The 115,343-nt window shown below is 43.5% G+C and carries 88 protein-coding genes and 1 pseudogene (1 of these 89 running past the window's edge); 46 read left to right on the forward strand and 43 right to left on the reverse strand.

From position 1 onward, the window contains the following. Positions 1 to 300: 300 nt before the first annotated feature. The 4 genes from G337_RS0106875 to G337_RS0106890 all read right to left on the reverse strand — a co-directional run bounded on the left by G337_RS0106875 (position 301) and on the right by G337_RS0106890 (position 2,692). On the reverse strand, positions 301 to 714 hold the full coding sequence (locus tag G337_RS0106875) for a hypothetical protein (protein ID WP_028863234.1): 414 nt from the start codon (positions 712 to 714) through the stop codon (positions 301 to 303). Between the two features lie 14 nt (positions 715 to 728). Further along, the gene (locus G337_RS0106880) at positions 729 to 1,517 is read right to left on the reverse strand and encodes a CPBP family intramembrane glutamic endopeptidase (protein ID WP_028863235.1); all 789 of its coding nucleotides are present in this window, start codon (positions 1,515 to 1,517) and stop codon (positions 729 to 731) included. Positions 1,518 to 1,562: 45 nt separating this feature from the next. Then, positions 1,563 to 1,898, reverse strand: coding sequence for a hypothetical protein (locus G337_RS0106885; protein ID WP_028863236.1), 336 nt, complete (start codon positions 1,896 to 1,898; stop codon positions 1,563 to 1,565). Positions 1,899 to 2,173: 275 nt separating this feature from the next. Beyond that, the gene (locus G337_RS0106890; protein ID WP_028863237.1) at positions 2,174 to 2,692 is read right to left on the reverse strand and encodes a DUF2059 domain-containing protein; all 519 of its coding nucleotides are present in this window, start codon (positions 2,690 to 2,692) and stop codon (positions 2,174 to 2,176) included. Positions 2,693 to 3,566: 874 nt separating this feature from the next. Here G337_RS0106890 and G337_RS0106900 point away from each other — a divergent pair. Next, positions 3,567 to 4,271: a phosphoglycolate phosphatase gene (locus G337_RS0106900; RefSeq protein ID WP_028863239.1), complete on the forward strand. Its 705-nt coding sequence runs from the start codon at positions 3,567 to 3,569 to the stop codon at positions 4,269 to 4,271. 42 nt (positions 4,272 to 4,313) lie between these two features. After that, on the forward strand, positions 4,314 to 5,771 hold the full coding sequence (locus tag G337_RS0106905) for an FAD-dependent oxidoreductase (protein WP_028863240.1): 1,458 nt from the start codon (positions 4,314 to 4,316) through the stop codon (positions 5,769 to 5,771). Between the two features lie 71 nt (positions 5,772 to 5,842). Here G337_RS0106905 and ptsP read toward each other — a convergent pair whose 3' ends face one another. The 4 genes from ptsP to G337_RS0106925 all read right to left on the reverse strand — a co-directional run bounded on the left by ptsP (position 5,843) and on the right by G337_RS0106925 (position 12,213). After that, a complete protein-coding gene (ptsP, locus tag G337_RS0106910) occupies positions 5,843 to 8,332 on the reverse strand; it encodes a phosphoenolpyruvate--protein phosphotransferase (protein WP_028863241.1) in 2,490 nt (829 codons plus the stop codon). Positions 8,333 to 8,346: 14 nt separating this feature from the next. Beyond that, positions 8,347 to 8,655, reverse strand: coding sequence for a fructose PTS transporter subunit IIB (locus tag G337_RS0106915; RefSeq protein WP_028863242.1), 309 nt, complete (start codon positions 8,653 to 8,655; stop codon positions 8,347 to 8,349). Between the two features lie 192 nt (positions 8,656 to 8,847). After that, positions 8,848 to 9,813 carry a glycosyl hydrolase family 18 protein gene (locus G337_RS0106920; protein ID WP_028863243.1) on the reverse strand — a complete coding sequence of 322 codons (966 nt, stop codon included), beginning with the start codon at positions 9,811 to 9,813 and terminating at the stop codon, positions 8,848 to 8,850. Between the two features lie 105 nt (positions 9,814 to 9,918). Further along, entirely contained in the window at positions 9,919 to 12,213 is a 2,295-nt protein-coding gene (locus tag G337_RS0106925) for a GH92 family glycosyl hydrolase (RefSeq protein WP_028863244.1), read from the reverse strand. 655 nt (positions 12,214 to 12,868) lie between these two features. On the opposite strand from G337_RS0106925, the gene G337_RS0106930 reads away from it, so the two are divergent. The 4 genes from G337_RS0106930 to G337_RS0106945 all read left to right on the forward strand — a co-directional run bounded on the left by G337_RS0106930 (position 12,869) and on the right by G337_RS0106945 (position 22,616). Continuing rightward, positions 12,869 to 15,178, forward strand: coding sequence for a GH92 family glycosyl hydrolase (locus G337_RS0106930; RefSeq protein WP_028863245.1), 2,310 nt, complete (start codon positions 12,869 to 12,871; stop codon positions 15,176 to 15,178). A gap of 239 nt (positions 15,179 to 15,417) precedes the next feature. Beyond that, positions 15,418 to 17,721 carry a GH92 family glycosyl hydrolase gene (locus tag G337_RS0106935; RefSeq protein ID WP_028863246.1) on the forward strand — a complete coding sequence of 768 codons (2,304 nt, stop codon included), beginning with the start codon at positions 15,418 to 15,420 and terminating at the stop codon, positions 17,719 to 17,721. Between the two features lie 135 nt (positions 17,722 to 17,856). After that, positions 17,857 to 20,253: a GH92 family glycosyl hydrolase gene (locus tag G337_RS0106940; RefSeq protein ID WP_028863247.1), complete on the forward strand. Its 2,397-nt coding sequence runs from the start codon at positions 17,857 to 17,859 to the stop codon at positions 20,251 to 20,253. A 68-nt stretch (positions 20,254 to 20,321) separates the two neighbouring features. Beyond that, complete coding sequence (locus tag G337_RS0106945) at positions 20,322 to 22,616, forward strand: GH92 family glycosyl hydrolase (protein WP_028863248.1); 2,295 nt, start codon at positions 20,322 to 20,324, stop codon at positions 22,614 to 22,616. 542 nt (positions 22,617 to 23,158) lie between these two features. Here G337_RS0106945 and G337_RS0106950 read toward each other — a convergent pair. The 4 genes and pseudogenes from G337_RS0106950 to G337_RS0106965 form a co-directional block, all read right to left on the reverse strand. Continuing rightward, a pseudogene (locus G337_RS0106950) lies at positions 23,159 to 23,419 on the reverse strand (IS1182-like element ISLpn13 family transposase); the annotation flags it as partial. A 229-nt stretch (positions 23,420 to 23,648) separates the two neighbouring features. Beyond that, positions 23,649 to 24,365, reverse strand: coding sequence for an oligogalacturonate-specific porin KdgM family protein (locus tag G337_RS0106955; protein WP_037027179.1), 717 nt, complete (start codon positions 24,363 to 24,365; stop codon positions 23,649 to 23,651). Between the two features lie 116 nt (positions 24,366 to 24,481). Next, entirely contained in the window at positions 24,482 to 26,905 is a 2,424-nt protein-coding gene (locus tag G337_RS0106960) for a beta-N-acetylhexosaminidase (protein ID WP_051303036.1), read from the reverse strand. A 105-nt stretch (positions 26,906 to 27,010) separates the two neighbouring features. Next, positions 27,011 to 28,219, reverse strand: a complete 1,209-nt coding sequence (locus G337_RS0106965) for an amino acid deaminase (protein ID WP_245597638.1) — start codon at positions 28,217 to 28,219, stop codon at positions 27,011 to 27,013. Between the two features lie 247 nt (positions 28,220 to 28,466). Here G337_RS0106965 and G337_RS0106970 point away from each other — a divergent pair, with 247 nt between their 5' ends. The 5 genes from G337_RS0106970 (at position 28,467) to G337_RS0106990 (ending at position 33,680) form a co-directional block, all read left to right on the forward strand. Beyond that, positions 28,467 to 29,333 carry a MurR/RpiR family transcriptional regulator gene (locus G337_RS0106970; protein ID WP_028863253.1) on the forward strand — a complete coding sequence of 289 codons (867 nt, stop codon included), beginning with the start codon at positions 28,467 to 28,469 and terminating at the stop codon, positions 29,331 to 29,333. 43 nt (positions 29,334 to 29,376) lie between these two features. Further along, positions 29,377 to 30,822 carry an N-acyl-D-amino-acid deacylase family protein gene (locus tag G337_RS0106975; protein ID WP_028863254.1) on the forward strand — a complete coding sequence of 482 codons (1,446 nt, stop codon included), beginning with the start codon at positions 29,377 to 29,379 and terminating at the stop codon, positions 30,820 to 30,822. 44 nt (positions 30,823 to 30,866) lie between these two features. After that, entirely contained in the window at positions 30,867 to 31,253 is a 387-nt protein-coding gene (locus G337_RS0106980; protein ID WP_028863255.1) for a RidA family protein, read from the forward strand. Positions 31,254 to 31,573: 320 nt separating this feature from the next. After that, positions 31,574 to 33,082: a sodium:solute symporter family protein gene (locus G337_RS25750; RefSeq protein ID WP_051303038.1), complete on the forward strand. Its 1,509-nt coding sequence runs from the start codon at positions 31,574 to 31,576 to the stop codon at positions 33,080 to 33,082. Between the two features lie 334 nt (positions 33,083 to 33,416). Beyond that, the gene (locus G337_RS0106990; RefSeq protein ID WP_037027180.1) at positions 33,417 to 33,680 is read left to right on the forward strand and encodes a LexA family protein; all 264 of its coding nucleotides are present in this window, start codon (positions 33,417 to 33,419) and stop codon (positions 33,678 to 33,680) included. A 146-nt stretch (positions 33,681 to 33,826) separates the two neighbouring features. Here G337_RS0106990 and G337_RS28175 read toward each other — a convergent pair whose 3' ends face one another. Next, positions 33,827 to 33,988 carry a LexA family transcriptional regulator gene (locus G337_RS28175; RefSeq protein ID WP_425414427.1) on the reverse strand — a complete coding sequence of 54 codons (162 nt, stop codon included), beginning with the start codon at positions 33,986 to 33,988 and terminating at the stop codon, positions 33,827 to 33,829. Positions 33,989 to 34,069: 81 nt separating this feature from the next. After that, entirely contained in the window at positions 34,070 to 34,789 is a 720-nt protein-coding gene (locus G337_RS0106995) for a hypothetical protein (RefSeq protein ID WP_051303040.1), read from the reverse strand. Between the two features lie 107 nt (positions 34,790 to 34,896). Here G337_RS0106995 and G337_RS0107000 point away from each other — a divergent pair, with 107 nt between their 5' ends. Both G337_RS0107000 and G337_RS0107005 read left to right on the forward strand, forming a co-directional pair. After that, positions 34,897 to 35,835: a LysR family transcriptional regulator gene (locus G337_RS0107000; RefSeq protein WP_028863258.1), complete on the forward strand. Its 939-nt coding sequence runs from the start codon at positions 34,897 to 34,899 to the stop codon at positions 35,833 to 35,835. An 11-nt stretch (positions 35,836 to 35,846) separates the two neighbouring features. Continuing rightward, entirely contained in the window at positions 35,847 to 36,746 is a 900-nt protein-coding gene (locus G337_RS0107005; RefSeq protein ID WP_028863259.1) for a LysR family transcriptional regulator, read from the forward strand. 128 nt (positions 36,747 to 36,874) lie between these two features. On the opposite strand, the gene G337_RS0107010 is transcribed toward G337_RS0107005, so the two are convergent. From G337_RS0107010 to G337_RS0107065, 12 genes are all read right to left on the reverse strand, one after another. Next, positions 36,875 to 37,906: an HlyD family secretion protein gene (locus G337_RS0107010; RefSeq protein WP_028863260.1), complete on the reverse strand. Its 1,032-nt coding sequence runs from the start codon at positions 37,904 to 37,906 to the stop codon at positions 36,875 to 36,877. Next, a complete protein-coding gene (locus G337_RS0107015; RefSeq protein ID WP_028863261.1) occupies positions 37,903 to 38,214 on the reverse strand; it encodes a hypothetical protein in 312 nt (103 codons plus the stop codon). The genes G337_RS0107010 and G337_RS0107015 overlap by 4 nt, the downstream gene beginning before the upstream one ends. A 33-nt stretch (positions 38,215 to 38,247) precedes the next feature. Further along, positions 38,248 to 39,417 carry an OmpP1/FadL family transporter gene (locus tag G337_RS0107020; protein ID WP_028863262.1) on the reverse strand — a complete coding sequence of 390 codons (1,170 nt, stop codon included), beginning with the start codon at positions 39,415 to 39,417 and terminating at the stop codon, positions 38,248 to 38,250. Positions 39,418 to 39,787: 370 nt separating this feature from the next. Beyond that, complete coding sequence (locus tag G337_RS0107025; protein WP_028863263.1) at positions 39,788 to 40,630, reverse strand: helix-turn-helix transcriptional regulator; 843 nt, start codon at positions 40,628 to 40,630, stop codon at positions 39,788 to 39,790. A 418-nt stretch (positions 40,631 to 41,048) separates the two neighbouring features. After that, a complete protein-coding gene (locus G337_RS0107030; protein WP_028863264.1) occupies positions 41,049 to 41,363 on the reverse strand; it encodes a PTS fructose-like transporter subunit IIB in 315 nt (104 codons plus the stop codon). 22 nt (positions 41,364 to 41,385) lie between these two features. After that, positions 41,386 to 42,441, reverse strand: a complete 1,056-nt coding sequence (locus G337_RS0107035; RefSeq protein ID WP_028863265.1) for a PTS fructose transporter subunit EIIC — start codon at positions 42,439 to 42,441, stop codon at positions 41,386 to 41,388. Between the two features lie 219 nt (positions 42,442 to 42,660). Further along, on the reverse strand, positions 42,661 to 44,019 hold the full coding sequence (gene uhpC / locus G337_RS0107040; protein WP_028863266.1) for an MFS transporter: 1,359 nt from the start codon (positions 44,017 to 44,019) through the stop codon (positions 42,661 to 42,663). Positions 44,020 to 44,062: 43 nt separating this feature from the next. Beyond that, complete coding sequence (gene uhpB / locus G337_RS0107045) at positions 44,063 to 45,574, reverse strand: signal transduction histidine-protein kinase/phosphatase UhpB (protein WP_028863267.1); 1,512 nt, start codon at positions 45,572 to 45,574, stop codon at positions 44,063 to 44,065. After that, entirely contained in the window at positions 45,574 to 46,182 is a 609-nt protein-coding gene (gene uhpA / locus G337_RS0107050) for a response regulator transcription factor UhpA (protein WP_028863268.1), read from the reverse strand. The genes uhpB and uhpA overlap by 1 nt, the downstream gene beginning before the upstream one ends. A gap of 341 nt (positions 46,183 to 46,523) precedes the next feature. After that, positions 46,524 to 47,927, reverse strand: a complete 1,404-nt coding sequence (gene uhpT, locus G337_RS0107055) for a hexose-6-phosphate:phosphate antiporter (protein ID WP_028863269.1) — start codon at positions 47,925 to 47,927, stop codon at positions 46,524 to 46,526. 364 nt (positions 47,928 to 48,291) lie between these two features. Beyond that, complete coding sequence (gene manA / locus G337_RS0107060) at positions 48,292 to 49,479, reverse strand: mannose-6-phosphate isomerase, class I (protein ID WP_037027182.1); 1,188 nt, start codon at positions 49,477 to 49,479, stop codon at positions 48,292 to 48,294. 313 nt (positions 49,480 to 49,792) lie between these two features. Further along, positions 49,793 to 51,700 carry a PTS fructose transporter subunit IIABC gene (locus G337_RS0107065; protein WP_028863271.1) on the reverse strand — a complete coding sequence of 636 codons (1,908 nt, stop codon included), beginning with the start codon at positions 51,698 to 51,700 and terminating at the stop codon, positions 49,793 to 49,795. A gap of 364 nt (positions 51,701 to 52,064) precedes the next feature. Between G337_RS0107065 and G337_RS0107070 the strand changes: the two genes are divergently transcribed. The 9 genes from G337_RS0107070 to G337_RS0107110 all read left to right on the forward strand — a co-directional run bounded on the left by G337_RS0107070 (position 52,065) and on the right by G337_RS0107110 (position 60,856). Beyond that, positions 52,065 to 52,949 carry a helix-turn-helix transcriptional regulator gene (locus G337_RS0107070; protein WP_084605305.1) on the forward strand — a complete coding sequence of 295 codons (885 nt, stop codon included), beginning with the start codon at positions 52,065 to 52,067 and terminating at the stop codon, positions 52,947 to 52,949. A 56-nt stretch (positions 52,950 to 53,005) separates the two neighbouring features. After that, the gene (locus G337_RS0107075; RefSeq protein WP_028863273.1) at positions 53,006 to 53,314 is read left to right on the forward strand and encodes a PTS fructose transporter subunit IIB; all 309 of its coding nucleotides are present in this window, start codon (positions 53,006 to 53,008) and stop codon (positions 53,312 to 53,314) included. Beyond that, positions 53,308 to 54,078, forward strand: coding sequence for a PTS sugar transporter subunit IIA (locus G337_RS0107080; RefSeq protein ID WP_028863274.1), 771 nt, complete (start codon positions 53,308 to 53,310; stop codon positions 54,076 to 54,078). The genes G337_RS0107075 and G337_RS0107080 overlap by 7 nt, the downstream gene beginning before the upstream one ends. Before the next feature lie 125 nt (positions 54,079 to 54,203). Continuing rightward, entirely contained in the window at positions 54,204 to 54,752 is a 549-nt protein-coding gene (locus tag G337_RS0107085; RefSeq protein ID WP_028863275.1) for a DUF2975 domain-containing protein, read from the forward strand. Between the two features lie 9 nt (positions 54,753 to 54,761). Continuing rightward, the gene (locus G337_RS0107090; RefSeq protein WP_028863276.1) at positions 54,762 to 54,980 is read left to right on the forward strand and encodes a helix-turn-helix domain-containing protein; all 219 of its coding nucleotides are present in this window, start codon (positions 54,762 to 54,764) and stop codon (positions 54,978 to 54,980) included. Positions 54,981 to 55,056: 76 nt separating this feature from the next. Then, positions 55,057 to 55,581: a DUF2799 domain-containing protein gene (locus tag G337_RS0107095; RefSeq protein WP_037027183.1), complete on the forward strand. Its 525-nt coding sequence runs from the start codon at positions 55,057 to 55,059 to the stop codon at positions 55,579 to 55,581. Between the two features lie 127 nt (positions 55,582 to 55,708). Further along, positions 55,709 to 58,561, forward strand: a complete 2,853-nt coding sequence (locus G337_RS0107100) for a TolB-like translocation protein (protein ID WP_028863278.1) — start codon at positions 55,709 to 55,711, stop codon at positions 58,559 to 58,561. A 65-nt stretch (positions 58,562 to 58,626) separates the two neighbouring features. Beyond that, positions 58,627 to 59,034 (forward strand): hypothetical protein, encoded by a 408-nt coding sequence (locus G337_RS0107105; RefSeq protein ID WP_028863279.1) that lies wholly within the window; start codon positions 58,627 to 58,629, stop codon positions 59,032 to 59,034. Positions 59,035 to 59,578: 544 nt separating this feature from the next. Next, on the forward strand, positions 59,579 to 60,856 hold the full coding sequence (locus tag G337_RS0107110; protein ID WP_028863280.1) for a dicarboxylate/amino acid:cation symporter: 1,278 nt from the start codon (positions 59,579 to 59,581) through the stop codon (positions 60,854 to 60,856). An 85-nt stretch (positions 60,857 to 60,941) separates the two neighbouring features. On the opposite strand, the gene G337_RS25755 is transcribed toward G337_RS0107110, so the two are convergent. The 4 genes from G337_RS25755 to G337_RS0107130 form a co-directional block, all read right to left on the reverse strand. Beyond that, positions 60,942 to 62,309, reverse strand: coding sequence for an anti-phage deoxyguanosine triphosphatase (locus G337_RS25755; protein WP_037027184.1), 1,368 nt, complete (start codon positions 62,307 to 62,309; stop codon positions 60,942 to 60,944). Positions 62,310 to 62,570: 261 nt separating this feature from the next. After that, complete coding sequence (locus G337_RS0107120; RefSeq protein WP_028863281.1) at positions 62,571 to 63,485, reverse strand: LysR family transcriptional regulator; 915 nt, start codon at positions 63,483 to 63,485, stop codon at positions 62,571 to 62,573. A gap of 165 nt (positions 63,486 to 63,650) precedes the next feature. Further along, on the reverse strand, positions 63,651 to 65,006 hold the full coding sequence (locus G337_RS0107125; protein ID WP_028863282.1) for a DUF1214 domain-containing protein: 1,356 nt from the start codon (positions 65,004 to 65,006) through the stop codon (positions 63,651 to 63,653). 552 nt (positions 65,007 to 65,558) lie between these two features. Further along, on the reverse strand, positions 65,559 to 66,434 hold the full coding sequence (locus tag G337_RS0107130; protein WP_028863283.1) for a LysR family transcriptional regulator: 876 nt from the start codon (positions 66,432 to 66,434) through the stop codon (positions 65,559 to 65,561). Positions 66,435 to 66,631: 197 nt separating this feature from the next. Between G337_RS0107130 and G337_RS0107135 the strand changes: the two genes are divergently transcribed. After that, a complete protein-coding gene (locus tag G337_RS0107135; RefSeq protein ID WP_037027185.1) occupies positions 66,632 to 68,116 on the forward strand; it encodes a DUF1254 domain-containing protein in 1,485 nt (494 codons plus the stop codon). Between the two features lie 191 nt (positions 68,117 to 68,307). Beyond that, on the forward strand, positions 68,308 to 70,005 hold the full coding sequence (locus G337_RS0107140) for an alkaline phosphatase family protein (protein WP_037027187.1): 1,698 nt from the start codon (positions 68,308 to 68,310) through the stop codon (positions 70,003 to 70,005). 52 nt (positions 70,006 to 70,057) lie between these two features. On the opposite strand, the gene G337_RS0107145 is transcribed toward G337_RS0107140, so the two are convergent. After that, positions 70,058 to 71,464 (reverse strand): DUF1254 domain-containing protein, encoded by a 1,407-nt coding sequence (locus tag G337_RS0107145; protein WP_028863286.1) that lies wholly within the window; start codon positions 71,462 to 71,464, stop codon positions 70,058 to 70,060. A gap of 537 nt (positions 71,465 to 72,001) precedes the next feature. Here G337_RS0107145 and G337_RS0107150 point away from each other — a divergent pair. Then, positions 72,002 to 72,256 (forward strand): hypothetical protein, encoded by a 255-nt coding sequence (locus G337_RS0107150; protein ID WP_028863287.1) that lies wholly within the window; start codon positions 72,002 to 72,004, stop codon positions 72,254 to 72,256. A 372-nt stretch (positions 72,257 to 72,628) separates the two neighbouring features. Here G337_RS0107150 and G337_RS0107155 read toward each other — a convergent pair whose 3' ends face one another. Beyond that, positions 72,629 to 74,266 (reverse strand): alkyl sulfatase dimerization domain-containing protein, encoded by a 1,638-nt coding sequence (locus G337_RS0107155; protein WP_169719615.1) that lies wholly within the window; start codon positions 74,264 to 74,266, stop codon positions 72,629 to 72,631. Between the two features lie 323 nt (positions 74,267 to 74,589). Between G337_RS0107155 and G337_RS0107160 the strand changes: the two genes are divergently transcribed. From G337_RS0107160 to G337_RS0107180, 3 genes are all read left to right on the forward strand, one after another. Further along, complete coding sequence (locus tag G337_RS0107160) at positions 74,590 to 75,420, forward strand: LysR family transcriptional regulator (protein ID WP_028863289.1); 831 nt, start codon at positions 74,590 to 74,592, stop codon at positions 75,418 to 75,420. Between the two features lie 944 nt (positions 75,421 to 76,364). Then, complete coding sequence (locus G337_RS0107175) at positions 76,365 to 78,377, forward strand: bifunctional metallophosphatase/5'-nucleotidase (RefSeq protein WP_028863290.1); 2,013 nt, start codon at positions 76,365 to 76,367, stop codon at positions 78,375 to 78,377. Positions 78,378 to 78,696: 319 nt separating this feature from the next. After that, on the forward strand, positions 78,697 to 80,304 hold the full coding sequence (locus G337_RS0107180; RefSeq protein ID WP_425414426.1) for an AbgT family transporter: 1,608 nt from the start codon (positions 78,697 to 78,699) through the stop codon (positions 80,302 to 80,304). 50 nt (positions 80,305 to 80,354) lie between these two features. Here G337_RS0107180 and G337_RS0107185 read toward each other — a convergent pair whose 3' ends face one another. Together G337_RS0107185 and G337_RS0107190 are read right to left on the reverse strand one after the other, a co-directional pair. Continuing rightward, on the reverse strand, positions 80,355 to 80,666 hold the full coding sequence (locus G337_RS0107185; protein WP_028863292.1) for a hypothetical protein: 312 nt from the start codon (positions 80,664 to 80,666) through the stop codon (positions 80,355 to 80,357). A 135-nt stretch (positions 80,667 to 80,801) separates the two neighbouring features. Continuing rightward, positions 80,802 to 81,794 carry an ABC transporter substrate-binding protein gene (locus G337_RS0107190; RefSeq protein WP_028863293.1) on the reverse strand — a complete coding sequence of 331 codons (993 nt, stop codon included), beginning with the start codon at positions 81,792 to 81,794 and terminating at the stop codon, positions 80,802 to 80,804. A gap of 299 nt (positions 81,795 to 82,093) precedes the next feature. On the opposite strand from G337_RS0107190, the gene G337_RS0107195 reads away from it, so the two are divergent. Genes G337_RS0107195 through amaB form a run of 3 tightly spaced genes read left to right on the forward strand, consistent with a single transcriptional unit; the run spans position 82,094 to position 85,576 of the window. Then, a complete protein-coding gene (locus G337_RS0107195) occupies positions 82,094 to 82,897 on the forward strand; it encodes a DUF1338 domain-containing protein (protein WP_028863294.1) in 804 nt (267 codons plus the stop codon). Further along, positions 82,890 to 83,984: a saccharopine dehydrogenase family protein gene (locus G337_RS0107200; protein WP_028863295.1), complete on the forward strand. Its 1,095-nt coding sequence runs from the start codon at positions 82,890 to 82,892 to the stop codon at positions 83,982 to 83,984. Before G337_RS0107195 ends, G337_RS0107200 begins: the two co-directional genes overlap by 8 nt. Before the next feature lie 14 nt (positions 83,985 to 83,998). Next, a complete protein-coding gene (amaB, locus tag G337_RS25760; RefSeq protein ID WP_051303042.1) occupies positions 83,999 to 85,576 on the forward strand; it encodes an L-piperidine-6-carboxylate dehydrogenase in 1,578 nt (525 codons plus the stop codon). Positions 85,577 to 85,592: 16 nt separating this feature from the next. Here the strand turns inward: amaB and G337_RS25765 are convergent, their stop codons facing one another. Next, positions 85,593 to 87,245: a methyl-accepting chemotaxis protein gene (locus G337_RS25765; protein ID WP_051303044.1), complete on the reverse strand. Its 1,653-nt coding sequence runs from the start codon at positions 87,243 to 87,245 to the stop codon at positions 85,593 to 85,595. Between the two features lie 201 nt (positions 87,246 to 87,446). Next, positions 87,447 to 88,931, reverse strand: a complete 1,485-nt coding sequence (locus G337_RS0107215) for a carboxypeptidase M32 (RefSeq protein WP_028863296.1) — start codon at positions 88,929 to 88,931, stop codon at positions 87,447 to 87,449. A gap of 259 nt (positions 88,932 to 89,190) precedes the next feature. Here G337_RS0107215 and cdd point away from each other — a divergent pair, with 259 nt between their 5' ends. The 3 genes from cdd (at position 89,191) to G337_RS0107230 (ending at position 93,020) form a co-directional block, all read left to right on the forward strand. Further along, complete coding sequence (cdd, locus tag G337_RS0107220; RefSeq protein WP_028863297.1) at positions 89,191 to 90,084, forward strand: cytidine deaminase; 894 nt, start codon at positions 89,191 to 89,193, stop codon at positions 90,082 to 90,084. Between the two features lie 234 nt (positions 90,085 to 90,318). Continuing rightward, positions 90,319 to 92,586 carry a penicillin-binding protein 1B gene (gene mrcB / locus G337_RS0107225; RefSeq protein ID WP_028863298.1) on the forward strand — a complete coding sequence of 756 codons (2,268 nt, stop codon included), beginning with the start codon at positions 90,319 to 90,321 and terminating at the stop codon, positions 92,584 to 92,586. A 14-nt stretch (positions 92,587 to 92,600) separates the two neighbouring features. After that, positions 92,601 to 93,020 carry a tetratricopeptide repeat protein gene (locus G337_RS0107230; RefSeq protein WP_028863299.1) on the forward strand — a complete coding sequence of 140 codons (420 nt, stop codon included), beginning with the start codon at positions 92,601 to 92,603 and terminating at the stop codon, positions 93,018 to 93,020. 92 nt (positions 93,021 to 93,112) lie between these two features. Here the strand turns inward: G337_RS0107230 and G337_RS0107235 are convergent, their stop codons facing one another. Further along, positions 93,113 to 93,550: a GNAT family N-acetyltransferase gene (locus G337_RS0107235; protein ID WP_084605307.1), complete on the reverse strand. Its 438-nt coding sequence runs from the start codon at positions 93,548 to 93,550 to the stop codon at positions 93,113 to 93,115. Positions 93,551 to 93,883: 333 nt separating this feature from the next. Here G337_RS0107235 and G337_RS25770 point away from each other — a divergent pair, with 333 nt between their 5' ends. Both G337_RS25770 and G337_RS25775 read left to right on the forward strand, forming a co-directional pair. Continuing rightward, positions 93,884 to 94,903, forward strand: a complete 1,020-nt coding sequence (locus G337_RS25770; protein WP_051303046.1) for a YjgN family protein — start codon at positions 93,884 to 93,886, stop codon at positions 94,901 to 94,903. Between the two features lie 18 nt (positions 94,904 to 94,921). Then, positions 94,922 to 95,992: a M48 family metallopeptidase gene (locus G337_RS25775; protein WP_051303048.1), complete on the forward strand. Its 1,071-nt coding sequence runs from the start codon at positions 94,922 to 94,924 to the stop codon at positions 95,990 to 95,992. Positions 95,993 to 96,027: 35 nt separating this feature from the next. Here the strand turns inward: G337_RS25775 and G337_RS0107250 are convergent, their stop codons facing one another. From G337_RS0107250 to metG, 3 genes are all read right to left on the reverse strand, one after another. Next, entirely contained in the window at positions 96,028 to 97,170 is a 1,143-nt protein-coding gene (locus G337_RS0107250) for a hypothetical protein (RefSeq protein ID WP_028863301.1), read from the reverse strand. A 229-nt stretch (positions 97,171 to 97,399) separates the two neighbouring features. Next, positions 97,400 to 97,624 carry a hypothetical protein gene (locus G337_RS0107255; RefSeq protein WP_028863302.1) on the reverse strand — a complete coding sequence of 75 codons (225 nt, stop codon included), beginning with the start codon at positions 97,622 to 97,624 and terminating at the stop codon, positions 97,400 to 97,402. Positions 97,625 to 97,836: 212 nt separating this feature from the next. Next, positions 97,837 to 99,897 (reverse strand): methionine--tRNA ligase, encoded by a 2,061-nt coding sequence (metG, locus tag G337_RS0107260; RefSeq protein WP_028863303.1) that lies wholly within the window; start codon positions 99,895 to 99,897, stop codon positions 97,837 to 97,839. Between the two features lie 260 nt (positions 99,898 to 100,157). Between metG and apbC the strand changes: the two genes are divergently transcribed. From apbC to G337_RS0107310, 10 genes are all read left to right on the forward strand, one after another. Continuing rightward, positions 100,158 to 101,243 (forward strand): iron-sulfur cluster carrier protein ApbC, encoded by a 1,086-nt coding sequence (apbC, locus tag G337_RS0107265; protein ID WP_028863304.1) that lies wholly within the window; start codon positions 100,158 to 100,160, stop codon positions 101,241 to 101,243. Between the two features lie 210 nt (positions 101,244 to 101,453). Beyond that, positions 101,454 to 101,705 (forward strand): DUF2164 domain-containing protein, encoded by a 252-nt coding sequence (locus tag G337_RS0107270; protein WP_028863305.1) that lies wholly within the window; start codon positions 101,454 to 101,456, stop codon positions 101,703 to 101,705. A gap of 73 nt (positions 101,706 to 101,778) precedes the next feature. Then, positions 101,779 to 102,582 (forward strand): DUF2927 domain-containing protein, encoded by an 804-nt coding sequence (locus G337_RS0107275; protein WP_051303050.1) that lies wholly within the window; start codon positions 101,779 to 101,781, stop codon positions 102,580 to 102,582. Between the two features lie 193 nt (positions 102,583 to 102,775). After that, positions 102,776 to 103,366, forward strand: coding sequence for a hypothetical protein (locus G337_RS0107280; RefSeq protein WP_157619238.1), 591 nt, complete (start codon positions 102,776 to 102,778; stop codon positions 103,364 to 103,366). 386 nt (positions 103,367 to 103,752) lie between these two features. Then, positions 103,753 to 105,381: an ABC transporter substrate-binding protein gene (locus G337_RS0107285; protein ID WP_028863308.1), complete on the forward strand. Its 1,629-nt coding sequence runs from the start codon at positions 103,753 to 103,755 to the stop codon at positions 105,379 to 105,381. Between the two features lie 208 nt (positions 105,382 to 105,589). Then, positions 105,590 to 106,510, forward strand: coding sequence for an oligopeptide ABC transporter permease OppB (gene oppB / locus G337_RS0107290; RefSeq protein ID WP_028863309.1), 921 nt, complete (start codon positions 105,590 to 105,592; stop codon positions 106,508 to 106,510). Positions 106,511 to 106,522: 12 nt separating this feature from the next. After that, entirely contained in the window at positions 106,523 to 107,425 is a 903-nt protein-coding gene (gene oppC, locus G337_RS0107295) for an oligopeptide ABC transporter permease OppC (protein ID WP_028863310.1), read from the forward strand. Positions 107,426 to 107,436: 11 nt separating this feature from the next. Beyond that, positions 107,437 to 108,402: an oligopeptide ABC transporter ATP-binding protein OppD gene (gene oppD / locus G337_RS0107300; protein ID WP_028863311.1), complete on the forward strand. Its 966-nt coding sequence runs from the start codon at positions 107,437 to 107,439 to the stop codon at positions 108,400 to 108,402. Then, positions 108,402 to 109,394 carry a murein tripeptide/oligopeptide ABC transporter ATP binding protein OppF gene (gene oppF / locus G337_RS0107305; RefSeq protein ID WP_028863312.1) on the forward strand — a complete coding sequence of 331 codons (993 nt, stop codon included), beginning with the start codon at positions 108,402 to 108,404 and terminating at the stop codon, positions 109,392 to 109,394. Before oppD ends, oppF begins: the two co-directional genes overlap by 1 nt. A 395-nt stretch (positions 109,395 to 109,789) precedes the next feature. After that, positions 109,790 to 111,136, forward strand: a complete 1,347-nt coding sequence (locus G337_RS0107310; RefSeq protein ID WP_028863313.1) for a hypothetical protein — start codon at positions 109,790 to 109,792, stop codon at positions 111,134 to 111,136. Between the two features lie 58 nt (positions 111,137 to 111,194). On the opposite strand, the gene G337_RS25780 is transcribed toward G337_RS0107310, so the two are convergent. The 3 genes in view from G337_RS25780 to G337_RS25785 are tightly spaced (at most 51 nt apart) and all read right to left on the reverse strand, a layout consistent with a single transcriptional unit that may run on beyond the window. After that, complete coding sequence (locus G337_RS25780) at positions 111,195 to 112,103, reverse strand: cation transporter (RefSeq protein ID WP_051303052.1); 909 nt, start codon at positions 112,101 to 112,103, stop codon at positions 111,195 to 111,197. A 51-nt stretch (positions 112,104 to 112,154) separates the two neighbouring features. Next, positions 112,155 to 115,265, reverse strand: a complete 3,111-nt coding sequence (locus tag G337_RS0107320; protein ID WP_028863314.1) for an efflux RND transporter permease subunit — start codon at positions 115,263 to 115,265, stop codon at positions 112,155 to 112,157. Between the two features lie 14 nt (positions 115,266 to 115,279). Next, positions 115,280 to 115,343, reverse strand: partial view of an efflux RND transporter periplasmic adaptor subunit gene (locus G337_RS25785; protein WP_051303054.1) — the final stretch only. The gene runs 1,100 nt beyond the window's last position; the window shows 64 of its 1,164 coding nt (coding positions 1,101-1,164); its start codon lies off the right edge, out of view; its stop codon occupies positions 115,280 to 115,282.

Consider the following 115,343-nt stretch of genomic DNA (forward strand, 5'->3'; position numbering starts at 1 on the left):
TTGCTTAGATCACCTCAGCAGCTCACCCGAGCTAGTCGATGAAATCTTACCGTGGAATTATAAAAAGCGTTCAGTGTAGTTTGCCGGACGCTTACGATGGAAAGTGTTTTGGGGGCCTTATTTTTTCTTATTTTTTCCTATTTTTTCTGAAATGTCATATTTAGAAAGGTTTGCAGTACCTAAGGTAAAAGCGATTATGTCAGAGCAGAGGAATACCATGGGGGTATTTGAAATGTCTGATGTAACTGATTTAATAACCTAGCTTAGTTATTTAATTAGACCAGAATATGTTAATTATTTTTAGTGAGTTCGTACAATGTTGTATTTGTTCATAAATGCTTCAGAGCTAAAAGTACCAGCAAGAGCCCCAAAAGAAATTGTAAATACGATAATAAACGGAACCGGCCTTATATATTCATGCTCTAAATAATTCGAACCAAACCAATGCATCAATGCCGCGATTAAAAAAATAAAAAAAGATGTTTTATTTGCCGTGAAGAATAAAGGAATATCACACCAGTAAAGCTTCTTGCTGGCTTTAAAACGTTCTAATCCTAAATATATGTAAGACAGTAGAGAGAAGACTGCAATAAGAGTAATTAATGCTGCATCCGGAAGCAGGGGTAAACTCGTCAACAATGAATACCCCATTTTTAAAGAATAAATTCCCATCATCAGCCAAAAGATAATTAAAGGCCCTAAAACAAGTCCCACGGTAACTCCATCGTTTAATCTAACTTACGAATATAAAGGTTTAATTTTATATTAAAAATTCGTGCAAGTAGTAAAATGCCGCATAGAGATACAATAAACGTAATAATGTTTGTGATAAAGGAATTAAACTCGTTTGTATTGTTCATTGACAGCATATAAATACCACCATTGTATATGGCGTGTGCAAATATTGAAGGCCAAAGAGAACGACTAAAATAATAGAGTCCCCCAAAAAAACACCCCAAAAAAAACGCTGCTGGTATTTGGTATAAATTTAAATGAAATATTCCAAAAAGTAATGCAGATAAAATAATAGATTTCTTAGGAGAATAATGACTCAAAAAGCCTCTTAAAATAATACCTCTAAATAGCATTTCTTCTAATAAAGGTGCTATAACGCAAATTGCAATTATAGTTATAAAGCCACTACTCATCATTCGATTGAGCATATCTAAACTAGCTTTATCTTCCGGCATGAACAACGCGATGAATGAAATAAAATCAACAAACCACCACATAGCCCCCAAAATAACAATAAAAATGGGAGGGAATAATACGGCTACTGTACTAGAAACAGAGTTTATTGAGGAGTGAAATAACGTTGGATAAGTGAGCCCTGTAAAATGCATTGAAGCTGTAATTATAATGCCTGTAGATAGCACAGAAATAACTGAAGATTGGGGATCTCCATATTTGAAAATAATACCAGCATCGTAAAAGCCTGCGCCTATTAAAATTTGTAGTGCAAATAAGGTAATTACAATGGCGAATGCAATTAATAAATTTGGTTGATTTTTATTCATCCTTGAGCCTATTGTTCATTAGTGGTCTAACTCCTTTGTTAGATGCTATTGCTCCGACCTTCTTGCAAACTTTAGAAATGATATTGCTCCGCTGACAAGTGCATGTAGCACTGAACCAAGAGCCACTAATGCGATAGAGGCAACAAAGTAGACGATCAGCAGCCTACTTGATGGATCCACATCTAGAACATCCCTTTTTTCTCTAATATCTGAAATAAATAGGGGAAACTGAGCTGACAAGAAATCCCCAATAATTTTTACAGCTGCGACAGATTCGGGCTGATATAAAACCTGAAATATAGTGGTAAGCAGTAGAATTGTTACGACAAGAGCTGCAGTCATCATAATTAACCCTGTGAATTTGGCAAAGTTTTCCACCATGATGCAAACATACTCCTTATACTTAGTAGGCATTTAACGTTTTAATAACTGACGAAAAATTGCGGGCTAAAATCGCGTAGTTATAACCCACTGTTTTAGCTTAGTTGATTAACTTCTTAGGTTGTAAAAATTTTCATAACCGACTGAACGAAAACTAGCACTGAATTTTTCATTTGAAAAATAGCTTTCACACAGATCATGGGATCGCGTCTTGCCTTTTGCTTTGAATGGCAAAACGTAATACCTGACCCTAATGGGTTATTTGTTATAGCAAACTATTTCTGACAATTGCACTCTTTAGCAACGATTTTAAGTTCTGTAATATATTCTTGAGTGGCCTTTTGAAAAATAGGTTCACTTAGTTTTTGGAAGTGCATTGAGAATTCGGGTAATGCAGACTTGCTAGCCGCTACTTCTTTTTTACCAATTGGCGACGTATAAAACTCAATTAACTGATCTAATTCGTGGTCACTGAAATTTTTACCATAGTACAGTCCCCAAACTTTAACTATTTCTTCTGCGCCCCAAGGTGCTTGCATCTTACCCATGAAGCTATTAAAAGCATTCTGAAAACGAGACTGGAATTCTTCATTTGGGTTAATTTGAGATAACATTTGAGACATCATTTCTTGCCCCATCTTCTCTCCTTGAATTTTCCCCATTTCCAATTGACTATCAAACATTTCTAAAAGCCCTTGTGCTTCCATCAATGTTTTAATCTTTGCTTCTTTTTCACCCGCACTTACTCCAATAGCAACAAGCGAGAGTAAGACAATACAACACAATTTATTCATTCACATTTTTCCTGTTAATTTAAAACAAAACTATTTTAGGCAAACACTAAGCTGTAACGCCTAAATAAAAGCTAACTGTTTTATGTCTGTTTAAACGACTTATTAGCTGGCAATATCAGTAATTAACGCAGTCGTTTCTTTTTCCGTTTTCTTCTTCGTAAACGTTTTACTTTCATAGCTGGGTTTACAACCCTTACATACTTCAATTGTTTTCGATGCCAGTAATACTCCATTGAAACTAAGCAAAGAAGAATTACGGGCAATGTATACACTTCAATAAAAAACCAAAAGAACCAAAATGGCTCTTCATTAAAGTAAATAACTTCGCCTTCCCATGATATGTAGCCACTAAATATTGCTGTATAAATGTTCCAAATTAAATATAAACTTAGACCTTATTAAGTTGCGGAAATACTCTCTGAGCTTAATCAACATGAAACGAATAAGTCCTATGACAGCTAACAGCTTTACATACATCGCAGTGACGCAATTGTCTTGTTGTGTATGTTCTTTACTTAAAATGTCACAATAACCAAAAAATCAAATCAATTCAATAAATTGCCAATATATATGCTGAATCGTGATTCAACTAATGTGTTACTCGGAAGATATACACATTTTTTAAACACATCTGAGCCTTTTTTTATATAAGGGAACTTGGAAATGCTCCTGATAACCTTTGCTGCAGTTACGGTTTATCCAAAACTGCAAATGTTGAAGAGTTTTACCTTTTCAGCTGTACTATTGAAAGCACTGCTAAATAAAAACGCTTCTCCTGTAGTTCATCCCCCAACCGCGATCAAAAGTTACTTTTTTGAATATTACAGGCATAATGACTGCTTTCTATAATTGATTTATATCAAGGTCAAAAAAATTGAAATTTACCAATAAACAAGTCATTTTGTTCGATTTAGACGGCACGCTGATCGACAGTGCGCCGGATTTAGCATTAGCCGTAAACCATATGTTAACCACGCTGGAGCGTCCGACATTCAGTGAAGATATTATCCGTTCCTGGGTAGGTAATGGTGCGCGTACTTTAGTGCAGCGCGGTTTATCTGGTCAGTCAGAAGTTGCTGAAGATCTTGATCCTGCTTTACTTGAAAAATCCCTGCAGACTTTTTTAGATTTCTACAAAAACAATTTATGCATTAAAACGGCCACTTATCCGCAGGTACGTTCAACCTTAAAAATCTTAAAAGCCCACGGTTACCGTTTAGTGATTGTGACCAATAAACCTTTTGATTTTATTGAACCGATTCTTGAAGGGCTGCAGTTAACCGGATTATTTGAAATATTATTAGGCGGTGACTGTTTAGAAAAACGTAAACCGGATCCGCTGCCGTTACTGCATATCTGTGAAAAACTCAATGTGACCCCGGAGCAGTGTGTGATGGTCGGGGATTCAAAGAATGATATCCTGGCGGCGAATGCTGCTTCTATGCAGAGTGTCGGTTTAACTTACGGGTATAATTACGGCGAAGATATCGGCCTGCATAATCCTGACCTTGTTTTTGACGACTTTGCGGATCTGATTGCTGTATTAGGCAATACTAATGAATATGCGCTGGCAGACTAACTGCCGCGTTTACCTTCTGTCGATTATTACTTTAAGGTCAGCATGTTAGACGTTACACAAGCTAAATTAAAACCTGCAAAAATAGCCATTGTCGGCGGCGGTATTGCCGGCGCTTCCGTAGCGTTATATCTAAGTGAATTAGGCCTGGATATTACCCTTCTTGAAAAAGGGCCGAGTTTAGTTAACGGTCCGCCTATCTGTCATCTGCATGCCGGCGGCAACTTATACCGGGAAATTTCCGAACAGCAGTGTTTAACCCTGCTGGCACAGTCTATTGATCTGCTGCGTTTATATCCCTATGCTGCTGACTATCGACCCACTGTAGTAGCTGTGCCTAAACATGATAAAGGTACGCCGGAGCAGCTGCTGCCGCGTCTTAAGACGTTACAAACTGAATATGAACGTCTGATTAATCTTGATCCTTTAAACAAAGTGCTTGGTGAAAGTCAGGATTATTTTCAGCTGTTTGACCGCACAGAGCTTGAATGTTTAGCCTTGCAGGAGCCGCTTGATAAACCGCAGACTTTAGCGCAGTGGATGATTCCTGTGGCTAAAAATGCGGATCTGGACAAGCTGCAGTTTCCATTGATTATGGTGCATGAATTTGGTTTAAATATGTTTCGTTTAGGGGCTTCGGCTGCACTTTCCCTCGAAGCTAATACCTGCTGTCAGGTGTTGACTAACAGCACGGTGACGAGAATAAGCCCGGCTTTACCCGGCAGTGGCTGGCTGGTTGATTATCAGCAGGCTGGTTTAAACAAGCAGGGGGAATTTGATTATTTAATTAATGCGGCTGGTTTTAGGAGCGGTCTGATTGATGATCTGTTAGGTTTTAAACGGCCGCGTCTGGTTGAGTTTAAGGCCGCCTATGTCAGCAGGTGGACTGAGTGTGACTGTATCTGGCCGGAAGTAGTTTTTCATGGAGAGCGGGGCACGCCGCAGGGCATGGCGCAGTTTACTCCGTATCCGGGCGGTTACTTTCAGCTGCACGGCATGACCGAAGATATTACTCTGTTTAAACAGGGCTTAGCGGCCAGTACAGAGCAGAGTGCGCAGCCTAAACTGGCGGAAGTCTTTTTAAATAAAATAGATCAGAGCTGGACTGAGCCGGAAATCATAAAGCGTACTAATCGTGCCATTGCCCATCTTAGTGCTTATATTCCCAGTTTCAGCAGCGCGCAGATCGGTGCTAAACCGTTATTTGGTGCACAGCAGATACCCGGCGGTGATCCGACACTGCGGGCTGCTGATGTTTCCTTTGTAGGAGATAACTATGCGCGCTGTGAAACGGTTAAAGCATCCTCGGTGTTAACCGCTGCCGATGTTATTCTGCAGAAGCTTATTAGTACCGGGCTGGTGGATAAAAAAACCAAAGCATTACGTTCTTTTCCAGTCAGCGAACGGGTGAGTGAGCAGGTCATAACATTACGCGCCGAAGCTTTAACTAAAGAGCGTGAGTTTCCGCTGTCTTTTGCCCATATCAACAGTACAAAACCTTAAGTTTTTGTACATAAATAAAAAAGCCGCCTGTTTTTAATTCGGCGGCTTTTTAATACCTTCTGATTTAGCGATTAAATTGCCAGCTCTTTTTCCAGCATGCTGATAATGCCTGCTTCATCTTTACTGTCGCGCAGCTGATCGCGGAAACTCTCATGAATCAGTTTACGTGCCAGGCTGGAGAAGATACGCATATGCTGATCGCCTTGTTCTTTATTTAAGGTCAGCATAATAACCACATCCACATCACCGGAATCAGACTGCCAGTCAATGGGTTTATTAAGGTGGGCAATACTGATACTCGAGTCGCGGATATGCTCAGATTTAGTATGCGGAATCGCAAAACCGTGTCCCAGCGCGGTAGAGAATACAGCTTCTCTTGCCCAGATATCTTCCTCCAGTTTATAGGTATTCTCGGTGCGTCCGTGCAGGCCTAAATTACCAACCATTGACTGAATCACTTCCTCTTTACAGGAAAAATCGGCATTCTTTAAGACACACTCTGTAGATAACAGCGGTTTACTTTCCTGAGTGGCAGAAGCCTTATCCAGCAGTGCCTGTACATCGGTTATGGTCGGACACAAGCAGGCTTGTTCAAAAAGCTCTTGGCAGTCGCTGCTGTTAAGTTTGCTGAGGGCTGCTTTAGCCGGGGCTATTTTAGGCGCGCTCATGCTGATTTCATCTAAACCGGCACCGATCAGCAGCGGCAGTACTTTGGCATCTGCGCCGAGCTCGCCGCATAAACCGACCCAGTGGCCGTACTGGTGTGCGGTACTGACTACCTGATCCAGCATACGCAGGAAGGAGGGCGCCAGACTGTTATACAGGTGCGCTACGCTGTCATTATCGCGGTCCACGGCGAGCAGGTACTGGGTCATATCATTTGAGCCGATACTGAAAAACTCAACTTCCTGACAGAACTGATCAATAATAAATGCAACGGCTGGAATCTCTACCATAATGCCCAGCGGCACATCGTTGTCAAATTCCAGCTCCTGTGCTGTCAGTCTGTTTTTTACTATTTCTATCTGCTCTTTAACCCAGCGGATCTCTTCAATGCTCTGGATCATCGGGATCATGATTTTCGCATTACCATGTAAAGAAGCCCGAAGAATGGCACTAAGCTGGTTATGGAAAAGGTCGATAAAGGCCGGATAAATACGCACGGCACGGTAACCTAAGAAGGGGTTAGCTTCCTGCGGCAGATTCAGATAATCAATGGGTTTATCACCGCCGATATCCATGGTGCGGATGATCACCGGTTTATCACCGGCCGCCTGTAAAACCTGACGGTACTGCTGGTACTGCTCCTCTTCCTTAGGCGCTTCACTGCGGTCCATAAACAGCATTTCCGTGCGGAATAAACCAATGCCCTGTGCTCCTTTTTCAAATGCCGGCTGCGCTTCAACGGAGCAGGCAATATTAGCTGCAATTTCAATACCTTTACCGTCACTGGTTTGTGCGGAAAGGGCAGCATAAGCACCTTGTTTGTCGCTTAGCTGCTGGTTCAAAGTGATAGCGCGGTCAAAGTAGCAGCGTACTCCTTCATTGGCCTGCACCGCCAGTACACCGAGGCTGGCATCCAGATACACTTCACTGTTTAGAGCATCTGTACACTGGGCGGCTTCAATGCCCGATAATGTCGGGATATTAAAGGCACGTGCCAGAATAACCGTATGTGAAGTACTGCCTGCATGGGTAAGTATTAACCCCTGCAGCAGCTCTTTATCCAGACCAAGAAACTGGCTTGGCGTCAGGTCATTAGCGATAACAATCGACGGCTCAGTTAAGGTTAGCTTAGCCGTGATTTTAATGTCCGGGTAAGCTGCACAGAGAAGCTGCGTGGCAACATCGCGTATATCCACAACACGCTCACGCAGATAAGCACTGGATGACTGTTCCAGCTGCTGACTGACGGTTTCAAGACTGGCTAATACTGCATTGGCTGTTGACTGGCCGGCCAGATGTTTCTTGATATCATCAACAAAAGTGATGTCGTTAAGAATAGACAGGTGTGCGCTGATAATCTCTTTTTCAGCACCGTCGGCACCTTGTACTGCCAGCTCGAGGTTATTAGTGACCTGCTGGCGGGCATTATCAAAACGGGCGGTTTCATCATACTGGATTTCTGTGCGGAACAGGTTGAGATTGATATCTTCATTGCCGATTAAAAGGCCTTTGCCTATGCCTAATGCCAGGCATTTGCCCTGCAGCAGAGTCGGCTGGTGGCGCAGCAGCGACTGCGGCAGTACGATAGCTTCACTGGCACCGGGTTTATCTAAAGCCTGATCGCAGTGAGCAAATTCATTATTAATATATTGGGTCAGTTTGTGCAGCGCCTGCCGGCTGTCTTGACCGTCAAAAGTAAGAATACAAGCGTCATTAAGCAGGGTGTCGGTGCCGACTAAAGATAATACACTTTTAGCATTACCCGTATTGCCGCTGCGCAGGTTGGTCAATGTGATCTCACAATCAAACTGTTTACACACTTTTTCCAGGTGGCTGGCCGGACGTGCGTGAATACCGTTTACAAGACTACAGTTAAATTTTAATTCATTTTTCATGGAGTTGGCCTTATTCATTTCATCAATTTCTGACACTGGGAAAAAATATTCTGGGGTTTCTTAAGTGCATCCTGAATACTGACGTTGATGCATAACTTGCTTTCAAAGCGTTCGCCGTATTCGACTCTGATATCGGCCGCCATTACCACAATATCTGCCCTGTGAATGTCCTGCTCGGTGAGACGGTTTTCGATACCCATTGCTCCCTGAGTCTCAACCTTAATGGGAATACCGAGTTTTTTAGCGGTATCACTGAGTTTATCAGCGGCCATATAGGTATGTGCGATACCTGTAGGACAGGCGGTAACTGCGACAACTTTCATCATTATCTCCTTAAGAGAGGATTATTTTTGATGATGCTAATATAGAAGTTTGCTGAAATGTTTAGTAGAAGAGAAAGCAACCCTTTGCTGGACATTTGTAACACCTGAAAATAAGCGTGATCGAGGTCTCGTTTACAAGGGCAGGTAAGCGGACAGTTAAACTGTCCGGTGCATGATTTAGTAAGAGCAGGGTTACTGCGCCTTGTCCCGGCCCATCAGCTCCCACATCTGATGGGCGATGCTGTACTGCGGAATGCCCTGTTCATCAAGGCTGTCGGTATCCACCCGCCAGGCGAAGATGCCTCGGGCGCCGTGCTCTCTGGCGATATCAATAAACGGCTGCGGTGAATCAGACGGGCGGTTGTGGATTTCACTGGCTAAACCGATTAGCATTTTTGATACATCCACACCGCTGTCTGCAAACTGGTCGATAAAATGGAAGCGCTCGCCCCAGTAAGTCTGCAGGTTTACATAATCAAAATTATCATTAACCACTTTTCCATCCCATACCGCCAGTGAGGTATGATCCGGTGTAATAGTTAACAGATAGGGATTATCACCGCGCTTATCTTCAATGCTTGCTTTGTCCAGGCGTTCTCTGAGTGCCTTAACCAGCGCTGTAAACTGAGGCAGGGTAATAGGATCTCCTTCAATTTCATAATCCATATCGAAACCGTCAAGCTTATGAGCACGTATCATTGTAACTACGCTTTCGGCAAATACCTGCGGATTCTGTGCGCTTTTCCAGTAATCCTGTATGCTCCAGCCTTCAGAAATAAGCAGTTTAATATCAGGATTTTTTTCACGGGCTAATTCAACTATCTGGTCGATACGCTCCTGATCGCTGAAAGGCGCTTCTTTATGAGCATTTTCATAACCTAACTCGTAGATTCCGTCACCATCTTGATCATAGGGATGAGCAAAAGCGATATACACAAAATCCATCTTTTCAAAGGGGGTATCATCGCGCAGGCGGTTTTCCCAGTCATCACCAAAAATACCAAAAAAGTGACCTATCAGCTGGGTATTTTCTGCTTTATCCCGGCTGCTCTTTCCTTGACTGCTGTCGATACTGCTGCAGCCGCTTAATGCTGTCAGAGCAAGCGCTATGGTCAGCAGTGTGATTGTGAATATATATTTTTTTACTATCTTGAACATGGAGTTTTCCTAAGTTATCTGGCATTTATGAGGGATAGAAAGATGTATGTATTTCTTTATCGGGGCAGTGAAGCCACCGCATATTAATGCGGCGGCGGTTTGGGATTAAGACTGGGGAGGTGTTGCACTCATAACAAAGTGCAGGGTACCGCCGGCTTTAAATTCGCTGTGGTCAAAGAACAGACCTTCGCTCAGCGGCTGACCGTTAATGCTGACCGATTTGACATATAAATTGTCCGGGCCGTTATTTTCTGCAGTAATGGTAAATTCACCGTTTTCTACCGGTATGGTCGCTTTGTCAAACAGCGGGCGTCCTATGGTATAGGTACTGTCTCCCGGCGTTATCTGATAGAAACCTAATGCGCTTAAGACGTACCAGGCGGACATCTGACCGACATCTTCATTACCGACAATGCCTTCGGGAGTTGCCAGATAAAACTCTTCGAGGATCTGGTCAACATACTCCTGGGTTTTCCACGGCGTACTGGTGTAGTTATACAGATAAGGCACATGCTGATCCGGTTCATTACCATGTACATACTGGCCGATTAAACCTGTCATATCTGCTGTGCCTTCCTGCTCTTCAGCATTAAATAATCCGTCCAGATTTTTCCTGAAGTCCTCTTCGCCGCCCATCAGTGTTTTTAAACCGTTGATATCATGCGGAGCAAACCAGGTCCACTGCCAGCTGTTTCCTTCGGTATAATCACCGGTTTCATGCTCGGCATTGTAGGGGTCAAAAGGTGTACGCCAGCTGCTGTCTAATAATACCGGACGCATAAAGCCGCTGACATTATGCTCACTGTATTCAGCCGGGTTATAGTCGAAATAACGCTCAAAACCTTTAGAGCGCTGCATATAAGTATCATATACCTGCTGATTACCGGCGAGCTGCGCAATCTGCGCGATACACCAGTCGTAATAAGCATTCTCTAAGCCGTAGGAGACTGACTCGGCGGTTTCATCTGCCGGTGCAAATCCTTCTTCATCTATATATTTGATATGCAGGGTCATTACTTTACTGAGCAGTTCCTGGTCCCAGTGCTGGAAGTCTTCTGGATGCCAGGTAGAGCTGGCAATACCTGCCAGCATTGCATCTTCAAAGTCCTGTGGGGTGAATTCCTGCGGGTATTTGATCATCGCATCGGCAATCACAGATACCGCCGGGTAACCGACCATAGTGCCGGTGTAGTTACCGTGCAGTTCCCATTTCGGCAGCAGACCGCCTTCTTTTTGTTTTTGGATTAAATTCATGGCGTAATCTACGGCACGCTGCGGTTCGGTGATGGTTTTCAGCGGATGCAGAGCACGGAAGGTATCCCACATGGAGTAAACCGTGTAGTTGGTTTTGCCGTCGAAGTTCTGGTAAATGTTTTTATCCATGCCCGGATACTGACCGTCCACATCCTGATGGATCATCGGCGCCAGTTTAGTGTGATAAAGCGCGCTGTAGAAAATAGTTTTTTCTGTTTCTGTGCCGCCTTCAATCTGGAAGCTCTCTAAGCTGTCTTTCCACTTGTTTTCTGCCTGAGCACGGGCCTGATCAAAGTTTATGGATGCTGCTTCAGCATTAAGATTGTCTTCAGCGCCTTGTGTGCTGACCGGTGACAGGGCGACTTTTATTTCGATCGGACTCTCTGAAGGTTCAAACTCAATAAAGCTGACCACATCTTTACCGTTAGCCGTGCTGCCGTCGACCTGTTCTCCTTCATTAGTGATAGTGTATGACTTGATAGGCGATGAAAATTTGGCGATAAAGAATACCTGTTGACCATCTGCCCAGCCGCCGCTGATACGTTTACCTATAATGGTGTTTTCATCTACAAAGGTGATTTCATTTTCCAGGCTTACTCCGCCCCAGTCTTCATTGAGGGTATGACCGAGATCCACTTTTAGTTTCTGAGACTGCTGATCTGCGTATGTGTAGCGGTGCAGGCCGACACGCTGTGTTGCGGTCAGCTCTGCATTAATACCTGAATCATCCAGCTTAACCTGATAATAACCGGCACCCGCCTGTTCATTACTTTTCTGGAATTTTGAAGACTCACGCTGCTGATCATCACTGTAGGGCATAAACAGAATATCGCCGAGATCCCCGATACCGGTGCCGCTTAAATGGGTATGGCTGAAGCCGTATACCGTGTCGTCATCGTAATGATAGCCGCTGGAAGAGTGCCAGCCGGTTAAATGTGTATCCGGGCTAAGCTGCACAAAACCTTCCGGCACAACTGCACCCGGGAAAGTGTGGCCGTTGAACCCGGTGCCGATAAAGGGATCAACATACTGCAGTACATTGACCGGTTCGGACGGATCCGTCTCCTCAGTTGTTTCTGAGTTGCAGCCTGCTAGTGATGTAATGGCGGCGGTGAGTGCAATGACCAGTGTGCGTTTTTTGAACATAAGAGACCTCTAGTTTAAGTGAATCAAACACGATGTAATTTATTAACAGTGCGTCCCAGCATGCTCTGCTGCGCTCCGGCAGTCTTCATAGAGACGATATTATGCTTTGATACTTACCAAGAGATAGGTGAAAAATGTGCTTTTTATAGGACTTATGTAACCAGGAAAATGTTTTGTGACTGCACTCTCAATAAGGGCCTGTTTATCTTTGCTCTTTGTTCCTGCTGGAGGCTATTTTTGTGCTCAGCAAGGCAGAAGTCATGCAGTGTAGTCACTCTACATTAATGACTGATAACGATGTTGAGTGTAAAAATAGCCCCAGCCCTTCGGGTTGAGGCTGAAAATCCCTCACTCTGCGTTGCTCATCACTCATTTAGAACAACTAAACTTCATTCTTCGCGCCTTGATTGAGAAACTTTCAGTCTCAACAGGGGCAATTTTCAAAGATAAACAGGCCCTAGATAAAAGCGTTGTAAATGAGAGCATTATCTCACTTTTCCGGGGCGGGTAATTTAGTCCAGTAATTGCGTCAATAATCCCATTTAAAGCATTGCGAAGCGCAGGTTAGTATTTCTGCGCAAAAAACAAACAGCAGTGAAATTCCCCGTACAGTCTGGTTATCTGCATGGGGATCTTTATCAGATTAGGAGTGGTTATGTTTAAACGTTCTATTGTAACGCTTGCAGTTGCAGCCGTAGTCGGCCTCAGCGGTTGTAATTCCGAAGACACTAATTCAGGAGAGGGCGGCGATCAGCCTGAATATTATAAAGTGCTTGATTATGTTGATCCGTTTGTCGGTACCGGCCCTGACGGGCATACTTTTCCCGGAGCGGTTTATCCTTCCGGTATGGTGCAGTTAAGCCCGGATATCACTATGGAAGGCTGGGGCTCGGCAGCCGGTTATTTTGATGACGGCACCATCCATGACATTCCGGTTTACGGTTTCAGTCATACTCACTTAAGCGGCACCGGTATTACCGATCTCGGGGATATATTAATACTGCCCTATGCGGATCAGAAAAATGCCGTTTATAACACTTTTGATAAAGACTCTGAAAGCGCGACACCCGGGTATTATTCGATGCTGTTAAAGCGCGATAATATTAAAGCGGAGCTGACCGCCAGCCCGCGTGTGGGTTATCATAAATACAGTTTTGCCGAGGATCAGATTCAGTTTATTAAACTAGATTTAGCGCATACCCTGAATGCCAGCTGGGGTAACGATCCGGATCCGACCTTCAATGAAATTGAAATCATTGATGAGTATACGGTTCGCGGTCATCGTAAGAGTAATTTATGGGCGAAAAATCAAAGCGTCTATTTCTATGCGAAATTCTCTTCTCCGATTATCAGCAGCAGAATCGTTGCCGATGATATTGATATTGATTTGTCAGAGTCCAGCGGCAATATCGAAGCGAACGAAATAGTCTCTTACTTTGAGTTTGCGCCTTCAGATAAACCGCTTGAAGTCCGTCTGGCTATATCACCAACCAGTGTACAGGGCGCGCAGTTAAACCTTGAAGCTGAAGTTCCTGACTGGGGATTTGACAATGTATTGGCGAATGCACAGAAAACCTGGGCGGATGAGCTGAGCAGCGTTGCAGTTGAGGGCGGTACAGCAACCGAGAAGACCAACTTCTATACCGCGCTTTATCATACTCAGATTGCGCCGATGATTTTCCAGGATGTTGACGGCCAGTACCGTGCTATGGATCCGGAGCAGACGATTAAACAGGCAGACGAAACACCGAATTATACGATTTATTCCATGTGGGATACCTTCCGTGCCTTCCATCCGCTGCAGACGGTTATTAATCCAGATAAAGCGCAGGATTATGTGAATGATCTTATTCGTAAACAGCAGGACGGCGGCTTACTGCCGAAATGGGAACTGCACGGTCATTATACCGGTACTATGGTTGGTTATCCGGCGGTATCGATTATAGCCGATGCGGTCACCAAAGGTTTTGAAGTTGATATTAACGATGCGCTGCACGCTCTGAAAGAAACCACTATTTATGATCTGTCGCGTTTTCCTGACTGGGATCAGGGAACGCTCGGCGGGGTGCAGAATATTCAGATGCAGGATCATATCAATCTGGGTATTGTGCCGCACGGCTGGTGGAACTCCGCATCCTACGGTATTGAATACTCCTATTATGACTGGGCCGTTTCTGAAGTTGCCGCGATTGCCGGTGACGAAGTAACTAAACAGGAATATCAGAAACGTTCTCAATATTATCTTAATTACTGGGATCCGCAGGAACGTTACTTCCGTGCAGTTAATGCAGACGGCTCATTTTATCTGCCTGAAGGAGAAACTGAATTTGACCCCTACCTTGTTGATGAGTTTGCCTTTACCGAAGGTAATGCATGGCAGTGGAAATGGCAGATTTTCCATGACTTTGACAATCTAGAAACCTTGATCGGCGGCCCGGATCAGTTTAAGCAGGATCTGCTGGCACTCTTTGAAGCGGATGAGTCAACCAGCGGTGAAGATCTGCCGGATATGACCGGATTTATTGGCCAGTATATGCATGGTAATGAGCCTTCACATCATATTGCTTATTTGTGGAACAGAACCGATGAAGCATGGCGTACCCAGGAGTATCTGGATCGGGTGATGCGTGAGTTCTACACACCGACACCGGACGGGCTGATCGGTAATGAAGATGTCGGACAGATGTCAGCCTGGTATGTGCTGAGTGCCATGGGCTTTTATCAGGTAACACCGGGCATTCCGGAATACACCATAGGTCGTCCGCTGTTCAGCAGGGTAGAAATAAAACTGCCGGACGGGGTGTTTACTATTACTGCGAATAATAACAGTCCGGCTAATAAGTATGTTAAAGAGGTGACTATCAATGGTGTGCCGTTAGGTAAAAACTGGACATTTAAACATAGCGATATTACCGCAGGCGGCGAGCTGCGTTTTGAAATGACAGGTAAAAAGCCTGCTTCATAAACCGCCTCTATAGTAGTATTTTAAGTTGTACGTAAGTGCTTGTTATTAAATGTGATAACAGGCATTTTTTGCTTTCTGTTATTTACCCGGTAGATAACATGAGAGGCAAATCACATCATTTTTCGCTGGTTACAAATGTGCAGCTAATGCGTAATTAATTCTATATCCGTGCCTTTTTATTTTTCACATAATCCCTGCATATTCATTATTTATAAAAAGTAATTATCCAAGGAGATATTATGTTTAAGAAAAGGTTTGTTCCGCTGGCTATAGCAATGGCTCTGGGCATATCAGGATGTAATTCTGATTCAAGCAGCGAAGAAGGCGGCGGCGGTGACGGCGGAGTCGTTGATACAAATGTGCTTGATTATGTGGATCCGTTTATCGGTACCGCGGCTTCCGGTCATACTTTCCCCGGCGCGGTTGTTCCTCAGGGCATGGTGCAGCTGAGCCCGGATACAACCTTAGAGGGCTGGGACTCTGCCAGTGGTTACCATGATGCCAGTGATTATAAGAAAGGCATCATTATCGATAAAGATATTCCCGTTTACGGTTTCAGCCATACCCATCTTAGCGGTACCGGCGTCACCGATTTAGGCGACATATTAGTTCTGCCTTATACAAGTGAAGAAAATGCCGAGCAGAATACCTTTGATAAAGACTCCGAGCAGGCCTCGGCCGGTTATTACAAAGTGGTGTTAAATGATTCGCAGATTGAGGCGCAGTTAACCACATCAACACGTGTTGGTTATCATAAATACAGCTTCCCGGAAGGCAGTGACAGAAAAGTCAAACTGGATATCGGCCATACTTTGAAAGCCAACGGCGGCGAGAGCATTGTTAATGAGATTGAAGTGGTTGATGCTTATACCGTACGCGGTTACAGAAAAAGCGGCTCCTGGGTTAAAAATCATAAGATATATTTCTATGCTAAATTCTCCGCACCGATTGCTGAGGCCTTTACACGTAATCAGGACGACGAACAGCGTCCGCTAGTTTATGGTGAAGTACAGAGTGATATTGATATTGCCGCTTATTTAGATTTCGGATCAGAAAGCAGCGAGGCGGTTGAAATCCGTGTTGGTCTGTCGCCGGTAGACTGGCAGGGAGCAGAGGCTAATCTGGCTGCTGAAGTGCCTGATTTTGGTTTTGACAAGGTGAAGACGGATGCTGAAGCTGCCTGGAGCAAAGAGCTGTCGGTGATTGAAGTAAAAGGCGGCACGGATGTCGAGAAAACCAATTTTTACAGCGGCTTTTATCACAGCCAGATTGCACCGATTGTGTTTGAAGATGTGGACGGCCGCTATCGTGACTTATTAGGCAATATTCGCGAAGGCAGCGGATTAACTAACTACTCAATTTATTCGATGTGGGATACCTTCCGCGCCGTGCATCCGCTGCAGACTATTATCTATCCGCAGCGTGCGCAGGACTTTGCAAATGATCTGATCCGCAAACAGCAGGAAGCCGGTATTCTTCCTAAATGGGAAGCTCATTCAAGCTACACGGGCACCATGATAGGTTACCCGTCGGTGGCGATTATTGCCGATGCTATTGTTAAAGGTATGGATGTGGATCCGAATACAGCACTGCTGGGTGCCGTTGAAAGCTCAACCTATCATCCGGAAGATTTCCCGCAGATCCCTGATGAAACTTTGGCGTCATTGATGCCGGGACAGTACAGCTATTACGAAGCATATAAGTACATCCAGGTACCAAACTGGAACTCGGTTTCCTATGCGCTGGAGATGTCTTATTACGACTGGACTATTGCGCAGATTGCTTTGGCTGCCGGTAATACCGCCGCTTATGATAAATATATGGATCGCAGCACCTGGTCGCAGAATCACTGGGATCCGGAAGAGAAGTACTTTGTTCCCGTTGACGAGAACGGTGACAAGATTGCCGAGTTTGACCCGTACAAGGTGGATCACTACTGGTTTACGGAAGGTAATGCATGGCAGTGGCAGTGGACACTGATGCAGGATCTGGATCGTTTAACCGAATTAATGGGCGGCACAAACGGTTTGAATCAGAAATTAGACGAGTTGTTTACTGCAGAGTCTAATGAAGGTGATCTGCAGGATATGACAGGTTATATCGGTCAGTATGTACATGGCAATGAACCTTCTCACCATGTGATCTATTTATACAACCGTACCAATGAAACCTGGAAAACTCAGGAATATCTAGATCAAGTTTATAAGGACTTTTACCACAATGGCCCCGACGGTCTGATTGGTAACGAGGATGTTGGTCAGATGTCCGCCTGGTACATTATGAGCGCTATGGGTTTCTATCAGATCACGCCTGGAGACCCGACTTACACTATCGGCCGTCCAATATTTGATGAAGTCATTATTAACCTGCCTGACGGTGAGTTTAAAGTGACTGCTGAAAATAATGGTCCGAATAACCTCTATGTGAAGGAAGTGACCATTAACGGTAAACCTCTGGATCAGTTTAATACCTTCAAACACAGTGAAATTTATGCCGGTGGTGAACTGCATTTTGTAATGACCGCCGAGAAACCAGCAATATAAAACCGACAAGGTAAGGGACTGATTATCCCTTACCTTTTTCTACACAGTTCCCTGCCGTTTTTTAATTCTTCTCTAATAGAGAGGCGGCTTAACTGTATCTGAATTTTACGATTATTTAAGATTTATGGAGATAATATGTTTAAACGTTCATTAATCATCAGCTCCGCTGTTTTGTCGATCGGCCTGTTCGGCTGTGATGACCAGGCGCAGGAAAGCCCCTCTGATCAAACATCGCAGTTACTGCAGTATGTTGACCCTTTTATCGGTACTGACGGCCTGGGTAATGTTATTCCCGGGGCCGTTGTGCCGGAAGGAATGATCCAGCCGAGCCCGGATGGTGCCAAAGAGGACGGCACACCGACGGATTACCACTACTCCAATGACCGTATTACAGGTTTCAGTAATACCCATATTTCCGGAGCGGGTAAAGGGGATATGAATGATTTCGCCTTTATGCCCTATAGCGGTTTTAACTCAGGTACGGCAAGCATAGATAAAACCTCCGAAATTTCTGTACCCGGCTATTATTCGGCATTTTTAAAAGAGACCCAGATAACCACTGAACTGACCGCAACAAAACGGGTTGCTTTCCATCGTTATACCTTTCCGGAAAATCAGGAGAAAAAAGTCAAACTGGATGTAGGTCATGAGCTGCTGGGAGAGTGGGGTAACCATACTCGTGAAATCACCTTTAAAATAATCGGTGATAATGCCGTAGCAGGCATGCGGGTAAGTAATGAATGGGCGCAGTACCAGACCGTCTATTTTTATGCTGAATTCTCACAGCCCTTTGATTCCTATCTGATTTTAAATGAAGGAGTACAAACCACTGAGACAGAAATTAACAGCAGCCGCGATGTGATTGCCCATTTTAACTTTGCCGCCGCGGATGATCCGCAGCTGCAGATGAAAATCTCAATTTCACCGCTCAGTATTGAAGGCGCGCAGAACAATATGGCTGCGGAAAGCAGTGCTTTTGAATTTGATCTGGTACGTGAACAGGCGTCTAAAGCCTGGGGCGAGGTACTGGAAAAATTCCAGCTGAAAGGTGGTACTGATGCTGAGAAAACCATGTTTTATACGTCACTTTATCATACTTACTTTGCACCTTTTGTTTATCAGGACAGTGACGGTCAGTATCGCGGCATGGACGGTAAGGCTTATCAGGCGGCTGAAGGTTTCACTAACTACTCGGTTTATTCGATGTGGGATACCTTCCGGGCGGCTCATCCGCTGAAAACAATTCTCGATAAGCAGCGTTCAGTGGAATATGTGCATGACCTGCTTAATAAATATAAAACCGGCGGTGTGCTGCCTAAGTGGGAGCTGCATTCCGATTACACTGGTGAAATGGTGGGTTACCCTGCGGTTTCAGTGATTGCCGATACCATGATTAAATATCCGGATGCTTTTAGCCAGCAGGACTTTGAATTAGCCATGCAGGCCGCTGAGGTAAGCGCCAACTTTGATATGAGCATTACTGATGACTGGATCCCTTACCAGGACTCCTGGAACGGCGATAAACGCTGGATAGTAATGACCCGTCACGGTGAGTACCAGGAAGAGCTCGGTTATGTACCCGCGGATATTAAAGATAACCCGGCAGATGTCTACGATACCATAGTCAATGAGTCGGTTTCTTATGGTTTAGAAAATGCCTACTACGACTGGTGTATTGCGCAGATTGCCCGCCTTGCGGGGGACACAGTGCAGGAAGCCCGTTATCTGGAACGTTCAAAAGCCTTTAAAAACTACTTTGACTACAACCCGGCTGAATACGGCCAGTATAGTTCAACTGGTTTTATGCGCCCGAAAAATCTGGACGGCTCCTGGGTGAATAATATGTCTTCCTGTGAAGGAGATGACTGTGAAGGGGAGCCGAATGACTACTTCTGGCCCTATAAAGCCGAACACCGCGGCGAGAACTTCACCGAAGGTAATACCTGGCAGTGGACCTGGTTTGCACCGCACGATATAAACGGCCTGAAAGAGGTGATGGGTGGTGAACAGAGCTTCCTGGCTAACCTGAATGCGCTGTTTAATGCGGATTCCGATGCCGATACCAGTCAGGGAGATATGACCGGTTATATCGGTCAGTACGTACATGGTAATGAGCCGGATCATCATGTTATCTATCTTTACAACTATACCAGTGAGCCCTGGAAAACCCAGGAATATCTGGATCAGGTCATGGATAACTTCTACCTGCCTACACCAGAGGGATTAATCGGTAATGAAGATGTCGGACAGATGTCAGCCTGGTACATCATGAGCGCCATGGGTTTCTATCAGATATCACCTGCGGAGCCGGTTTATACCATAGGCCGTCCGCTGTTTGATGTGATGGAAGTGACCATTGACGGAGGTACTTTTACCATTACGGCGGAGAATAACAGCCCGGATAATATCTATGTGGAATCGGTAACCATCAATGGTAAAAAACTCGATGCTAATAACACCTTTAATCATAACGAAATTTATCCCGGAGGGCAGCTGCGCTTTGTTATGAGCAGCAGTAAACCGGCACTTTAACAACACTGCTGCACTCTGACGCTGTAGTGCTGTCAGAGTGCCGCCTAACTGAAAAAACTGGAGTTCTTATGTTTAAACGTTCACTGACTGCAACAGCTGTTGCAGTTGCTTTATCTTTTGCGCTGGCCGGCTGCGATGATGAATCGACAGATACTAGCGTGCCTGAGCCGAGCCTGGATCTGGTGCAGTATGTTGATCCGCTGATCGGTACCGGCGGACTGGCGAATACTTACCCGGGAGCGACGGTTCCCCACGGCATGGTGCAGCTGAGTCCGAATAACGGCAGCGGCGGCTGGGATTATATCAGCGGCTACAGTTATCATGACGACCGTCTGGTCGGTTTCAGTCATACTCAGCTTTCCGGTACAGGAGCGGGGGATCTCAATGATATTCTGCTTATGCCCTTTAACAGCCGCTCGGATCAGAAACGTGGTGATCAGGAAGCTTCCTATTTCAGCCATGATAATGAGCAGGCACAAGCTGGTTTCTACAGTGTACTGCTTGATGATTACGGCATTGAAGCCGAGTTGACCACAACCAGCCGCGTTGGTTTTCACCGTTATACCTTCCCTCAGGATACAGACTCTAAAGTGGTGCTTAACCTGGGTTATGCCCTGAATTGGGATTCACCAACGGATACTGTGATCCGGGTGGTGGATGAAACAACAATAGAAGGCTACCGCTATTCCACCGGCTGGGCTGCCGATCAGCGCGAACATTTTGTAATTAAATTTTCCAAGCCGATGACCGGATTTGAATTGAGAGATGATCTTAATGACCAGATAGAGAACGGCTCTGAAGTACAAAGCTCACATACGCGCGGCTATTTCAGTTTCGACAGCAGTGAAGCGGAAACTGAGGTTCTGGTGAAAGTGGCGTTATCGTCGGCGGATATTGAGGGGGCTTATAAAAACCTTGAGCATGAGCTTCCGGGCTGGGATTTTGATCAGACCAGAACAGCCGCCAGTCAGGCATGGCAGGATGAACTGCAGAAAGTGCGTGTCAGCAGTGATGATGAAACAAAAAAACGTATCTTCTATACCGCTGTTTATCACTCCTATTTAGGTCCGACACTGCATTCCGATGTCGACGGACGTTATAAAGGCGCGGATCATCAGGTTCAGCAGGCGCAGGGATTTGACCGTTACGATACCTTCTCATTATGGGACACTTACCGTGCCACTCATCCGCTGCAGACGCTGCTGGAGCCTGAGCGGGTTAGTGATATGGTGAACTCCATGCTGGCACATTATCAGGAAACCGGACTGCTTCCAGTGTGGTCGTTCAAAGGCAATGAAACCAATATGATGCTCGGTTATCATTCAGTACCGGTTATTGTTGATGCCTGGTTAAAAGGAATTGACGGATTTGATCCGCAGCTGGCGCTGCAGGCGATGAAGGATTCTGCTGACTCTCCGCGCGAAGAGATAGTTCTTTATCGAGAAAATGGTTATGTACCTTATTCTGAGGAAGAGGGCGGTGACGGCTGGGCTGCTTCAAGAGCGATGGAATACTCCTATGATGACTGGGGCATTGCGCAGATGGCAAAATCACTGGGTGATCAGGCAGGTTATGAGCACTTCAGCAAACAGGCTAAAAACTGGGAAAACCAGTATGATGACAGCCGCGGCTGGTTTGTACCGAGACTGGAAAACGGTCAGTTTATTGCCGACTTTGATCCGGAACGTTATGAAGCCGGTTTTGCCGAAAGTAACGGCTGGCAGTATTTCTGGCATGTACAGCATGATACGGCCGGGGTGATTGATAAACTGGGGCAGGAAGCTTATATACAGCGTTTAGATGATCTCTTTGAAACTACGCCGGATCCTGAGCAGGAGCTGCCTATCTTCAGCACCGGTATGGTCGGACAGTACGTACAGGGCAATGAGCCGGATCATCATGCGCCTTATCTGTTTAACTACGTCGGTCAGCCCTGGAAAACTCAGAAATGGCTGAAAGAAATTGTCGATGTCTGTTATACGGATCAGCCGGAAGGTATCTGCGGTAATGATGATTACGGGCAGATGTCCAGCTGGTACGTGTTCAGCGCAATGGGTTTCTACCCGGTAAACCCTGCGGATCAGCGATATATTATCGGCAGCCCGATTTTCCCGAAAGTGGAGCTGAATCAGCCGAACGGTAATACCTTTACCATCACAGCAGAAAATATTTCCGAGCAGAATATTTATATTCAGTCAGTTTCTCTCAATGATATCAGCCTGGATCGTTCATGGATCAGCCATGACGAGATAACTCAGGGCGGCACACTGTCATTTGTAATGGGAGATACACCGAACCAAAGCTGGGCATCAACGCCGGAAGCTTTTCCGCCTTCGTGGACAGCAGAGGGGGGAGTTAAGTAACGTTTCTCTTAGTTTATCTCGTTCCCATGCTCTGCGTGGGAACGCATAGCTTTGCTTTCTGGTTGATGCGGCAGTTTATCGTCTTAATCCCACTCAGAGCATTGCACAAACAGGGGCCGTCCGTGGCAAGTGCCGGACTTGTTACAAGGGGAAGCAAGCACGGCAGTCCATGAAGATATTAAAAACGGGTTCGATAGGTTATCCAGGCGTTATTATCACTGTCACCGGTGAATACAATGACGTTGTCTTGATCGACTTTATAGCCAATTTGGAATTCAGCAGAGAAGTCTCTTATCTCTTCACCATCAAGCCCGTAGCTGTATTGGGAGATTCCTACAGAACAGTTACCGAACCTCAAGTAAATTCAAGCGATCATCTTCATTGTGTTTAGGTACTAGAGCACTATAGAGTTTAAAAACTAAGCAGCTAAATTTAATGAAATATGTAAATTAGTGATCATTGCTGTTCGGTTTAAGTCGAATTCATTTAACCTTAACCCAATATACCGGGCTCTTGGGCCTTTCAGCCACCGCGGGGGCGGTCCAAGGTTTGGCAACAACACTTTTTCCCTGCTGGTATAATCCATTGGTCCAGGCTGCGGCTAAATAGCCTCGATCTATGCTGAGTTCATTGACAGAGCCATAGCTTAATACTTTAGGTTTTAGCCGCTGACTGGCTTTATGCTCAGGTTCATTAGCCGGACGAACACAAGGTGCAAGAATTAACCGACTATCTAAATCAACGGCAATATGCTGCTTAAATCCATTTATGGTTCGGGAGCTTGATTTTCGTCCGTGCCGCATTATTAAGCAGAGGCTGCCTGTATTAACGGGCTGCACTCTGTTTTTACTTCATCGGAGGCAGCTGCAGATTGCTGATAGCAGGCTGTAGAGATAACCTGTAATGCTGAAAATACCTATGCTTTACTTGAAGAACTGTGAGCCTGCTTAGATCTGTTTGTAGATCAATTTAAATTATCTCTAATTATTAAAATTGAAAAAGGAGACTAAATAGTCTCCTTTATGTACTTTTTTAAAAAGCGAGATTCAAACCTATCTGATAACGCCACTCTGTTTCGCCTGCATTATCTCCCGGTATATAGATATTTTTATCTGCATCAACCAGCTGCAGATATGGGCGTACATCAGGCTTCCATTTATATACAAGTTTAAATGTATGCTCGCGGCCTGTTAATTCACCATTAGCAAGCTCGCCACTGTGGGCGGTTATTTGATCAAAATAGGTGTAAGCATAAGAAACTTGATAATCGTCTGTATTATAACCAGTCCAGACATCGTAACGATTACGACGGACCGTTTCATCTTCACCAAAGTCATTTTGCATCGGTGCATTTGAAAAGTCATAACGATAACGACCATGCACAAACAAACCATTATCAAAATTATAATTTAACTTCAGATAAGGCATCATAAAGGTATTACTGCTTAGAAAATTCATGGTTAAACCTGGATTTAACGTAAAATTCTTATTAACGGCGTAGGTATAATAGTTAGTAATTTCAGTATTAGATATACGTAAGTTTTCACCAAATGAGTCACCATAACTACCGTGAAAAACATTGGTTAACATTTCAATACCATAACCATTGTCAAAATGGTTACCAAGTATTAAACGAGTACGATGGCGGTCAGAAGGATCACGGTATTCATGACGTAGATCGAGGTATGCGGCTTGTGCTGTAGAGCTGAGTACGGAGAAAACAACACCTGCAATAATTTTATTTTTCATTTTGGTCTCAATTTAAATAAAACACACTTAACCCTATGGTTTTCCTTATGTTAATGAGGTGGGTAATCCAATTACCCACCTGAGATAGATTGTTTAAAACAGACTTGCTATAGCGATTAACGGATATGATTTAATAGCTTTTCAACAGGGTAAGCAGCACGCACCACTAACTCATCTTGGAACTGCTGTGCAGTAAAGATCGTTTTTTGTGCCGCTTTTACTTTCTTGCTTGGGTAGTCTTTACCTGCTTCAATATAATCAATCAGCTCTAAACCAAGTTTTGCTACTTGCTCTGTTGATTTAACTACTGGCGCTGCTTCAGCAAGCAGGTAGTTGTTATTAACCAGTTCAGTGACTGCCGGGGTATTTTCCAGCCATAAAGTAAGCATTTTTTGAATCTGAGCTTTAACCTTATTATTACTACTGTCCTGCAGATAAAGATCCACTAGTTCATTTAGCTTTCTTGCTTCAGTACTTTCAACTGGCAGTGCATCTGCAAAACGGTTTAACGGCTCAAACTTATGATAATTACCTGCTGCTGATTTTTCATGGTGACGGTGGTAATACTGAGCTTGCTCAACCGCTTGTGCTAAAACCTGCAGCGGACGCACGTCTTGACCATTAGACAGTCTTAGCAGACCCTTATACTGCTGTGCTTGATGTTGTAAACCTACAGAAACAGTCGACCAACTATCCATTGCTTGTAATCTTTGGTACATACTGGCTTCATCAGTTAAATTCACATCTGACCATAAACGTTCAGCAATCGCATAAGAGCGCGGCCATAAACGTAAATCTACCAAGTCATCTTTCAGGTTTTCTGCCCACAGGGTGATTTCGCCGCCTAAAATACGATTCGCTTGCTCAGCACCTACGGCATTTGGTTTACGGTTTTCAGGAATGTTTGTACCAGGCATACTTGATGCTGCAATTTTCTCCCCTGTCATTGGATACTGACCATTACCCGTTACTGTATAACCCGTTATTTTGTTACCCTTGATTTCAAAACGAGGGCTGGTATAACCCATCCAAGTATCTAACCAGAAGCTAGTGATCCCTTTTTCAACTTTAATATCCTGTGCACCGCGGCGCGCTTTTCCTTTGAAGTCGATAAAACCACGCTGTTCACCTTTAGCATTAGTGATCAAAGTAAAGCTGCCTTGTACATCGCTGCCTCGTTTTCTTGGCATTTTAAATGACCAGGTTACAAAGGTTTCGCCTGCATGTAATTGATCATCAACCAGTAATGGCTGTGGTAAAATCTCATTGCGGTAATGGAAGCTGGTATCCATGGGCTGGTCAACATAAAAACCCGTTGATAAAATACCGCTAAAACCATCTTTAACTGCATCACCTAAGGCATCTTGCCCTTGCCATGACTGAATCACTATGCTCTTTGGCAGATCCGGATGATAAACCTCATCCCAGCCGATCATTTTACGCTGATGTTTCTCAAGAATTTTTTCCACTTCCTGATTGAAATAGGCATGTAGTACTTTGTCATCTGCAAAACCTTTCTCTTTCATAAAGGCTTTAATATGTTTACTTTCATTCCATTGCGACGGATCAACTTCATCTCCACCGATATGGAAATATTCATCGGGGAACAGGGCAGTCATCTCTGCAACTATGGTATCAACAAATTGATAAACCTCTTTTTTAGTTGGATCTAGCAGTGGTTTATGTACGCCCCACTCAATCTCCTCCTGATAAGGCCCTGGGGCTGCCATCAGCTCAGGGTAGGCAACCGCAATGGCAGAAGCATGACCTGGAACATCAATTTCAGGGATCACACGAATGCCTAAGTTAGTAGCATAAGCAACGACCTCTTTAATCTGCTGCTGAGTATAAAACTGCCCATCTGACGCCACATCTGTTAGTTTTGGATAACCTTTCACCTGTACACGCCAAGCTTGATCATCGGTCAAATGCCAGTGAAATACATTGAGTTTTGCAGAGGCTAAACCATCTAGCTGACGTTTAATGGTATCAACTTCAACCCAATGTCTTGCTGTATCTAATAACACTCCACGCCATTTAAAACGCGGCTGATCATCGATTTTTAATGCTGGGATTTGTGCACCTTGCGGCGTATTCACTAATAACTGTAGTAATGTTTCGATGCCGTGCAGCGCACCATAAGGTGTGTTTGCAGTTAATTTAATCTGCTTATCAGCTGCTACTAATGAATATGATTCATCTTCTACTACCTGTGGATTAGCTGCAGCTGGGCCCTGTTTAACTTCAATTAACACCGTGGCTTGCTGAGTGTTGTTAGTGATTGGTTTTTTTAAAAACAGACCCGTCTGTAATTCAACACGCTGCGCAAGCCTTTGCGCGGCATCTTGTAAACGGTCAGATTGAAAACCTGTTAATGCAATTGAAAAATCTGCATCAATCTTTAGCGTTCCCTGCTTTAATGTCACTTCCTGCGGATAAGGCATTAGATTTAAATCAGTATTTGGCGCCGCTGCAGTTGCAGATAAAGAAGCAAATCCAGAGATACCCAGTGTGAGTAGAGCTAAAGGTTTAATTTTCATTTAGTTACCTATAAGTTAGTTATTCTTATTTTAGAAGAAGAAAGTGCCGTCCCTAGCAAGCCGCTCAAAGAGTGACCATCACGCAAATTGCTCTTAACAAATGACTTAAAAGCAGGTTTTAAAAATATCTGTGACGTTATATTGATCATCAACGACTGCGATATTTTTCCATTTATCAAAGGTTAAGCAGGGATGGGAGGTGGAGAAGGCAATCATATCGCCTACCTTAATATCGTCATCATCGGGGAAAGTGAGAAAGGCATGCTGGTCCATGATTTGTGTTACCAGCCAATCTTCAGATGCCGGCTTTGCAGCTGTTTTCCCCGGTCTGTAATGCAGTTCGGCAGTCGGTAGACCCGCATCAAAAGCGACATCACGTTTACCCATAGCAATCACTGCAAAACCCGGCTCAGGAATAGATTGCACATAGGTCCAAACCTCGAGTGCCGACTGCAAGTCACCACTGAGATCACAAGCGCGTTGATTACGTTGTAAGACGCTTTTTTGTGCATCTTGATAGATACCTGTATCATGGATCAGGTAACAACCTGGACGGATCACTGGAATAATCGCTTTATCTAATTTTGTATTCGCGAAGGTATCAGACACCACATCGTACCAGGCACTGCCGGCACCCGTTAAAATAATCTGTTCGCTGTCAAATGCTTTTCGGGTTAATAAACGATTACAGGCCTGGATAACATCAGCTAAAAATTCACGGATCAGCTGCTCTGCATTCTCACCATGGATAACCCCTTCATAAACTTCAATTCCAGTCAGCTTTAAACAAGGATGCAAAGCAATTTCTGCTGCTAGTTGATCAATTTGTGCTTCATTACGACAACCACAACGGCCGCCAGGTACACTAATCTCAATTAAAAGATTCAGTGTTAACCCTGTTTGAGCAAAAAAGCGTGCTAACTGTTGTACATTTTCAACAGAGTCCACTAAACAATAAAACTCCAAGTCACCTGTTAATATCAGCTCAGAAACTAGACGCATGTTTTGTTTGCCCACTAACTGATTAGCCATAATGATACGTTTTAAACCATGTTGGTAAGCCGCCGCGACCTGCGGCACGGTGGCAAGCGTAACCGCCCATGCACCAGCCTCTTTTTGTTGTAAAAAAAGATCCGGGGCCATGGTAGTTTTACCATGCGGAGCTAATTTAACCTGATATGAGTCAGCAAATGCCTGCATCCATTTGAGGTTGTTTTCAATACGAGAACGATAGATCACAGCTAACGGTAAGCTAAGATCTTCTTGAAGCAAATTCCATTGCTCAGCTGTTTCGCTTGCAATTCCTTTCGTCAAACTACTATCTTGATACTTAGTAACAGACATATTCCACCCGCCATTAATTAAAACAAGTTATCTTGAAATGGATAATGCCCTGCTAGAGGCCTAAGATCTACAGTCCTAAATCATAATGTAGATTTGAATCACATAGCTTTACTGTTGTGTGATAGTTTCAAACACTTTGATTTAAAACGTGCTTTTGCTCACGGTTTTTTTGTTATCATTATATTAATTTAACTTACGAAATTTAGAGGAAGTGATGATGAGCTACGAAATAGATATTGTTGCAGTTATCGGTGAGAGTTTTGGCCAGCTTCGCGATGCAGAGAAAAAAGTTGCCCAGGTTGTGCTTGCAGATTTAAATTTTGCAGCAAATGCAAGCATTAGTGAACTGGCGCAATCAGCGCAGGTAAGTGAAGCAAGTATTACTCGTTTTGCTAAAGCAATCCACTGCAAAAACGTACGCGACTTAAAGTTTCGTATTGCACAGTCAATTGCAGTGGGTGAGCGCTTTATCACCGATGTGAATGTTGAGCCTACGGGGATCTCGGGAATTTATGATTCCATTAAATCGGCTTTAGAGCATAACAGTCAATTGATTACGCAGCAGTTAGTTGACCAGGCAACTGAAAAACTTAGCAATGCCAGGCAGATTTTTATTTTTGGTGTAGGTGGCGGTTCAACGGTATTAGCGCAAGAGATGCAGTATCGGTTATTCCGCTTAGGTTATGCCGCAACAGCGTATAGCGACCCAATGCTGATGCGTATGGCCGCATCAACTATCGACAGTAATGATGCGCTTATTTGTTTATCAATGGGAGGTTATTCCCCCGATGTATTGGAGTCGGCTGAAATTGCCCAGCAGTTTCATTCTAATATTATCGCGATCACAAAAGCTGACACACCTTTAGCAGAAATAGCAGATGTATTACTGCCGATGGAACCTAAAGAGACGGATTATATTTTCAAACCTAGTGCATCGCGTTACGTGATGATGGCTGCAATTGATATATTAGCTACGGAACTGGCAATTAAACATAAACGCAAGTCACGTGAAAAGTTAAGAAGACTAAAACAGAGTCTAGAAAAGCACCGTGGAGGTGTTGATCGCCAACCATTAGGTGATTAACTTTAAATGTGGTTTGTGATTCTATTTAACAAGTGAGAGTGCTATGAGCCTTAAGTACGACCTGATAATAAAAAATGCCGCAGTTATTGACGGTACAGGTGCTAAAACCTATAACGCAGATGTTGCCATTCTTGATGATAAAATCACTGCAATTGGTTCATTAAACGAGTTTGAAAGCCGCCGGCTAATTGATGCTTCTGGTTTTGTTTTAGCCCCTGGATTTATTGATGTGCATACCCACGATGATACTAATGTTATTCGTACTCCTAATATGCTGTCTAAAATCAGCCAGGGGGTAACCAGTGTTATAGTCGGCAATTGCGGTATCAGTGCCAGCCCGGTCACATTAGGCGGCGATCCGCCCGATCCAATGAACCTTTTGGGGGGGCGGCAAGATTTTATCTATCCAACTTTTAAGCATTATGTAGCAGCCGTTGAGCAAGTTCAGCCGCGTGTTAATGTTGCTGCATTAGTGGGTCATACCGCACTGCGCAGCAATCACCTTAAAGATATATTTCAACCTGCTAGCGAATCTGAAATTGCAGTAATGAGCGAGCAGCTTAATCAGGCGATGTCACAGGGAGCATTAGGGTTAAGCTCAGGCCTGGCTTATGCCAGTGCCAAACAGGCTCCCATGGCAGAGGTCAAAGCCTTAGTAAAAGAGCTTGCTAAACATAATGGTATCTATAGCACCCATATGCGCACTGAGTTTGACGCGATTATTGATGCTATGAATGAAGCCTTTGAAACTGCGGAGTATGGCAAGGTCCCACTGATCATCTCCCACCTAAAATGTGCAGGTGCAGGTAACTGGGGGCGTACAACAGAAACACTTACATTATTAGAAGAGAAATCAAAAACACAAAAAGTAGCCTGTGACTGTTACCCCTATAGTGCCAGCTCATCCACGTTAGATCTTAAGCAGGTGACCAGTGATTTTGATATCTATATCACTTGGTCTGACAGCGAACCTGATATGGCCGGTAAGCTGTTAGCTGAAATTGCAGAATTATGGAACCTTTCATTAATCGATGCGGCAAAACGTCTGCAGCCGGCTGGTGCGGTTTATCACGGTTTACATCCAGATGATGTAAAACGAGTTTTAAAATATAAACACACCATGATTGGCTCTGATGGTCTACCAAATGATCCTCATCCACACCCACGTCTTTGGGGAACTTTCCCTCGAGTTCTTGGTTTTTATAGCCGAGAAGAAGCCCTGTTTGAGCTGCCGGAAGCGGTTCATAAAATGACAGGCCTATCAGCCAGTGAATACCACTTAGCTAATAGAGGAGAGATCCAAATAGGAAATTACGCCGACCTGGTGTTATTCAACGCAAAAACTATTCGTGATAAAGCAACCTTTGAAGATCCAATTCAAAAGTCACTTGGCATCGAAAAAGTATGGGTGAATGGCCAGCTTAGCTATCACAAAGGGCAAATCACAGAAACTCGCCACGGGCGATTTTTACGACGTGTTCAGCAATAAAAACAACTGATTTTTAAATATAATAATTATTTTGGAGATAAAAAATGACAATTAAACGTTTTGGCGCAGAAGGCGGTACAGGTACCGGGGGTCAACATCTACCTTTTTCAAGTGCAGTAGAAGCTGGTGGTTTCCTATATGTATCTGGTCAAACGCCAATGACTGACGGTGAAGTTGTTGAGGGCGGAATCATTGAGCAGTCACGCTTAGCGATTCAAAACTGCTTAGATATTATGATCAATGCAGGTTACGAAACAAAAGATGTAATACATGTAAAAGTAGTTTTAACTGATTCTCGTTATTTCCAATCTTTTAACAAAGTATTCAAAGAAGTGTTTGGTGAGCATCCGCCAGCACGTATCTGTATGGTTTGTGACTTAGTTGTTGACGTTAAAGTTGAAGTTGATGTGACTTGTTATAAAGCGCCTTAGCTAGCAATACGGTTTTAATAATAAAGCCGCTTAAACCTTAGTAACTGGCTTGATCACCTAGTTGCTAAGGTAAACAATAAAACTGGCAGCCACCCAGCAATAGGTTATTAAGGTTTAGCAAAAGCGCAAAGACGCTGCTGATAGCTTCTATCTCCCTTTTAACAATCTGTTATGTGGTTATGGAAAACGCAAAGTAGGACAGTAGCTTTTATTAGCTGCATCACGCAAGGATAAAGCAATCAGCTTTAGCGAATATATTAACTAGGTGACTCCTATAACTGACCTAGTAACAACTTTTACTTTGATAAATGGGATCTATTATGAACAGCACACTCTTTTTAGGGGCTTTTTTTGTATATGTAGTTTTTTTAATTTGGCTTGGCTGGCGTGTTTCGCGCAATCAAAAAAGTGGTGAAGATTTTTTATTGGGCGGCCGAGGTTTACCTCTGTTTTTAACATTAGGTACCACTGTTGCAACCATGGTTGGAACCGGCTCTTCAATGGGAGCAGTTGGTTTTGGTTATGAAAACGGCTGGGCTGGCGCGCTATACGGCATTGGTGGTGCAATTGGTATTTTATTAACAGCCTGGTGGTTTGCGCCAGTACGTAAGCTTCGCTTTATGACCATGAGTGAAGAGCTATCATATTATGTAGGAGCTAATAAATACGTTAAAAATTTCGTAGGTGTGCTTATTTTTGTTGCAAGTATCGGCTGGTTAGGTGCACATATTTTAGGTGGCGGCATGTACCTTGCCTGGATTGCCGATCTTGACCAAAATACTGCGAAAGTAATTATTGCCCTGGCTTTTGCTATCTATGTTGTTATCGGGGGGTACACAGCGGTAGTTTGGACCGATACTATTCAAGCAGTCATTTTGTTTGTTGGTTTCATCTTAATGGCATATCTCGCGGTTGATCAAGTCGGTGGTTTAGTTGCTTTATCGGACGCGGTCACAGCAAGTGATGCAGGTTTCTTAGGTGTTAACCATTTAGGTGTTATTCCGGCTATTTCATTAGCTGCAGTGGTTGGCGTGGGGGTATTAGCAACCCCATCATTCCGTCAACGCATTTATTCAGGTAAAGATGTCAGCACAGTACGTAAATCATTTGTTCTATCAGGCGGTTTATACCTTTTCTTCTCATTTGTACCTGCCATTATCGGTATGGCTGCATTTGCCTTAAACCCAGAACTTGATAACCGTAACTTTGCATTCCCATATCTAGCAATTTCTGTATTACCAGCAGCCTTTGGCGTGATTGTCTTAATTGCAGGTTTATCAGCAACCATGTCTAGTGCAAGCTCAGATGCAGTTGCCGGTGTGACTATTTTATTACGTGATGTTTATATTATGGTAATGGGCAGTGTACCGCCAAAAGACCAAATGATTACTTACTCACGAGCTGCCTTAGTAGTTGTTATTGCACTGGCTTTATTATTTGCCTTAACCTCTGACGATGTGATTAGTTACATCACTAAAATGATCAGTACAGTTATGTCAGGTATGTTTGTATGTGGTGTATTAGGCCGCTTCTGGGGGCGTTATAACTGGCAGGGGGCTATTGCAACATTAGTGGGAGCATCATGCGCCTCATTTGCATTAATACTTAACGACAGCTGGATGAGTTATTGGGGGAATCCAGTACTTCCATCAGTGGCAACAGCCTTTGTTGCAGGTATGTTCGTTAGCTTAATGACGCCGAAAAATGCAGTTAGCCATGAACAAGCGTTATTAATTTTAGATGAAGAACGCTCAGTAATGGAAGGTGGTGATAATTCTACTGATGGTAAAAAACCAGCACCAGCAGCTCAAACTGCGCGTGAAGGTTAATCTCAGAAATATAAAAGGGTTAGCATGCTAACCCTTTGCAGCTAATAACAATAAGAGAATTACATTTTTTGGTGAGAGCATGATCGAATTTAGTAGCTCTGCATATTCCGCGAAGGTGAACACTGATTCCCGTTCCGGTTCAACGTGAACAGCTGATCTTTCAATACATTGCCTGTGCTCTTTTTTACCCTAAGTGTTCACCATGGGTCAAGATGTTTAGTTTTTTCCGCATTGATTCTCCTCTCAGTTTTAAGCGGTGTGAGTTGTGCATTATCCGGTCATAAAATGATGAGTTTGCCGTACGCTTTGTTAAGCTTCCCCTGTGTCAGGATAGATGTCGATCCCTGAAAACTACAAATCCAAAAATAAATTCACACAACGGCAGGGGCAGTATCTGGCGTTCATATTTTATTACACCAGAATCAATGGCCGTCCCCCTGCTGAAGTAGATATACAAAATTACTTCGGAGTATCGTCAGCAAGTACGCATCAGATGCTTCGAGGATTAGCTGCAAAACAGCTCATTAAAAAGGAGCCGGGTCAGGCACGCTCTACAGTAGTATTAATACCGCAAGATCAGCTGCCTGCCGATTGGTAGTCAACTGATCATTTCTTTTTAGAAAAGGCACTAGCCCTAGTGCCTAAACACAATGAAGATGATCGATTGAATTTACTTGAAGTCCGGTAACTGTTCTGTAGGAATAAGTAGTTAAAGACTACGTGCAGTTCTCGGCTGTTTTTGGATCAGTCCTTTTTCTCTAACGTGTTTATCATTTGATTTACGCTAGGAGGTGTGACCTTAAAGAACTTATGAAAATCAGTGTGTGCAGGAGGAGTCCCGTTGAGCTTTGTATAGTGATAGATGTAGGCCAAATACTGGCCTTGCTTGTCAGTAAATGAAAATATGTGTTTGGGGAGTTAAGTAACGTTTTTCTGGGTTTACTTTGTTCCCGCGCGCAGAGCGTAGGAACAAGGTAAAGCTTCAGCTTAAAATGCATAGTTAAATTCTAAACGTGTGATTGACTCATAGAGTTCCTCGTTGTAATTACCTACTTTCATATTGTTATTATGAAATAACCTTGCATTAAAACGTGGGGTTATTTGATAACTGACAGCTGTTTCTAAATCAAAAACACCTGTTTCGACGCCGTATAAACTAGTAGTATAGGCGGGGTTAAGGTTTATCCATAGCTTATCGGTAATGTTATATTTTGAATACATTTGAGCGGTTGCTGTCATTGCCGATATAGAGACACCGTTAACTTTACCAAATTCATCAACATCATCACCAATCATCACACCTGCGTATAATCCTGGGTAAATAGTCAGTTTTTCGCTTAAAGGGATAGTCTGCAGTGCACCAAACGAAACATGTGCGGTTTCTGTATTTGTGTCATAATTTGCATCAATGCTGCCGGCAAAGCCCGTTTTTAGATTAACATTAAAATAACGCCCGCGTATTATATCCCCGCCTTCTTTGACATCTACAGTAATCATATGCGCGCTGTTTTCTGCCTTAGAGGGCAGCTGCAGTCCAAACTTTATATTTGCGCCTTTATTGCTGTAACCAATACCTGCTGAAGAATAAACAGCGGTTGGATCGCTCATGTCTGCCACCTCTTCCGGCTGGGCATTATCAGCATAAGCAATAGAGGTAAAAAGTGTACAGCCTGCAACTATCAGTGAGGTGCCGAATTGTTTTTTCATTGTATTCTCCTGTAAATTTTTATAGATAATACAAGCGCTCTGGTTATACCTCCAATAAAGAGTTAGCATATCGTTTATATCAAAATTGATATTGCACAGGAGAGCTAATGAAACAAATAGATTTAAATCAGCTGAAAGTATTACGTGTTTTACTCGAAGTAAAAAATACCAGAGAAGCGGCCAGGAGGTTAAATACCAGCCAGCCAGCAGTCAGTCGAAGTTTGGCTAATTTGAGAGTATTATTAGACGATCCATTGTTTATCCGCTGTCCCAATGGGCTTGAGCCCACCCCGCGCTCATTAGAGCTTGCGCTGTCATTACCACTTGCGTTAGATGGTTTAATGGATACGGTATTTGGTGTAAAGGCATTTGACCCGCAGACTTTTTCAGGCAAAGTGACTATTGCATTAAACGGTTCAATAGCGCAGTGGTTAGGCCCTGTTCTGATTGAGCAGATCACTCAGAAAGCCCCAAAAATTAAAGTGTTATTAGCTAACTGGCAGTACTCTTCTGTACAACAGCTGCTCGATGGAGAGGTGCAGATCGGCGTAAATTATTTTCCGCTTGAATCAAGCAAACAGCTGATACAGCGGAAAATAGGCGAAGACCAGTTTGTGGTGATAACACGAAAAGGTCACCCGCTTAGAAAGCATATAATTGAACCTGTGGATTTTGGCGCCTACCCTATGGCATTTCATTTTATGCAGGATTGGAATGATGATGTGATCCATAGCATCGAGAGTCTTAAAGAGTTTAATGTTGAGCCGTATATTCAGTTACGCAGCAGTCATTTGAGTGTTATATTGCAGGCATTAAAAAGAACCGATATGTTATTACCCTGTTCGTTATATATGGCAAAAGCACTCGGAACGGATTACCGTATCTATGAGATATCAGAAAAGATTACTCAGCCTAATTCAGATTTTGCGATGTTAATTTCAACTAAGATGCAGAAAAGCCCGTTGATTCTCTGGTTACAGAAAGAAATAAGCCAGTGTGTTCAAGATATTCTTTTCGCCCCAGCGGCTGGCGACTGCTCAGTATAGAGAGTGTGATTATGCAGAACGATTTGAACTTATTACGATTATTAACCGTTTTAAATGAAGAGCGGCAGACTACCATGGCGGCAAAACGTTTAAATGTCAGCCAGCCGACTATCAGCGTGATGCTGAGAAAATTACGTGAGCAGTTTAATGATCCTCTATTTATTCGAGATAACAACCAGTTTGAACCAACCGTCAAATGTCAGCAGTTACTGCAGCAGGTGCCGGCTTTACTTGAGCAGATGGATGCCTTGTATATTGATAAAGATAACTGGGATATTAGCCGGATCAGCGGTGAAATCAGCTTATTATTTTCACCGCCTCTGATGAGTGTTATTGCTGCTTCGCTGATTAAAAAACTGACAGAATTAGCGCCGCATGTCACCGTTGAGTGCTACCAATGGGGACAAAATGCCATTCAGGATATTGAAATAAAAAAGATGAGCTGGGGGTTTAGTTATCTGCCTATAGAAACAAATAAAAATATACTGCAGAAGAATATCGGCAGTGATCAGTTTATGATGGTCACGCGTAAAGACCATCCTATGGTTGGTAATAAATTAGATAACATTTTATTTTATCCACTATGCATTAATATTATCCCTGGAGAGGCCGCACCGTCACTGAGTGAAAAGTTGTTTGAGAAATATGCGCTGGATAAGCACGTTAGTGTACGTAGCAGTGATACCAGCATGATGTTAGGTTTAGTAAAAAACAGTGATTATATCGCCATTGTTTCTAAGCATAATAATAAAATACTCCATGACGACTTTCGTGTTGAAGAGCTGCCTGACTTATTACAAGCAGAAGGATTAAAGCGGGAAGTGGCTTTATTCTCACACCAGCGTAACCGTCATGAACCATTAACACAGTGGCTGTTTAATGAAGCGAGAGCTATTATGTCCCGGCAGTAAATTTAGCCTCAGACAGAGTGCTCCGGTTTAATAAAACGGTCTTAAACTCTTGAAGTTATATTGGTGAGCTTTGATAGTATAAAAGCCTGTAGCAGTCGATACAGGCTTAAATGAACTGTTCTGCGCAATCAAATAGCTGTTAGGAAAGATTTAACCGCCGTCAGACGAAGTGTTGCTCCGCCGATGATGTCAATAAACCCTAAAATAGGGAAAGGTTTTTCAGCGCTTATCCACGCTGAACCGGTCGCTCCAATCGGCACCTTCGCCATTGTGTTCGCATCCATTTCTAGAATAACAGTTCTGCCTACCGGGGCGGCACCACGCTGAATATGACTTGATACCGCCTGCTCCTGCGGAAATAAATTTCCCTGCGCTTCACCGGTAGCTTTAACGATACTGTGTACTTTAGCTCTAAATATCTGTCCGGGATAAGCATCAACATAAAATTCGCTAAACTGGCCGGGTTTTATATTTTTGTAGGTTTGATCCGGGACCCGCATTTCAACAAATTTCTTGCTGGTGTCCCACATATGCAGTGCGCCGATACGGGAGCCATCGGCCACGTATACATGAGTTATCATGCCGTCAAACGGTGCTCTAACCGTTAATCTGGAAAGGTCAAACTCTAAACTGTCCAGTTTTGCTAAAAGACCGTCACGTTTGGCCCCAAGCACCTTAAGTTCAGCGTTGATTATTTCAACACTGTCTTCAGACTCTTCCAGCTCACGTATGCTGACATGTTTTTCCATATCCTTATTGCGAACATAATCCCTCTGGGCTTGTGAAAGCTGAACATGTTGAGCATCTATTGTTCGAGCTAGTTCTTTAAGCCCTGACTGTACTTCAGTGATCGCCGCGGTGATTTTATCATCTTTAAGGGTATAGAGAATTTCATTCTTTTTCACGTTCTGGTTATGATCTACATAGATAGTATCGATATGCTGACCAACAGCAGGAGAAAGTACCGCATGAGGTGCTTTTACCGTGGTGGAATTAGTTAAATCGACAGGGGAATAGAATCTATGTCCCATAAACAAAGCAGTTGCAATCAATATACCGATTGTTACAGTAATAAAATAGTTTCTTCCAGTCGGTTTAAGCACTTTAAATTTAAACAGTAACCAGACAATTAAAATATAGGGAAGCATGATTTCTTTCATGATACTGCTCCTTTGATCCACTGTTGAAGCTTATTCCAGTCGGTTACTATGGCCAGCACGGCCAGGATCCAAAGCGGTTTAAAAAACAGTCCAAGAATACACAGCCAGAATACAAGTTTAGCCTGAGCCAGCCCTTTATCTTTGGCAAGGTGCTTGGGAATCGAGTGTACATACCAAAGCTTAGATATCACCCATAATGCAATGCCGACGGTGACAATGACGACAAACCACATAAATGCGGTCGACTCTAACAATCCGTAAACGGAGGGGTAATGTTCGTAGGTTAAATTTGTAGGATGAATTTTCATTTGAATTACCTTTTATGACAATGGGCGCTCAATTTAAAACGCCGCGTTAAACATCATGCCCAGAAATTGATTGCTGTTATCGTAGCTGCCCTGCATATAGGCGCCGTCAATTTCTGGAGAGCCGTAATCGACATAACTGTAATAAGCATTAACTGACATTTTCTTTGAAAAATCATAGGTTACACCTGCGCTATAGCGGATTTGCTGTGCTACAGGCAGATCAGCAGACTGTAAGCCCGGATCATCAAGCGGTGAGCTTGCATAACCGATACCGCCTTCAAGGCGCAATGTATTAGTTAACTGGTAGCGCGCGCCTGCCGCCGCTGTCCATATATCTTCAAACTGGCGTGCTTTTTCTATCACCTGTTCACCATTGACATCAATGTAAGTGGCATTATTCTGTGACCAGTTTTCAAAACCCAGGCTCCATACTAAACTTAACGGTTCACTAACCTGATGTAATCCTGATAATTCAACCTGCCCGGCGTTAAGGACATTCAAACCTACAGAAGCTTGATGTCCTGCTGTGCTGCTTAATTCACCAGATAAGTCATGCTCCATTTTAGAACGGTAAGTTAAGCCTAAGCGATGGTTATTACTGAGCTGGTAGATTACCCCCAGGTTGAAACCTAACGCGGTTGAGTCTGTTGCCAGTTCGACATTATCAAGCAGCATTGACTGCTCAAAGACCGCATAATCTATCTGTACACCCGCACCTAATGATAATTTGTCGCTCACCTGCCAGGATAAACTCGGGTTAAGCTGCATCACACTCAGCTGCAGGCTGTTTAATTCAAGTTTCCCTGCATAGCTGGTGCCGTAATCTAATGAGCTGCCGCCGGTTGCGGCCAGGCTTATACCAAAGCGGGTATTATCTGAAAGGGGCTGCACGTAATAAATAGAACCATAAGGCTGCAGACCGCCGGCATCTCCCTGACTTAAGTCATCGGAACGTGTATCTTGATAATCAATGCTTAAGTTCATAGCCGCTAAATTGACTGACAAAGAACGTTCATTTAAATAGCTCATACCTGCAGGATTGGAATAAGCAACTGATGCATTCTCTGCAACAGCTGCACCGCCTGCACCCGATGTGCTGACATGCATTTTGCTCATTTCTGAGGCGAGTGTCGCGGCGGCCTGAACCTGATAGGTTGTGAGTAAAAGAGAACCTAATAGTGTAATTTTAAATGGAAGTTTCATGCTGATTCCTATGAGTTACTAGACTAAAGGGCGAAAATAATCAGCTGTATCAAGATTTAACACAGTCTAAAAATATTGCGCTATGGGAGTGATTAACTCCAAAGTGATGTCGTAAACGATAAAGGAAATCAGCTTAGCAGAGTGATTTATACAAGCGGTACAGCAGATTGTTAATAGCATCTATTAACATTTTAAATAGCCTGCTGTTTATATGCTTATACTCTTTAAAATCTTTTAAAAACAAGTGCTTATTTGTATTTTTCTTGTTCTTAGCTCTACGTGGTAACACATAGCTTGATGATTGATACGCCAGCTGGCGGTCTGAACTCCCATACAGAGCATGGGAATTCGTTAACCGGTTTCTGGTTAGTTAATAACTGCGGTATTCGGTGGGGGTTTTGCCGGTTTTGCGTTTAAATACGCGGCAGAAATAATTTGAGTCCTGATAACCGCAGCGCTGTGCGACCTCTTCAAGACGGAAGTTATAGCGCTTGAGCATAAATTTTGCCCGTTCCAGACGCACCCAGGAGATATAATCGGCAAAGCGCATATGACCTTCCTGGCGGAACAGACGTGATAAATGATTTGGTGAAATGTTAAAACGCATAGCAACCGTATTACGGTTAATATTACGGTGGAAATTTTCCTGCACATATATGCAGATCCCTTTAAAGATATCTTCACTGCGCCGGCTGCTTTCATCACTGGGGTTTTCAATCATCTCTTTGCAGTAGCTGAGCAGTGCCTGCAGCAGGTAGCGGTCTACCGGCTGTTTCTGCTTTTCATGAGCAAGGGTGGTTAATGCAGAAAGGATATGCTCAATAGCATGCCCGGTACGCTGTGATACGCTGTATTTGATCACATCGTAAAATCCCTCTTCATTTTCATGTTTGCTGACCAGGCTCAGACCAAGCTGATTTTTACCAAACAGCAGGCTGAGTACCGAGCATTCATGATTCCAGCTGGGTTTATTCCAGGCGTTGGCGGGAATAAACAGCGCATTGCCGCTGTGCAGAAAAATATTATCGATATTCTGCTGATGGGTTTCCAGAAGATTTTCGTAGCGTCCTTTAAAGACCAGTTCTAAGCGGGGGAAGTTAACCTGATAACTGGACTCCGGCGGTGGCGTGCTGTCACCGGCAAACCAGATTTTGTTAAAGGCGTCACTATCTGTGATAGCGTTGTCCAGTAGATCAGCAAACGTATTCTTCATAATGGTTTTTCTGCATTGTTGGGAAATTTCTCTCCTGAATCAGGTTCAAGAGCTGCTGGATGCTAATATCCCTTTAGCAAAATACGCTGCGTTTTATTTTAAAATTCTAACGCGGGTCCTTGTTTATATTTAGATTGTATAAAATGGAGCAGATGAAGAAGATTTATAACCTTCATTTATTGTAGAGAGGGGGTAAACGGGATCCGTTTGAATTCTAAAATACATTCTGTAATGTATCTCTGCAGCCTGTTTCCCTCAATATCACTCTATTTTATCCTTCTATTATCGCTGCTTAGCGATTTTTTTCGACATAATTTGTTCAGTAAAGTGATCCGGGTGTAACAGTTTTTAGTCGTGAATGGTAAAACGGGACTGAGAGATTCAGTCCCGCAAGGTTTCGTATTACTGCCGCGCTGATTTAGGCTGAAGCAAGGTGCGCTGCAATTTTATCCATAATCTGCGGTGCTTTTTTCACTGCATCTGAGACACCGATACGTACGATTTTTTTGTCTTTAAAACGATCTTCTTTTTTAATGGCGATATCTTTAGTAAGAATAATGATATCGGCATCCTGCACTTCACCGATACTGATTTCATTCTCAATGCCGATAGCTCCCTGAGTTTCGATTTTTACTGTCCAGCCTTTGTTTTTAGCTGCAGTTTCTAATGCTTCAGCCGCCATGTAAGTATGTGCAACGCCTGACGGGCAAGATGTAACGCCTAATATTTTCATATTTTATAACCTTATGTTTGGATTAATTAAAGTCTAACTCAAGAGAGTCTTGTTTTTCTTCTGTCTCAGTTTCATCGCGCTGGGCAATGGGCTTTTTCAGTATGTTAACGATGATCGCAGTGGTAAGCGCACCGGCTACCGTTGCTATCAGATAATAAATCCGCCCGTCAACTACCGGCAGTACAATCAGTCCGCCCCATGGAGCATGGTTAGCAACATTAAACATAAAGGCGGTAACATTACCGACAATCGCACCGGCGACAATGGATGGAATTACACGCAGCGGATCTTGAGCCGCAAATGGAATCGCGCCTTCAGTAATACCGATACAACCCATGATGCCGGCCGCTTTACCTGCTTCACGCTCTTCAGCGCTGTAACGTTTAGGTGACATTAATGTCGCCAGGAACATACCTAGAGGTGGAACACAGATTGCAACACCTACACCGCCCATCAGCTGCGGGTTTTCAAATACTTGAGTCTGGGCAAACAGTGTTGCAACTTTGTTGATCGGGCCGCCCATATCGAAGGCTGTCATACCGCCTAAAATCACACCTAATACCGCTTTAGAAGCACCGGCCATACCCTGCAGCCATTCGTTCATATTGGCCATGGCATAAGCAATCGGACCGCCGATTACCCAGATAACTAATCCGGATACAATAAAAGTGCCGCCGATAGGCAGGATAAAGTAGGTTGACAGTGCGCGCAGTCTGGTTGACAGTGGAATCTTTTTCAGTGTCAGTACCACGTAACCGGCAATAAAACCGACAATGATTGCACCAAGGAAACCGGCGTTAACCTGGTTAGCTAAATAGGCGCCGATCATGCCCGGTGCTAAAGCTGGACGGTCAGCAATTGAATAGGCAATGTAGCCGCCTAATACAGGAATAAACAGGGTGAAACCGGCGATTCCCATATCCCAGATTCCGGTTAAAAATGCACCTTCAGGCTGGGCGCCTTTACCGTTAAGCATCACAGATAAAGCAAGCAGTACACCACCTGCTACGATAAACGGCAGCATATGGCTGGTACCAGTCAACAGATGTCGTTTTAATTCCGAAATATTATTTTTCATCACAATCACTCCATTTTTACGTTTAATTTAAATATTGCTGTTTTGTTGGGAGGATTATGGAACTGAAGCAGATAGAAATATATTGGACAAATAGGGTATTAACTGGACAAATGTATCAACCGGAATTGACTGTGATATAGATCTCGCATCAACTTTGACAGGGATCACAGAGAAAATCGATTATGACTTTTCTCTGCGGTTTAAAAAGACAAAAGTGCTTTATTCAGCAATAACCGGCATTTCGGAACGTAGGGATTTTTCCTGCACAGTCGGAGACTGTGCCTTTAAGAACGGCAGCAGCAGTAAACCTACTACCGCGGCCGCACAGGAAATAACCGTGAAAAAACCGTTCCAGTGATACTGCTCCATCACCAGCGCCAAGGGGTAACCCGCCAGCGCCGCGCCCATATAGGCAAATAATCCGACAAAACCTGTGGCGGCTCCGACGGAGTCTTTATGGGAGCATTCGGCGGCCGCCATGCCGATTAACATCTGCGGTCCGAAGACAAAGAAACCAATAGCAAAGAAACAGGCGGCCTGCAGCACAAAACCTGTCATCGGCATTAACCACAGGGCGGCAACTGCTAAAAATATGCCGATGGAAAAGATCAGATTCATCGGTCCGCGGTTACCGCCGAAGACCTTATCTGAGCCCCAGCCGGCGACCAGAGAGCCGATAAAACCGCCTGCTTCAAACAGTGATAATGCGCCGTTAGCAGTAATTAAGCTGTAATTATGCTGCTCGGTCAGATATAAATTTCCCCAGTCATTAACCGCAGTACGGACGATATAAACTAATACATAGCTGCATGCCAGCAGCCAGATATATTTATTATTTAATACATATTTTTTCAGTATCTGACTGCTGCTGAGACCCAGTCCTTCGTTTTCCTGGGTAAGTTCAAGGCTGTCTTTACGCCAGTGACCAACGGTCGGCAGCCCTAAAGTTACCGGTTTATCGCGCAGCCGCCAGCACAGAAACAGTCCGACGCTTACCGCCAGAATGCCGGGAATAATAAAACCGTAACGCCAGCTGTAATGCAGGGTCACAAAACCGACCAGTAGAGGAATCAATGCACCGCCGATATTGTGTGCGGTATTCCACAGTGCCCACCAGAAGCCGCGTTCCGAACGGGAATACCAGGTGGTCAGCAGTTTAGAGCAGGAGGGCCAGCCCCAGCCCTGAAACAGAGCATTAAGCACCCATAAGCTGGTGAGCATCAGTACACTGCTGGAAAAGCCGAACAGAATATTAATAATACCGGTCATTATCAGGCCTAAGCCCATAAAATACCTCGGGTTGGAGCGGTCTGAAATAATCCCGGATAAAAACTTCGATAAGCCGTAAGTAAGATAAAACAGCGTGCCCATCATACCGATATCTGCTTTATCTAAGCCCAGATCAGCGATCATTGCCGGCATCGCATAGTTAAAGCTTTTACGGGTAAAGTAAAACATAGCGTAACCGATATACATGGTAAACATGATATGAAAACGCCAGTATTTATACAGCGCATCTACCTGCCCGGGGTCATCCAGTATTGGACTGTTTTGTTCTGACTTTAAAAAATTGATCATCACTTAGTGTCTTAAAATATTGATAAATAGGCAGCGGCTGTTTTTACAGCCTAGGTAAAACGACCTGTAATTCTGTACCCGGTGATTTACTCTCAGACTGAGTGGTGAGTATGAATTTTCCGCCCAGAACCTGCACCCGTTCGCGCATGCCGCGTAAACCAAATCCGCCTAAGGTATCTTCCTGCTTAAATCCTATGCCGTTATCTTTAACCGACAGATAGGCCTGCTGCTGAAAAGTAAGGGTAATTGTTGCTTCTGTAGCCTGCGCGTATTTGACCATATTATTTAAAGCTTCCTGACAGATACGGTACAGGGTGACATTTGTGGCATCGCTTAGTTCTGCATCCATATTTTCAGGCTCATTCCAGATAACGGTGGTTTTTATACCGTGTGCTTCACACTCTAACTCGCGCACTAACTGCTGCACGGCTTCTTTAAGGCCCAGATCATCTAAGGTTTTCGGACGCAGACGGGTAAGCAGTCCTTTGGTGGTGTCGTAAATATTAAGTGATAGATTTTCAATGGTTGACGCGCAGCGCTCACCCACCTGAGTATTTTCAATACGCTTGAGAATACTCGCCTGAGTGCGGATAGCGGTAATATTCTGGCCTATCTCATCGTGCAGTTCGCGTGCAATATCACGGCGCACAGATTCTTCTGCTTTAATAAGCTCTCGGGATAAGTTGTGATTTCTAGCTAATTCGTGACGCAGTTTCTGATTCAGCTCCCGCTGGCGCTGAATGCCCATGCCTAATAATATACCGGTCAGGCTTTGCGCCGAAAGAGACAGCAGCAGATCGGTAATTTCCATATGGCTGACACCGTTACGCGCCACAATTAACGCGATGCTGTTAAGCAGGGTACCGAGCAGAGCGCCTTTCCAGCCGTAGCGGAAAGCCAGCAGTATAATAGGTATGGCTAAACAAAAGGGTGCAAAGCGCCGCAGTTCATCGGGCAGGCCGAGCTGCACAATAATATTCAGGGCAAATAACAGCACATAAAAGATAATATGGCGGCTGCGCATTTCAACGGGTTTGGCGACCAGATTAACGGTTAACGGCATCCAGACATTCTGAAACAGATAACTCCATATTAAATAGCAGCTGGGCACCAGCATTAATCCGCCGGTTACGCTGACTAAAAATACCATGCCGGCAGAATCTAACCAGAACTCCAGTATAAATGTATTAACCAGGGCGGCGGTTAATATCACTACACCCATTACGCACAGTCTGCGCAGCTGCGAACCGTAATAATATTTCTGCGCATACCATACAAGCGGGATACTGCTGAGGCTGGCAATAATAACGGCTATCCACTGCGGCTGCTCAAGTAAAATCGCTAATGATACCATCAGCCATAATTCTGCGCCGTATACAGCGGGCCAGTAACGTTTTTCGCTATGCAGGGTAATACCAAGACGAAGCGCAAAGGGAAACAGCAGGATCGCCAGTTCCGGCTCGACAATAAAGGAGTAGGACAGCATCCATAGACAGAACCAGCTGCACGATACCAGCAGCCAGCTGCATAATGATGTTATCCAGATATTAGGCACTATAGCGCTTCACCGGCAAAGTGTTTTGCCAGTTCGACATTATTCTGCACGTTAAGTTTATCCATCGCATTAGCACGATGTACATGTACGGTTTTATGGCTTAATCCGAGGCGTACCGCAACGGTTTTTACATTTAAACCGAGGGCTAGCATGGAGCCTACCTGATGTTCGCGTTTAGTCAGCTGAGTAATCGGTTTACGGCCGCTGTCCGGTGTGACTAACTGCATGGTGATATCCGGTGTTAAATAACAGCCGCCGCCGGCAACTGTGCGTACTGCCTGGACCAGTTCATCGGGGCTGCAGCGTTTGGTTAAATAACCGCGCGCGCCTGATTCCAGGGCTTTTTCTACAATAGCAACGGAATCATGCACACTAAGCATAATGCAGGAGATACCTTTGGGCAGATCGCCTAATAAAGACAGACCGCTCTCATCGGGCATGGAGATATCGATAATGCATACGTCGCTGTTCAGGCCGGGCAGACCGTTACGCGCTTCTGCTGCTGAGCTGAATTCTCCGGCAACCTCTATATCGGTTTCCAGTGACAGCAGTTGTGCGAATCCAGAGCGCACAATGATGTGATCATCAACGAGGGCAACTTTGATCATGTTAATATATCCAGAGAGAGGGAAAATGCGTAAATTACTATTATCCCGGAACGTAAGCAATAGCGTTGCGCTAAACAAGACTGGGCAAACTGTTCTTAATATCTTTATTATCCACATAAGACTGCAGAGATACTCTGTCCTGCCATGTAAGTGAATGAATTCATTATTCAAATCAAGACCTGTTTGCAGGCAGGAAAAAGTGCACTTTAATCAGATAATAAACTCAATTATTAACTAAAAATTTGTAAATCAGCATCTTTTAGGCTGCAGTAAATAAAAAATCCCCGCCCTTAGAATAAGAGTGAGGATTTTGTTTTATCTGCACAGTTTGTCAGCTTGTATTAAGCAGATTGTGCTGCCAGCATCTCGCGGTGAATACGTTTTTCACGGCGGATTTTCTTCTCTTCTGCAATAGCAACAAACAGCAGCAGAGCAATACAAACAGCTGCCGAAGCATCTAAGGCGGCAAACGTACCTGCCCAGCCGGTCAGGCCGAAGATAGGGGTGCCGTCGGCAATCATACCTAAACCTAGTTTGGCAAAACTGTCACCGATAAGGTAGGCAAATGTACCTTTAACACCATCGGCTACACTGATTGCTTTTTTCGGTACGAAACCAACAGCGGCAACACCAATCAGCAGCTGCGGACCGAATACCAGAAAGCCAAGTACAAACAGTGAACCAAGGTACATATATTCATTGCTTGCGGTGCGGTAAAACTCTAGAGCAAAAATGATTAATACTAGTGAAACACAGGCAACAATCGCACGTCGGCCGTTAGCCAGATCCGAAAGGTAACCCCACATCAGTGTACCGACCAGAGCGCCGACTTCAAACAGGGTAAAACCTGTGATTGCTGTTTCTTTTGAAAGACCAAGTTCCTGGAAAGCATAAACCGTAGACCACTGATCGATACCGATACGTACGATATACAGGAAGATATTAGCAAAACATAATAACCAGATAACTTTGTTTTTCAGAATGTACTTAACGAAGATTTCACGTTTAGTCATTTTGTTTTCTTCAGCTTCAATATCTTCAGTGCTGACTTCTTCATCAAAAAGCTCTTCTACTTTACCTAAACCGTAAGCTTCCGGTGAATCGCTGCCGAATCGCAGACCGATAAAACCAACCACAATGGCAATCATAGACGGGAAAATAAACATACCGATAACGTGACCGCCGAACAGGTAGTTCGAGCCGAATAGAGCAACACCGGCAGCGGCTGCACCGCCTACGTTATGCGACATATTCCATAAACCCAGGTAGGAACCGCGTTTATTACGAGGGGTCCATTTGGTAATGGTTGAATAACTTGAAGGGCCGCCGGTACTCTGGAAGAAACCGCTCAGAGCATAGAAAGCCATCATCAGAAATAAACTGATGCTTGAACCGCCCATACTCATACTGAAACCTATCATGGCGATACCGGACAGAATCAGCATAAACGGCAGGAACTGTTTGGTATTTTTCCCATCGGCGTAATAGGAAACAACGGTTTTACCAATACCATAGGTGATCGAGAATCCCAGACCGATCAGACCCAGATCAGTCATCGACAGGCCGTAGGTAGTGATCATGTCATTCTGTGCAATGTTAAAGTTCTTACGCACTAAATACATTGCCATATAACCGATAAATACAACCAGGTATGACTGCATAAATGGTTTGAACCACATTTTACGTCGTTCTTCGACGGACAGGTTGAGGGTCGGTTTTCTGACCTGATCCAACAGCTTAAACATATGAAATCCTCAATAGATTTATTCAAAAATAGGTATATGTTTACAGAATGCTGCTAATGTCAGTACCCGGTAAACAGGGACTGGTTATGATCAAAGTACTTTGTTCAGGCTCTTGAATAGAAATGCTGTTTTCTACTCGCCTGACACCGCTACTGATCAACCAGATATGAGACCGAGTTTAAAGGGTTAATATTGCCGGGGCTTGAGAAGGCGGCTTACAGTGGTTAGGAAAAATTCCTAGTTTTAGTTTTTTGTCTTAAAAAGCGTGAGCAGAGTCATGTTTTGGGATCTAGGGAAATGGGACTAATTTGCAGGTAAAAAGCAGGTCCAAGAAAGAGATAATATACTTGAACCCGCGCACTAGCTAACAGTAAGCTCTTGCCAGTGTGCCCTTAGTGCTGATGCTGTATTCCTGTGCATAGGCGGGAATAAAAACTGCCTGGCCTTTATTAAAGATAATCTCTTCACCAGAACTGTGCACCAGTGAGGCCTCGGCATCAACTGCAAACAGTATTTCAGCAGTATCAACCTGCAGCTGCTGTTTCTGCGGCTGTTTATAAACAGAGAAGCGGAAGTCATCAACCGGCACCAGGTAATGTTCACTGTTCTGTTCACGGACAGGCTCTAGACAAAGCTGCTCATACTTAAGCGCATTAAAACGGGTTTTATCGATAAGTTCAGCGACATCAATATACTTCGGGGTTAATCCTGCGCGCAGCACGTTATCTGAGTTGGCCATAATCTCTAACGCCGTACCGTGGATATAAGCGTGGGGGGTGCCTGCATCTAAAAACATCGCCTGACCAGGCTGCAGGGTCACAGTGTGTAAAAACAGCGGCGAAAACAGGCCGATATCACCCGGGTATTGTTCTTTCAGCTGCATAATAAGCTCAAAGCGCGTGGCACTCTGCTGTGCCGCATAGTGTAGAAGATGTTCGATGGCCTGATCTTTCTGTTCACTGTGCAGGCTCAGTACCGCTGAAAAAAATCGCGCCAGTCCCTGCTCACAGAAGTCTGCTTTAAAATGGTTAAGCGCTTCGTTCAGACTGCTGATATCTAGACGGTCAAAATCATCGGCAATCGTCTGCAAGTCTCTAAAACCATTCATTGCCTGATACTTTGTTAACGCAAAAACCAGTTCCGGTTTATGGTTGGCATCGCGATAATTACGGTTCGAAGCATCCTGAGCAATACCGGACTTTTCTTCTAAAGCAAAACCTGTTTCAGCCTGCTGTTTATTTGGATGAACCTGTACGGACAGGGCTTTTTCTGCCGCTAGGACTTTAAACAGAAAAGGCATTGCTTTAAAAGCCGCGCTGCGCCCGAGAACGGCATCAATATCTGAAGCGATAAAATCGGAAAGCAGAATTTCATGCTCTCCGCTGCAGATTTTAGAACAGCCGTTAGGGTGATCACCCATCCACATTTCCGCCTGAGGCTCCTGCTGAGGATTAGCCGTATCAAAAAGTGCTGTCATTGAGTCAGTACTTCCCCAGGCATAGTTTTGAATTGTATTATTCATTAGAAAGAAATTAGATTGCAGGTTTTTCATGATGTTCACGGCCTTAACTGTGGTGATTCAGATTGTCGTTCAGGGAGCTTTTAACTTTTAAAAGCAGGCTGCTGTTTAAATGTAATTTGTCGAATATGGTAAAATTTTAAATCTTATATTACAACTAAGCTTGAGACAGGGACCTAAACTCTTTAGGAAAAATGCTTAGTTTTTGATGGTTTATGTATAAAAGACGCTAAAGGCTAAAACCGAGAACTGAAGTAATGAAACTGGAGAGTCGTATTTCATAAACTCCAGTCTCGATTTTATAACAAGCTTAACTGTCTTTTTTCTGTTTAAACCATCGAGGCTGTTAATTTAAGACCATTTCTGGTGTTGTTTTAGCCTGACGATACTTCTTTAAGGTGATCACGATAACCGCTGTTGCCAATGCGCCGGCCGCCATACAAAGCAGTGCTAACACTGGTTTGTTCATTACGCCCAGCAGCGCAACAATCGGACCGCCGTGAGCAACACTGTTAGTGATGCCGAATGAGAAAGCCATTACCGCCGCCAGCATACTGCCGAGGATATTAGCCGGGATAACCGATAGCGGATCTTGAGCTGCAAATGGAATTGCACCTTCAGAAATTCCCACTAAACCCATTGCACCTGATGCTTTACCTGTTTCCAGTTCTGAGTCAGTGAATACACCGATTTTACGTCCGATCAGCGTTGCTAATCCCATGCCTAGCGGTGCCACGGGAATTGCACAGGCCATTGCGCCCATAAACTGGGTCTGACCGTTGGCAATCATGCCCACCGAGAAAAGGAAAGCCACTTTGTTAAACGGACCGCCCATATCAAAACCAGCCATGCCGCCGAGAACGATACCCAGCAGAATAACATTACCTGTGCTGAGGTTGATCAGTACCTGGTTTAACCATTCCATTAAATCAGCAATCGGTGCGCCGATCACAAAAATAAACAGTGACGATATAAACAGGGTCCCCAGGATCGGTGCAATCATAATCGGTACTAAAGGCAGTACCATTTTGTGATAGCGTCGAGTGGCAATCCAGCGCACAAAGTAACCGACTAATAAACCCGCAAGGATAGCGCCGAGAAAACCTGTTGAACCTGGTGCATCATAGAAAGAGCCGTTATTAGCAATCCAGCCGCCGATAAAACCGGGAACCAGGGCAGGGCGGTCGCCAATTGCAAAAGCAATATAACCGGCCAGAACAGGAATCATCAGAGTAAATGCAATAACACCTACATCTAAGACCGACTGCCATAAGCTGCCTTCAGGAATCGCCATGCCGGCATCAGTTGGTTCGCCGCCGAGGGCCAGAGAAATGGCGATTAAAATACCGCCGGTTACCACAAACGGAATCATATGCGAGACGCCGTTCATCAGATAGGTATAAAGCTCCGAGCGGCTGCTGGATACAGGACTGCTTTCTGCGCTTTTATCTGCCGCTGAACCTGCCTGATAGGGCGGTGCATCGAGTACCTGAGTGATTAATTTCTGCGCATTTTTAATGGGCTCTTTAACACTGGTTTTAATCAGCTTTTTACCTGCAAAGCGGGTCATATCAACCTGTTTATCACAGCTGACGATAACTGCATCTGCTCGTCTTATCTCTTCATCGCTCGGGCTGTTTTTTACCCCGATTGAGCCGTTGGTCTCCACTTTCATCTCATAACCCATGGCCGCGCCTGCATTTTCCAGCGCTTCCGCGGCTAGATAGGTATGAGCAATGCCGGCGGGACAGCCGGTAACACCAATAATGAAACCTTTACTTTGTCCTTCGGCGGCTGCCACCGTTTCTTTTTTAGCAAGCAGCAGAGAAAGTGCCTCCTGGGAGCTTTCTGCCTGCATTATTTTATCAATAAAACCATCTTCAATTAGTTTTGATGATAACGAAGCCAGTACATCAATATGATGGTCACCGCCGTTAAGCGGTGAAGCGATCATAAAAAACAGTTTCGACAGTTCGCCGTCTTCTGCACCGTAGTCAATACCTGCGCGACTGACTCCGATTGCAACCGCCGGGCTACTGACGGCCGCACTTTTTGCATGAGGCAGTGCAACACCTTCATCGAACCCGGTGTTACCGAGCTCCTCGCGTGCTTTAACATCAGCGATGAACTGTTCTCGCTGATCCACTTTGCCGTTTTTGACCAGCAGATCGGCCAGTTCTTCGAACACCTGCTCCTTGCTGGATGCTTTTAAGTTTAAGCAGATAAGGCTTTCATTAATGAGTGTATTAATCATAGCGGTTCCTTGGGTTGTGCCTGTTGAAGAAATATATATTTATAGTATCGGAGAACAGGAACATTTTTAGTAGTGGAGCCAGTAAGCATTTACTGGATTATTGTAACGCCAATAAAATAGTGTGATCTTCGTTATGTTTTCATTAAAGCATTGATTTTGCTTACCGCTGGTTTTTAACGTGTTGATTTTATAGGTGTTATTTTTAATGGTTATGATAATTAGTGGAATTTTTAATAAATATTTGTAGTCTACTAAGACTATTTAGTTGGACTCATGTTGTCTTTGAAGTGCAATAAATATGCATGTTGAATAATTAATGTGAACTAGGTCACAGTGGCTCCCCGGCGCCTTAGGCTAAGATGCAGTGAAATTTATTCAACAGGTAAAAGTTGTGAATGCCGACTCCATTATTTTTACGGATCTGTTAGAAAGTGTAATCAGCGAAAAAGAAAGTATCCAGAATATCTGGTTTGCAACGGATAAACATGATCCGCCGCCGTTCAGTTATCAGGTGAATTTCCCCCGCCTGGAGATAGTCATTTCCGGTATGTACCGTAATCAGTTAGATGATCCGGAAACCGGCATTACTGAAGTCGATTTATGTGTGGGAGATGCGCTTTTTATTCCTCCTAACAGCTGGAATAAACCGGACTGGGATACGACCTGCTCGGTGTTAAGTCTGCTTTTCGGCAAACGTCAGCTGGGTTTTAGTTTAGTCAGTAAAAACAAGGGCGAAACGCAGTTTTATGATGTGCAGAAATTCAGTATCGCCGCCCGGACCGGGCATGCTGTAGACGGGATTTTATCCGCTTTGAACAGTCTGGCTGGTGAACCGGTTAAACATCCCATGGACAACCATCTGTTGCTGGCACTGCTGACCTACAGCAGGAGCATGGCTTTTGCATCTGAGGCGAATATCAAAAGCAGAAGTGAGGATACTTACCAGAGCATCTGTATCTATATTCAGGAAAATTTTCACCGTGCGATTACCCGCGACAGTATAGCTGCACGTTTTAATGTGTCTGCTAATCATCTTTCCCGTCTGTTTCGTAAACAGGGGCATATGCGTTTAAGTGATTATATTATATGGGTACGTCTGGAGCGTGCAAAATTTATGCTTAGTAAATATCCTTTTCGTTTACATGAAGTAGCGGTCCGCTGCGGCTTTCAGGATGTGAACTATTTCTGCCGGGTATTTAAGATACGCACCGGGAAAACGCCGAGTGAATACCGGTTAAGTCTGAAATAGGTTTTCGGCTGCAATCCCTGGCATTTGTTGTTTTAAAAAAACTTTAGGAAAATAAAATGAAAAATATAGTGGCGGTAACTGCTTGTCCTACGGGCATTGCACATACTTATATGGCTGCCGACCTGCTTAGAAAAGGCGCACAGAAACTCGGCATTCATATTCGTGTGGAAACGCAGGGAGCGATGGGGATAGAGAATCAGTTAACCCCGCAGGATATTGCTCAGGCGGATCTGGTATTGATTGTTTCTGATATAGAAATTGAACAGACGGCGCGTTTTCACGGAAAAACTATCAGCACAGCCAGTATTGAGTCTGCGCTTACCGATGCTGATCAAGTGTTACAGGACTGCCTGCCGTTATGCTGATCCGGCAGGCCGCTTTTTATCTCGGCCGCAGTGGACTGGAGACCTGGCAGGCGGAAAAACTGCGCAAGCTGTGCACCTATTTTCATGCGTCGGTATCCCTGTTTAATGTGTCGCAATGCTGTCGGGTGCCGCTTGAAAACAGTCTCAAAGTGATGGCCGCCGGTAATAAACCGGGTGATTTCTGCTTGTTATTTATCGAAGGAATGGATGCTGAATTAGCGCACTTAGTACTGCTGGACTATATCAGTGAACATTTTAAAATATTTCAGCCCGAGCAGGATTTTAATTTTGTGCAGCACGCTGGAGTTGAATGTTTTTTTCACCTTTTAACTGCAGCTGATTTTACCCGGCAGGCAGTTATAGATAAAAATACTCTGCTGAGAGAGATTGGCGGATATATTAAAATGTCTGCGGACAGCTGTCCTGCAGGTGAACTTTTTCTGCTGCGGGAGAAGCATGCCGCTACCGTGATGGGTCCGCAGGTTGCACTGCCGCACATTATGACGGAGCTGATCACAGTCCCTTCTATTATATTAGCCTCTCTGCCTGAGCCGCTTGACTGGCATTCGCCGAGGGGGCCGGTACGCTGCATTATTGCGGCTGCGCTGCCTAAGCCTGCTTCTGTCAAGATGATCCGGGCTTTTACTAACCTGTCTAAAAAACTGGTGGATGAGAATATCTGCCGCCTGTTTGTCGATGCGCCTGCTCCGCTGCAGAGTGCTATGCTGGCGGCTATGTTATCGGGACAAGGAAAAAACCAATAAGTAATCATTCTTGAGTAACGGGATTATAAAGCGCCAAATAATTATTGTTTATCGATAATTTTTGGTTGTTTGTCGAAGGTTTTTGTCATATTCTCTTGTTATCTAAACAATGAGGTAATAAAACTATGTCTAATATCCAGAAAAACAGCCGCAGAGTACGCATCTTTCTGCAGTTTCTATTTGTAATTATTCCCGTCAGTGTGATTTATTACTGGTTTACAGTGGACACTGCCTATGACTTTATAAGCAGTTCTGGCATATTTGAATTAAGTCTTGATATGAACAATTTAACCCAGCAGCCGTTATCAACTTCTACGCGTCTGTTTGCAGGCGCCGCCAGCCTGCTGGTCTCTGCTATTACACTGTATGGGTTAACTGTTCTGATTCATCTGTTTCGTAACTATGAGAAAAGTGAAATATTTTCCCAGGATAATGCCCGTTGTTATCAGAAGCTTGGTTATTGTCTGTTTTACTGGGTATTCGGCAGTATGATTTACGGCGGCCTGCTTTCGGTTATTCTATCCTTCAACAACCCGCCGGGTGAAAGAATTTTTATGCTTGGTTTTGCCGGCATGGACTTATTAACCATCATACTTGGATTTATCGTGGTAATTATTTCCTGGGTGATGAAAGAGGGACATAAAATTGCTGATGAAAACAGCCGCACAATTTAGGAAGCAGATATGACTATCCGAATTAACTTAGATGTAATGATGGCAAAACGTAAAATGCGCCTGAAAAGCTTAGCGCAGCTGGTGGGCATCAGCGAACCTAACTTGTCTATTTTGAAAAACGGTAAAGCCAGAGCGGTACGTTTTTCTACATTAAATAAAATTTGTGAAGTACTGGAATGCCAGCCCGGCGATATTCTGGTTTATGAAGATGATCAGCAGAGCAGTTAAGCCGTTAAAAGAGTGCTGTGACAGCGCAGTTTAGATCAAACTGCGTTTAATCATTTTAAGAAGGGGATCCGTTGTTATGGAAGGTAAACTAATAAAGTGTTCTGTTATTCTGTTGTTAACGACTCTGCTTACAGCCTGTTCAAGCATGTCGCCGCAGGAGTGTAAGACAGCGAACTGGCAGAGTATCGGTTACAGCGACGGTCAAAGTGGTGTTTCATCTAACAGGGTGAATGATTACATTAAAGACTGTGCGGAAGCCGGTGTTTCTGTGGACACTGCGCAATGGCAGAAGGCCTATGAAAAAGGTTTGAATTTATATTGTATACCGGAAAACGGTTACCGCGTCGGCCGGGCCGGAGAAGAGTATTACGGCGTGTGCGCCAGTGAACAGTTTGTGAAACGTTATAACCAGGGACATAAAGAGTATCTGTTGGAAACTCGCTTAGAGGAGATTGATACAGAGCTGCAGAGTATTCGCACACAGATTGAAAACAGCTCTGATAATGAGCAGAAAAAACGTCTGCGGGAGCAGGAAAAGTCTTTATTAAATGAACGCAGTTCACTGCTGCAGCCGAGTTATAGTTTCTCGATTATTTTTTGATTTTAAATCCGGCGTTATTTTAAAGCGGTTTTTATTGTAGAGCTGCAGGTATACATTCCCATACAGTATTAAATTTTTACCGGTGTAATCTAACAGGAATAAATCAGAGTAAACTTAAGGGATTAACATGATAAAAAATAAACCATCCTGGATGCTGACCGCCGCTTTATCCGCCCTGTGTTTATCGGCACCTGCGGTTACTGCGGTTCCGGTGGCCTGGGATCAGCAGGAACAAGTCTGGCTTAGCCAGCAGTCAGCGCATTTTACCATCAGTTTCTTAGACGGCTATCAGAACAATGCTGCTCGAGCATTGGATATTGCTGAACGTGTACACAGTGAACTGCTGCCGTTTTTCGAAAAGGCGCCGCAGGAGCGTACTGAAATAGTACTGGTTGATGATTATGACTTTTCCAACGGCTGGGCTACACCGATGCCCTTTGCGCAGATCCGCCTGATTATGAGTCCGCCTGAAGATGTTAACGATCTGGAAGCCAATGATGAGTGGATGCATATGCTGATCCGTCATGAGTATGCCCATATTATGCATATGGAACTGTCGGGCGGAGCGGTCAGTGCGCTGCGCAATGTATTCGGACGAAATATGTTTCTGTTTCCGCATGCACTGACACCATCCATGCTGCTCGAAGGACTGGCAGTTTATCTGGAAACCAATAAAGAGTTAGGTTACGGCCGCCTGCAGGGATCTAACTATGCGATGCAGATGCGTATGCAGGTTTCCGGTAAAAAGCTGAAAGATCTGCAGCAGGTGGCTGTAGCATCTCGTGAATGGCCGCTCGGCTCTCCTTATCTTTATGGTGCGTATTTTATTGAATATCTTGCCGATACCTACGGCGAAGATAAATTACAGCTGTTTTTACAAAATTACAGCCGTAAACTATTACCCTATTTCCTGCTTAACAGATCCGCTAACCAAGTTTTCGGTAAAGACTTTTTAGTCTTATGGTCCGATTATCAGAGTTATTTAAATACCCGTTTTGCTGCGCAGATAAGTGCGCTTGAAAAGCAGTCTGTAGCGGGTAACGATTTACAGAAAAACTTGTTTCTACAGGTAACGGCTGCCGGCAAAAACGGCCTGCTGGTTAACCGTAACAATGGTGAAGACAGGGCTGATATTGCTTTGCTTAGTCTTGATAAGGATAAAAAAACTGACTGGCAGCCGCTTGTAAACAGCAAAGGAGTTAGTTCTATTGCCCATCACCCGGATGCTGGTCTAGCTGTTTCCAGACAGATAAGCTATGCCGACGGGCGTGTATTAAACGATCTGTTCCTGTACCAGAATGAAAAATGGCGCCGTTTAACTGAGCGTCAGCGTTTTCGCAAGGTCTCCTGGATGCCGAACGGCCGACAGTTAGTTGCCAGTCGTAAAGTTGACGGCTTAAGCGAGCTGTGGCTTATCGACGCGCAGTCCGGAGAAAAACAAACACAACTGTGGCGGGGCGAAGAGGGTCTGGTACTTGGCGCATTTGCTGTTTCTCCGGACGGGAGTTATCTGGCTGCGGCGGTTAAACGCCCGCATCAGGGCTGGAATCTGGAACGTTTGACACTTAACAGCTCTGCTGAAAATCAGATGCACTGGCTGGCGCTTACCGACAGTAAAGCTGTGGAAAACAGTCCGGTCTTTTTACCCGACGGACGGATTGTTTTCAGTGCCGATTATGACGGCGTTTTTAATATTTATCTGCTGGATCCGCAGAGCCGCGAAGTAACACAGTGGACGCGTGAAACAGGCGGTGCATTTGCGCCTCAGTGGCAGCCCGGTTTAGGCCTGGTTTATCAGGCATACAGCACAGACGGTTATATTTTGCGTAATATTAAACAGCCCGAAGCATTATCTGTTTCTGCTGTGGACAGTTATCAGGGGCGTTACGATTATCCCGATGCAGTTATTGAAACTGCCGTTAAATCAGAACCTCAAACCTATAGCCCCTGGTCAACATTACGTCCGCGAACCTGGCTGCCTATTCTGTCAGTTGATGATGCAAGCAGTAGAGCCGGAGTAATATTTGACGGTGCAGATGCGCTGGGACGGCATAATTACCAGATTGCGGCAGACTGGGATTTTAAAAACGCTCTTGCCGGTTATAACCTTAACTATCAGTATGATAACCGCTGGTTAGTGAGCGCGCAACGCTCCCATAGTTTTGCAAGCTTCTCGGAAAACGGCCGGAAAGAGTATCGTATAACCCGTGACGATATAGTAACCGTGCAGCGCCGTAATATTTTTACTGCCTGGGAAGATAATCTTAGGCTGCACGCTGGTATGGTCTTGGATAAAGAGAGCTTGGTAGAGGAGCCTGACTTCAGCGGTATTGGTCAATATCGTGCCGCTGATGAGACCTTAGCCGGTCTGGCTGTGACCTTTGATAATCGTGAAGCCTATTTAAATGTACCCGGAACAGGCTGGGGAAATTATGCGGATCTGGTCGTTGAAAGTAATGAGCTGTTCAGCGCTGATTACAGCGGTCAGAAATATCAGGCTCAATGGTTAGGAACCTTAGACCTGCCCGGCAGAACAACTTTAACGGCGCGTTTAGGGTTTGGTTATGCCGACAGCGGCGCTAAAGCATTTAAACTGGGCGGTTATAAAACAGCTGAAGAAGCCGTTTTGTTTGGTCGTGATACCCAGGCATTAAGAGGTTATGACGAGTCAGTGCAGCGGGGGCATCGTTATGCAGTGCAGCGTCTGGAAGTGAACACCTGGCTGGGACGTGTCGAGCGCAACTGGTCGTTGTTTCCGGCTGGTTTAGGTGATATTTCCGGTAAACTTTTTGTTGATTCAGGTGCCGCTTGGTATGGCGGGCAGGATGCCGAGCTGCTCACCGGTATCGGCGGCGAGTTAACCGCTGAACTGAAGCTGGGTTATAACATGACGCTGCCTGTTACCGTCGGTCTTGCTAAAGGACTTGATGATAAATACGGAAAAACCCAGGGTTATATGCAGGTGCAGATGGGCTTTTAATGATCCTGTTATAGCGTTCAGCCGGGCTGCCGGCTGAACATTACAAAATAGATAAGGAAATATTTGTGTTTAAATTTATTGCCGTTGTAATTTTAATTTTTTCATCTGCTGTTCAAACTGCTGAGATGGACGTTTTATCCGTTGATCGTGCGGCTGCTGCTGACAATATCCATTTATCTTTTGCAAATGAGCAGAAGATCTATCCTAAGCAGGGGGATTTTGCAGTAAACAATTATGTTCTTATGAGTAATGAAAAGGGAGAACGCTGGGCTGTTATCACGGTAACTAATTTATCGTCGGGCAGCCGCACCCTGGAGCATAATCACTTGATGGCTCTGTTTGCCAATGGTGATCGCGGCACCCCTGTAGCTTACCAGGAGCACTTTGCAGGAAATGAAACACAGTCAATTACGGTTTCCTTCGGTGTGAGTAAATTTCCAATTTTATCAGTTTATTCCAGCCAGAATGAATAAAGGCGCTGCTGAATTTTATTGTGCTCATAAATTGTAAATAGGGCGGTAGACTTCCTGCCGCGGTTAAAATACATGCAGAGCAGTCATAGGACTGCTTTGATTACTGCTGAATAGACAGCATGTAAGCGTAAGGCGTGCTTGTGGTCAGGCCGGCATTCGCAGTTAATTTCAGCAATTACTGTAAGTAACAGAAGTTTCTAATAGTGGATTTTTGTTCAAATAACACTCGCAGGGAAACTTCTGCTGTGATTCAGTTCGCAGAACTCGCAATTCAAATATTAAGCCCTTTTTGTGTTTTTCCGCATACATTCAGCTCTTCATACTGCTTATAAGTTACCGTTTTATATATCATTTAGTTTTTATACTATGATTTGTCAGATCTATTAACACGCTGTTTTGTTTCAGTTTGGTTTCTTGTTTGTTATCACTTTGTGAAATGTTTTCTTTTATCCGTTGTTCATCTATGTAAAATGTCGCCCAACCCGCGAGGAACGCCGGGAATTTAAATTTAACATTAGTAAGCACAACCAACTGGAGGTGGACGATGAATAAATCGTTATCAGGAAAGATATTTGCGGGCCTGTTTACAGGTCTGATTATAGGCACAGCAATTCAGTATCTGTTTAATGGTGTAACCTTGATGGATACCTATCTGCTCGGCTTAGCAGAAGGCGCCGGCGGTATGTTCGTCTCACTGATTAAATTACTTGTAGTACCTCTTGTTTATGTATCGATTGTCTGCGGTATCGTTGAATTGAAAGATATTACTGCATTCGGGCGCTTAGGCGGTAAAACCTTTGCGCTGTACATTATTAATACCATTATTGCGATTACAGCCGCATTAACTGTCGGCATGATTTTCCAGCCTGGTGCAGGTGCTAATTTAGCAGGTACTGTGGAAAAAACGGTTGAACTAACAACAACAGAAACCCCTGATATTTTCTCTCTAATTGTAAATATTGTACCAAGCAACCCGGTACAGGCTTTTGCTAACGGCGATATGCTGCAGATTATCTTTATGGCTATTTTGACCGGTCTTGCAATTCAAGCGCTTGATACGCGCGGCGGCCCTGCAGTCAAAACGTTCAAGATGGTAAACGAAATCATGATGAAGCTGGTGGGGCTGGTTATGAGCCTGGCGCCGTTTGGTGTGTTTGCATTAATGATCCAGTTAGGTGCAACATTAGATGCTGATACTTTAATATCTGTGGCAGGTTATGTTGGTCTCGTTGTTGCTATGCTGGTTTTTTGGATTTTCTTCTTTTATCCAATGATGGTCGGCATTGCAACCGGTATTAAACCGGCGGCTTTCCTTCGTCATACCCGTGAACAGATTTTATTCTCACTATCAACCGCAAGCTCAAATGCAACCATTCCAGTCACCATGCGTACGCTGACAGATAAAATTGGTGTCTCGAAGTCAGTTGCCGGTTTTGGTGTGCCGCTGGGGGCAACAATGAACATGTCTGGTGTTTCTATTTATATCGCACTGGCCACCATTTTTGTCGCTAACGCATTTGGCCAGCCGGTCAATACAGCCGACCTGTTTACTCTGGGGTTAACTATTCTGCTGCTGTCAATTGGTGCAGGCGGGGTGCCAGGCGGCGGTATTGTGATGGTAGGTGTATTACTTCACCAGCTGGGTTTACCGCCGGAAGGTCTAGCAATTGTTGCCGCAGTCGACCGTATCAACGATATGTTCTGTACCAGCTCAAACGTTGTTGGTGATACCGCGGTAAATACGATTGTTGCAAAGAGTGAAAACGGCATCGGCGTGCCTGCCGCTGATGACGCTGAAGCAGCACCTGTAACCGTTAGCTGAAGTTATTAAGCAGCATGATTAATAAGAAGCGCCGCAAGGCGCTTTTTTAGTTTTATGACTTTTTACCTGCTGCCGGCTGCGAATATCAAAAACCGTGCTGACCAACCATAGGGCTGATCTGGTTACTGCTGAATAAACGGGCATGTAAGCGCAGAGCGTGATTGTCGGTCAGGCTGGATATATAATCTGCAATCACCCGCTTTTCACGGGAGACATCCCCGTTTTGTGCCAGCCACAGCCGCTTGGCATGTTCGGGTAGAAAACGCTGCGGGCCGGCATTAAAGGCTTCAAACAATTCCATTACAATTAACTGACCGCGATATTCAAGTACTTGTAAATCGGGGCTTTTAATTACGTAATTGAGAACAAAACCCTTAAGAATTTCTAATACTTTAAACATTGCCGGTGCCAGATAAGCGTTATAGGCGAGAAGCGGATCGCTGAAATCTTCATTCACTTTTTTAATTTCAATGGAGGTAATTAAAGTGTTAACTAAGGCGCCGATGGCATCTTTGCGCTTAAAGTGCTGCAGTGAAAAGAGGTTATTAGTAAGTTCGGTTAACTGATCTGCCAGGCAGAAACTGTTTATTTCAGCAAGCTGTGTGGCGACTTTTTCCTGCCACAGGGTTTTGCTGACAATGCCCATGGCAATAGCGTCTTCTAAGTCGTGCACACCATAGGCGATATCATCGGCGATCTCCATAATTGAACAATCGATAGATTTATAACGTGATTTTTTATGTAATTTCAGGTTGTTATCCTGCGGACGCTGTTTACCGAATAATTTTCTGTCACTGCTCGACAGCGGGCTGAGCACGTTTTCTAACAACTCTTTATCATGATCATAAATCCCTTTTCCCGGCATCCACTCTTCTGTTTTCAGTTCACGAAAATTGCGGCTGGTATCCTGCGGATAGGGGGCGCTGATTTCGCTTAAGTAAACCGGATACTTTACTATGCCCAGCAGGCTGCGCCGGGTCAGGTTCATACCGTTAAATTCAGTGTAGGGTTCAAGCTGGGTTAATATGCGGAATGTCTGTCCGTTACCCTCAAAACCGCCGTGATTTATCATCATATAATTAAGCGCAGTTTCACCGCCGTGTCCGAAGGGCGGATGGCCGATATCATGGCTTAAGCAGATAGTTTCAATAAGATCATTACCGGGCAGCAGGGATGCAAATTCAGGCTGCACCAGCTGCAGATGGGCAATGATCCCGGCACCAATCTGCGCCACTTCTAAAGAGTGTGTAAGCCGGGTGCGGTAGAAATCACTTAAGCCGTTATTGTGAATCTGTGTTTTTGACTGTAAACGACGAAAGGCGGCTGAATGTAATACCCGGGCTTTATCGCGCTGAAAAGGAGAACGCTGATCCAGGCGGCGTCTTTTTCCCGGCTCTTCAGCTAAACGCTGCAGCCATTGTGGAGAAATTGTCAGTGTTTTTTCTGAATTCATCGTTACGCCTTTGATCATCTGCTGTAAAAAAAGTGTAGCGTGTTTATCGGACAATAAGTAGTTCAAATAAGGGGGGATATTCTCATTTTTGAGTTATTTAGAAAGCTCAGCAGGGGAGTTGCCGTCCGGGAACCTGAGCTTCATGTTTTAGCTATGTTTTACCATGCTGTCAAAATTAGTTAAGTAATCCTAAATTAGAGTAATAAATATGGCTCTAATTCGTTTAAAGTCTGCAGGTAAGTCTATTGCTGCTATGTGCCGTTAACTTTCATTATTTTCTATGATGACTTTCTTTATAGCGTGTTCTAACCATTTCGTGAGCGGGTCACTACAATAGCGGTTAGCGTAAAATAGACCGATATCTCCTTTGGGCTGAATAACCTCTTCTGCAAAAGGAATCACCGCGTAGCGGCTGTCAAGCTGCTCAGCAGCGCGCCTGGCACTAAACAGAATCAAGTCAGACTCAAGTAAAATACGTAAGATAATACTTAGGTGACGGCTGCGAATTTGAACATTTAAATCTACCCCGTGTTTTTGCAGTTCGGCTTCGGCTTTCGGGGCTTCGTCATTCCAGTCTTTCATAATATGGACAGCGCTTGAATACTGCCTTATATGCTCTAGAGTAATGAACTTTTCTTGACTTAGCGGGTGCGTTTTGCTGCAGACTAGTACAAAACTATCTTCTCCAATTCGCCGTTGGATGAAACTTTTAGGTAATTCCAGCGGGAAGTAATTTAGCCCAAGTCTCACATCTCCTTTTAATAGCTGCTCTGGTGTCGAGTTGCCCCAGTCATCAATGGTTAACATAATTGACGGTGCTGTGGTTGATAAATAGTGTAGAAAAGGGGGGACAACCCATTCTGCGATGGAGGCATTCATGGCAATGGTGATTTTTTCTCTGCACAGCAGAGGGTCGAATGTTTCGCGATTAAACAAACCAGATAACTGCTCCATCATTGCAGGAAGCTCTGCTGCCAGCTCTTCTCCTCTCACAGTAAGTTCGAGCTGCTGCCCTTTTCTTACCAGCAGTTCATCACTCATTAACTCTCTTAGTTTAATTAACGAACGACTGACGGCGGATTGACTTGTATTTAGTTTATCTGCTGCAATCGTTGTACTTTTTTCCTTAAGTAAAACCCTTAAAGTAAACAGTAAGTTTAAATCGACTTTATTCATATCATCGCCATTGTTTAAATCATAGTGCAAGTTAGGGGGAGTATATCTCAGTTGCAGATTTTCGACCTTAACTATCCTAAACAGATTATTATTAGCGACAAAAAAGCAGCCATGAGCAAGTCTGCTTACGGCTGCCGAATTAGTTAAATAGTAAGCTGGTCTAGTTTACTTTTTCTCTATTTTTTGGAACTTAGGTGCTTGCCAGATATCGTTGCGAACATCTGAACCTGGTGTGTACATTCTTAGAATTGCGTACCAGTCATGATTTGGGATAGGTAAAAAGTTAGGATCGCTCTCTTTTCCTTTGGTGTTTGAGCTCATGTTTATAGTATAGGAGCCGTCAGCATTTGCTTTTAAGGTGCGGTCACCTCTTGAGTGACGGTTTAACTCGTTGTATTCCATCAGGCGTGTTTTGTTACTATAGGCAGTATAAGACCAGAAGCTGTCAACATCCGGCGCCTGGAATGTGATGCTATAGTCATATTTACTTCCGTCAAGCTTTTCACCCTCAGCATCAAGGAAATCAACCGTATACATGGTATGTTCCGCTGGTAAGCCCCATTGACCTAGCAAGGTACCGTATGCGTGCTGATAACTAGGAACCGCAGTCATCTCTTCTCGGGTACCTAATAGATCCCGAGAGTCGTTGAACGGCGCATTCTCAATATGTTTATAACCGTCTTTTTGGGCTTGCTCAATATCTGCCTGCTGCTGTTTGGTCAACAAAGTGCCTTGCGGTGCTCCTAATCCAAATTGAGCAAACATATTGATCAATTCAGCATCATGTTGACGCATAGTTCCTTCAGCTAATATGAAATTTGTACGCTCAACCCAGTTCGTTTCTTCAGGGTTAGGGTAATTACGCTGTTTTGGTTTAGGCCCCTTTTGTCCAAGGAACTCAGACAGGGTGCGTACCGACCACTGATCCATTAATTTTTGTGCTTTAGGCGAGTCATCCCCTCCTAAATCCATGATCCGTCCCATCATTTTAACCAGGGGATGCTCAACATAGATAACCTCGTCAACACTTGCAGGAACTTCTCCTTCCCAACCTTCTACTGCATACATAAAGATGCCGCCTTTACTGCCGCGATCGGGTGAGCCGAAAGCAGAATCGGTAAAATGCTGCATATTCATAGTGTGAAACAGCCAGTAACGGCCTTCGTCATGATCTGGAACAGTAATGATCACGGGCTCGGCACCAAGATCCATCCAGCCCATTAAGTGGAGCGTATCATTGTTAATGGTTGGGTGTGCGGTATAAGTGTCATCGGCAAGTATACGGATATTTTGAAACTGGTTTAAGGGGTAATCTTCCTTAACTACGGTTTCATAAAAGTATTTATAAGCTTCATCGATGGAAAATGCATATTCATAAGCAAGTTGAGCTAATTGGCGTGTATCTTGGGTTGCAACTGCTTTTGTCGCTTCCGTTAATGGAGTTACCGGAGCTGGTGAAGCAAAAAGTGGAGTGCAGAGGAAAGTACCTGCCAGAGTGACTGCTAATAGTGTTTTTTTCATTGTTGACTACCTTATGTATTGAAAAGACAAGTTCATAATAAGCTCTGTTATGGTATGTCACAATTGATATTTGCGGGTTTAATGAATATCAGGAATGATATAAATCAAATATTAAGCAGCCGGTTTTTGTGCTCCCTGATTAATACCAATCCGCTTATTATTATGATCTGTTTGTAAAATTACTGCTTCAGTCTTGTCTACGGCATCACACGGTTAAAGCAGCAGTTCCGAATATAAAAACAGATCAGTTAGTTTTGCTGCATGGTATAAGTTATCCAGTTCTGCTATTCGTGAATTATAAAGAAAATTGATCCGTTGACTTATGGTTAATCGTCGTGGTCGAGCGTAATTTGGCTGGGTGCAGGGGATTTAAATAAGTGATTAATGTAACAATAATTATATCCTATAAAAATATAAGCTAGGGTGTTAGAAGCAGCCGCCGGCATAAGATAGTTTTTATCGAATACACCCCGGCGTGGTATCTACCAAGCAGCTACACCCACAAGCAGCCTGGTCATCAAACGGCATTTTTCACCGCTAGCGAAACTACAATCAGCAGACTGCTTCTTTAATTAACTGATGCAGGTAACGATGAAACGGGTTTGAGCGGTCAATTAGCCTGATAGTTGATGACATTTTTATTGCTAACTCAAGTTCTTTAGGCGCAGGCACTTTGATTAAGTCCATTCCTAAGGTACTCTCTGGTAAAACACAGGCTATGTTATCTTGCTTCATAAACTGTAAAGTGAGTGAAAGGCTGTCTAAGTCATACTGGTAGTTATGTGTAATGCCAATTTTTTTAATATGCTCTATATAACGAAACCTTTGCTCGTTCCAGCCATAACTGAGTAGTTTAATAAATGGCCAGTCTTTAACTTCATCCCAGCTTTTTTTACCCTGATTACAAGCGATTGCAACAACCAGTTTATCATTGCGTATTATCTGCTGGTATATCTCCGAAGGTGTTTCATCGTGCCAGTAGTGCAGGCCTAGGCTGATATCAGCTGTTATTATTTGCTTTGTGACTGTCTCACTCCAAGTTTGCAGCTTAATGCCTGCATTGGGAAAATGGGCTTGTAAACGCTGGTAAATGCAAAAACCAAAAGCTTCTAATAAGGAGGCCGGCATAGCGATAACAATAGGTTTGTTATAACTTGCTGCATCAAAGTGAGTCACCTGAATAACATTTTCAATTTGTAAGATGGCTTTTTTGACTTCAGGCAGTATGGATAAGGTATATTCAGTGGGCGCTAACCCTGCCGCAGTGCGCTCAAACAGAACATCGTTTAACTGCTCCCGTAAGCGAGCCAGCTGCTTGCTGACCGCACTTTCACTGACACCAAGTTTAATACCAGTCTGTTTTAAACTGCGTTTTTCACAGAGAATAACCAGCATTCTCATTAGGTTTAGGTCGATTAACTCTTTCATCTTTTACTCTCTTTAGATTTTGTCTAATTGTGAAGCGTGCTTGAGAATTTTTCAAGTGTGGCTTTCCTTACTTTCCTGTTTGTCCGTGTATAGTAAGCAACGTTACGAAGAGCATGGCTGTAGACAAAATAACAACCTTTCTTAAATGTTTACTGCAAGCCTATTATTTGCCATAAAAGTTTCTTAAGGAGTTTTTAATGAATACTATTAAAAAAAGCGTTATTGCGATAGCAATTGCAGCTGCGACTATTTCAGCCCCTGTTTTTGCTGAGACTATCCCGAACTCAAGCATGAGCAGTACAGAATACGTGGTCGGTGGACCTACCGGAAGCGTGATGACACCGGAGTATGCTGAAACTGTTGCAGCCTTTGCCTATACGTGGGGCTGGCCTATGGTTAACATGCAGAATCGTCAAACTGTTTTCTCTCAGGTTCCTTACCAGTCACTGCTAGGCGGAGCAATGCCGGCTGCACCAATAAACCTGCTTACCATGTTAACTGACTATATCTCGCCTGATATGCGTGATGTTGCTCATCCGAATCAAGACGTGGTGTATGGTTTCAGTATGCTCGACTTATCAAAAGAGCCTGTGATCGTTCAAGTTCCTGATTTCGGTGAGCGCTTTTGGAACATCATGGTTGAAGATCAGCGTACCGACAGTTTTGCTAAACTTGGCAGCCAGCATGCAACTAAGCCGGGCTTTTACATGCTGGTTGGTCCATCTTGGGATGGAGATCTGCCTAAAGGTGTTAACGGAGTATTCCGCTCTTCAACGGATCTGGGAGTTGTGATCCCTCGTGCGTTTATGGATGATACCAAACAAGACCGCATTGATATTCAAGAGCCGGTAAATCAACTGGCTGTCTATCCTCTGTCTCAGTTTGACGGCAAGATGAAAGTAACTGACTGGGCCTCATTACCTGATCTTTCAGATCCGAATGCAGACACATCCGCTGGTGAAAAATCCTGGGTTAATCCGGAGACTTTCTTTACTAAAGAGCAGCTGGGGACTGTGCTTAAAACAGTAGCGCCATTGCCGGGTGAGCAGGCAGTCTATCAGCAGTTTGAAGCTTTGCTGGAGCAGGTAGAAAAAGATCCTAAAATCAAAAAAGCGGTAATAGCTGCTGCTAAGCAAGCCGAGAAAGAGCTGATTCCCTCTTTATTCCGCTTAGAAAACGTCGGTAAAGAAGTAAACAACTACTGGACGACGCCTATGAGCAACGGCCGCTTTGGCACGGATTATTTAACACGCCTGGGGGTAGCTAAATCCAATATATTTACTAATGACAGAATCGAAACAAACTATTTTTACCAGTATAAAGATAGTATCGGTGAACGCATAAACGGCAATAATAAGTACACCCTGACTTTTGAAAAAGGACAAACACCGCCGGTCATTAGTAATGGCTTCTGGTCATTAACCATGTACGATGAAAACCATTTCTTCAGTGATAATGAATTGAAACGTTACTCAATAGGCACTAAAAACAAAGAGCTGAAATACAATGACGACGGCTCTCTGACTCTTTATATTCAGCACCAGCGCCCAAGTGAAGATAAAGTAAGCAACTGGTTACCAGCTCCAGATGGCAAAGTTGCTATGACCATTCGTGCCTACGGCCCAACGGAAGATATGTTGAGCGGAGACTGGCAGCCGCCTGCGATTGTTAAAGTAAAGTAATCTGAATGAGTGCAGCCAGAAAAGCAAAACAAGGAGCTTATCATTAATGTTCTGCAGCTGGCTGCCTGTTCCCCTCTTTTTTTGACCACTGCTTCCGTTCATAAATCGGAGCGGAAGTTTATTGGTGATGCAATATTAAATACAACACAAACCAAAATAATGTACAGCAATCTTTAGCAAGGAATCTAATTATGAATAAAACGTGGTTGAGTTACTTCTTTCTGGCGGGGGCAATTTCATTATCATTTGGGGTACAGGCTAATGATGCACAACCCAAACTGGTATTGCAGATTACGGTCGATGGTTTACGAGGTGATCTGCTTGAACGTTATAAATCCAATTTTAGTGACAGCGGCTTTCGTTACCTAATGGAAAACGGTGCTTATTATACCAATGCTCATTATCAGCATGGGAATACAGAAACCATTGTGGGACATGTATCGTTAGCCACCGGTGCGCCGCCAAGTGTTCACGGCATGGTTGGCAACGTATGGTACGACAGAAATGAGGAGCGTTTGGTCTACAACGTTGAAGATGCTGGCTACAGCATGTTGACCTCTGGTGCCGGGGTCGACCAATCGACTGAAATCGATCCAACTCAAAAGGCCGCACTCCAAGACGGGCGTTCTCCAGAATCTATTTTATCGACAACTTTTAGTGATGAGCTTGCTGTATCAAGTAATGGTAAGTCCAATGTTTTTTCCGTGTCGGTCAAAGACCGCGGTGCGATTTCAATGGCAGGTCATTCAGGCAAAGCATTCTGGTTTTCTAAAGCACAATCTGAATTTGTTACTAGTAATTACTACTATGATAAATATCCAGACTGGGTCACGCGCTGGAACGAAAAGAAAATCCCAAGCCGGTATTCAGGAAAGCAATGGCAACTGTCTTTAGAAAGCGATAAATACACTCTTAAAGAAAGCAGCCCAGATGATCATAAAGTTGACTTAGCTGGCTTTAAGCGTATTTTCCCTCACCCATATGGGCCAGCAAGCGATAAGTACTACAGCACTATGCTCACCCTTAGTCCTGCTGGAGATGAAATTACCGCTAATTTTGCCAGCACTCTGCTTCAGCAAGAAAAACTAGGAAAAGGTAAGTTTACTGACTATCTTGCCGTGAGCTTTTCCTCAAATGACTATGTGATTCATATGTATGGCCCATCGAGCCTAGAGACTGAAGATAATCTTATTCGTCTCGACAAAACCATTGCCGAACTTCTGCAAAGCGTTGATTCTCACATAGGGCTTAAAAATACGTTAATCGTACTGTCTGCTGATCACGGTGCTCCGGAAGCATCCCCAACCGTTAATGCATTAGGCTACAACCAGGCAGACTATTTCAATAAAGACTCGATTATGGTGTCCGGACTTTTAACTCGCCTTAAATCTGAATTCGGGTTAGATGAAAACGCGGTACGTTTGTATGCGCAGCCTTATATCTATTTGAATCACGATGTAATAAAAAAGAAGGGGGTAGAGTTAGACAAAGTACAAAAAGCGGTAGCCGAAGAAGTCTCGAAGGTAAAAGGGATTGCGTATGCGGTCACCAGTTCGGATATCGAAAGTAACCAGCTGCCCGACACTCACGTAATGCAGATGGTGAAAAATAATTACCATCAGCAGCGCTCCGGCGATGTGTATTTGATATTTACTCCTCGCTCTTACATTAACGATATGGATGGCCTGACCATCGCGTCAACTCATGGTTCGCCCTGGCGATACGACACGCATGTCCCCGTGATTTTTGCCGGTTACGATATCAAAGCAGACAGAATCAGTAGAGAAGTGACACCGTATGATATTGCCCCTACACTTTCCAATAAACTGGGTATCACCCAGCCAAGTGGTTCTATCGGACAAGTGCTCACAGAAGTAATAACAAAGTAGAATTATGTCAATATAGAAAGACCCATCAGGTGTATGGGTCTTTCGTTACTATTTATTGTGTTTTTTCTACTTGAGGTAAAATATAACGCCCTTCTAAAATCGCGTCATTTGGACTATACATTCTAAGGATGATATAAAAGTCTTCACTGGGTGCAGGCAGCCAATTGTCCGAAAACTCACCTTCTGGTTGAAGATGTGAAATTGGAATTTCAAAGCTACCGTTTTCTTTAATTTTTAACCCGATAGTGTCAGACCCTACTTTATAACGTTTAAGGTCATTTTTAATGAGCATTTTATCGTCAGCGTTATACATGGTGAGCGACCAGAACTCACCAACAGGTGGTACCTGATTAAACTTCAATACATAGTCATTTTGACCTGAAAGTATTTCATTGTTTGAATCGGTATATCGAATTGGATAAATCGCTTCTTTTTCACCGTTTCCTCCTAAATAAGGACCAGCAATCATAGAGCGTAATGGGTAGTTATATCCAAATGAGTCCAATCCAGTAACCCATGTCCAACCTTGTCTTATTGCTGCAGTGCTGGCAAATGATGAAACTACCGCTTTTGGCGCATCTTCTAATCCTTTTAGCAATCCTTGCTTCATGTCCTTGGACATTTTATTTGGGTCGAAGCTATCTTTTGTTAAACCAAAACGTTCATACTGGGCGAATAGAGCTTCATCCGCTGATTTGATATCATTTTGTTGAAGAGCAAAGCTGAGATGCTTAAAGAATCCAAATTCATCACCTTTAATTTCAGGCATTGGAGGTAATGACTTGATAGATGAAGGCTTCCCATCTAGAGTCGTTAATTTGAACTGGTCTTGTAACTTATGAATTGGGGACATTTCTTCGCCTTGTTTAACCTGCAAACGCCCCCATAACCATACTTTATTCGTTGAAACATCAATACGAGTCATTGATTTTGGTATATCACCTTTCCAATTTGGCGGTACTAATACAAATTTTCCAGCTTTTGTACCTGTAGTACGTTTACCGATATATTTTTCAATTTCCTGCCACATATTGAATACATTTACGACGTAATATCGATTTTTGGTATCGGGTACTTCAAACACATATGGCTGATCTAATACAACAACACTACTCATGTACAAAGTATCATTATTGGCCGTAGGCATGTCTTTAGCTTCAGGTGTTGCAAGCTCTCTAGCCCAGCCGATATTGTTTAGCGGGGCACGATAACTAGTCGCCGGCTTGGGAGAAGGTACGTCTGTGTAATCGCGGATGACTCGCTCCATACGGACAAGTGCGTATCCATAACTATAAGCTGATACGCCTAAAGAATAGCCGTCGGCTTGTAGGCCCTGAGATGTAACTTCAGGTGTCCCCGGAGTCGTTAACAGTGGGTCAGGAAAAGTTTCGGCTAAAGATATAGAGGCTGTAAACATACATCCGATTAACAATGCTACTTTTGTGTGTCTTCTATTCATTAATAGTTCCTCTGTTCTGTAATGTGGCTATCTAATTGATTCATTTCAGTAAAGTTAGGTTTCAATGTATGGCAAGGCTTAATTATTCAATTTACTTCTACGACTAATCAGCATCAAAGCTTAGGGGGAATAAATTTGATCAAAGTCAGTACACAGTTTTGCTTATCTGTTTGAAAAGCCGAATTTATATACTAAGTGCAACAAACATTATTGAAACATTTTGCGCATTCCTCAACTTTTCTTTTTAATATATGTGAGGGCATGCATGAGACGCTGCAATTACTTATCAACGAACAATGATATACGCTTGTCAAGTTATATACCGTTACTAATCAAAATGTATTTATCAGTCGTCAGCTCGGAGTTGTCGAGATAAGTGATATAAGAACCACGATTTAGTGACCGGCAAGCCTTGTACTGTGATCGGTATATCCGACGGCGTATTTATGATCTGCCTGCTTCTGGTCAGATTTGTCATGTTGATATCGAGCTCTGCCATTATCCGGCAAACTGGTCATTGAAGTTTATAGCTGTCCGATGATTATCCAGCCTGTCTGGTTAAGCCTGGAAAAGCTCTTTCCAGTTACAGCTGAGTTACGCCAAGGCTGCACCATAGTCGCGGATATTTATTATATGCAATATAATTGCGAACAGCGTGCCTTGGATTCCAAGTTAGCCACCCGTAATACTATGAAAGATATGGTGTTGGTAGAAAGTGACTATACCGTTTTTAAGGCGGATAATCTAACTAAGTTTGCAGCACCAGAAGGTATTCAGCAGAGATATTTTTAAAACAGCAATCAGGAAAGTGCCTGGCAAAGCAGATTGAAATTATACCGGTCCTATGGGGCATTGTCCGTTATTGAGTATTTACAGCGTTTGATTTGAAATTTTCTACACCGATAAAACCATACTCGCTACTAAGCTGCAATATTAGTATTAGTTAAAAAATACGCTCCGGGCTGGGTTAGCCCGGAGCGTAATGCCGATGAGTTCGACTGTAATCAGCCTTGATACATTCGAATACATCTGACATATAATTCCCCGAACCAGAATGCGTCATACGAAATATAGTCAATATCTGTGAGTGGAAAAGTACTGGGCTATCGTTCTATACACAGATCAACAACTAGCTGTATTCTTGCAAATCCGGCTCTATCCAGGTTAATACAAAGACGTTGGGCTGAACTCTTCAAACAGATACAGTAAAGAGTTATCTGCGCCTTTTGTTAATGCCTTAGCACTACTTTCTCCAGCGTAGTATTTAGCAAAATCTGCTGTCGATACATTAATTATTTCAGTTGGCTTTCGATAATTACGCTCTACTTTTCCAACAAACTCAGCAATTGAGTTGCGGATATCTAGGCCGTATTTATCACCATTTTCAAATTCAAACACTAAAAAACCACTCTTGTCTGCAGCTAAATCAGGATTTATACGGGTACGAAGATAATCTACTGCCGTCGCACTCTCTTTTTCAGCCCAGTCAGCCGATTGAGTACCCGTGACTGTGATATCGCTATTGCCTTCCAGCGAATGAACCGCAGACATATAAAAGTTTCTAGCGATCATACCTGGTGATAACTGCCCTAAAGAACGTAACGAATCAGCCAATGCCTGACGTGAGGCTTTATCATTCGGTTTTGCATGATATAAATAAGTTGCCAGCTGCTTCGCCCAGAGGTGTTTACCCGAGTCTTGTGCTCGCTGCCATTTGTTAAATACGGCTTCTTCCCCTCCCATCGCTTCAATCAGGTAGTTGGCTTCCGTGTCGTTCGGCAGGTTGTGTAATTCGTCAGCATAACCTGAAAAATAGCCTGCATTTGCCGTTGGAAATGCTTGATAAAATGTCTCAGCCTGGCCATATGCATCATTAACAAAAGGCGACTGAGTGGTTGATTCAGGCAAACTAATATGGTGCTTGAGTTGGTCTGGACGGATCCCTTTATTAGTCATTCGAATAGACTGATCATAAACAAAGGCCATCGAATCGACAATCGAAGTGATAGCATTGTTGATTTTCTCTTTACCAACCAAAGGAGCTGCACCGCCCCCTCCATTTAGCACAATCGCAGGGTTAATTTCACGAAGTTCTTTCAGCGCATCCATCCAGGTATTCGGATCGCGATAACTGTCGCCACGAAGAGTATAGGTATTTTGGTGAGGCCAAAGTACGTTTTCAAATACCAGGTCTAACTCGTGGAAATAGAATGAAATGGAGTCATCAGAATCAGTCGCATGATGGTACCCCGTCACGGTAAAGGGTCCAACCTTAACCGTTTCCTGATCAGCAACTGGCAGAGTGACAGGCATAAAAGCAGATTCCCCCAACGTCAATTGCGCAGGAATAGAAGGGGCATCAGCCCCTTTAAGAGGTAAGCCCTTAGCAAACTGAATATCTGTGCGCGCATTGAGTACTGGTAACAACTCTGGAATCGGAGTTTTTGCGATACCACCAGCACCTTTAGATGCTTCAAGTTCATTGGCAATTGGGTGACCTACAATAATTGGGTTGTCACCGTCAGCTAGCCCTTCGGCACCATACATATAATGAGCGTGGTCGTAAAAAATGGCTAATACTGGTTTATCAGAGATATTCTTGCGAATGTAATCTCGGAAATGCTTACCTTCACTGCGGTCCTCACCAGTATTCAAAACTATCAGTCCCTCGTCGGTTTCAATTACAGCTGGAGCATAAAAGGGCCCCCATAATTGGTAAACACCTTCCGCGACAACGGTATGAGTCAATGTCTCAGAAAGACGAGTGAGCGGTACAATCTGTTGTACAGCTTCTGGATTCACAACCGCCCCTGATTCTAGAGTAACGAGAGGTGATTCTAGCTTACCATTGTAGTGACTCCAGCTTGAGTCCGCAGCTGCTTGACAAGAAATCAAAGCTAGCGCACTCACAATTATTTTTAGTTTCATAATCAATATCCTAAATAAACTGATAACTCTTGATGTTTGTTTAACTTTTATTGTTAACCACTATTGTCAGTACAGGTAAATAGATCCACTGGTGCCTTAGCTAGTCAACAAAACAAATTTATCACAAGCAAATCTTGATTAAATGCCCTGTTGCTTGTACTAATAACAAATACAATTTGTTATTGGGTGTGTTAATTATGGATTTCAATCTTATCAAGGCGTTTATTGTTACATTCGAAGTCGGAACGATGACCAAATCTTCAGAGCTGATGGGAGTGTCACAACAGGCCGTCAGTGCTTCTATAAAGCGATTAGAGGAGGTCATGAACGAAAAGCTTTTTCTTAGAAAAGGAAGAAGTATTGAGCCCACATATGCAGCGGAAACGCTTTACCAAAAATTGAAGCCCGTCTCATCAATGATAGAAAACGCTGTAACTATTAAAGAAAGGCTCAGTGTGGCCTGCTCAGAAATACTCTTAGACAAGCTGTCTGACCTTGATGAGATCAAGCTTAAGCAGACTGAATTTGACCGAAGTCTATTGGATGATGACTTGCGGTACCAGCGCACAGATATCGTGATTGATATCGTCAATGTGTTGAGCCCTGGTTATGTTGCAGAGCCTGTCTATGAGGATTCATTAGTGGTGATCTGTCAGCAAGAACATCCTCGTATTCATTCAGAAATCAGCAAGGAACAGCTCTATCAGGAACAATTTGTCACTGGTCAGATGCGTTTAAATGGGCGTACTGGCTTTGAAATCTACGCAAGGGAGGTTGTAAATGAAAGAAAAGAAAAGGTCCTGATGTATTCTACAGCCAATGTTATGATGCTTGTATCCCAGACACACTTATTAGCAACGGTGTCAGAATATATGGCAAACAAATGGGCGGACAAGCTCGGTCTCAAAGTTTTACCCTGTCCGGTGGATTTGAGACCGATTACATTTTCTATGATGTATCATCAAAGATATCAAGCAGATCCTTTCCATATGAAAGTGAGAGAAAAGATTAAATCTTGTTTCAAATAAACAGCGGCTTTGAAGGCTTTGTTAGTGAAATCACTGGAGCCTTTTTGCTCATACGTAACCTGATTTTTAAACAGGTAGTCGGTGAATGCATAATGGAAAAATCAAAAGGTAAATTATTAACTGGGCGCAGTATAACCAAGCGTTGTTAAATCGGAAAGCCATTAGTTTCAGGATTGATTCGACCAGCCTGAAAGTTATCAAATTATTTCAGCTGTAGTGTTCAGTTTCTCCACTGCTCTCGCAGTGGTGAGCCCTCGTGTCTTTATGGACGATCCCCAGTAATACCGCATTAATATTCAAGCACCGGTAAGTCAGCAGGCTGTCTGTCAGCAACGAGATGCAGCATATCACGTGATACAATTTTTTCTAACGGAAAAATATTGCGGTGTGGACGATCCGGAACATCGTCCGCAAAGGAGCGGAACATGGTCATGGCAATATATGTATTAATTGAGTCGGCATAACGATATCACCGTCGGCTTCTATGACTGTTTCTGCCTGGTAATATTAATCTCTTCATTGTTGATTACGGCAATAATTTTATTACCTTTTAAAGCCACTAAGCCTTGTTTAAAAACCGTTTTTTATCAGCAGATCCGCTTTTTCAAGTGCAGCCGATGCGCTATTGAACAATGAGGATGCGCAAAGGAATAATATAGCAAGGTGCGTTTTTTTAAGCATAAATAATTACTCGTTAAGTAAAGTGTTATAAGCGAATTTAGCATCTGTCATTATCCAGCAAACCGGCCATTACAAATACTAAAAACTAGCCGCAATTAAAAATTTAAAATGTTGATGATAACTTTGTTATGTTAATGAAATCAATGGGATAGAGTGATGTTCACATTTTTATCTGAAACAGACATGCATTAAATTTATTTTTTGTTAGGATGCGCCGTACAGAGCTTATTTTTTATAAAAATAATAACGAAGGATAAATTGTAATGACCAAAAATTTTACCAGAGGTGCGGCCGCTGCTGCCGTGCTGGCCGCTTTAATCGGCTGCAGTAATACTGGAACCAGTAACAGCAATGCTGAACCATTCACGTTAACGATTGCGCATATGAATGATACCCATTCAAATTTTGACCCGGTTAAATCCAGCTTTACAACGGGCAGCGACGGACAGCTTGTTTATAATGAATTCGGCGGTTATCCGCGCCTGCTGCAGGCATCAAACGATATTATTCAAGCTGCTGAACAGGCGGATAAACCTCTGCTGCTGCTGCATGGCGGCGATGCATGGCAGGGTACGGTTTATTTCAGTTTAAATAAAGGTGCGGCTAACGCAGATCTGCTTTCTAGAATGCATATAGATGCGATGGCGATGGGCAACCATGAGTTCGATCTGTCCACAACGGAACTGGCCGCTTTTATCGATGAGGTGAATTTTCCTGTTCTGGCCGCTAATATCGATGCCAGTGCTGATGCTGAGCTAAGTGACTCGGATAATCTTAAAGCCTATCAGCTTTTTGCTTTTAGCGACGGAGTGAATAAACGTCTTATTAATGATCCTGCGGAGGCTGCTGGCGGCGAAGTGGTTGTGGCGGTTATCGGTATTGCTCTGGAAGATATGGCCAGCATGTCAGAAGGTGTCGGGGACGTTAAATTTGCCGCTGAAGCCGCATCTACGCAGAAAACCGTTGATCAGTTAACAGCTGCCGGTGTGAATAAAATTGTGCTGCTGACTCATATCGGCACTGAACGCGATATTCAGCTTGCACAGCAGACCACTGGTGTTGATGTTATTGTCGGCGGGCACTCGCATACACTGCTGGGAGATTTTACCGAGTTAGGTTTCGGGGATAACGGCGGCTATGCGCAGCTGATTACCCAGAAAGACGGCAAAGGTAAAACCTGCATTGTCCAGGCTGGCCAGTATGCACAGGCAATCGGCCTGGCTGAGGTTGAGTTTGATGCTGACGGTGATCTGGCCTCCTGCAGCGGTAACAATACTCTGTTATCTAACGATGAATTTTATAATAAAGAAAAACGTGATCAGCAGGATCTGCTTACAGGTGACAACAAAAATCAAGTTGTAGACTACATCAGCAGCGAACCGAAAATAGCTATTGTTGAGCAGGATGCTGGGCTGCGGGCTCATATCGACAGTACCTATAAACCTGCTTATGATGCAGCTTTCGGCGAAGTTATCGCTAAAGTGAACCAGACGATTAACCAGGAGCGCCGCCCTGGTGATAAAGGTACCGATAAACACGGCTCTGACACAGCGCCGATTATCGCCCAGTCTTTTCTTTACTGGGCGAATCAGGATGCCGTTAAAGCGGTAACCGGTAAAAACGTGCAGGTAGCCTTTATGCCTGCCGGCGGAGTGCGCACCGGTATCAATGCGGGTGAAATGAAAGAGGGCAACGTGACATTTGAAATGCTGCCTTTTAATACTTACCTGTCGGTGCTGACTTTAACGGGTGAAGAGATTAAAGCTGTACTGGAAAGCACCATTACGCAGACGCTTAAAAGAGACGCACATGCAGGAAAGTTCCCCTATGTCGGCGGTATGCGTTATACCTTTACTGAAACAGCCAGAGAAACAGCCGGTCATATCAGTTCACTTGAAGTAAACAGCGGTACAGAAAGTGCCCCTGCCTGGGAGAAAATTCAGGATAGAGCTGAGTATGGTGTGGTGCTGGGTAATTATAATGCTAACGGTCGTGACGGCTGGGATGTGATTGCACAAGCGCAGGAAAACAAAACGGATCGTATTGATGTGGTTCAGGAAAACGGCACTTATGTCGGTTATAAAGTAAATAAACTTAACTTTAACACTGCTAAAGGCAACTATTCCCCGCAATATCAAACAGTTTCTGCGGTTAACTGTAAAGCTTCCGGCGTGAGCTGTAATACCGATGCGCAGGCATTTATCAGTTATGCTAAAAGCAAAGGGGTTATTGCACCTATCGCTTTCGAAACAACAACCATGCACTATGCTGAGTAAGTACTATCGCTAACTTAAGCGTTATTAAAGGCATGCCTTATTAAGGTGTGCCTTTTTGTTAGTATATACAAGCATTATCTGTCTCTAATCAATAAAAAAACTTAACCCTATAATTCGTTTCTCTGTCTAAAAAATAGGCGAATATTTATCATTTACTTATCCATTAATCCGATCTCAATAACAGTATTTGTAAAAAAAATGTTAAATTCTGTAAAGATTTGAACTCTGCTCTTTGAAAATTTTCTGTTTGCCAATACTCTCCTGTCGAAGCATAAAAACAAGCTTCTCACTTTATCAATAAAATAATAGGAGTTTATTTATGCCGGCTGCAGATATGAAAGCGACAGCCGCAAAGGAATGCACGACCAAACAATCAGGATTGTTTAACCGCTTTTTGACCACCGTTGAGTGGCTTGGGAATTTACTTCCCCACCCGATAGCACTGTTTGCTATTTTCTGTTTTACTATTTTAATTGCCTCCGGGATCGCAGGCTATTTTGATATGTCTGTTATTGATCCGAGACCAGAAGGCGCTTCCGGGCGTGCTGCTGACGGTGTCATTCGTGTGGTCAGCCTGCTGAACGCTGAAGGCCTGCAGCGTATTGTTACCAGTCTGGTTACTAACTTCACTGGATTTGCTCCCCTGGGTACCGTACTGGTTGCACTGTTAGGTGTTGGAATTGCCGAACGCTCCGGTCTGATTTCGGCCGCCATGCGCGGTATTGTAATGGGCGCGTCAAAACGTACTGTTACTTTTGCTGTTGTTTTTGCCGGAATTATTTCCAATACAGCTTCTGAGCTGGGTTATGTTGTGCTGGTCCCTATGGCAGCGCTGATATTCCACTCTCTGGGACGTCATCCTTTAGCTGGTCTTGCGGCCGCTTTTGCGGGTGTTTCCGGCGGTTACAGTGCCAACCTGCTGATCGGCACCGTTGATCCGCTGCTTTCCGGGATAACCGAAGCCGCCTCTAAAATTATCGCGCCGACCTACTCAGTTGGTCCGGAAGCTAACTGGTACTTTATGTTTATCAGTACCTTCCTGATCACGATTCTTGGTGCTCTGGTCACAGAAAAAATTGTTGAGCCCAAACTGGGTAAATACAATTCGGATGAATCAGAAGAAGATCTGAGTCAGGCTGAAAATATGGGCGCACTGACAGCAGTTGAGAAAAAAGGACTTAAAATAGCAGGTTTAGTGCTGCTGGCGATTGCCGCTTTGTTAGCCTGGACTATTGTACCTGAGTCGGGAATTCTGCGTCACCCGGAGACAGGGGCTGTTGCCGGATCTCCTTTCTTTGGCGGTGTGGTTGCTTTTATCTTTATCTGTTTTGCTATTCCCGGTTATTTCTATGGTAAAACAACGGGCTCAATTAAAAGCTACCGTGACATGATCGATGCAATGTCGCATTCCATGAGTACCATGGGCATGTATATTGTACTGGTTTTCTTTGCCGCGCAGTTTGTTGCTTTTTTCAGCTGGACTAATTTTGGTGCAGTGATAGCCGTTACCGGTGCTGAGTTCCTGCAGTCAGTTAATTTAACGGGGCCGTTACTGTTTGTTATGTTTATCCTGATGTGTGGTTTTATCAACTTAATGATAGGCAGTGCTTCCGCACAGTGGGCTGTTACCGCCCCTATTTTTGTACCTATGTTAATGCTGGTGGGTTATGCGCCGGAGACTATTCAGGCGGCTTATCGTATTGGTGATTCAGTTACTAATATTATTACCCCTATGATGAGTTATTTTGGTTTAATTCTTGCTGTGGCAACTAAGTATAAAAAAGACTTAGGTATAGGCACCTTGATTTCAACTATGCTGCCTTACTCTATTATCTTTACCATAGGCTGGACTATGCTGTTTTTCGTCTGGGTATTTGTATTAGGTCTGCCGGTAGGACCTGGTTCGGCAACATATTACACCCCGTGAGGTTAAAGTCAGCTACTGATGTGAAAGGGAGCTAAGCTCCCTTTTTTACTCTAATCAGAAAATCCGTCGTGTACAAAGCGGTGCTTAGCCTGATAAAAATTACTTTCATCACACTCAAGAAATGCCAGTGCGAAAATATAACCCTCTTTTTTGAATTTAGGAATTTTAGCTAATTCATATTCATTCATAATGATATTCATCGCTTCCTGAACCCATTCCGTTTCGCCCGGGCCGATTTCAACTTCCGGCGGATCATAATAAGTGACCATCCAGTCCTGAAGCTGTTCTGCGGATATTTTTCCTGCATCCCAGGCGTTAAGCTCGGTGATTAGTTGTGCTTTTGTTACAAATGGACGGCTCATTTAAGCGTTCCTCCAGTGAAGGTATTATTAAGCGCTAGAGTAACTTAATTCGTCTAAAATGTTTAATCAATTCCCTGCCGGGCATAAAGAATAAAGGAGCTGATGCTCCTTTATTTTGTAAGAAATAAAAACGGATTACTCCATTAATGTCGCTTTTGAAGCTATGGATTTAGGTAATTCAATATTGTATTTCTGCAGTTGAGTTTTGCTGAACAGCAGTTTACCTTTTTCACCAATTCTTACTTTAATTTCACCGGCCTGTGTACCGCTGAGGATCTGCGTGGCCATCTCGGCAGCCAGCAGTCCCTGGGTTTTACCAAAAAGTGTTAAACCTCCGATCGCTTTTTCCGGACCTACCGCAAAATCCCAAAATGCAAAAGGTGGAACAGGGGTATTCTTGGATGTCCAGCGTAAGACTTTATCAGCTGCAATATGCTGATTATCTTTATTAACAATGGTATGGTACAAACCGATAAAAACAGCATCATAACCTTTATCCTTGGCTGACTTAACCGTCTCCTGCCAGACTTCCCAGGAGCCGACCAGTTTCATATGCGCTTCGATGCCGCTGAGTTTTATTTTCTCCTTACCCTTGAGTATTTCATCAAAGGTAACTTTGGATGTTGTTCCGGAATCAAACAGCACCAGTACTTTTTTCAGAGCAACTATTTTTTTCATTTCGATAATGGATCTTTTCAGCAGCGGCCTTTCCAGCACTCCTGTGATATTAGCAGCTGAGCCGACGTTATAGGCTCTAGGGTTGTTATTAATACCTAAAAATACTACTGGAGTATCAACTGCAGCAAATTTGGGACCCAGATATTTTAATGCGTTATCATCTCCGAGAAAAACCAGAGATGGTTTTGTCTGCAGATAAAAGTCCCAGGCTTTCTGTGCGCTTTTGTCGAACTCTGATTTTGCTGTTCTTTTGGTATCCATCTGAAAAGTAAAAAACTGGTAGCCGCCTTTCATACCTTCCTTGATACCTTCAATATAACTGCTGTCCCAGGGATATTCGCTGTGGTAGCTTTCAATAATCAGGACAGATTTACTCTGTGCAGATGCAGTGCCGCTAAGCATAAAAAGAGTACAAAGCGTCAGTAATATTGAGTTAATAATAATTTTCATATGACCTCCTGAAATAACGGCCGATATAAAAAGTTCTCACGCCTGCTAAAACGGCCCGCTAGTGTATTTTTCAGCTTAGTAAAAGCGCAGCTTATGTCAAATTGAGTTATTGCTGCGTTTAAAATTCGATTTACAGTGCTTTGCTGGGCAGGGGCCTGCTTCCGTGGCGCTGGATAAAGACACTGTTGTCACCTATCTTTTTAATAACTATTCGATTAATTAAGTACCTGCACATTTGCCGGCTGCAGGAATTTATTCCTTTAATTCATCATAATAGCGACGCTCTATGAGGAGGAACTATGAGTGCATTGAATGATTTTTTTGCGCCTCTATGGCATCAGTATAGCGCCGTCACTCCACAGGCTCTGGCCATTCAGCGATTATTTGCTGCAGAGGGCGAGCCGTTAATTAATGACCATGTTGCATTTAGAACTTTCGCAGACTGCGCTGTATCCATTGATAACTTAGAAAAAGAAATTTTTGCTTTAGGTTATGAGCGCTTTGATTCCTACCATTTTGAGCAGAAAAAACTCGATGCCCGCTGTTATATACATGCTCACTCTTCAACCAAGATATTTATCAGTGAACTGCTTCGTTTTAACTTGTCTGCCACTGCACAGAATATCATTAATAACCTGATTGAGCAGATTCCCCCGGAGACCTGTGTGCATTTGAATTCAGGGCGAATCTGGAAGTTACCGGACTATGCTGATTACCTTACCCTGCTTGATGAGTCCGAATATGCCGCCTGGCTGTCGGTGTGGGGACTGCGGGCGAATCATTTTACTTTGTTTGTAAATCACTTTAAGAAATACCGGCAGCTTTCTCAGGTTGTGGATTTATTACAAAAACAGGGTTATCAGCTTAACAGCGCCGGTGGTGTAATAAAAGGCACTGCAGACGATCTGTTAATTCAAGCGTCAACTATGGCAGACCAGTATGAGGTTGAGTTTAGTGATGTCGGAAAGCGGCGCATAACAAGCTGTTATTATGAATTTGCGCAGCGCTTTAAACAACCCGACGGGCAGCTGTTTCAAGGTTTTGTACCCGGCAGTGCGGATAAGATTTTCGAGTCGACCAATAGCGGAGATTCTGATGGCTAAACGTATTGTAGTACTGGGGCTGGGGCGGATCGGCAGCACCATTGCCGGGATATTAGCCGGGAATAAAAATTATCAGGTATTAGGGGCTGATATCAACCCGGCCGTTGTTCAGGAGCATGGTGCTTTATTTTCCTGTCGGGTGATTAAAAATAATGATTATGTATCACTGCTTAGGGGACAGGATGTGGTGATATCCGCATTAAGTTTTAATGATAACCCCTATGCAGCCCAGGCCGCTCTGGAAAACGGCTGCAGTTATTTTGATCTCACCGAAGACGTGCGCTGCACCGAAGTCATAAAAAAAATTGCCCGGCAGGCGGTGAAAGGCCAGGTTTTTATGCCTCAGTGCGGTCTAGCTCCAGGTTTTATCGGTATTCTTGCCTACAGTTTTGCCAAAAAGTTTGAGCAGCTTGACAGCTTAAAATTAAGAGTCGGCGCGCTTCCCGAATTTCCCTCCAATCAGATGATGTACAACCTGACCTGGAATACGGAGGGGCTGGTTAATGAATATGCCAATCCCTGCGAAGCCATAAAAAATTACAAAATCACAATGATTGAACCGCTTGAAGGACGCGAAGAGTTTTCAGTTTCCGGTGTGACCTATGAAGCTTTTAATACTTCCGGCGGGCTGGCTAATTTGTGCCGGACACTTGATGGAAAAGTACGTGAACTGACCTATAAAACTATTCGTTACCCCGGGCACTGCAGTTTAATGCGCTTTCTTTTTAACGATTTACGTTTAGGAGAAGAGGGAAAGAGGCGGCGTATGCTGATGGATATTTTAGAGAGTTCTGTGGCGACGACCAGCCAGGATCTGGTGCTGATTTCGGTGGTGGCGACGGGATATGCCGGGCAGAAACTGCAGCAGCGCAGCCGCACATTTCTGCTTCATCATACTGCTCAGCAAAGTGCTATTCAGATAGCCACAGCAGCAGCTGCTGTGACAACGGTAGATTTAATGGTGCACAGTAAAACGCTGCGGACAGGTTTTGTGGAACAGGAAGTGTTAGATATTGAATCCTTTTTAAATAATGAGTTTGCTAAACCCTATCGCGAAGCTGAATTAGGTGTTTGCAGTCCAATATAGACGAGGTTGTTATTATGCAGAATATTCCTTTTAAGTCAGTTCTTGCCCGTCTTTATGATAAAAATCATCATTACGGCAGTGCTTATATCGGCGAAAAGCGTTTAGCCGGGAGTAGTTGTAAAGAAGTGGTCAGCCCTAATGACGGCGCAGTGTTTGCCGCTATTGGACTTGCTTCGCAGGAGCAGATCAATACCGTGCTGGAAAGCGCCCGTCAGGCATATCAGCAGTGGTCAGCAGTACCTGCGCCGAAACGTGGTGAACTAGTGCGCTTATTTGCCGGACGAGTGAGAAAATTCAAGGAGCCTCTGGCGCGCATTATCACTCTAGAAGCGGGCAAACCTGTGCAGGAAAGTCTTGGAGAAGTGCAGGAACTGATTGATGTCTGTGACTTTGCAGTAGGCCTGTCCAGGCAGCTTTATGGTTTGACCATAGCCACAGAAAGAACGGATCACCGTATGATGGAGCAGTGGCACCCGCTAGGGCCGGTGCTGGTGATCACCGCGTTTAATTTTCCGATGGCGGTATGGGGCTGGAATGCCGCACTGGCATTAGTCTGCGGCAACAGCTTAATCTGGAAACCATCGAGCCAGTGTCCGTTAAGTGCTTTAGCCTGTCACGCTCTGTTATTAGAGGCGATTGATGAATTTGGTGCGGATCCCGCACTCAGCAGTGTGGTTTTTGGTGGAAAAGCGCAGGTGGAAATGCTGGTTGATCATAAGAAAGCAGCTTTAGTCTCCGCCACGGGCTCCTGTGCAATGGGGCGGGCTGTGGGAACAAGAGTTGCAGCTAGAATGGGACGCTCGCTGCTGGAACTCGGCGGCAATAATGCGATGATCGTCTGCCCCAGTGCTGATTTAGAGCTGGCTGTTAGGGCAATTACTTTTTCTGCCTTAGGTACCAGCGGACAGCGCTGCACTACGCTGAGACGGCTTTTTGTTGAACACACTCTTAAGGAAGATATTATAACTAAACTGCAGGCGGTTTATGCCACGGTTAAAATCGGTGATCCCTTTGATCAGAATAATTTAATGGGGCCGGTTATTAATCAGCAGGCAGTCGAAGTGATGCTGGCAGGCATTAAGGCTGCCGTTGAACAGGGAGGGAAACTGCTCTGCGGAGGACAGGTTATCACTGATAAAAAAGGTTTTTATATTAGCCCTGCCATTGTTGAAATAGATGCACAGGCGGAGATTGTGCAGCAGGAAACCTTTGCTCCTTTGTTATATATTCACAGCTACCACTCTTTAGAGCAGGCTATAAAAGATCATAACAGTGTAGATCAAGGTCTCTCATCAGCGATTTTCACCCGGGATATCGGTGAAGCAGAGCTGTTTTTAAGCGCTAAAGGTTCGGACTGCGGCATTGCTAATGTCAATATAGGGACTTCCGGTGCAGAAATAGGGGGGGCTTTCGGCGGGGAAAAAGACACCGGCGGCGGCCGGGAAAGCGGCTCCGATGCCTGGAAAAACTACATGCGCCGCTGCACTAATACTATTAATTACGGCAGTGAACTGCCTCTGGCGCAGGGCATTAGTTTTGAATTACCTGAAACTAGCGTTCAGCCCCGTGTGCCGAAGCCCTCTAAACCTTAGCTGCCGGCACCTGTCATCATACATATTGAGCCTTGTTCTGAGTCTCCGGCTGCTCGTCTAAATCTGCGGCAGTATCGTCGGGTGGAGACTGGTTTTTATTCTGTACTGCTGTTATTAACTGATCAAGAAGCGCTACAACAGAATCAGAATAAGCGATTAACTGCTGGTACTCCAGGTCTGCCTGTGTAAATTCACTTTTTTCTTTGCAGGCGATAATTTTACCTACGCTCTGATGTAATAGTTTGTGCCGGCTGTTAATTTCCGATACGCATTCATCGGGAAACTGTTCTCTAACGCCGGGACTGTCGAACCACTTTCCAAATGCACATTTATGATGATTGGACACAACAGCTGCATCAAGCTGCAGATAGCCGTTCAGATAACTTTTGATCTTTACTTTCCAAAGTGAATGACTTGATTTAGCCCGCATCAGCTGCAGTTCTATATCATTTGAAGTTTTAAACTGACTGATTAGAATTAACATTTTTTCTATTGCCGTGGAGATGTCCACTGACTCCAGCATGCTGTCTCTGGCATTATTACTGGTATGCACTGCTTCTTCGGTAATCGCGCTGACATTGCGGTTGATATCCTCTGTTACTACTGCCTGCTCTTCTGAGGCTGTTGCAATCTGATTATTCATATCATCAATGGTTCCGATAGAAAAACTGATGTCTGCTAACCCTTGTCCCGCATCCGCTACCAGGGTGACAGTTTTTTGAACTTGTGCATGGCTGTTGTTCATTGTGTCATTGGCACTGCTTACAGCAGCCTGCAGGCTGTTGATCATTTCGTTTATTTCTTCGGTTGATGCCTGCGTTCGTGAGGCTAATGTCCTTACTTCATCGGCAACCACTGCAAACCCTCTGCCGGACTCGCCGGCTCTGGCTGCTTCTATAGCCGCATTGAGTGCTAATAAGTTAGTCTGCTCGGCAATATTTTTAATAACATCGAGAACACTTCCTATACGCTGGCTGTCATCCTTAACCCGCTGAATTGATGCTACAGCCTGGTCCATTTCTTGAGCAAGAGAGTCGATGGACTGCACCGCGTTATATGAAGCTTCTTTACCTTTTAGCGCTTCCTGGTTGGTTTTGGCCGCCGCATCCGCCGCCTGTGAAGTGTTTTGTGTTATCTCATTAACCGTTGCAGACATTTCGTTAAGTGCGGCGGCAACCTGCTCGGTTTTCTGCTGCTGTGAGCTGACTCCGGTACTGGTTGAATCGGCAAGCATTGTCTGGGTGATAATATTATGTACAAGTTTATTAGTTGAGGTATTAACCGAGTGGACAGTCTTGTCCATTTTATGGGTGACATGGTTAAGAGCCTGCGCAAGCTGCGCAATTTCATCTTTACCGTCTTCATTAAGGCGAATGGAAAGGTCACCATCTCCTTCGGCAATATTATTTAGTGTGCTTATAACCTTGTGCATCGGCCTCATTACGTGGCGGGCCAGCAGCCAGATAAGCGCCGCTAACAACAGAAACGTTACAACGGAGCTTAACCCCTGTATTTGATAAAAGCCGTTCATTAACTCACTTTGATCCGTTTCTAATAATACTTTTTCCATGTAGCTGGAGGTGATCTGAAAATTGATAAATTGTGCTAATAAGATGGCGGGCAGTATGACTAACAGCAGCTGCGTGAATAATTTAAATGAGCGTAACATTGGATTATCCTCAGTAAATATTTTTTCACTGCAATTATAGAGCATTATTTCCTATTGATATGCTGAACTTTTTGTATTTGGGATCTTAATGTCTAACTATGAGTGTTTTTTGTGCGGGGAAGAGGTAAATTCTTTTATCTGACAGGGGACAAACTTCTACAGTAAGCCGCCCTGATATTATTATTTCTGTTAGGCTGCAAATCAGCCTAAGTATCTCTGCTCCAGGTGTTTTTTAAAGTGAGCTGCATTAAGTTCTTCACCGCTTGCTTGTTTTACTAATTCGCTGGTTGTTAACGAACTTGCTTTGCTCCAGATATTATTGTGCAGCCAGTTGAAAATCGGGTTTAATGACTGAGCTGCGATACAAGCGGCTACATCTATTTCTTTGTGCATTGATGCCATAAACTGTGCCGCATAGATGGCGCCTAATGTATAACTTGGAAAATAACCGAATGAACCGTCAGTCCAGTGGATATCCTGCATACAGCCGTCTTTATAATTACCTGCTGTAGAAATACCTAAATACTGCTGCATTTTAACATCCCATAATTCCGGGATATCCTGACAGCCGATTTTACCGTTCATTAAGTCTCGCTCAATTTCATAACGTAAAATTACATGTGCAGGGTAGGTGACTTCATCTGCATCGACGCGAATCAAACCTGGTGCCACACGGGTATAAATTTTCTGCAGGTTAGCCGCTTCAAATACCGCTGGATTATTATCGGGGAAATGCTTTAATGCCAGCGGTACCAGCTGATTGATAAATTCACTGCTGCGTCCTAACTGCATTTCAAAAAACAGACTTTGTGATTCATGGATACCCATGGAGCGTGCCTGGCCAACGGGCAGACCTTTTAATGAATCGGGCAGTCCCTGCTCATAACGAGCATGGCCGGTTTCATGGACAATGCCCATTAATGACTGTACAAAATCTGCTTCATCATAACGGGTGGTGATTCGCACATCCTGGCTTACTCCGCCGCAGAACGGGTGTGAACTGATATCTAAACGTCCGTGATTAAAGTCGAAATTAAGCAGTTTCATAATATCTAAACCAAGCAGTTTCTGCTCTTCAGCTGAATACACTTCAGTGGGTTTAATAAAGGTTTCACCTGCCTGTTTTTGTTGAATTTTCTTGGTTAATTCCGGTAACCAGGTTTTTAAGCTGCCGAAAATATCATCCAGCTGCCCGCATGAAACGCCGGGTTCATAAAGATCCAGCATGGCATCGTAGGGGGTTTTGTCAGATGCATCAGCCCGGATCTTCGCTTCTTCTTGAGATAAGCTGACAACCTCTTTAAAATTCTGCGCAAAACCTGACCAGTCATTATTACCGCGCTGCGTGCGCCAGGCATGTTCACATTTAGACCCGGCTAACGACTGCGCTGCGACTAAATCATCGGGTAATACGGTTGACTTCTGCCATTGATTTTTCATTTCCCGCAGACTAGCTGATTCAACCTGACTGAGATCTTCTGATGCGGCTTTATCAAACAGTTCGCCAAGATGCGGGGCCGTTGCTAACTGATGGATATGCAGGGACAGTTCTGCCATTGCGCTGGAGCGCGATTCATTACCGCCTGCAGGCATCATCACCGCCTGGTCCCAGCTGCCGATTGCCGACAGATGGTTGAAATTAGATATTTTTTTATAATGGTCGCAAAGTTTTTTGTAATGGCTCATTTTTTATCCTGTGGCATGAACGTGTTATATCGCTATATCGTAACAGATAATCAATTCAAAACATTATTAATGGAGGAGCCCGTTTGCCGGCTGTTCTTGCTGTTTTAAAAGGCACAGGAGCATCAGCGGTCCAATTTTTGAGATCTGCCCCCGTTAATGGCATGAAAGTATTGTAATTTATATTTATTAGTAGCAAAGTCCTCTCTCAGATAGAACATCTCGTTTCTATTGAGAGCCACTTATTAACAAGGTTATATTTATGCAGCAAAAACTCCTTACAGCGCTCGAACGCTTACCTGAACCTCTGCAGAGTCATGTTTTTCCGATTATCAGCCGTGATAATTTCGGCGGTGTGATTAAAGCGGAAGAGGTTGAATTATTACAGCAGAACTCGGCACTTGAAATGTCTGAACTGCTGTTGAGCTTACTACCCCTGGCCGCTGTTTATTCAGTTGCCCCTATCTCTGACTTTAATGTCGGCGCGATTGCACGCGGTACTTCCGGTAATTTATATTTCGGTGCCAACTACGAATTTACTAATCAGGCTTTATTTAACAGTATACACGCTGAACAAGCTGCTATTAATAATGTCTTCAGCCATCAGGAATCGGGTATTGTTGATGTTACGGTTACGGCAAGTCCCTGCGGTCACTGCCGCCAGTTTATGAATGAATTAAACTGTGCAGATAAATTAACGGTAAATTTAGCTGCTAGCGGCAATAAGTTATTATCTACATTATTACCAGATTCATTTGGTCCTATCGATCTTGGTATTACCTCGCCGCTGCTGGCGGCTGAGCCGGCATCTCTGGAACTGCAGCAGGCTGATGATACTGAGTTAGCGCAGGCTGCATTAGATGCGGCAAACAGCAGCTATGCTCCTTACAGCCATTGTCATGCAGGTATTGCTTTACAAACTAAGAACGGTGTTATCATCAGCGGACGTTACATTGAAAATGCGGCCTTTAATCCGTCGTTATCACCGCTGCAGTCGGCATTAATTAATTTGAACTTAGCCGGTTTTGCGCTCAGTGATATCACCAATGTGATTCTGGTAGAAAAAGCAGATACAAAAATGAGCCATGCTCAGGCAACGCAGACTCTGCTTGCTGATATCAGCATTGACAGCTACCAGCTGCTTCTAGCACAGTAACAGCAGAAAATAAGATAAGCACATAAAAGCATGTGCTTATCTTTTTAAACACACTCAGTAATAGCTATTCAGTTTTATCTTTTATTACCTTCCCTTTTTAGCACTCGGTCATCTATTCAATCCCGATTTTTATTTTTTGTTATTATCAGCGTCCAGCTGAGGTATCCTTATGTTTGGATTTTTATGCCGATATTTTTGAAACATTTGTGCTGCTGAGACTGTAAAGAGGTAGATTTGCTTAATAAAAACAAAAAACTTAAGGGTCGCTTTTACTGGGCTTTGCTGCTGACGGGCGCTCTAGCCGGGCTGGCAGTTATGCTCTATCTGGACAACACAATCCGTTCAACTTTTGCCGGAAAAAAATGGTTGGTGCCTTCGACTGTTTATGCGCGTCCGCTGGAAATATATCAGGGGGCGCAGTTAACAGCTGCAGATTTAAAAACGGAACTGAACCTGCTGGGGTATCATTTTGTATCCCAGCTTAACAAACCCGGACAGGCTGTTTTCAGTACTAATAAAGTAAAAATATACACTCCTGGATTTCAGTTCAGTGACGAGCTTGAGCCTGCCCGTAAGATAGAATTAACCCTGAAAAATGGTGTGATAACTGCTCTTAATAGTGATGACGGAGCAGCATTACTGCGCCTGGAACCTGCAGTGATCGGCGGTATTTACCCGGCTCATAATGAAGACCGATTACTGGTACAGTTGTCTGAAGTGCCGCTTTCACTGCAGAAAATGCTGGTGGCTGTTGAAGATGCTGGTTTTTATGAGCACTATGGTATTTCATTGCGCGGTATTATCCGTGCAGCAGCTGCCAATATTAAAAAGGGCGGTATTTCCCAGGGGGCTTCGACACTGACCCAGCAGCTGATTAAAAATTATTACCTTAGCTCAGAGCAGACGCTGTCACGCAAGGCGCAGGAAGCATTGATGGCACTGCTGCTGGAGATGCGTTTCAGTAAAGATGAAATTTTAGAGGGGTATATTAATGAAATTTACCTTGGTCAGGACGGACCGCGTGCTATTCATGGTTTTGGTTTAGCCAGTCAGTATTACTTTCGACGTCCCTTGGCCGATCTGCCGCTGGATCAGCAGGCACTGCTGGTTGCTTTAGTGCGCGGAGCGAGTTATTACAATCCCTGGCGCAACCCTGAACGCGCCTTAAATCGTCGTAATTTAGTATTGGATATCGCGGTACGCGAAAACACTCTAGATACTGCTTCAGCTGAGCAGGCAAAAAAACAGCCGCTGGGGATCGGTGAGCGCAGCGCTGCCGGCAGTAAACGTTATCCGGCTTATCTGGATCTGGTACGCCGTCAGCTGCTGCGGGATTATAAAGTCGAAGATCTTAATTCTACCGGCCTGTCTATTTTTACTCACTTTGATCCCCTGGTGCAGGAAAGCGCCCAGTCCAGTCTGAAAAAAGTGCTTACTAAACAGGAGTCTGCCGGACACGGTGCAGAGCTTGAAGGTGCAGTGGTGGTTACTAGCCCGAATACCGGTGCGGTGATTGCGGTTGTCGGCGGACGTGACGGCAGTTATGCCGGTTTCAACCGTGCGCTGGATGCATCCCGCCAGGTCGGCTCGTTAATTAAACCTGCTGTTTATCTGACTGCGCTTGAACAGCCTGAAGTATATAATCTCGCCACGCCGCTCAGTGATGATCCCTTTACTCTGACACAGGGTAACGGCAGACAGTGGTCACCGAAAAATTATGACAAAAAGAGTCATGGTGAGGTGCTGCTGTATAAGGCGTTAGCAAATTCATATAATCAGGCAACGGCACGCCTGGGTAATACCATAGGTCTGGATAAGATATCTGATACGCTGCATCGCCTTGGAGCAGAGCCGCGTGACAAGGCTCTACCGTCGCTTACCTTGGGTGCTGTAGATATGGCGCCCATTGAGGTTGCGCAGATCTATCAGACTCTTTCAGCGGATGGTTTTTATACGCCTTTGATGACCATTAATTCGGTTACAAAACCCGGAGGTAAGGTGTTAACCCGTTATCCGCTGCAGGTCGAACAGCGCTTTGAGGCTGATTCAATCTACCTGCTGCGTTATGCAATGCAGGCGGTGACTCATGAAGGTACTGCTAAAGCGCTGCAGCGGCTGCTGCCCGAATTCGCAGTCGCCGGTAAAACCGGGACCACTAATGATCTGCGTGACAGTTGGTTTGCCGGTTTTTCCGGTGATATGATGGCGGTTGTCTGGTTAGGGCGTGACGATAATAAGAATACCGGATTAACCGGCTCCAGCGGTGCGCTGCGGGTCTGGGCGGATATCTTTGCGCAGCGCTCAGACCTGCCTGTGCAGAATTTACCGCCGCAGGATATCATCATAAGCTGGGTTGATCGAGACAGTGGCCTGGGTAGTCAGGAGTCCTGTGATAATGCACTTCCGGTGCCTTTTATTAACGGGTTTCAGCCTCAAGAGGAAATCCGCTGCAGCCGCGGAGTGGATAAAATTATCGACTGGTTCAGCGATTTAATAAAATAGATAAGAGATAACTTGTGAATTTACTTAAAAAATCAGCTCTGCTGTGTTTACCGTGGTTTTTAGCCGCCTGTTCAACGCTGCCGCAGGATAAACAAGCGCCGGCAAAGACTCAGGCGCCGGAACCGATAGTTAAACCTCAGCCGGCACCGGTCGACAGTGCCGCTGAAGCGCCGGGTGCAGTTGCTTCTTTATTGGAGCGGGCCGAACAGCAGGAAGATAACCAGAACCGCGCAGCCGCTATTGCTTCTCTGGAGAGGGCGATTCGCATTGCCCCGCGTTACCCGGAAAGTTATTACCGCCTGGCCGAACTGTATTACAAGCAGGGCAGTGATAATTTAGCGCGAACGCTTGCGCAGAAATCTATTAGCCTGGGGGCGGAAGGCATGCTTCGCAGGCAGGCACAAGCGCTGCTGGATCTAAGCACTGCGCAGTAAGTCTTAATAGTTTGTTTTTAAGTGAGTCTGCAGTTAATTCTTCCTGCGCGTATTAAGTACTTTTTTAATGTAGCGGGACAATGGAGTTTCCATTAGTTCTTCCGTGTTAGACGCATCTCAATTAACTGGTGTTCACCCACTTTTTCAACCTGTTTAATATAATTAAAGCCGAACGTTTTATAATATTCTTTTAGATATTCATGAGCGTGGATCTCTATGCTGTTTATATTTAACTGCCCGGCTTTAACTAATAATGATTCGATAAGCTCAGCTGCGATTCCCTTACCTCTATGGGCTTTTGTTATAGCCACTCGAGCCATCACGGCCTTATTATTTTCCAGCAGAGCCAGCCTGGCTGAACCGACAGCGCTATCATTTATATATGCCAGTGCATGGTATGAATGTTTATCAAGCCCGTCTAAATCTAATTCTAAGGGGATGCCTTGTTCTTGGACAAATACTTCATAACGTATTTTTTGAGAAATTTCGATTGAGTCCTGATTTTTATCTACAACAATTTTCACCTTCATATCACCCCAGAGAGTTGATGCTTATAACTGTTAGAGCTTCACCTTCACGTCTAGAAGCTGTTCAGCTCAGAATTTGCTGATTTTTGTATCTTAAATGATAACGGGGATAAATACACATATCAGCAAAAATTTTGCTGTTCAGTGTTTTAATTATAAATGTGTCAATCACCTTGTGTTGATGTTTTGTTTTGTATATCATCGCGTTGATTTTTACCGGCTTTATGTTTGATTGTTTTTTTGTCTGTTTTTAGGCAGATAGATGAGCTGGTTTAGCAGTGTAATTATTTTTTACCCCTTTAAAAATACAATTTATTAAAATAAGGAATGTTTTATATGGACACTATTTCTACTGAAATAGAGCAGGCGGCTGCCGGCAGCAGGGAAAAATTAGCTTTCGAATTTCGTGGTGACGGTACTGAGTACTTTAAAATATGGATCGTCAATGTACTGCTGACAATTGTCACCCTGGGTATTTATTCTGCCTGGGCAAAAGTTAGAACTAACCAGTACTTTTATTCTAATTTGTACCTTAATAATTCCAACTTTAGTTATTTAGCTGATCCTGTCGTAATATTAAAAGGGCGGGTTATTGCTGTTATCGCATTTATTATTTTTCAAGCAGTATCACAAACCAACCCGGCGGCTGGTCTTGTTTTGTTAGCACTGCTGTTTATTTCAATGCCCTATTTTGTGAATAAATCACTTGAATTTAATCATCGCATGTCGGCTTACGCAAATATTCAGTTTCGTTTTAAGGGCTCTTATGGTCAGGCTGCTATGGTAATTTTTATCTGGCCTTTACTTGGTGTTTTAACGCTGGGAATTTTATTACCCTTAGCTATTTTAAAGTCTAACGAATATGTGATTAATAACAGCGCTTACGGGACAAGCAAGTTTAGTTTTCAAGCGACTTATAAAGACTATGCAGTGATATTTTTGACTGCAATTGGTATCGCCTTTGCCTGCGCTGTACCTATTGTTATTATTAGTTATTTTATTCCTGCACTGTCTTTTTTATCCATGTTTCTTGTGATGTGTGCTTACTTTGCAGTGATCGTTTATTTCAGCGTATCAGCGGGTAATCTATTTTATAAAAGCACCTCTCTTTTAGATCATGGTTTTGAAGCAGATTTTACTATGGCTGCTTTAACTAAAGTCATTTTATTAAACCTGTTCTTTACCTTAATTACCTTCGGTTTATACCTTCCGGCAGCAAAAGTAAGAATAGCCAAATATATTAGTTCTTGTTTAGTTATGCATGCGGCGGGAGATTTACAAGGATTTTCTGCAGCAGAAAAAGAAAATGTCAGCGCGCTTGGTGAAGAGTTTGGACAAGTATTTGATTTCGCATAAATAAGAATCATTAATCATATGTATATTTCAGGTATTTATTTAGATGGAAAGACCAGCAGACGCCATAAAGTGCGTTTGCTGGCTGTGAATAACAGTGAACTGCTCAGTTTTGTGAAAGATGAAGAAGGTCAGGCGAACATTGACTCTATAGATTCTGAAACACTCTTTTCAGTGGAATTTTCACAGTTAAAAATTAGTGCTCCGCTTGGTAATACGCCAAGAGAAATTTCTTTTGGTGATAATGAGTTATTTATTACTGAAGATCATAGTGGTATTTCGCAGCTAGCTGCTGTTTTCAGCCAGTCAAAATCTACTTCTCTGCTGCATAAGTTAGAAACAAATTTATCCTTTGTACTGCTTTTTACTTTTGCGGCGGCTGCAATTGTCTGGGCAACGTTTGCTTACGGCATCCCTAAGCTGTCTGAAACTATTGCTTATCAGTTACCGGAATTTGCTGCTGAAAACAGCGCCAGCAGCATGGCGCTTCTTGATGCAACACTCTTTGAGCCTTCGGAGCTTGATGAATCGCGCCGTCAGCATATAGAGTATTTATTTCGGCCTTATATTAAAGCTCACGCAAGATTAAAGCCTAAGCTTGTATTTCGATCGGGAATGGGAGCTAATGCGCTTGCATTACCCGGAGGAGAAATAGTTTTTACTGATGAGCTGGTTGAATTAACGGAAAGTGATGATGAGTTGTTAGCTGTACTTTTTCATGAATTAGGCCATCTTGAGCATAAACATATGTTACGGCGCATGCTCCAGGGCTCGATGGTGAGTCTTGCGGTAATATTTATTACTGGTGATGTTGAAACATTTGATTTAATTACCGGTTTGCCGACATTATTAGTGGATTTATCTTATTCTCGAGAGTTTGAAACAGAAGCGGATACCTATGCGCTGGATCAGCTTCACGGTTTTGATCTGCCGCTTGACAGCTTTATTCTTATTATGCAGCGCTTAGAGAACAAGAAGGAACAGTCAAGGCTATTAAAGTATTCAAAATCAGAGTTTTTATCTACTCATCCAACAACGAAGCAAAGAGTTGAATTTGCCGAGCAGTATAAAAATAAACTTCAAGCCCATTAGAAAATACGACGGCTGTGCTGCTCTAGCTGGTAGTTTTACTTGCTAGAGCATTTTTTAATTATCTCCATCCATAACATATCTACACACTGATCAGAAAACTCACCCAGAATATCTATAGCATCTCTATATTTTTCAATGCCTTCAACATTTTTAATAGCATGACGAATAAGATGTTTTCGATTTATAAATGTGGGGTGTGCGGCACTTTCAGCTTCTTCAAAATGTTTATTTTTTTTGCCCAAAGTATAGCGGGAGTATCTGGCACACAGGATCATGGCGGAATAAAACAGTTCGACTGCAGTATATGAAAGAACCACGTCTCTGCCGTCGGAGTTAAGCGCCTGTAAGGCTAAAAGCGCGCCTAAAAAGTCTGCTTCATATTCTTTAGTATGCTGATCACTTAGATCATCTTCGATAGCAGAGTTTATTACTGCAAACTGAAGCTCTTTATCTAAATGCCCTGAACAGAGGTGGCCGAATTCATGGCCGACGATCATCAGCTGCATGCCGTCTTTGAGTACATTAATTAACGGCAGATAATCCTCTGGAGCCTGATATGCTTTTGTCTCTACAGGCCTTTTATTTACACAAAAACAATGTAGAAGATCCTGAACTCTGTCTACACATTGATTGTTGTTATTTTCGATATGAGACTTTAGCTTCGCTAGTTCAACGGAGTACTTAACATTATCATCTTCATTGACGCTGATAGGTAAACACAAGGAAAAAGCCTTGGAAAACAGATGACAAAATGTAAATAAGTGAGAATCAAAAAGTAAAAAAACTTTCGATGAACCAGGAAGTTTTAATGCTGATGCATTGCCTTCTCCAGTAGGCAGGGATGTAAAACAGGGAACCTGTTGATTATTCAGCGCAAGTATTTCTGCAGAACTCTTTATTTTATTCATCAGGGCAGAAACAATAGAATATTGTAATAATGAATCATATTTAGTGGGAACTGCAATTTTTGAACTAAATAGATGTTCAATCTCCGAGCCTGTTTCCTCTTGTGAAAAAAGTTCAGCAGACTGGGATTTCAGATTTTCTATCCCCAGCTTGTTTTCTGTTTGTGCATCTATAAGCCACTGCTCAGCGGCAGAGCCAAAGCTTCCATTTGAGATATACTCTTCTAAGCATTTATAGTCTGGATTGGATTCGGATAAATACTCGATTTTCATATTACCCCGTTAGTGATCTGGGTTTAGACATAATATAACTATAGAGGGGTTTGTTAATTGTGGGGAATACAGACGTTTAAAGCTTTAGCTTTGCAATTGTCAAAGTTGATGCAGGTTCTGCGTGTTACTTCTTCGACGAACTTGACGTAGAGAGGTCTTGTACTTGGCCTTTAAAAGCAAAATACAAGATCTTCTCCTGTTTTTCTTCCGGCTGCAGTGACGGCTCTTATTATGTGTCTGATGTCCCGCAAATAACCGAAGCGTACATAATTTCTACGGCATTATCAGGGACTTCCTCGTCAATAAGCGTGACAAGACCTTGAAAGAATACCTGCTCTTCACATGACGGGCACGTTGCTGTATATGTTTTGCTTACATCAAATAAGCCGCGAAATACACCAATAAACGGCTTACCGCAGTTCTCACACTCTATTTTGGTAACGGAATTAGTCATAGTATTTCCCCTCAAAAAAGATTCATTTTAAAAATAAACTTTAGTTCTGTTTTCTCCGTTTATCAAATGGTTATGTTCTATAGAGGGGGGGGATTATCAAAACAAGGAAAATTTCATATTTGTAGCGGGGGGACAAAAAAGCCCCAAGCTATTCTAATAACTTGAGGCTTTATAAATGTATAAATCAGCTCGAATAAATCGAGCAGATACTATTACATAATACGCTGACCTGGTTTTGCACCGTCATCAGGATTCAGGATATGGATCTCTTTACCGCCTGGACCTGCCGCTAATACCATACCTTCAGATAAACCAAACTTCATCTTGCGTGGTGCTAAATTCGCAACCATCACAGTTAGTTTACCTTCAAGGTCTTCTGGATTATAAGCTGATTTAATACCGGCAAATACTGTACGTGTTTCACCGCCTAAATCTAAAGTCAGTTTCAGCAGTTTGTTTGCTTTCGGCACATGCTCGGCTTTGGCGATTAATGCTACACGTAAATCCGTTTTAGCAAAGGTATCAAAATCAATCTCCGGTGCCAGCGGTTCTTTATCAAGCTCAGATTTAGATGCTTCAAGCTCAGCGGCAGCAGCAGCTGCTTTGGCTGCTTTATCCGCTTCGATACTGTCTTTTGATGCATCAACCATAGCTTCAACATGTTTCGGATCGATACGCTGGAATAACGCTTTGAACTTATTAATTTTGTGACCGGCCAGCGGTGCTTTAATGATTTCCCAGTCCAGTGTTTCCGCCAGGAAGTCTTCACTGCGCGCAGCCAGTTTCGGCATAATTGGTTTCAGGTAAGTCATTAACACACGGAACAGATTGATACCCATTGAACAGATATCCTGTACTTCCAGTTCTTTACCTTCCTGTTTAGCTAATGCCCACGGTGCTTTATCATCAATATATTTATTGGCGTGATCAGCCAGTGTCATAATTTCACGAATCGCACGGGCAAAATCACGCTGCTCAAACAGTGCGGCAATGTTTTCACCTGCATCAATAAACGACTGGTATAACTCCGGCTCGGCAACGGTTTCTGATAACTGGCCGTCATATTTTTTAGCAATGAAACCGGCTGTACGAGAAGCAAGATTCACTAATTTATTAACTACATCCGAGTTTACACGCTGGGTGAAATCCTCAAGATTAAGATCTAAATCGTCAATACGGCTGGTTAATTTAGCCGCATAATAATAGCGTAAGCACTCAGGATCGAGATTATCTAAGTAAGTACTCGCTTTGATGAAAGTACCTTTAGACTTAGACATTTTCGCACCGTTTACTGTTACATAACCATGTACATTTACGCCCGTAGGTTTACGGAAACCAGAGCCCTCTAAAACAGCAGGCCAGAATAAGCTGTGGAAGTTAACTATGTCTTTACCGATGAAGTGATACAGCTCAGTGGTGCTGTCTTTTTTCCAGTATTCGTCAAAATCAAGACCGGCTGTTTTATCACAAAGGTGCTTGAAGCTGCCCATGTAACCGATTGGTGCGTCTAACCATACATAGAAGTATTTACCCGGCGCATCTGGAATTTCAAAACCAAAGTAAGGCGCATCACGAGTGATATCCCACTGTTTTAAACCGTATTCAAACCATTCACCAACTTTGTTAGCCATTTCAGTCTGCAGTGCGCCTGATTTAGTCCAGACTTTTAACATATCTTCAAACTGCGGCAGATCGAAAAAGAAATGCTCAGTATCTTTCATTACTGGTGTTGCACCAGAAACCGCAGATTTTGGATTAATCATCTCTGTCGGGCTGTAAGTTGCGCCGCAGTTATCACAGTTGTCACCGTACTGATCTTCAGACTTACATTTCGGACAGGTTCCTTTTACAAAACGATCCGGCAGAAACATCTCTTTTTCAGGATCAAACAGCTGTGAGATCGTTTTTGTTTTGATAAAACCATTTTCACGCAGTGCGATATAAATCTGCGAAGACAGCTCTTTATTCTCATCGCTATGCGTACTGTGGTAGTTATCAAAGCTGATATCAAAGCCGTTAAAATCACTTTCGTGAGAAGCTTTAATCTCGGCAATCATCTCTTCAGGTTTAATGCCCATCTCTTGTGCTTTAAGCATAATAGGTGTGCCGTGTGCGTCGTCAGCACAAATAAAATGGATGTTATTACCACGTAAACGCTGGAAACGAACCCAGATGTCAGCTTGAACGTGCTCCAGCATATGACCTAAATGGATTGGACCATTTGCATAGGGCAGGGCACAGGTGACAAGGATCTTACGGTCTTGATTTGCCATTTTATTTTTTATTCCTTTTGGATAAGCCTAAATTTTTGAGGGAGCAATTCTACCCAAAATTAACGGGAAATCCCACACTTATATAGGGTCAGGTGATCACCTGTTTTATTTAAGGGTGAAATAGGTGTCTTATTTGTTAAACTGCTGATATACCCGTTATCATTCAATATGCAAAAATCAGCAAGCCGTGAGGTGAACAGGTTCTAGGCGTGAAGATGAAGATCTAACGGGTATCTATCTGAATTTGAAAAGGGCAAAACATGTTGTTTAATAAAAAAGATCTCGCCGAACAGGTAACTGACTGTTTAAGCGCAGCTGATTCAGCCAATATTGTTAATAAACTGGCAGAAAATAAGCGCATTAAATTTGACCGGGATTCTGCGCAGATCTCTCTAAATTTACCCTTTTATGCCCCGCAGTGGTTAAGTTTATTACAGGAGACTTGTGCTGCTGAATTACAGAAAATCATATCTAAACCGGTAAGCTGGCAGGTCAAATATCAGGTTGCCGCGCTGCAGAAAAACAGCAGTAAAACAACTCTGCCTAATATTAAAAACATTCTGGTGGTGGCATCGGGTAAAGGCGGGGTGGGTAAATCAACCGTGAGTGTTAATCTTGCTTTAGCTTTAGCAGAAAACGGCGCTAAAGTCGGCATGTTAGATGCGGATATTTACGGCCCCTCGATTCCAACTATGCTGGGAGTAAAGGATGCTCAGCCGAGCAGCGCCGACGGAAAACTAATGCAGCCGATAGAAGCGCATGGCTTAGCCTGTAACAGCATTGGATTTTTAGTTGCCGAAGAAGATGCGATGATCTGGCGCGGTCCTATGGCTAGTAAAGCATTAGCACAGGTATTAAATGAAACCGACTGGCCGGAGCTTGATTATTTAGTGGTTGATATGCCGCCGGGTACCGGAGATATTCAGCTGACTATGTCTCAGAATGTGCCGGTGACTAGTGCGTTAGTGGTCACTACGCCGCAGGATATTGCATTAACTGATGCTAAAAAAGGCATCAGCATGTTTAACAAGGTTGCCGTAAATGTTGCCGGCATTGTTGAAAATATGAGTCTTTATTCCTGCAGTCAGTGCGGTCATCAGGAAGCTATTTTTGGTACCGGCGGCGGTAAAAAATTAGCTGAACAGTTTGATCTGCCATTTTTAGGTGCGCTGCCGCTGCATATCAGTTATCGCGAAGATACTGACCAGGGTATACCGACGGTTGCAAAAAATGAGAAAAGTGAACTGATATCTCCCTATTTATCGCTGGCGGAAAATCTATCTATTAATTTATACCGTGATTTAAACCAGGCGATAGAGCAGATTTCTATTACTGAATTAAAGTAATAGCAAATCCGATAATTATCTATTCATTTATGCTGGTTAAAATGAATGCTAGTCAAACACAAATAACATTTGTGTTTTGGTTATTGATTTTGTAATTAGAACAACTAGTTACTGCAATCAATGCCTTGCTTTCATCCATCTTTCCTACGCTTAAATAGATCACCCAATTAACGGAATTGGTATAACAGTAGTCTTAACAAGAGAGAGAGTATGGCAAATATTGAATTTTCAAGAGAGCAGAAAACCTTATTGGTAGCGCAGATTCAAAAGTATTTTGATCAGGAGTTAGATCAGGAGATCGGTGATTTTGATGCGGAATTCTTACTGGATTTTTTCAGTGAAAAAGTAGGGGGCTATTATTATAACCAGGGACTTCATGATGCACGGGCATTATTAGACGATAAGTTAGATACCATTACAGAATCATTTTATGAGCTGGAGAAAGTGACGGACTTTAATTAAGATTTAAAATCAGTAGTATAATTCATTAAATAGTTTCGTTTATCTCATGAAATATTAACTAAGGATAGTTAACATGCTTTTTGTGATTAAACATAAATATATACCCCTGCATATACTACTGTGTTATTTATGGATCTACTCCTGCCCGGTCAGTGCACAGCCGCACTGGCAGCAGGAAAGTTATATCAGCAGCAGTTTTCTTGAAATTGCACTTAAGCACGAATACCCCAGTAACAAAAAATCGAATTTCAGCCGCTGGAAGCGTCCGCTGAAAATATTTATAAAAAGCGAGTTAGGCAGCGCAGATCTGCAGCGCCGCTTGTATTCAGTTCAGGCCGCTCATCTGCAGAGCATTACCGGACACCCTATCTATTTTGTGGAGTCTGAAGCACAGGCAAATGTGATTGTTGTTTTTACTTCTGCCGCTAATATGAAAGCAGATATCCTTAAACATATAAAAATTAAAAATTTAGATGAAATTTTAAAGACTGCATTTTGTCTGGCAAATTACCAGATAAACTCAAAGCAGGAAATTATAGGCGGTTTAATTGTTATTCCCGTTGATAAAACACGTCAGGACGGGCGGTTAGTGGAATGTGTTGTTGAAGAGTTAACTCAGTTAATGGGCCTGCCTAATGATTCTGAGCTGGTTTATCCGTCAATATTTAATGACCGCAGTATCGACAGCTACCTCACGGGATTAGATTATCTGTTATTAAAAATAGCCTATCACCCGAAATTAAAACCCGGCATGACAGATTCCCAAGTTCGTGTACAGCTTCCTGCTATATTAAAGCAGCTGCGCTCTCATAATGAGATAAAACAAGCGCAGCAGCGGGTTTTACATAACAGCATGAAGAGCTGGGTCGGTGAGTGATATTGCCCCTGGTAATATAGTGATCCTTTAAGACCGGTATTTTCCTTTATCTTTCTGTATATTAAATGTAGAAAAACAGTATCAGGATCAAATTAATTCTAAGCTTAACTGCACTAAAATAGCGGCCCTAACTGAGCATGCCCGCCGGCTGATTCTGTTAATTAATAAGTCTTTGTTATTTTATGAGTAAATTATGCGATCGAAAATGTTTAAAAATGTATGTTCCAGTCTGTTACTAGCAGCGGTTTTTCTGAGTACGCCTGCTTTTTCTAAAAACCACTGTACGGATGTTAATTTCAAAAAAGCTGCTCGAACAGTTGCTGGCAGCGAAACACGTATTGCTAAGCCGTTTGATCTATATAATGAAGGAATTGATAATAAACCGGCATTTATATTATCTAAGGATAAAAATATTGACCAGGTGGCGAATATTTATATGTTCGGCTCAGATATGCTCAAAAAGGAGTTTAAAGAGCATCAGGACAGCGTTGATAAGTTCTTGAAAAAACTGCATCAGGCATCCCTGTCAGCTGAAAGTGCAGAGAAGGTTTTCTCTAATTCTATTGATCAATGGTATAGGATCCGCAACTCCTGTATGAAGCATGACAGTATAGAAAAAGCAAATATTGCCCAGGAGGGGATTAATCTGATGTCTGAATATGGTGCGGATACAAAACGTTTAATAGAGAAGATAGAAACACAGGTTTCTATTTATAATAAAGAAAAAAAATTATTACAAGCGGGCAAGGAATCAGCCCTGCAGCAGCTTAAAGAGATGAATTAAAGCCGGGCGGCTGTAATACGAACTGCAGCCGCGAATCCCTTAATCATATTTATTATTAAAAGTGATCTTTCTATAGATGCTTAACGGCTAGGATAATAAAGGTAAGGTGCATATTTATTCTGCTTTGATGTTTGTGTATTCACTTTATTGAGTTTTACGCAGTACTTACTACCATTATTATCCCCCTCGTATTAACCTTCCTAATTTAAATTAATAGATTAACGTCTGTATAAAAAGTAATCTCAAAGGCCTTTTTTTTAGAAATACTGTTAAGTCAAGTCGATAAATTATTCCCAGAATTGATCAAGGTTCGCTTTTAGATGTGAATTTACTGATAGATTTCTGGGCTGATCTAATGATGGATAATAGAATTAATGGAGATAAATATGCATTTTAATAAAAACCTGCTTACTGCAGCGTTACTGGCGGGTAGTTTTCTGGGAGCGAGTTTCAGTGCATCGGCTGCCGTAGTTCCAGAAGGGGTTAAATTAGCTGCTAAGCAGGAGCTTATTCGTGGTAACGGCACAGAAGTTGCCTCTCTAGACCCGCAGAAAACTGAAGGGGTGCCTGAATCGCATGTTATCCGTGATCTTTTAGAAGGCCTGGTTAATCAGGATGCAAATGGTAAGACTATTCCCGGTGTTGCACAGAGCTGGGAAACACTCGACAATAAAACTTTTACTTTCCACCTTCGCAAAAATGCAAAATGGTCGAATGGTGACCCGGTTACCGCACATGACTTCGTTTACAGTTTTCAGCGGGCTGTAGATCCGGCAACTGCCTCTCCTTACTCCTGGTATCTTGAAATGACCACCATGGTTAATGCCGATGAAATTATTGCCGGTAAAAAAGACAAAAGCACCTTAGGCGTAAAAGCTGTTGACGATTATACCTTTGAAGTAAAACTAGACAGTGCAGTACCTTACTTTGTGATGATGATGGGTCATACAACTGTTAAACCCGTGCATAAAGCAACAGTTGAAAAATATGGTGATAAATGGACTAAAGCTGAAAACTTTGTCGGCAACGGTGCATTTGTTGTTAATAACTGGGTAGTGAATGAACGCATTGAACTGGTGCCGAATAAGCAGTACTGGGATAATTCGAATACGGTCTTAACTAAAGTCACTTTCTTACCGATTGAAAATCAGGTTGCAGAAATGAACCGTTTCCTTTCCGGTGAGCTGGATATGACCTATGAAGTGCCGAACGAACATTTTAGACGTCTGAAGAAAGAGCATTCTGATTCAGTTGCGATAAAAGGTAACCTTTGTACTTATTATTATAACTTTAATACTCATAAGCCTCCGTTTAATGATGTGCGTGTCCGTAAAGCCGTTTCTTATGCGATTGACCGTGATGTTGTTTCCAAAATATTACTAGGTCAAGGTCAGAAACCTGCGTATTTCTTAACACCGGAAATTATTTCTGATTTCACCCCTGAGCTTCCTGCTTACGGTAAACTGACTCAGAAAGAGCGTAATAGCAAAGCGAAAGCCCTGTTAGCTGAGGCTGGTTATAACGAAGCAAATCCGCTTAAATTCTCTCTGCTTTACAATACCAGTGAGAATCATAAAAAATTAGCGGTAGCAATCGGCTCAATGTGGAAGAAAACACTGAACATTGATGTGACCCTTGAAAACCAGGAGTGGAAAACTTACCTGGAGACTAAAAAACTGGGTAACTTTGAAGCTGCTCGTGCCGGCTGGTGTGGTGATTATAACGAACCGTCAACTTTTACTTCTCTGATGGAAGGCTCTAATACAACCGGCGGTATTCACTATAAAAGCGCTGCTTACGACAGCTTAATCAAACAGGCTATTGAAACAACATCTGCGGATGAGCGTGAGAAATTATATTACGCACAGGAAGCTCTGCTGACTGAAGATATGCCGATTGCACCTATTTATCAGTACGTTACAACACGTCTGGTTAATCCTCATGTAGGTGGTTATGCGGTAAATAATGCCGAAGATAAACTTTATTCAAAAGATATGTATATTATCGCGAAATAAATATTTATAAGCTATAAAAGAGGCTATCCAGCCTCTTTTTCATTTACATATAATCAGATTATCTGGTTATAGCCGCTCCGATAAGTAAGTACTCTATTTTGGTGTAGGACATTGCTAACAGCAGTTTGTACTGCTGTAACCAGCAGCTTTAAGCTGCATGGATGAATAGAAATTTATCGGATACTGATAATATATAACAGAGTGAATTATGTTTAAATTCATACTAAAAAGAGTTCTTGAAGCAATACCAACTATGTTGATATTGATTACTGTCTCTTTCTTTTTAATGCGCTTTGCGCCGGGTAGTCCGTTTTCTAGTGAGCGCACGCTGCCGCCGCAGGTGATGGAAAATATTAATGCTAAATATGGTTTAGATAAACCTGTTTTTGAACAGTATACAACCTATTTAACTAATGTTATTCAGGGGGATTTAGGTCCTTCATTCAAATATAAAGACTTTACAGTAAATGAACTGGTGTCTGCCGCTTTACCGGTTTCTGCTAAAATCGGCTCCGTTGCGTTTGTTTTTGCCGTTGTTTTTGGTGTTGCAGTGGGTACGATTGCCGCCTTGCGGCAGAATACCTGGCTGGATTACAGCGTGATGTCCACGGCAATGCTCGGTATTGTTATGCCCTCCTTTGTGTTAGCCCCTGTACTTATTTATATCTTTTCTATTAATTTAGGCTGGTTCCCTGCGGGCGGCTGGCTCGACGGATCAATACAATATATGGTACTGCCGGTACTGGGCATGTCGATGCTTTATGTGGCAACTTTTGCGCGTATTACCCGCGGCAGCATGATTGAAGTATTAAACAGTAACTTTATTCGTACCGCGCGTTCGAAAGGTCTTAGTTATTCCTACATTGTTTTAAGACATGCATTAAAACCTGCAATGCTGCCGGTTGTTTCTTATATGGGACCTGCTTTTGTGGGTATTATTACGGGCTCCGTGGTAATCGAAACTATTTTCGGTTTACCGGGTATCGGCAAGCTGTTTGTTAATGCCGCTTTTAACCGCGATTATTCATTAGTAATGGGTGTAACCATTCTAATCGGCTTCTTATTTATCGTATTCAATGCCATCGTCGATATCCTGCTGGCTTATGTCGATCCAAAAATTCGCTATTAAAGGACGGATCTTATGTTAACAAATAAACAAAATTTAGATGCGCTCGATAAATTCAGTGAAAATTTAGAAATCGAAGGCCGAAGCCTGTGGCAGGACGCGCGCATCCGCTTTATGCGTAATAAAGCCGCTATGGTGAGTCTGGTTATTTTATTTCTTATTACTCTCTCGGTTATTTTAGTACCTATGCTTAGTGAGTTTGCGTTTGACGATACCGACTGGTACGCCCTGCATGAAGCACCTTCTGCTGTGCATCTGTTTGGTACCGACAGTCTTGGACGAGATCTGTTTGTACGTACCTTTATCGGCGGACGAATCTCGCTGATGGTAGGGGTATTAGGGGCATTAGTCGCCGTGGTAATCGGTACAGTTTACGGCGCTACATCGGGTTTTATCGGCGGAAAAACGGATCGCGCCATGATGCGTATTCTGGAAATTCTGTATTCGATTCCGTTTATGTTTCTGGTGATTGTATTAGTTACCTTTTTCGGCCGTAATATTATTCTTATCTTTGTTGCGATCGGCGCAATCGCCTGGCTTGATATGGCGCGGATTGTCCGCGGTCAGACATTAAGCCTGCGCGGTAAAGAGTTTATTGAAGCCGCCCATGTATCGGGCGTCAGTAAATGGAATATTATCAGACGTCATATTATTCCAAATGTATTAGGTATTGTTGCAGTTTATTCAACGCTGCTGGTACCGAGCATGATCCTGACGGAATCTTTCCTTAGTTTCTTAGGACTTGGCGTACAGGAACCGATGACCAGCTGGGGGGCACTGCTGCAGGAAGGATCGCAGACAATGGAAGTGGCTATCTGGCAGTTAGGTTTCCCGGCCGCATTTATGGTTATCACTCTATTCTGTTTTAACTACATTGGTGACGGTCTGCGTGACGCGCTTGATCCGAAAGACAGATAAAGGAAAGTAAAATGAGTTTATTAAAGGTAGAAGATCTGCGCGTCGAATTTACCACCCAGGATGGTGTGGTTACCGCAGTGAATGATTTAAATTTCTCTCTGCAGCCGGGTGAAACACTGGGTATTGTAGGTGAGTCAGGATCAGGTAAGTCACAGACTGTGTTTGCGCTGATGGGGCTGTTAGCAAAAAACGGGATTATTTCCGGCAGTGCAAAATTTGAAGGTAAAGAAGTCCTTAATCTTCCTGAAAAAGCATTAAATAAAGTCCGTGCCGAGCAGATTGCGATGATTTTCCAGGATCCGATGACCTCGCTTAACCCCTATATGAAGGTCAGTGCGCAGATGATGGAAGTCCTTATTCTGCATAAAGGCATGGGCAAAAAAGAGGCCTTTGAAGAGTCGGTTAAAATGCTGGAAGCGGTTAAAATCCCTGAAGCTCGGGCGCGTATTGATATGTATCCGCATGAATTTTCCGGCGGCATGCGTCAGCGTGTAATGATTGCAATGGCACTTTTATGCCGTCCGAAACTGCTGATTGCCGATGAGCCGACGACGGCACTGGATGTGACTATTCAGGCGCAGATTATGGATCTGCTTAACGAGTTAAAACATAAGTTTAATACCGCAATTATTATGATCACCCATGATTTAGGGGTGGTTGCCGGAAGCTGTGACAAAGTGCTGGTTATGTATGCAGGAAGAACCATGGAATACGGCTCTGTGGATGATATTTTTTACAAACCGAGTCATCCCTATGCAGAAGGGCTGTTAAAAGCAATTCCGCGTATTGATACAGAAGGGGAGATACTGCCGACTATTCCCGGTAACCCGCCGAATCTGCTTAATCTGCCGCCGGGCTGTCCTTATCAGGACCGCTGTCATCGTGCATTTGACCGCTGTTGTGAAGAGTCCCCTGAACTGACAGCATTTGCTGACGGCCGCTCTCGTGCCTGTTTTTCTGAATGGGAGTCCTGGTAATGGAAGCCGAAAAAAAATTAATTCTTGATATTAAAGATCTGAAAGTACATTTTACTATTCCTTCTAAGTCTATTTTACCCTGGGCAAAACCTGCGAAGCTGAAAGCAGTTGACGGTGTCAGCATACAGCTGTTTGAAGGTGAAACACTCGGTGTGGTAGGCGAGTCCGGCTGCGGTAAATCAACTTTAGCACGTGCCATTATCGGTCTGGTTGAATCAACGGAAGGCAGTGTGATGTGGCTGGGCGACGATCTGACTCAGCTGGATGACAAGGTGATGCGCCTTAAGCGTAAAGAGATTCAGATGATTTTCCAGGATCCGCTGGCATCGTTAAATCCGCGTATGAGTGTTGGTGACATTATTGCTGAACCGCTGCGTACCTTCTATCCGAAATTAAGCAAGGCAGAAGTTAAAGAGCAGGTCAAAGAGATGATGGATAAAGTAGGTTTATTACCGAATGTAATAAACCGCTATCCTCATGAATTTTCGGGCGGACAGTGTCAGCGTATCGGTATTGCCCGTGCGCTGATTTTAAAACCGAAAATGATTATCTGTGATGAGCCGGTTTCTGCTTTAGATGTATCGATTCAGGCGCAGGTAGTTAATCTGCTCAAAGAGTTACAGAAAGAATTAGGTTTGAGTCTGGTATTTATCGCCCATGATTTGTCGGTAGTTAAACATATCTCTGACCGGGTGTTAGTGATGTATTTAGGTAATGAGGTGGAGTTTGCAGAGTGTAAAGCTTTGTTTGATGATCCTAAGCATCCTTATACCAAGGCGTTAATGTCTGCTGTGCCGATTCCTGATCCTAAACTGGAGCGTGGTAAAAAAGTTGAGATGCTCGAAGGCGATCTGCCTTCGCCGATCAATCCTCCTTCTGGTTGTGTTTTCCGTACCCGCTGCCCGCAGGCTGATGCCGGATGCGCGCAAAAGCGTCCGCAGCTGCAGGGCGGTTTTGAGCATGCAGTTTCCTGCTTGAAAGTTACCATGTAAACATTCTGCTTTAGTTTATCCGGCAGTGAAAATCAGGCTGCCGGGTATATTACTGCTGTTTTTATGATTATCTGTTAATTTATGAGCAGATAAGCCCTGCTGTTATTCTTCACTTGGTGATTTAATTAACCAGGCGCATATATTAATGGTCTGCTCCTATATTTTTTTCTCTACCTGTTGTTAGCCTTTGTTTTTAAAGGTCAAAAGATAGTAAATCACAAAGATCAGACAAACAGATTGTGTTTGTGATTACTATTACGGTTTACGCCTGCAGCTCAATAGTGGTACGGATATCAACTCTTTAATGAATAAGTGCTGACACAGAGATCTTTTTTAGATATCTTAACAGGTCAATTTTACAAGGACTGTTTAGCTTAAAGCATACTGAATTTTATATGACTGAATTATTTAATCGACAAAAAGTGAATTATTACCTTGGCGCTATTCTGCTTGCCTTTCTGATAACTGGCGCTGTCTTGATAATGACGCAAACTGCCGGTCAGCTGGTTGTTAGGTCGGTAAATATACTGCTGCTGACTTTGTCACTGTGTATGTTTTCCACCGCATTTTACGATTTTAAAATATACAGAAATTCACCAGTACGTAATATCAAGATAACGACAGCCGTTTTATGGGCTGTAACTGCCGTGCTGATAATACTCTATCTTATACCTGAGCTGGCTGATTACCGCCTGCCGTTGTCCAGCTCATTATTGTGGATTTTTGCCAGTACTATTCTTCATTCTGTGCTTAATTACCTGAGTGAAAGAAAACTGGAAAAGTTTGATTTTTATAAAGTGAATGAAGCGCAACCGGAGTCCATTGATATTTCAGAGGTGATGCTGCAGAAGAAGGAGCCGACGAAGCAGGTTATAGATGAAGACGGTCTTGATCCTATGGTTCTTTTTGATGTTGAAAACAGCGGTGCTCAAGAGTTTATTGAAATTCGTCAAATTGACAGTATAGATAAACTTGCTGATTATTTATCGGATCTTGATATTCGCGTTGAACCGCTTGGCACCCCGATTGCCGGGGTGGTTATTATGGAAATGTGTTTTAATGAAGAAAAAGGTTATTACCGTTTTTCTGATCTGCAGGAGTTTGGCGGCGAGCTGGGTAAATTAGATATTGATTTTGCTTTTCCGAGAGAACTGCAGGAGCTTCCTGTGCTGGTTGAAACTGCACTGCGCAGACTGCTCAAGGATAATCCCGGCGAATCGGTACAGAAAATCAATGTGCCTAATTATCAGGCTATGCATAAATTCTATAGTTATGTACAGCGTTTACAAAGACCGGAAAACCGCAGTATTGATTATCTGGCCTGTCATCAGGGCATTTTGAATATCTGTAATTCATCCTATGTAGAGCTTTATGACTGTAACCTGCAGAGCACGTTAACTTCATGGGTGAATGATGAGGGCTTGATTCGTACAGATCAGCTGGGAGCTAACGGTTTAACTAAACTTGATGATAAGGACAGGGAATGGTTCTATATTGATCTTCCTTATTCGGAGTGCCGCTTAGCCGATATAAAAATTGTAAAAGAATTTCAGGATAAAGATTGTATTAAACTACATTTCATTTTAGCTGAGCTGATTGACGGGCAGTTAACTGAGAATAAAAGCGGGCGGAGTCTGTTGATGCGCGGCGATAATATCAGTATAAAAAATGAAGAGCTTAGTGAAGCTGAGCTTCTTTCTGTTGCTGATTATTTTGCTGAAAAAACTGTGCATCCGTTTTAATCTTTATAATAATTAATGAAAATAACTAAAAGCCCGTTCTAGCGGGCTTTTAACCTTTCTAAACTAATACCATTTCAAAGGTGGTGTTCTGATAGTGCTTGTGCAGGTCTGTGATGATCTGCTGTTTGAACTCAATGGTTTTTTCGAAACCCAGTTTATCAATATGCGCCGCACTGAGATAGGCAATAACCAGATAGCTGCTGCCTGTTTTTGATATATAGTCATCAACCAGCATCTGCTCTGCACTAAGATATTTACTTAAAATCTCCTGAATATGCTTCTTCTCAGCCCGGTTCTGAAGTGTCCCGCCGGCAAGTTCAATAAAAGAATGATAGGTAAGCTCAAAGGGCATTTTGCCGATAACCAGACAGAGTATAAGCACTAGGATCGCATCGCCGATATAGTTTATAAAACCAAAACTGCTTTGCGGATCTATAAAACTAATGAGTACTGCAGCCGCTCCAATACCGGCTGACATCATACCGTCAACCATAGAGCCGGCGCTTTCTGCACGTAACAGGGAGCTGTGGTTATTAACTTTTTTATTCTGCAGTTTGTAAAAAAAGGATGCGCTGAAGCATAAGGCGCTCATTGCCAGGCCGTAAAGCATCATTACGTCCGTATTAACCATACTGATCTGACTGCCGTCCAGAAAGTGAACTATTTTGGACAGGTTGCTGGTAACGGCAACCAGCAGCAGGCCGATAATCATCAGGCCTTTGACTAATGAGTAAAGGGCTTCGAAGACAAACTGCCCGAAGGGAAACAGCTTGCTTCGCTTTGATTTAACGGCTGCTATTCTGATAGCGACTAGTGTTGAAACTACAGTAATAAATGAATAATTTCCGTCCAGCAGCAGAGCTTCTGAGCCGGACAGAAAATAAGCATACCAGCCGGAAACAGCCATAATCAAGTTGATCACAGCCCCCGCGATTAATGCCCGTTTTTCAATTTTTTTTATGTCCATTCTAGTATCTCCTTAGCTCAGAGGCTCCAGTTACCTGAAACCCCCAGTCCTTTAGTCTTCCTGTTTTTTGGCTGCTTCACGCATTTTCTGCATCATGGTATAGAAGACAGGGACTAATACAGTTGCCAGAATAACCGAGGCCACCATGCCGCCTAATACTGCATAACCTAAGGATTTACGGCTTTCTGCACCGGCGCCGCTGGCTAATACCAGTGGAATAACACCTAATACAAATGACAAACCTGTCATTAATACCGCTCGGAAACGTAAGCGTCCGGCTTCGACAGCCGCATCGATAGTGGACTTTCCGGATTCCCTAAGTTCTTTAGCAAATTCAACAATCAAAATTGCACTCTTACTGGCCAGGCCGATCAGCAGTACCAGACCAATTTGTGCATATAGATTAAGTTCGACTCCCATAATCGCCAGATAAGTAAATGCACCTAATATGGCCAGGGGTACAGACAGCATTACCGCCGCAGGAATTGTCCAGCTTTCATACTGTGCGACTAAGAACAGATAGGTAAAGACAAATGCCAGGGCAAAAATAAACGGTGCTAAATTACCAGCTTTTAATTCCTGATAGGTCTGTCCTGTCCATTCATAGCTGTAACCGGAGGGCAGTTCAGCCGTTGCCCGCTCTACAGCTGCAATCGCATCACCGGTACTAAAACCGGGGGCTGGAAAGATATTAATATCCGTCGAGTTAAACAGGTTATATTGTTTGACCGATTCCGGACCTAATATCGGCGTGATTTCGATCAGCGTACTTAGCGGCACCATTTCGTTATTTTTGGTACGGACATAAAACCGGTTAATATCTTTTTCGCTGTTTCTGAACTGACTGTCAGCCTGGAGCATCACATTAAAGACTTTACCAAAACGGTTAAAGTCATTGACGTAATAACCGCCTAGGTTGGTCTGCAGGGTATTGAATATTACCGACAGCGGGATGCCTAAATCTTTGGCTTTCTTGCGGTTAATATCGACATACATTTGCGGTACATTTGAGCGGAAGTTACTGAATGAAAAGGCGACTTCCGGCAGACTGTTAAGATTGAGAATAAATGCGCCCATTACCTGAGACAGTTCTTCCGGGCTGCGGCCCTGAGTATCCTGCAGGACAAAGGACAAACCGCTGGTTGCCCCTAAGCCTGGAATGGAGGGCAGGGCAAAGGCCATTACTTTAGCGCTAGGCAGAGTATTAAATTTTCCCTGCAGACGCGCGATAACTGCACTTTGATGCATATTTTTTTCGGAACGCTCTTCCCAGTTATCCAGGGTAATAATTAACAGCCCGCCGTTTGATGCGACTGAGCCGGTCATAATACTAAAGCCGCTGACATGAATAACATCTGCAACACCGGCTTCCTCGCGGGCTATGCTGACTAGTTCATCTATGACTTCTTCCGTTCGGTTCAACGATGCGCCGTCGGGTAACTGAATATCAACCATAAAAGATTTTTTATCTTCAACGGGGATAAAGCCTGAAGGAGTCGTGTTGGCTAAGGTAATCAGGCCGACCATTAAAACACCGAAAACAACACCGACTAATAATAAACGACGTACTAGAAAACTAACCAGCGAGGTGTAACGCACCGTTAATTTGTCGAAGTAGGTGTTAAACAGGAAATGAAAACCTCTGCTCTGTTTTTTCGGTTTTTTCAATAAAGTAGCGGCTAAAGCCGGGCTTAAGGTTAACGCATTTATCGATGAGATCAGTACGGAAATACAGATAGTAATGGAAAACTGCGCGTACATCTGTCCTGTGATGCCCGGCATAACGGCTGTCGGTGCAAACACGGCAAGTAATACCAGTGTTGTTGCGATAACCGGGCCGGTAACCTCTTTCATTGCTTTTTCAGTGGCCTCAACGGGAGATAAACCTTCATCCTCCATTAATCGGGTAACATTTTCGATAACCACGATGGCATCATCGACCACAATACCGATTGCCAGTACCAGGGCAAACAGTGAAATGGTATTAATGCTCATTCCGATGGCGAGCATAAATGCAAAGGTACCAATCAGAGATACGGGTATGGCAATAGCCGGAATAAGTGTGGAGCGGACATCCTGAAGAAACAGGAATACAATAAAAATAACCAGCGCTACCGCGATAAACAGTGTTTCTACAACCTCTGTAATAGAAGCACTTACCGCTTCTGTTGTATCGTAAGCAACAATACTTTCAATACCTGTCGGATAATTTACAGAAAGGCGTTTCAGCTCTTTTTTTATCGACTCGGCAACATCGAGTGCATTCGCGCCGGGAGACTGATAAACAGCGATGATAGCAGAAGGTTTATGATTGAATTTACCTTCAGCATCATAGCTGGCTGACCCTAGTTCAATTCGGGCAACTGCATCTAAATAGACTTTTGAGCCGTCAGGGTTGGCACGGATCATGATTTCTGCAAACTCTTCGGCGCTTTGAAAGCGTCCTTTGGTCTGCAGCGAGTACTGGAAGCGCTGGTCTTTTGAGGTAGGGGATGCACCGATACGGCCGGCTGCTACCTGGATATTCTGTTCGCGGATTGCGCTGATAACATCTTCAGTGGTGACATTTAAATCAGCCATCTGGTTCGGATTTAACCAGATACGCATTGCATAATCCATTGCACCGATTATCTGTACTTTTGAAACACCCGGCTGACGTGCTAATGCGTCTTTAATATTGATATTGGCATAGTTGGTTAAAAACAGAGAATCGAAGGATTCATCGGGTGAGTTTAAATTTGCGACCAGGAGCATGCTGGAAGAGACTTTGTCTACCGAAACCCCTGCCTGCTGTACTTCGGCAGGCAGACCTGCCATCGCTTTGGTGACACGGTTCTGTACGTTTACCTGCGCCATATCGTCATTCGTGCCAACAGCAAAAGTGATGTCCAATGAATAACTGCCGTCATTGGCGCTGCTGGAAGACATATAAAGCATATCTTCAACACCGTTAACCGATGATTCAATTGACTGGGCAACGGTGGCTTTTACTGTTTCTGCATTAGCCCCCCGGTAACTGGTGCTGACACTGATCTGCGGCGGAGCAATTTCAGGGAATTCTGCAACCGATAACATCGGAATAGAAAGAAGGCCCGCGAGTGTTAATACAATTGAAATAACAAATGCAAACTTAGGGCGGTGAATGAAAAACTGACTGATCATAATGGCCTCTATCGTTATTTAGTTTCTACTGATGCAGAAAAGGGTTTATCGGTAGATTCTGTTGTTTCTACTTCGATA

Source organism: Psychromonas aquimarina ATCC BAA-1526 (assembly GCF_000428725.1).
GTDB classification, from domain to species: domain Bacteria; phylum Pseudomonadota; class Gammaproteobacteria; order Enterobacterales; family Psychromonadaceae; genus Psychromonas; species Psychromonas aquimarina.

Bases quoted from the DNA above. Each gene is read 5' to 3' on its own strand.
- G337_RS0107180 (WP_425414426.1), top strand. From the start codon at position 78,697: ATGCCGGCTGCAGATATGAAAGCGACAGCCGCAAAGGAATGCACGACC.
- G337_RS0106890 (WP_028863237.1), bottom strand. From the start codon at position 2,692: ATGAATAAATTGTGTTGTATTGTCTTACTCTCGCTTGTTGCTATTGGA.
- G337_RS0107150 (WP_028863287.1), top strand. From the start codon at position 72,002: ATGATTATCCAGCCTGTCTGGTTAAGCCTGGAAAAGCTCTTTCCAGTT.
- G337_RS0106930 (WP_028863245.1), top strand. From the start codon at position 12,869: ATGTTTAAACGTTCTATTGTAACGCTTGCAGTTGCAGCCGTAGTCGGC.
- G337_RS0107215 (WP_028863296.1), bottom strand. From the start codon at position 88,931: ATGAGCCATTACAAAAAACTTTGCGACCATTATAAAAAAATATCTAAT.
- G337_RS0106935 (WP_028863246.1), top strand. From the start codon at position 15,418: ATGTTTAAGAAAAGGTTTGTTCCGCTGGCTATAGCAATGGCTCTGGGC.
- metG (WP_028863303.1), bottom strand. From the start codon at position 99,897: ATGGCAAATCAAGACCGTAAGATCCTTGTCACCTGTGCCCTGCCCTAT.
- G337_RS0107130 (WP_028863283.1), bottom strand. From the start codon at position 66,434: ATGAAAGAGTTAATCGACCTAAACCTAATGAGAATGCTGGTTATTCTC.
- G337_RS0107285 (WP_028863308.1), top strand. From the start codon at position 103,753: ATGCATTTTAATAAAAACCTGCTTACTGCAGCGTTACTGGCGGGTAGT.
- oppF (WP_028863312.1), top strand. From the start codon at position 108,402: ATGGAAGCCGAAAAAAAATTAATTCTTGATATTAAAGATCTGAAAGTA.
- G337_RS0107200 (WP_028863295.1), top strand. From the start codon at position 82,890: ATGGCTAAACGTATTGTAGTACTGGGGCTGGGGCGGATCGGCAGCACC.
- manA (WP_037027182.1), bottom strand. From the start codon at position 49,479: ATGAAAAACCTGCAATCTAATTTCTTTCTAATGAATAATACAATTCAA.
- G337_RS0107160 (WP_028863289.1), top strand. From the start codon at position 74,590: ATGGATTTCAATCTTATCAAGGCGTTTATTGTTACATTCGAAGTCGGA.
- G337_RS0107250 (WP_028863301.1), bottom strand. From the start codon at position 97,170: ATGAAAATCGAGTATTTATCCGAATCCAATCCAGACTATAAATGCTTA.
- G337_RS0107030 (WP_028863264.1), bottom strand. From the start codon at position 41,363: ATGAAAATATTAGGCGTTACATCTTGCCCGTCAGGCGTTGCACATACT.
- G337_RS0107235 (WP_084605307.1), bottom strand. From the start codon at position 93,550: ATGAAGGTGAAAATTGTTGTAGATAAAAATCAGGACTCAATCGAAATT.
- G337_RS0106955 (WP_037027179.1), bottom strand. From the start codon at position 24,365: ATGAAAAATAAAATTATTGCAGGTGTTGTTTTCTCCGTACTCAGCTCT.
- G337_RS0107140 (WP_037027187.1), top strand. From the start codon at position 68,308: ATGAATAAAACGTGGTTGAGTTACTTCTTTCTGGCGGGGGCAATTTCA.
- uhpC (WP_028863266.1), bottom strand. From the start codon at position 44,019: ATGATCAATTTTTTAAAGTCAGAACAAAACAGTCCAATACTGGATGAC.
- G337_RS0107010 (WP_028863260.1), bottom strand. From the start codon at position 37,906: ATGAAAGAAATCATGCTTCCCTATATTTTAATTGTCTGGTTACTGTTT.
- oppC (WP_028863310.1), top strand. From the start codon at position 106,523: ATGTTAACAAATAAACAAAATTTAGATGCGCTCGATAAATTCAGTGAA.
- G337_RS0107175 (WP_028863290.1), top strand. From the start codon at position 76,365: ATGACCAAAAATTTTACCAGAGGTGCGGCCGCTGCTGCCGTGCTGGCC.
- oppD (WP_028863311.1), top strand. From the start codon at position 107,437: ATGAGTTTATTAAAGGTAGAAGATCTGCGCGTCGAATTTACCACCCAG.
- G337_RS0106880 (WP_028863235.1), bottom strand. From the start codon at position 1,517: ATGAATAAAAATCAACCAAATTTATTAATTGCATTCGCCATTGTAATT.
- G337_RS25780 (WP_051303052.1), bottom strand. From the start codon at position 112,103: ATGGACATAAAAAAAATTGAAAAACGGGCATTAATCGCGGGGGCTGTG.
- G337_RS0107015 (WP_028863261.1), bottom strand. From the start codon at position 38,214: ATGAAAATTCATCCTACAAATTTAACCTACGAACATTACCCCTCCGTT.
- G337_RS0107005 (WP_028863259.1), top strand. From the start codon at position 35,847: ATGCAGAACGATTTGAACTTATTACGATTATTAACCGTTTTAAATGAA.
- G337_RS0107125 (WP_028863282.1), bottom strand. From the start codon at position 65,006: ATGAAAAAAACACTATTAGCAGTCACTCTGGCAGGTACTTTCCTCTGC.
- G337_RS25770 (WP_051303046.1), top strand. From the start codon at position 93,884: ATGGACACTATTTCTACTGAAATAGAGCAGGCGGCTGCCGGCAGCAGG.
- cdd (WP_028863297.1), top strand. From the start codon at position 89,191: ATGCAGCAAAAACTCCTTACAGCGCTCGAACGCTTACCTGAACCTCTG.
- G337_RS0107110 (WP_028863280.1), top strand. From the start codon at position 59,579: ATGAATAAATCGTTATCAGGAAAGATATTTGCGGGCCTGTTTACAGGT.
- amaB (WP_051303042.1), top strand. From the start codon at position 83,999: ATGCAGAATATTCCTTTTAAGTCAGTTCTTGCCCGTCTTTATGATAAA.
- G337_RS0106885 (WP_028863236.1), bottom strand. From the start codon at position 1,898: ATGGTGGAAAACTTTGCCAAATTCACAGGGTTAATTATGATGACTGCA.
- G337_RS0106945 (WP_028863248.1), top strand. From the start codon at position 20,322: ATGTTTAAACGTTCACTGACTGCAACAGCTGTTGCAGTTGCTTTATCT.
- G337_RS0107310 (WP_028863313.1), top strand. From the start codon at position 109,790: ATGACTGAATTATTTAATCGACAAAAAGTGAATTATTACCTTGGCGCT.
- apbC (WP_028863304.1), top strand. From the start codon at position 100,158: ATGTTGTTTAATAAAAAAGATCTCGCCGAACAGGTAACTGACTGTTTA.
- G337_RS0107075 (WP_028863273.1), top strand. From the start codon at position 53,006: ATGAAAAATATAGTGGCGGTAACTGCTTGTCCTACGGGCATTGCACAT.
- G337_RS0107145 (WP_028863286.1), bottom strand. From the start codon at position 71,464: ATGAATAGAAGACACACAAAAGTAGCATTGTTAATCGGATGTATGTTT.
- oppB (WP_028863309.1), top strand. From the start codon at position 105,590: ATGTTTAAATTCATACTAAAAAGAGTTCTTGAAGCAATACCAACTATG.
- G337_RS0106990 (WP_037027180.1), top strand. From the start codon at position 33,417: ATGTCGATCCCTGAAAACTACAAATCCAAAAATAAATTCACACAACGG.
- G337_RS0106960 (WP_051303036.1), bottom strand. From the start codon at position 26,905: ATGAAAATTAAACCTTTAGCTCTACTCACACTGGGTATCTCTGGATTT.
- G337_RS0107095 (WP_037027183.1), top strand. From the start codon at position 55,057: ATGGAAGGTAAACTAATAAAGTGTTCTGTTATTCTGTTGTTAACGACT.
- G337_RS0106920 (WP_028863243.1), bottom strand. From the start codon at position 9,813: ATGTTCAAGATAGTAAAAAAATATATATTCACAATCACACTGCTGACC.
- G337_RS0107085 (WP_028863275.1), top strand. From the start codon at position 54,204: ATGTCTAATATCCAGAAAAACAGCCGCAGAGTACGCATCTTTCTGCAG.
- G337_RS0107035 (WP_028863265.1), bottom strand. From the start codon at position 42,441: ATGAAAAATAATATTTCGGAATTAAAACGACATCTGTTGACTGGTACC.
- G337_RS0107090 (WP_028863276.1), top strand. From the start codon at position 54,762: ATGACTATCCGAATTAACTTAGATGTAATGATGGCAAAACGTAAAATG.
- G337_RS0107080 (WP_028863274.1), top strand. From the start codon at position 53,308: ATGCTGATCCGGCAGGCCGCTTTTTATCTCGGCCGCAGTGGACTGGAG.
- G337_RS0107020 (WP_028863262.1), bottom strand. From the start codon at position 39,417: ATGAAACTTCCATTTAAAATTACACTATTAGGTTCTCTTTTACTCACA.
- G337_RS0106905 (WP_028863240.1), top strand. From the start codon at position 4,314: ATGTTAGACGTTACACAAGCTAAATTAAAACCTGCAAAAATAGCCATT.
- G337_RS0106980 (WP_028863255.1), top strand. From the start codon at position 30,867: ATGACAATTAAACGTTTTGGCGCAGAAGGCGGTACAGGTACCGGGGGT.
- uhpA (WP_028863268.1), bottom strand. From the start codon at position 46,182: ATGATCAAAGTTGCCCTCGTTGATGATCACATCATTGTGCGCTCTGGA.
- G337_RS0106995 (WP_051303040.1), bottom strand. From the start codon at position 34,789: ATGAAAAAACAATTCGGCACCTCACTGATAGTTGCAGGCTGTACACTT.
- ptsP (WP_028863241.1), bottom strand. From the start codon at position 8,332: ATGAAAAATGAATTAAAATTTAACTGTAGTCTTGTAAACGGTATTCAC.
- G337_RS25775 (WP_051303048.1), top strand. From the start codon at position 94,922: ATGTATATTTCAGGTATTTATTTAGATGGAAAGACCAGCAGACGCCAT.
- G337_RS0107275 (WP_051303050.1), top strand. From the start codon at position 101,779: ATGCTTTTTGTGATTAAACATAAATATATACCCCTGCATATACTACTG.
- G337_RS0107280 (WP_157619238.1), top strand. From the start codon at position 102,776: ATGCGATCGAAAATGTTTAAAAATGTATGTTCCAGTCTGTTACTAGCA.
- G337_RS0107135 (WP_037027185.1), top strand. From the start codon at position 66,632: ATGAATACTATTAAAAAAAGCGTTATTGCGATAGCAATTGCAGCTGCG.
- G337_RS0107120 (WP_028863281.1), bottom strand. From the start codon at position 63,485: ATGAATAAAGTCGATTTAAACTTACTGTTTACTTTAAGGGTTTTACTT.
- G337_RS0106975 (WP_028863254.1), top strand. From the start codon at position 29,377: ATGAGCCTTAAGTACGACCTGATAATAAAAAATGCCGCAGTTATTGAC.
- G337_RS0107065 (WP_028863271.1), bottom strand. From the start codon at position 51,700: ATGATTAATACACTCATTAATGAAAGCCTTATCTGCTTAAACTTAAAA.
- G337_RS0106970 (WP_028863253.1), top strand. From the start codon at position 28,467: ATGAGCTACGAAATAGATATTGTTGCAGTTATCGGTGAGAGTTTTGGC.
- G337_RS0107255 (WP_028863302.1), bottom strand. From the start codon at position 97,624: ATGACTAATTCCGTTACCAAAATAGAGTGTGAGAACTGCGGTAAGCCG.
- uhpT (WP_028863269.1), bottom strand. From the start codon at position 47,927: ATGTTTAAGCTGTTGGATCAGGTCAGAAAACCGACCCTCAACCTGTCC.
- G337_RS0107320 (WP_028863314.1), bottom strand. From the start codon at position 115,265: ATGATCAGTCAGTTTTTCATTCACCGCCCTAAGTTTGCATTTGTTATT.
- G337_RS25755 (WP_037027184.1), bottom strand. From the start codon at position 62,309: ATGAATTCAGAAAAAACACTGACAATTTCTCCACAATGGCTGCAGCGT.
- G337_RS25750 (WP_051303038.1), top strand. From the start codon at position 31,574: ATGAACAGCACACTCTTTTTAGGGGCTTTTTTTGTATATGTAGTTTTT.
- G337_RS0106925 (WP_028863244.1), bottom strand. From the start codon at position 12,213: ATGTTCAAAAAACGCACACTGGTCATTGCACTCACCGCCGCCATTACA.
- G337_RS0107025 (WP_028863263.1), bottom strand. From the start codon at position 40,630: ATGAAGAATACGTTTGCTGATCTACTGGACAACGCTATCACAGATAGT.
- G337_RS25765 (WP_051303044.1), bottom strand. From the start codon at position 87,245: ATGTTACGCTCATTTAAATTATTCACGCAGCTGCTGTTAGTCATACTG.
- G337_RS0106940 (WP_028863247.1), top strand. From the start codon at position 17,857: ATGTTTAAACGTTCATTAATCATCAGCTCCGCTGTTTTGTCGATCGGC.
- G337_RS0107100 (WP_028863278.1), top strand. From the start codon at position 55,709: ATGATAAAAAATAAACCATCCTGGATGCTGACCGCCGCTTTATCCGCC.
- G337_RS0107000 (WP_028863258.1), top strand. From the start codon at position 34,897: ATGAAACAAATAGATTTAAATCAGCTGAAAGTATTACGTGTTTTACTC.
- G337_RS0107185 (WP_028863292.1), bottom strand. From the start codon at position 80,666: ATGAGCCGTCCATTTGTAACAAAAGCACAACTAATCACCGAGCTTAAC.
- G337_RS0107190 (WP_028863293.1), bottom strand. From the start codon at position 81,794: ATGAAAATTATTATTAACTCAATATTACTGACGCTTTGTACTCTTTTT.
- G337_RS0106915 (WP_028863242.1), bottom strand. From the start codon at position 8,655: ATGAAAGTTGTCGCAGTTACCGCCTGTCCTACAGGTATCGCACATACC.
- G337_RS0107270 (WP_028863305.1), top strand. From the start codon at position 101,454: ATGGCAAATATTGAATTTTCAAGAGAGCAGAAAACCTTATTGGTAGCG.
- G337_RS0107195 (WP_028863294.1), top strand. From the start codon at position 82,094: ATGAGTGCATTGAATGATTTTTTTGCGCCTCTATGGCATCAGTATAGC.